General features: G+C 58.5%; 90 protein-coding genes (2 of these 90 cut by a window edge). 60 read left to right on the forward strand and 30 right to left on the reverse strand.

From position 1 onward, the window contains the following. Positions 1–1,056 carry the 5' portion of a cadherin domain-containing protein gene (locus ETAA8_RS29840; RefSeq protein ID WP_145097627.1) on the reverse strand. It extends 828 nt beyond the left edge of the window, so only the first 1,056 of its 1,884 coding nucleotides appear in the window; the start codon lies at positions 1,054–1,056; its stop codon lies beyond the left edge, outside the window. A 215-nt stretch (positions 1,057–1,271) separates the two neighbouring features. Between ETAA8_RS29840 and ETAA8_RS29845 the strand changes: the two genes are divergently transcribed. Next, entirely contained in the window at positions 1,272–2,510 is a 1,239-nt protein-coding gene (locus tag ETAA8_RS29845; RefSeq protein WP_145097630.1) for a M16 family metallopeptidase, read from the forward strand. A 146-nt stretch (positions 2,511–2,656) separates the two neighbouring features. On the opposite strand, the gene ETAA8_RS29850 is transcribed toward ETAA8_RS29845, so the two are convergent. Continuing rightward, a complete protein-coding gene (locus ETAA8_RS29850; RefSeq protein WP_145097633.1) occupies positions 2,657–3,445 on the reverse strand; it encodes a hypothetical protein in 789 nt (262 codons plus the stop codon). A gap of 166 nt (positions 3,446–3,611) precedes the next feature. On the opposite strand from ETAA8_RS29850, the gene ETAA8_RS29855 reads away from it, so the two are divergent. Then, on the forward strand, positions 3,612–8,006 hold the full coding sequence (locus ETAA8_RS29855) for a DEAD/DEAH box helicase (RefSeq protein WP_145097636.1): 4,395 nt from the start codon (positions 3,612–3,614) through the stop codon (positions 8,004–8,006). Positions 8,007–8,095: 89 nt separating this feature from the next. Here ETAA8_RS29855 and ETAA8_RS29860 read toward each other — a convergent pair whose 3' ends face one another. Together ETAA8_RS29860 and ETAA8_RS29865 are read right to left on the reverse strand one after the other, a co-directional pair. Next, a complete protein-coding gene (locus ETAA8_RS29860; RefSeq protein WP_145097639.1) occupies positions 8,096–8,401 on the reverse strand; it encodes a hypothetical protein in 306 nt (101 codons plus the stop codon). Between the two features lie 172 nt (positions 8,402–8,573). Then, positions 8,574–9,794, reverse strand: a complete 1,221-nt coding sequence (locus ETAA8_RS29865; protein ID WP_202921348.1) for a TlpA family protein disulfide reductase — start codon at positions 9,792–9,794, stop codon at positions 8,574–8,576. 178 nt (positions 9,795–9,972) lie between these two features. Here ETAA8_RS29865 and ETAA8_RS29870 point away from each other — a divergent pair, with 178 nt between their 5' ends. The 6 genes from ETAA8_RS29870 to ETAA8_RS29895 all read left to right on the forward strand — a co-directional run bounded on the left by ETAA8_RS29870 (position 9,973) and on the right by ETAA8_RS29895 (position 17,340). Beyond that, entirely contained in the window at positions 9,973–10,785 is an 813-nt protein-coding gene (locus ETAA8_RS29870) for an aldo/keto reductase family protein (protein WP_145097645.1), read from the forward strand. 54 nt (positions 10,786–10,839) lie between these two features. Further along, complete coding sequence (locus ETAA8_RS29875) at positions 10,840–12,636, forward strand: prenyltransferase/squalene oxidase repeat-containing protein (RefSeq protein ID WP_145097648.1); 1,797 nt, start codon at positions 10,840–10,842, stop codon at positions 12,634–12,636. A gap of 216 nt (positions 12,637–12,852) precedes the next feature. Continuing rightward, a complete protein-coding gene (locus ETAA8_RS29880; protein WP_238397833.1) occupies positions 12,853–14,595 on the forward strand; it encodes a polyprenyl synthetase family protein in 1,743 nt (580 codons plus the stop codon). A gap of 90 nt (positions 14,596–14,685) precedes the next feature. Further along, positions 14,686–15,231 carry a hypothetical protein gene (locus ETAA8_RS29885; RefSeq protein WP_145097651.1) on the forward strand — a complete coding sequence of 182 codons (546 nt, stop codon included), beginning with the start codon at positions 14,686–14,688 and terminating at the stop codon, positions 15,229–15,231. Between the two features lie 158 nt (positions 15,232–15,389). Next, a complete protein-coding gene (tyrS, locus tag ETAA8_RS29890; RefSeq protein ID WP_145097654.1) occupies positions 15,390–16,673 on the forward strand; it encodes a tyrosine--tRNA ligase in 1,284 nt (427 codons plus the stop codon). 223 nt (positions 16,674–16,896) lie between these two features. Beyond that, a complete protein-coding gene (locus ETAA8_RS29895) occupies positions 16,897–17,340 on the forward strand; it encodes an EamA family transporter (RefSeq protein WP_145097657.1) in 444 nt (147 codons plus the stop codon). On the opposite strand, the gene ETAA8_RS29900 is transcribed toward ETAA8_RS29895, so the two are convergent. Both ETAA8_RS29900 and ETAA8_RS29905 read right to left on the reverse strand, forming a co-directional pair. Next, a complete protein-coding gene (locus tag ETAA8_RS29900; RefSeq protein ID WP_145097660.1) occupies positions 17,337–18,596 on the reverse strand; it encodes a beta-ketoacyl-[acyl-carrier-protein] synthase family protein in 1,260 nt (419 codons plus the stop codon). The two genes, ETAA8_RS29895 and ETAA8_RS29900, sit on opposite strands and share 4 nt — an antisense overlap. A 155-nt stretch (positions 18,597–18,751) precedes the next feature. After that, positions 18,752–19,948 carry an exo-alpha-sialidase gene (locus ETAA8_RS29905; RefSeq protein ID WP_145097663.1) on the reverse strand — a complete coding sequence of 399 codons (1,197 nt, stop codon included), beginning with the start codon at positions 19,946–19,948 and terminating at the stop codon, positions 18,752–18,754. Positions 19,949–20,272: 324 nt separating this feature from the next. On the opposite strand from ETAA8_RS29905, the gene ETAA8_RS29910 reads away from it, so the two are divergent. Next, the gene (locus tag ETAA8_RS29910; RefSeq protein ID WP_145097665.1) at positions 20,273–21,718 is read left to right on the forward strand and encodes a hypothetical protein; all 1,446 of its coding nucleotides are present in this window, start codon (positions 20,273–20,275) and stop codon (positions 21,716–21,718) included. A gap of 20 nt (positions 21,719–21,738) precedes the next feature. On the opposite strand, the gene ETAA8_RS29915 is transcribed toward ETAA8_RS29910, so the two are convergent. From ETAA8_RS29915 to ETAA8_RS29930, 4 genes are all read right to left on the reverse strand, one after another. Further along, the gene (locus ETAA8_RS29915; RefSeq protein WP_145097668.1) at positions 21,739–22,362 is read right to left on the reverse strand and encodes a CPBP family intramembrane glutamic endopeptidase; all 624 of its coding nucleotides are present in this window, start codon (positions 22,360–22,362) and stop codon (positions 21,739–21,741) included. A gap of 9 nt (positions 22,363–22,371) precedes the next feature. Beyond that, complete coding sequence (locus tag ETAA8_RS29920; protein WP_202921349.1) at positions 22,372–23,169, reverse strand: RING finger protein; 798 nt, start codon at positions 23,167–23,169, stop codon at positions 22,372–22,374. Between the two features lie 25 nt (positions 23,170–23,194). Then, complete coding sequence (locus ETAA8_RS29925) at positions 23,195–24,151, reverse strand: RING finger protein (protein ID WP_145097673.1); 957 nt, start codon at positions 24,149–24,151, stop codon at positions 23,195–23,197. Between the two features lie 129 nt (positions 24,152–24,280). Continuing rightward, positions 24,281–24,484: a hypothetical protein gene (locus ETAA8_RS29930; protein ID WP_145097676.1), complete on the reverse strand. Its 204-nt coding sequence runs from the start codon at positions 24,482–24,484 to the stop codon at positions 24,281–24,283. Positions 24,485–24,746: 262 nt separating this feature from the next. On the opposite strand from ETAA8_RS29930, the gene ETAA8_RS29935 reads away from it, so the two are divergent. Further along, positions 24,747–25,970, forward strand: coding sequence for a HEAT repeat domain-containing protein (locus ETAA8_RS29935; protein ID WP_145097678.1), 1,224 nt, complete (start codon positions 24,747–24,749; stop codon positions 25,968–25,970). A gap of 151 nt (positions 25,971–26,121) precedes the next feature. Here ETAA8_RS29935 and rpsR read toward each other — a convergent pair whose 3' ends face one another. From rpsR to rpmF, 5 genes are all read right to left on the reverse strand, one after another. After that, the gene (rpsR, locus tag ETAA8_RS29940; RefSeq protein ID WP_449224059.1) at positions 26,122–26,457 is read right to left on the reverse strand and encodes a 30S ribosomal protein S18; all 336 of its coding nucleotides are present in this window, start codon (positions 26,455–26,457) and stop codon (positions 26,122–26,124) included. Between the two features lie 199 nt (positions 26,458–26,656). After that, positions 26,657–28,354, reverse strand: a complete 1,698-nt coding sequence (locus ETAA8_RS29945) for an amidohydrolase (protein WP_145097681.1) — start codon at positions 28,352–28,354, stop codon at positions 26,657–26,659. Positions 28,355–28,483: 129 nt separating this feature from the next. After that, entirely contained in the window at positions 28,484–29,254 is a 771-nt protein-coding gene (gene fabG, locus ETAA8_RS29950; RefSeq protein ID WP_145097684.1) for a 3-oxoacyl-[acyl-carrier-protein] reductase, read from the reverse strand. A gap of 76 nt (positions 29,255–29,330) precedes the next feature. Further along, the gene (gene fabD, locus ETAA8_RS29955; RefSeq protein WP_145097687.1) at positions 29,331–30,242 is read right to left on the reverse strand and encodes an ACP S-malonyltransferase; all 912 of its coding nucleotides are present in this window, start codon (positions 30,240–30,242) and stop codon (positions 29,331–29,333) included. Between the two features lie 15 nt (positions 30,243–30,257). Beyond that, positions 30,258–30,440 (reverse strand): 50S ribosomal protein L32, encoded by a 183-nt coding sequence (gene rpmF / locus ETAA8_RS29960; protein WP_145097689.1) that lies wholly within the window; start codon positions 30,438–30,440, stop codon positions 30,258–30,260. Positions 30,441–30,884: 444 nt separating this feature from the next. Between rpmF and ETAA8_RS29965 the strand changes: the two genes are divergently transcribed. Together ETAA8_RS29965 and ETAA8_RS29970 are read left to right on the forward strand one after the other, a co-directional pair. Beyond that, positions 30,885–32,327 (forward strand): DUF1598 domain-containing protein, encoded by a 1,443-nt coding sequence (locus ETAA8_RS29965; RefSeq protein WP_145097692.1) that lies wholly within the window; start codon positions 30,885–30,887, stop codon positions 32,325–32,327. Between the two features lie 113 nt (positions 32,328–32,440). After that, on the forward strand, positions 32,441–33,889 hold the full coding sequence (locus ETAA8_RS29970; protein WP_145097695.1) for a DUF1598 domain-containing protein: 1,449 nt from the start codon (positions 32,441–32,443) through the stop codon (positions 33,887–33,889). A gap of 557 nt (positions 33,890–34,446) precedes the next feature. Here ETAA8_RS29970 and ETAA8_RS29975 read toward each other — a convergent pair. Then, positions 34,447–34,701: a biotin/lipoyl-containing protein gene (locus ETAA8_RS29975; protein WP_145097697.1), complete on the reverse strand. Its 255-nt coding sequence runs from the start codon at positions 34,699–34,701 to the stop codon at positions 34,447–34,449. A 1,295-nt stretch (positions 34,702–35,996) separates the two neighbouring features. Between ETAA8_RS29975 and rho the strand changes: the two genes are divergently transcribed. From rho to ETAA8_RS30000, 5 genes are all read left to right on the forward strand, one after another. Then, positions 35,997–37,511, forward strand: coding sequence for a transcription termination factor Rho (gene rho / locus ETAA8_RS29980; RefSeq protein ID WP_145097700.1), 1,515 nt, complete (start codon positions 35,997–35,999; stop codon positions 37,509–37,511). A gap of 221 nt (positions 37,512–37,732) precedes the next feature. Next, the gene (locus tag ETAA8_RS29985) at positions 37,733–37,969 is read left to right on the forward strand and encodes a FeoA family protein (protein WP_145097703.1); all 237 of its coding nucleotides are present in this window, start codon (positions 37,733–37,735) and stop codon (positions 37,967–37,969) included. Next, positions 37,966–38,193 (forward strand): FeoA family protein, encoded by a 228-nt coding sequence (locus tag ETAA8_RS29990; RefSeq protein WP_145097705.1) that lies wholly within the window; start codon positions 37,966–37,968, stop codon positions 38,191–38,193. The genes ETAA8_RS29985 and ETAA8_RS29990 overlap by 4 nt, the downstream gene beginning before the upstream one ends. 23 nt (positions 38,194–38,216) lie before the next feature. Next, positions 38,217–40,511 (forward strand): ferrous iron transport protein B, encoded by a 2,295-nt coding sequence (feoB, locus tag ETAA8_RS29995; RefSeq protein WP_145097708.1) that lies wholly within the window; start codon positions 38,217–38,219, stop codon positions 40,509–40,511. Positions 40,512–40,534: 23 nt separating this feature from the next. Then, a complete protein-coding gene (locus tag ETAA8_RS30000; RefSeq protein ID WP_145097711.1) occupies positions 40,535–40,741 on the forward strand; it encodes a FeoB-associated Cys-rich membrane protein in 207 nt (68 codons plus the stop codon). 8 nt (positions 40,742–40,749) lie between these two features. Here ETAA8_RS30000 and ETAA8_RS30005 read toward each other — a convergent pair whose 3' ends face one another. Beyond that, the gene (locus ETAA8_RS30005; protein WP_145097714.1) at positions 40,750–41,301 is read right to left on the reverse strand and encodes a GYF domain-containing protein; all 552 of its coding nucleotides are present in this window, start codon (positions 41,299–41,301) and stop codon (positions 40,750–40,752) included. Between the two features lie 198 nt (positions 41,302–41,499). Here ETAA8_RS30005 and ETAA8_RS30010 point away from each other — a divergent pair, with 198 nt between their 5' ends. The 5 genes from ETAA8_RS30010 to ETAA8_RS30030 all read left to right on the forward strand — a co-directional run bounded on the left by ETAA8_RS30010 (position 41,500) and on the right by ETAA8_RS30030 (position 48,085). Then, positions 41,500–42,885 carry a Gfo/Idh/MocA family oxidoreductase gene (locus tag ETAA8_RS30010; RefSeq protein ID WP_145097717.1) on the forward strand — a complete coding sequence of 462 codons (1,386 nt, stop codon included), beginning with the start codon at positions 41,500–41,502 and terminating at the stop codon, positions 42,883–42,885. A 172-nt stretch (positions 42,886–43,057) separates the two neighbouring features. After that, a complete protein-coding gene (locus ETAA8_RS30015) occupies positions 43,058–43,975 on the forward strand; it encodes an aminotransferase class IV (RefSeq protein WP_145097720.1) in 918 nt (305 codons plus the stop codon). A 101-nt stretch (positions 43,976–44,076) separates the two neighbouring features. Further along, the gene (locus tag ETAA8_RS30020; RefSeq protein WP_145097722.1) at positions 44,077–45,246 is read left to right on the forward strand and encodes a trans-sulfuration enzyme family protein; all 1,170 of its coding nucleotides are present in this window, start codon (positions 44,077–44,079) and stop codon (positions 45,244–45,246) included. A gap of 41 nt (positions 45,247–45,287) precedes the next feature. Further along, entirely contained in the window at positions 45,288–46,082 is a 795-nt protein-coding gene (locus ETAA8_RS30025) for an alpha/beta hydrolase-fold protein (protein ID WP_145097725.1), read from the forward strand. Between the two features lie 167 nt (positions 46,083–46,249). Beyond that, complete coding sequence (locus ETAA8_RS30030) at positions 46,250–48,085, forward strand: ABC transporter ATP-binding protein (RefSeq protein ID WP_145097728.1); 1,836 nt, start codon at positions 46,250–46,252, stop codon at positions 48,083–48,085. Positions 48,086–48,170: 85 nt separating this feature from the next. Here the strand turns inward: ETAA8_RS30030 and ETAA8_RS30035 are convergent, their stop codons facing one another. After that, entirely contained in the window at positions 48,171–49,103 is a 933-nt protein-coding gene (locus ETAA8_RS30035; protein ID WP_145097730.1) for a cell division protein FtsQ/DivIB, read from the reverse strand. 51 nt (positions 49,104–49,154) lie between these two features. Then, positions 49,155–50,033 (reverse strand): UDP-N-acetylmuramate dehydrogenase, encoded by an 879-nt coding sequence (gene murB, locus ETAA8_RS30040; RefSeq protein ID WP_145097733.1) that lies wholly within the window; start codon positions 50,031–50,033, stop codon positions 49,155–49,157. 298 nt (positions 50,034–50,331) lie between these two features. Here murB and ETAA8_RS30045 point away from each other — a divergent pair, with 298 nt between their 5' ends. Beyond that, positions 50,332–52,062 (forward strand): alkaline phosphatase family protein, encoded by a 1,731-nt coding sequence (locus ETAA8_RS30045; protein WP_145097736.1) that lies wholly within the window; start codon positions 50,332–50,334, stop codon positions 52,060–52,062. Between the two features lie 839 nt (positions 52,063–52,901). Beyond that, positions 52,902–54,182 (forward strand): tetratricopeptide repeat protein, encoded by a 1,281-nt coding sequence (locus tag ETAA8_RS30050; protein ID WP_202921350.1) that lies wholly within the window; start codon positions 52,902–52,904, stop codon positions 54,180–54,182. On the opposite strand, the gene ETAA8_RS30055 is transcribed toward ETAA8_RS30050, so the two are convergent. After that, a complete protein-coding gene (locus ETAA8_RS30055) occupies positions 54,179–55,540 on the reverse strand; it encodes a DUF1501 domain-containing protein (RefSeq protein ID WP_145097742.1) in 1,362 nt (453 codons plus the stop codon). The two genes, ETAA8_RS30050 and ETAA8_RS30055, sit on opposite strands and share 4 nt — an antisense overlap. Positions 55,541–55,856: 316 nt before the next feature. Here ETAA8_RS30055 and ETAA8_RS30060 point away from each other — a divergent pair, with 316 nt between their 5' ends. The 3 genes from ETAA8_RS30060 to ribA all read left to right on the forward strand — a co-directional run bounded on the left by ETAA8_RS30060 (position 55,857) and on the right by ribA (position 59,138). Further along, the gene (locus tag ETAA8_RS30060; protein ID WP_145097745.1) at positions 55,857–57,167 is read left to right on the forward strand and encodes an outer membrane protein assembly factor BamB family protein; all 1,311 of its coding nucleotides are present in this window, start codon (positions 55,857–55,859) and stop codon (positions 57,165–57,167) included. Between the two features lie 81 nt (positions 57,168–57,248). Further along, a complete protein-coding gene (locus ETAA8_RS30065) occupies positions 57,249–57,602 on the forward strand; it encodes a hypothetical protein (RefSeq protein WP_145097748.1) in 354 nt (117 codons plus the stop codon). Between the two features lie 315 nt (positions 57,603–57,917). Further along, positions 57,918–59,138, forward strand: coding sequence for a GTP cyclohydrolase II (ribA, locus tag ETAA8_RS30070; protein ID WP_145097751.1), 1,221 nt, complete (start codon positions 57,918–57,920; stop codon positions 59,136–59,138). A 27-nt stretch (positions 59,139–59,165) separates the two neighbouring features. On the opposite strand, the gene ETAA8_RS30075 is transcribed toward ribA, so the two are convergent. Further along, complete coding sequence (locus ETAA8_RS30075; protein WP_145097754.1) at positions 59,166–59,927, reverse strand: TylF/MycF/NovP-related O-methyltransferase; 762 nt, start codon at positions 59,925–59,927, stop codon at positions 59,166–59,168. Between the two features lie 317 nt (positions 59,928–60,244). On the opposite strand from ETAA8_RS30075, the gene ETAA8_RS30080 reads away from it, so the two are divergent. The 3 genes from ETAA8_RS30080 (at position 60,245) to ETAA8_RS30090 (ending at position 65,215) form a co-directional block, all read left to right on the forward strand. Continuing rightward, complete coding sequence (locus ETAA8_RS30080; protein WP_145097757.1) at positions 60,245–63,025, forward strand: glycosyltransferase family protein; 2,781 nt, start codon at positions 60,245–60,247, stop codon at positions 63,023–63,025. 877 nt (positions 63,026–63,902) lie between these two features. After that, positions 63,903–64,535 (forward strand): hypothetical protein, encoded by a 633-nt coding sequence (locus ETAA8_RS30085; protein WP_202921351.1) that lies wholly within the window; start codon positions 63,903–63,905, stop codon positions 64,533–64,535. Next, positions 64,535–65,215 (forward strand): alpha/beta fold hydrolase, encoded by a 681-nt coding sequence (locus ETAA8_RS30090; protein ID WP_145097760.1) that lies wholly within the window; start codon positions 64,535–64,537, stop codon positions 65,213–65,215. The genes ETAA8_RS30085 and ETAA8_RS30090 overlap by 1 nt, the downstream gene beginning before the upstream one ends. A 14-nt stretch (positions 65,216–65,229) precedes the next feature. On the opposite strand, the gene ETAA8_RS30095 is transcribed toward ETAA8_RS30090, so the two are convergent. Further along, complete coding sequence (locus tag ETAA8_RS30095) at positions 65,230–65,895, reverse strand: hypothetical protein (RefSeq protein ID WP_145097762.1); 666 nt, start codon at positions 65,893–65,895, stop codon at positions 65,230–65,232. Positions 65,896–66,185: 290 nt separating this feature from the next. On the opposite strand from ETAA8_RS30095, the gene ETAA8_RS30100 reads away from it, so the two are divergent. Then, a complete protein-coding gene (locus tag ETAA8_RS30100) occupies positions 66,186–66,698 on the forward strand; it encodes a hypothetical protein (protein WP_145097765.1) in 513 nt (170 codons plus the stop codon). Positions 66,699–66,783: 85 nt separating this feature from the next. Next, positions 66,784–67,887 carry a hypothetical protein gene (locus ETAA8_RS30105; RefSeq protein ID WP_145097768.1) on the forward strand — a complete coding sequence of 368 codons (1,104 nt, stop codon included), beginning with the start codon at positions 66,784–66,786 and terminating at the stop codon, positions 67,885–67,887. A gap of 71 nt (positions 67,888–67,958) precedes the next feature. Here the strand turns inward: ETAA8_RS30105 and ETAA8_RS30110 are convergent, their stop codons facing one another. Next, complete coding sequence (locus tag ETAA8_RS30110; protein WP_391484827.1) at positions 67,959–69,596, reverse strand: sigma-70 family RNA polymerase sigma factor; 1,638 nt, start codon at positions 69,594–69,596, stop codon at positions 67,959–67,961. A gap of 436 nt (positions 69,597–70,032) precedes the next feature. Here ETAA8_RS30110 and ETAA8_RS30115 point away from each other — a divergent pair, with 436 nt between their 5' ends. The 4 genes from ETAA8_RS30115 to ETAA8_RS30130 all read left to right on the forward strand — a co-directional run bounded on the left by ETAA8_RS30115 (position 70,033) and on the right by ETAA8_RS30130 (position 76,052). Then, positions 70,033–72,873 (forward strand): PSD1 and planctomycete cytochrome C domain-containing protein, encoded by a 2,841-nt coding sequence (locus tag ETAA8_RS30115; protein ID WP_145097771.1) that lies wholly within the window; start codon positions 70,033–70,035, stop codon positions 72,871–72,873. A 17-nt stretch (positions 72,874–72,890) separates the two neighbouring features. Continuing rightward, positions 72,891–73,265, forward strand: coding sequence for a DUF6932 family protein (locus tag ETAA8_RS30120; protein WP_145097774.1), 375 nt, complete (start codon positions 72,891–72,893; stop codon positions 73,263–73,265). 381 nt (positions 73,266–73,646) lie between these two features. After that, positions 73,647–75,038 (forward strand): DUF1501 domain-containing protein, encoded by a 1,392-nt coding sequence (locus tag ETAA8_RS30125; RefSeq protein ID WP_238397617.1) that lies wholly within the window; start codon positions 73,647–73,649, stop codon positions 75,036–75,038. A 57-nt stretch (positions 75,039–75,095) separates the two neighbouring features. Next, positions 75,096–76,052, forward strand: coding sequence for a histone deacetylase family protein (locus tag ETAA8_RS30130; RefSeq protein ID WP_145097780.1), 957 nt, complete (start codon positions 75,096–75,098; stop codon positions 76,050–76,052). A 48-nt stretch (positions 76,053–76,100) separates the two neighbouring features. Here the strand turns inward: ETAA8_RS30130 and ETAA8_RS30135 are convergent, their stop codons facing one another. Beyond that, positions 76,101–77,885 (reverse strand): adenylate/guanylate cyclase domain-containing protein, encoded by a 1,785-nt coding sequence (locus tag ETAA8_RS30135; protein ID WP_145097783.1) that lies wholly within the window; start codon positions 77,883–77,885, stop codon positions 76,101–76,103. Between the two features lie 124 nt (positions 77,886–78,009). Continuing rightward, positions 78,010–80,478, reverse strand: a complete 2,469-nt coding sequence (locus tag ETAA8_RS30140; protein WP_145097786.1) for a TlpA disulfide reductase family protein — start codon at positions 80,476–80,478, stop codon at positions 78,010–78,012. Positions 80,479–80,724: 246 nt separating this feature from the next. On the opposite strand from ETAA8_RS30140, the gene ETAA8_RS30145 reads away from it, so the two are divergent. The 20 genes from ETAA8_RS30145 to ETAA8_RS30240 all read left to right on the forward strand — a co-directional run bounded on the left by ETAA8_RS30145 (position 80,725) and on the right by ETAA8_RS30240 (position 102,202). Further along, entirely contained in the window at positions 80,725–82,014 is a 1,290-nt protein-coding gene (locus ETAA8_RS30145) for a TIGR03009 domain-containing protein (RefSeq protein WP_145097789.1), read from the forward strand. Between the two features lie 513 nt (positions 82,015–82,527). After that, entirely contained in the window at positions 82,528–82,989 is a 462-nt protein-coding gene (locus tag ETAA8_RS30150; RefSeq protein WP_145097792.1) for a GyrI-like domain-containing protein, read from the forward strand. Positions 82,990–83,026: 37 nt separating this feature from the next. Continuing rightward, positions 83,027–83,566: a hypothetical protein gene (locus tag ETAA8_RS30155; protein ID WP_145097795.1), complete on the forward strand. Its 540-nt coding sequence runs from the start codon at positions 83,027–83,029 to the stop codon at positions 83,564–83,566. Positions 83,567–83,964: 398 nt separating this feature from the next. Further along, positions 83,965–85,434, forward strand: coding sequence for a type VI secretion system baseplate subunit TssK (gene tssK / locus ETAA8_RS30160; RefSeq protein ID WP_145097798.1), 1,470 nt, complete (start codon positions 83,965–83,967; stop codon positions 85,432–85,434). An 87-nt stretch (positions 85,435–85,521) separates the two neighbouring features. Further along, the gene (locus tag ETAA8_RS30165) at positions 85,522–86,175 is read left to right on the forward strand and encodes a DotU family type IV/VI secretion system protein (protein WP_145097801.1); all 654 of its coding nucleotides are present in this window, start codon (positions 85,522–85,524) and stop codon (positions 86,173–86,175) included. An 8-nt stretch (positions 86,176–86,183) separates the two neighbouring features. Then, complete coding sequence (locus ETAA8_RS30170; RefSeq protein WP_145097803.1) at positions 86,184–87,905, forward strand: type VI secretion protein IcmF/TssM N-terminal domain-containing protein; 1,722 nt, start codon at positions 86,184–86,186, stop codon at positions 87,903–87,905. A 127-nt stretch (positions 87,906–88,032) separates the two neighbouring features. Then, a complete protein-coding gene (locus tag ETAA8_RS30175; protein WP_145097806.1) occupies positions 88,033–88,449 on the forward strand; it encodes a hypothetical protein in 417 nt (138 codons plus the stop codon). Beyond that, positions 88,446–89,147 (forward strand): sigma-70 family RNA polymerase sigma factor, encoded by a 702-nt coding sequence (locus tag ETAA8_RS30180; RefSeq protein WP_202921352.1) that lies wholly within the window; start codon positions 88,446–88,448, stop codon positions 89,145–89,147. The genes ETAA8_RS30175 and ETAA8_RS30180 overlap by 4 nt, the downstream gene beginning before the upstream one ends. 110 nt (positions 89,148–89,257) lie before the next feature. Then, the gene (locus tag ETAA8_RS30185; RefSeq protein WP_145097811.1) at positions 89,258–89,923 is read left to right on the forward strand and encodes an SHD1 domain-containing protein; all 666 of its coding nucleotides are present in this window, start codon (positions 89,258–89,260) and stop codon (positions 89,921–89,923) included. A 392-nt stretch (positions 89,924–90,315) separates the two neighbouring features. Further along, positions 90,316–91,440 carry a type VI secretion system protein TssA gene (gene tssA, locus ETAA8_RS30190; protein ID WP_202921353.1) on the forward strand — a complete coding sequence of 375 codons (1,125 nt, stop codon included), beginning with the start codon at positions 90,316–90,318 and terminating at the stop codon, positions 91,438–91,440. Positions 91,441–91,599: 159 nt separating this feature from the next. After that, positions 91,600–92,121, forward strand: a complete 522-nt coding sequence (gene tssB, locus ETAA8_RS30195) for a type VI secretion system contractile sheath small subunit (RefSeq protein ID WP_145097817.1) — start codon at positions 91,600–91,602, stop codon at positions 92,119–92,121. Between the two features lie 54 nt (positions 92,122–92,175). After that, positions 92,176–93,669 (forward strand): type VI secretion system contractile sheath large subunit, encoded by a 1,494-nt coding sequence (tssC, locus tag ETAA8_RS30200; RefSeq protein WP_145097819.1) that lies wholly within the window; start codon positions 92,176–92,178, stop codon positions 93,667–93,669. Between the two features lie 288 nt (positions 93,670–93,957). After that, positions 93,958–94,548, forward strand: a complete 591-nt coding sequence (locus tag ETAA8_RS30205; protein WP_145097822.1) for a YceI family protein — start codon at positions 93,958–93,960, stop codon at positions 94,546–94,548. Positions 94,549–94,594: 46 nt separating this feature from the next. Continuing rightward, positions 94,595–95,542 carry a hypothetical protein gene (locus ETAA8_RS30210; protein WP_145097825.1) on the forward strand — a complete coding sequence of 316 codons (948 nt, stop codon included), beginning with the start codon at positions 94,595–94,597 and terminating at the stop codon, positions 95,540–95,542. A gap of 57 nt (positions 95,543–95,599) precedes the next feature. Beyond that, entirely contained in the window at positions 95,600–96,355 is a 756-nt protein-coding gene (locus ETAA8_RS30215) for an isoprenyl transferase (protein WP_261343584.1), read from the forward strand. An 11-nt stretch (positions 96,356–96,366) separates the two neighbouring features. Then, a complete protein-coding gene (locus ETAA8_RS30220; RefSeq protein ID WP_145097830.1) occupies positions 96,367–97,278 on the forward strand; it encodes a phosphatidate cytidylyltransferase in 912 nt (303 codons plus the stop codon). A 159-nt stretch (positions 97,279–97,437) separates the two neighbouring features. Beyond that, the gene (locus tag ETAA8_RS30225) at positions 97,438–98,520 is read left to right on the forward strand and encodes an LOG family protein (RefSeq protein WP_145097833.1); all 1,083 of its coding nucleotides are present in this window, start codon (positions 97,438–97,440) and stop codon (positions 98,518–98,520) included. A gap of 12 nt (positions 98,521–98,532) precedes the next feature. Then, positions 98,533–99,771 carry a PQQ-binding-like beta-propeller repeat protein gene (locus ETAA8_RS30230; protein WP_145097836.1) on the forward strand — a complete coding sequence of 413 codons (1,239 nt, stop codon included), beginning with the start codon at positions 98,533–98,535 and terminating at the stop codon, positions 99,769–99,771. 43 nt (positions 99,772–99,814) lie between these two features. Next, entirely contained in the window at positions 99,815–100,492 is a 678-nt protein-coding gene (locus ETAA8_RS30235; RefSeq protein WP_145097839.1) for a hypothetical protein, read from the forward strand. Positions 100,493–100,744: 252 nt separating this feature from the next. Next, a complete protein-coding gene (locus ETAA8_RS30240) occupies positions 100,745–102,202 on the forward strand; it encodes a tetratricopeptide repeat protein (RefSeq protein WP_202921354.1) in 1,458 nt (485 codons plus the stop codon). 9 nt (positions 102,203–102,211) lie between these two features. On the opposite strand, the gene ETAA8_RS30245 is transcribed toward ETAA8_RS30240, so the two are convergent. From ETAA8_RS30245 to ETAA8_RS30260, 4 genes are all read right to left on the reverse strand, one after another. Next, a complete protein-coding gene (locus ETAA8_RS30245; protein WP_202921355.1) occupies positions 102,212–104,443 on the reverse strand; it encodes an HlyD family efflux transporter periplasmic adaptor subunit in 2,232 nt (743 codons plus the stop codon). A gap of 125 nt (positions 104,444–104,568) precedes the next feature. Beyond that, positions 104,569–105,618, reverse strand: coding sequence for an efflux RND transporter periplasmic adaptor subunit (locus tag ETAA8_RS30250; RefSeq protein WP_145097847.1), 1,050 nt, complete (start codon positions 105,616–105,618; stop codon positions 104,569–104,571). A 9-nt stretch (positions 105,619–105,627) separates the two neighbouring features. Next, a complete protein-coding gene (locus tag ETAA8_RS30255) occupies positions 105,628–107,832 on the reverse strand; it encodes an HlyD family efflux transporter periplasmic adaptor subunit (protein WP_145097850.1) in 2,205 nt (734 codons plus the stop codon). Between the two features lie 203 nt (positions 107,833–108,035). Continuing rightward, the gene (locus ETAA8_RS30260) at positions 108,036–109,439 is read right to left on the reverse strand and encodes a hypothetical protein (protein ID WP_145097853.1); all 1,404 of its coding nucleotides are present in this window, start codon (positions 109,437–109,439) and stop codon (positions 108,036–108,038) included. Between the two features lie 207 nt (positions 109,440–109,646). Here ETAA8_RS30260 and ETAA8_RS30265 point away from each other — a divergent pair, with 207 nt between their 5' ends. The 4 genes from ETAA8_RS30265 (at position 109,647) to ETAA8_RS30280 (ending at position 114,696) form a co-directional block, all read left to right on the forward strand. Further along, positions 109,647–110,249 carry an RNA polymerase sigma factor gene (locus tag ETAA8_RS30265; RefSeq protein WP_145097856.1) on the forward strand — a complete coding sequence of 201 codons (603 nt, stop codon included), beginning with the start codon at positions 109,647–109,649 and terminating at the stop codon, positions 110,247–110,249. A 212-nt stretch (positions 110,250–110,461) separates the two neighbouring features. Further along, entirely contained in the window at positions 110,462–111,859 is a 1,398-nt protein-coding gene (locus ETAA8_RS30270) for a zf-HC2 domain-containing protein (protein ID WP_238397835.1), read from the forward strand. 197 nt (positions 111,860–112,056) lie between these two features. Next, positions 112,057–113,478, forward strand: coding sequence for an L-seryl-tRNA(Sec) selenium transferase (gene selA / locus ETAA8_RS30275; protein WP_145097861.1), 1,422 nt, complete (start codon positions 112,057–112,059; stop codon positions 113,476–113,478). A gap of 258 nt (positions 113,479–113,736) precedes the next feature. Further along, positions 113,737–114,696: a hypothetical protein gene (locus tag ETAA8_RS30280; protein ID WP_145097864.1), complete on the forward strand. Its 960-nt coding sequence runs from the start codon at positions 113,737–113,739 to the stop codon at positions 114,694–114,696. Between the two features lie 19 nt (positions 114,697–114,715). On the opposite strand, the gene ETAA8_RS30285 is transcribed toward ETAA8_RS30280, so the two are convergent. Then, positions 114,716–115,343, reverse strand: the 3' portion of a protein-coding gene (locus ETAA8_RS30285) for a phosphotransferase enzyme family protein (RefSeq protein ID WP_145097867.1). Its footprint extends 380 nt past the window's final position; the window shows 628 of its 1,008 coding nt (coding positions 381–1,008); its start codon lies off the right edge, out of view — the gene reads right to left on this strand; it ends in the stop codon at positions 114,716–114,718.

Raw genomic sequence — 115,343 nt, forward strand, 5'->3', positions numbered from 1 at the left:
TTCGAAGAGGGGCGAAGCCTCGAAATCGAGAGCCGCGGGATTAGCCACGGTGATGACTCCCGTCGCTGCCTCAATGGTGAAGGCACCACTGTCGTTGCCGCCGATGATGGCATACGTCAGCAATTGCCCCAGGTCACTATCGCTGGCGATCACTTGTCCCACGACCGTGCCCGCAACGCTGTTCTCGGCGATGACGAGATTACCGGGCGAAACGATCGGAGCCTGATTTTCAGGCACTTCCTCGACTTCTTCCACCGCAGCATTGATGACGTGGGTGGCAATCACATCGCCAAACTCGGCTGCACTGTGGTTGTTCTCGGCGGTGATGAACTGACCATCGACCCAGACATCGTCGGACGGATCATCGGCGACCCCAATCGCGCCCGAGGGAAAATAGTTGATGCCGTTGGCATCCATTTGCATGGGCTGGGCCCAACCATAGTTGCCGTATTCAATGCCCATGTAAGTTGCCGCGGGCGAGCCGATGTATGGGACCGCGGCCGTTCGTCCGGCCAGCGGACTCACGCCATCGACGCGCGCCCAAGCCAGCACGGTGACACCGTTGCAGACGGCTGCGACGTACTTGTCTTGATCGATGAAATCGCCGATCAGATTGTTGACGATGGTCTGGGTCGCTTCATTGCCGTCGTAAGCATCGTTTGCATAGTCGCCGGGAAAGGCGTACTGATACATCGACGCGCCCCAACCGCCGACGAAGGCAATCGCGGAGTAGTTTTCCGCCTGCACATCGGCCAGCGCGATATCGGGCGTGACGATTCCGTCGCCCGCACCTTGCCCGGTAAAGGGATGCGCCACGCTGGGGTCGGTGGTTTCCGCGGCGACGACGACTTCCACTCCGCGGGCAATCAGCGAATCGTAGGTATCGCCGTACTCCTGGTAGAAAAAGTCTTGCTTGTCAGCAATCACGAGCAGCACGGGAAGGGGCGTGCCCGAGAAGACTTCGCGCGCTTCCAGTTTCTCGATGACGCCACGCCGCCAGCGTGGTACTGGAGCGGGCTTTGAATGATTGCGGTTCCGATTGTTGATTCGTGACATGGAGAGGTTCCTCTATACTGCTGTTCCAATTCGAGATGAGATTGACGAACAACAGGAAATGGCAGCCGATTCCGCAACCTTTCAGCTTTTGTGGCCTATTGGTGCTAGCCGCCAGAGATAGGGGGCTGGCTTTGGCGGGCTCCTTGGCGCACGATTGACTCTCGTGGGAGGATTCCCACACTCAAGTCGCTTCCTCACCCTTCAACGGCAGACGCATGGCACTGGAATTTCGCAAGCACACGCTCGACAACGGCCTGCAGATTGTGGCCGAATGCAACCCGGATGCTTATTCGGCCTCGTATGCGTATTTCGTCCGCACTGGTTCGCGCGACGAATCGGACGAAGTTGCCGGCGTGAGCCATTTTCTCGAGCACATGGTCTTTAAAGGGACGCCCACCCGCACGTCGCTCGATGTAAATCGCGAACTCGACGAACTTTCATCGTCGAGCAACGCCTTCACCAACGAAGAGCAGACGGTCTACTACGCGACCACTTTGCCCGAAGACCAAAATAAGATCGTTGCCCTGCTCGCCGATATCATGCGCCCATCGCTTCGGCAGGATGATTTCGATACCGAGAAGCAGGTCATCCTCAAGGAAATTGCCAAGTACGAAGATGAGCCGCCGTTCAACGCCCACGAAAAGGCGATGGCCCTTCACTTCGGCAAGCATCCGCTCGGTCGCAGTGTGCTTGGTACCGTCGAAAGTATCGAACAACTGAAACGCGATCAGATGCTCGCTTATTTCGAGCAGCGGTACAGTCCGCAGAACATCATTCTGTCAGCTGCTGGCAATGTCGATTTCGAACAACTCATTCGCACCGCTGAGAAATACTGCGGCCAATGGAAGGCCTTTCCAGCGCAGCGCAAGCTCGAGCCTTGTGTCGGCGAAGAAGGCTTTGCCATTTTCGAAAAGAGCACGGCCGCCCAGCAATACATTTTTCAAACGGGTGCCGCTCCCTCGACCGAAGACAACGCCCGTTACGCCGCCCGCTTGATGACTACCATCATCGGCGACGACAGTGGCAGCCGTCTGTTCTGGGAACTCGTCGACACCGGCCAGGCCGAGTACGCCGCTATCAGCCCGAGCGAGTATCAAGGCGCTGGCATCTATATGTCGGCGCTCTGTTGCGCTCCCGACGATACGCAGAACAATTTCGACCAGATGATGGAAATTTTCGCAGGCGCTCAAGCCGACGGCGTGACGGAAGAAGAACTCAAGCAAGCGCAAAACAAAGTTTGTGCCCAAGTAGTGCTGCACGCCGAACGCCCTGCCAGCCGCATGTTTGCCGTCGGCAACGGCTGGCTCCAGCGCCAACAATATCGCACCGTTCGCGAAACGGTCGCTTCCTACCGCAACGTCACCGTCGACGACATCCGCCGTGTTCTCGACCGCTATCCACTCACCCGCATGTCCACCGTCGCCATCGGCCCGTGTAAGACGCTCGAGGTGTAACTAGTCGAGCATTCGCTGTAGCTGCGAATAGGTTGGATATTACACCTTCGACCACGCCATCGCCGCTTGGCGTCATTGCGAACCGTCCTAATGAGGCAGTTGATCGTAACTTGCGTACTAACTAGCACCGATTCACACCGCCGAAGCTACTGGATATCCCCCATCGTAAGCTGAGTTAGCGTTGAACCTGGGTTAGCATCGTACTCACCTTTCCTCCTGATTAGTAATCTTACAGCAGCAGCAACCCAGCCCCTCTCCGCGTTCGTGAGTTCCTGCAGCGTCGCACCCGCATCAAATTTTCTTGCCTCTGCGGGACCACCTTTCGTAGAAACTAGTTCTCCCAAGTGCTTTAGAACTTGACGGTCGACGGCGTACATTCTTGCTGCCCCATCACGCGCACCTTGATTTCCCTTAAGTCCGGTACTGCCTTCAATAACTGTCAGGCATGCATACGCCATTGAAAGCAGGGGCTCTCGATCTTCAAGAAATCGCGCATATCTAAACCACATATTCTCTACATCTGACGACGCTTTGAAATTTGTCGGCGGCTCTGGATAGTCTTTGAACCCCGCAACTACCGTGGGCGCGTAGGCTGTTAGTGTAAGGTGTGCAGTTCCAGCGATACATCGCACGCTGCCATCTGGAGGAAGTGGTGCGAGGTCAATAATTTCTGATTTTTCGAATAAGAATGTAATCGCTCGCGAGTTTCTGCGGATCGCGAAATCCAACTCCCAGGATCGTAAAAACGGTTCCACAATATTGCGAGCGGCTTCCTCAGTGGCGCAATGCTGCTTCATCATTACAGTCAATCTGCCACTTTCCAGCCGATATGCGAATTCAGTCTGATTGCCGTCTAGCGGCGGAGGGTCATCGAACTTAATGGTGGCTTGAGTTTCGAGTTGGTAGTGAAGCGAAACTAAATGCGGATCGATCATCGGCTTCCTTCTTCAGATTATTGGTCGTCGCATCTCGTGCGAGAAATTTGAGATAATTCGCTAGCAACCACCCGGCGGATTATTGGCCTCGTCCACTCAACACCCTCACCCACTATAATAGACAATTGCACACTGGTTGGTTTGTCTCGTTGCTGCGGTGATTGCCATGGTTGGATTCAACTTTCATCCGCTCGTTGAACGTTGGTTTCGTCAGCGTTTCGGTGAGCCTACGCCGCCGCAGTTGGCGGGTTGGCCGCATATTTCCCGCGGCGAACATACGCTGATTGCGGCCCCGACAGGTTCGGGAAAAACGCTGGCGGCGTTTCTGGTTTGCCTTGATCGGCTGTTTCGTCGCTGGCTGGCGGGCGACATGCCGGACGGCATCGACGTTGTTTATCTCTCGCCGCTGAAGGCGCTGAGCAACGATATTCAACGCAATCTGCAGACGCCGCTGCAAGAGATTTGCGAACTGGCGATTCAAGAGGGCTTGCCTGCCTGGCCCATTCGCGTGGCGGTTCGCACCGGTGATACACCGGCCGCGCAGCGGCAAGCAATGCTTCGCAAGCCGCCCCATATTTTGGTCACCACTCCCGAGTCGCTGTACTTATTGCTCACCTCGCAGAAGAGCCGCGATCTGCTCCGCACCGTCAGTACGGTCATCGTCGACGAAATCCACGCGCTGGCCCGCGATAAGCGCGGCTCGCATCTGTCGCTATCGCTCGAACGCCTGACGGCGATTTGCGATCGGCCTCCGACTCGCATCGGTTTATCGGCCACGCAAAAGCCGCTCGATCAGATCGGCGCGTTCCTCGTCGGCGGACAAGGGCTCGATGCCGCGGGCAATCGTGTAGGCCCCGTCATTATCGACGGCGGTCACGTCCGCAATCTCGATCTGGCCCTGGTTGTGCCGCCAAGCGAGTTACAGGCTGTTTGCTCTGGCGATCAATGGGGTGAGGTTTATGACAAACTCATCGCGCTGATTCAATCGCACCGCAGCACACTCATCTTCGTGAATACGCGGCGCATGGCGGAGCGGGTGGCTCACAGCTTGACGCAATTGCTCGGCGATGAAGCGGTGGCCAGTCACCACGGCAGCCTGGCGAAAGAGATTCGCCTCGATGCGGAACAACGTCTGAAGGCAGGCGAGTTGAAAGCGATTGTCGCAACCGCTTCGCTCGAAATGGGCATCGACATCGGCTACATCGATCTCGTGTGTCAGATTGGTTCGCCGCGCAGCATTGCCACGTTCCTGCAGCGGATCGGCCGCTCGGGTCACAACCTGGGAGCCACTCCCAAGGGCCGCCTGTTTCCGCTCACTCGCGATGAATTACTCGAATCGCTCGCGCTGATTCGCGCGGTTCGAACCGGCCAACTCGACCAGATCGAGATTCCGCAGCAGCCCCTCGATATTCTCGCGCAGCAGATTGTCGCCACCGTAGCCAGCGATGAATGGGAAGAAGACGCGCTGTTCGAGCTATGTCGCGGCGCGTGGCCCTATCGCAATTTGCCGCGCACCGAGTTCGACGCCATCATCAAAATGCTCAGCGATGGCCTCAAGCCGGGCAGCAAGGCCGGCGCTTATCTCCATCGCGATCAAATCAATAATCGACTCAAAGCGCGGCGTCATGCGCGGATCGCTGCCATCACCTGCGGCGGGGCGATTCCCGAACTGGGCGAATACAAAGTCATCATCGAAGGGGAAGGGAAGCAGGTCGGCACGGTCGACGAGGATTTCGCCATCGACAGCACGGTTGGCAATATCTTCTTACTTGGCAACACCAGTTGGCGGATCACGCAAATCACGCGGGATGAAGTGATCGTCGCCGATGCGGGTGGTGCGCCACCTAACATTCCGTTTTGGTTTGGCGAAGCGCCGGGCCGGACGATGGAGTTGTCTCAAGAGCTTTCGAACTTGCGCCGCGAACTGGCGACGAACCTGGTCGAGGAAGCTTGGGAGCCCGATGCCGAAGGGATTGCTGGTCCGGGACTGTTGGTCACACCGCAGAACAAAGACCTGATGGCCTGGCTGATGGAAAACTGCGGAGCCTGCAGTTGGGCTGCCGAACAAGCGATCCGCTATGTCGCGGCCCAGCGTGCGGCCCTTGGCACCGTGCCAACTTGCACTGAAGTGGTCTTCGAGCGCTTCTTCGATGAATCAGGAGGCATGCAGTTGATCATTCACGCGCCCATGGGTGCGCGGATCAATCGTGCGTGGGGACTCGCGATGCGCAAGCGATTCTGCCGCAGCTTCGATTTTGAATTGCAGGCCGCAGCCGACGATAACGGCGTGCTCCTCTCGATCGGCCCCCAACACAGCTTTGCGATTGAGAGCCTGTTCGGCATGTTGCACGCGGGGAATGCCCAGGAGTTACTTGAGCAAGCTGTCTTCGCCGTGCCGATGTTCGGCATTCGCTGGCGCTGGAATATTACCCGCGCACTGGGTGTGCTTCGCTCGTCCGGTGGCAAGCGTGTGCCGCCGTTCTTGCAGAAGTATCGGGCGGAAGATTTGCTGGCGGCGACGTTTCCCGAAACGGTGGGCTGCCTGGAGAATCACCACGGCGATATCGAAATGCCCGATCATCCGCTGGTGCGGCAGACGATGCACGACTGCCTGCATGAGGCAATGGATTTGCCTCGCTGGCTCGATGCTTTGCACCAGGTGAAGGCGGGAACGATCAAGTTCACGCCCGTCGACACGCGCGAGCCATCGCCGTTTGCGCATCAGCTTCTGAATGCCCGGCCTTATGCATTTCTCGATGATGCTCCGCTCGAAGAGCGTCGTACCCGCGCGGTGACGACGCGCCGGGGGCTCGCCATCGATCAGATGCGCGATCTCGCACGACTTGATCCGGCGGCCATCGCGCAAGTGACTGAAGAAGCCTGGCCCTTCGCGCGCGATGCCGACGAAGTGCATGACATTCTGCTGACTATGGTGGTGCTGCGCGATGACGAGGCCCAGCCCTGGCAGCAATGGCTCAAGCAGTTGGCTGCGGGTGGGCGAGTATACGCGGGGAAGTGGGCCGATGGTGAGAAGTTCTGGTTCGCCACTGAACGATGGCCGCTGATTCGCGCGGCGTATCCGGCGGTGAAGATCGATCCGCCCCCCAAGTTGCCCGCTGCGTTGGACGTGACGATGGAAGGAATCGATGCACGGGTCGAAGTTGTCCGCGGTCGGATTGCCGTCAGCGGACCAGTCACCGCCACGGCGCTGGCGGCGAAGATTCACCTGGAACCTTCGCAAGTATTTGCCTCGTTCGAGTCGATCGAAGGGCAAGGCTCCGTGATGCGCGGCCGCTACAGCGAAGCAGCGTTCGCATCCCGAGATCCAGCCACGCTCGAATGGTGCGATCGCCGGCTTCTCGCGCGAATTCATCGCCTCACGCTCGATGGCCTGCGTCGCCGCATTCAGCCTGTGGCCCCGGAAGTCTTCGTCGATTATCTCACCAGGCTGCACGGTCTCACCCCCGATTCGCAGCGGCAAGGAGAAGTCGGCATTCGGCAAGCGGTCACGCAGTTGCAAGGTTTTGAGCTGGCCGCCGGCACTTGGGAAGACAAGATTCTCTCGGCCCGCGTCAGCGATTGGGATCCCAGCGGGCTCGATCATTTGTTCCTGTGCGGTGAACTCGCCTGGGGCCGCTTTCAGCCGCCGAAGCGGGACGAAGACGATAAGCCTTTGTCGGGAATGACCCGCGTGATGCCCATCACACTCGCGCTGCGCGAAGATCTCGCCTGGCTGTTGCCGCCGGAGAGGACGCCCTGCGATGCCAACCTAGGTGGTAAGGCCCGTGATGTAATCGCTGCGCTGCAAGCCCGCGGCGCGCTGTTTCAGCATGACTTGCGCGCGATTACCGGTTTGCTCCCCACGGAACTCGACGAGTCGCTGCGTGAATGTGCGGCAGCTGGATTGGTTTCGGCCGATACGTTCGCTGCCGTGCGGGCCATTGCGGGGAAGGCCGACCTGCAGCGGAAGAAGTCCGCGTTTTTACGACGCCATACCACGGGCTCGACATTGCCCCCACGAACCAACGCAACTGGTCGCTGGTCGCTGTTCCCCGGCGTTGTCGAAAGTGTCGAGCGCGAGGTGCGCTTAGAAAAATGGTGCCGGCTGCTGCTCGCGCGTTACGGGGTGGTGTTTCGCGATCTGCTCGCCCGCGAAGTTTCAGCTCCTGCCTGGTGGGAACTGGTGCGAGTGCTGCGTCGCTTGGAACTGCGGGGCGAAATTCGGGGCGGGCGGTTCATCGCGGGTATTGGTGAGCAGTATGCACTGGAGTCGGCTGTCTCGCGGCTGCGCGAATTGCGCGATGCACCCGACGACGAACAGTGGTGCCTCATTTCGGCCGTCGATCCGCTGAATCTCAGCGGGCATGTGACGGCTGGGCCGAAGATTCCGGCGATGCACAAAAATTGCCTCATTCTGCAGCGCGGCCGTTGTGTCGCTGCCAAAATCAGCGGGCGGATTGAGTTCTACGTTGAGGTCTCTCAGATGCAACAACTGGCGATGCGTCGCTCGTTGCAACTTGGCTACAAGGTACAGGCACCGCAGTTGGCCGTAGCGAAGTAAATTAATGGGAGGGGGAGGCTCTTGCCGAGCCGATTGCAATGGACAATCGTTCCCTCGTCGGCGGCTCGGCAGGAGCCTCGCTCTCCCGTTCAAGAACCATTCGCCGAGATCAAACGCAGCAGGTAGGTCTGCTGTTTGCCAAACGATTGCGGCAGCAGTTTACGCAGTTCAGGAATGGCCACCGGACCGATTTGCTCCAGCACGCCGAACAAAATCTCGGCTGTGTCGCCAATGGGATGATTCAACCGCTGGGCCAATTTGTTCGTGAGCGGAAGACAAGATTCGCCCATGGCGACCAGTTCGCGGGCAGCGCGGCTACTCACGACCGGATCGGCAGAGTCGAGTCGTTCGAGAAAATCTTCAAGCTTGGAAGTGCGGGGCGTAGGAGCAGACATATTTCCTTCGATGATCGCCCCGAGATCTAACTGACAACACGGTTGAATCATTCAACCGTTACACAAGGGCACGATTCTACTGCCGTTGGCAGCGCTTGACACTATCAATCAATTTGGCCGGCGCTGAGAGGTGTTCAGCGCCGCATCGTTACAAAGACGTTTTTAGTGCGGGCTATTCCTTCGCCTCAGCGTTTTCGAGAAGCTTCTTGAGCTTAGCCTGCTCCGGCTTGCTTCCAATGTTCCGTTCTTGCTGTGCCTTTAGCACAGCTTCGAGGTCGGATTTTGCTTCATGAACTCCGACGGCACTCGTCTTCTTTTCTTCCAGCAGCGTCTTCAGTAACTCGCTGATGGCCTTCGCGTTCTCTTCACCGCTGCCGACTTTGATTGTGCGAATTTTGCCTTGCTGGTCGATGACTACGACGTGCGGAATGCCGCTCACGGCGTAAAAGTCCGACATCGCACTGCTTTCCTGAATGGCAAAGCGGTGCTTCAGGCTGTGCATCTCCGCAAACTTGACGAGCATTTCGTTTTCTTCGGCGGGCGAGACTTCGTCTTTCGCCCGCGCAGCCTTCTTCGCCTCTTCGTCCCACTTGAAGTTGTAGTAGCGGGTCATGCCGATGATGACGAGTCCCTTGTCGCCGTATTGCTCCTGCCATTCGCGCAGGTGGGGAAACGTGGCGATGCAAGGTCCGCACCAGACGGCCCAGAAGTCGAGCAGCACGACCTTGCCCTTGAGATCGGCATCGGTCAGGGGCTTGCCGTTCACCCAAGCTTCGACATCGAGCGGCGCGGCATCTTTGCCGACGAGTTGTTCCAGCTTGCGGCTGCCGGCGATGGCCCGCTCGATGTTCGCAAAGTTCTTGAACGTGGAGTCGATCGTTTCCTTGGTCTTGTCATCTTTAGCAGCTTCTTTGATTTTCGTCAGGCTGGCCTTGATGGCGGTCAACTGTTCGTCGGCCTTCTCTGGCTCCGAGCGTGCCTGACGGCCTATCTCCATGACGGCCTTACGGGTGTAATTTGCAAGTGCCTTTGCATCGTCTGGGTTCGCAGTCAATTCTTTTTCCAGATCGGCAAACGACATTTGCGCCACGGCCAAACTTGCCCGCAGCGAAGTGAGCGAGGCCTTCATCCGCGTGAGCGAGGTCTTGGCTTCGTCGCTGGTTGGCGGATGCTTGGTCAGCGTGGCTTCGATTTCGTCGACCTGCTTCAGTGCCGCCTTGGGGTCGGACTGCATCTGGCTAAGGATGATGCGGAAGTTTTCGCTCCAGTACGCACCCCACGCAGTAACGTCGTTGGGATCGGCCTGCACACGTTCGAGCGGCGATTTCTCCTGGGCCCAGACAGCCAGACTCAAGCACAAAATCAGCGCGAGTGAACCAACCGCTCGTAACATGACAGCGACTCCGGAAAGAAAAGGCAGGCAGCGGACTAGCATCGACCCAGTCCGTATTAGACGGTTGCTTGCAGAGAACCACAAGCTTGAGTGACGAAGCGGGTGGCGTTGGTTTAAGGTCGCAGGCTCGTTTTGTGGGTGGCTGGACAGCGGCACGAGAGCGTGCGATTCTGGCAGCATGATCAAGTTTTTATACGGAACTGCCTGGAAAGAAGCTGAGACGGCCCGACTGGCGCTTCTAGCGCTGGAACAGGGTTTTCGTGGCATCGATACGGCCAATCAACGCAAGCACTATCATGAGGCGGGAGTCGGTGAGGCTGTTGCACGGGCTATCGAGCGGGGACTGGTCGCGCGAGAAGAACTGTTTTTACAGACGAAGTTCACGTTTCTCGGCGGGCAAGATCAGCGCTTGCCGTACGACCCGCAGGCCCCCATAGCCAGGCAAGTCGAACAGTCGTTTGCTAGTTCGCTCGTGCATCTCGGAACCGACTATTTGGATTCTTACGTGCTGCATGGCCCTTCGCAGCGCGTTGGCTTGGGTGCCGATGATTGGGCAGCCTGGCGGGCCATGGAAGGGATTCATGCGAGTGGCAGCGCGAAAGTGCTGGGGATCAGCAATGTCTCGCGCGAGCAGTTGGAACAGCTTTGCCAGCAGGCGAAGGTCCAGCCACGGTTTGTGCAGAATCGTTGCTATGCCAGCCGAGGCTGGGACCGCGCGGTTCGCGAGTTTTGTAAAGCAAACGACATTACGTACCAGGGTTTTTCACTGCTGACGGCCAATCGCGAAGTGCTGGTGCATCCGGCGGTAGAGAAGCTTGCCCAGCGGTACCAAAGAACGACGAGCCAGATCGTATTTCGCTTCGCCTGCGACATCGGCATGCTACCTCTCACCGGAACCACCAATGCCGCCCACATGCAGGCCGATTTGAGTATCTTTGATTTTCAGCTGGATCCCGCGGAAGTTGCCTTGCTGGAGTCCATCGCGGGCTAACGCGGGCTGACGCGGGCTGACGCGGGCTGATTCGCAACTTGATTGTCAAGCACCATGAATTACGACCGCTTGCTGGCTGCATACACTCGCGCGCGGAACGACCTGCTCGCCGCGCGCGGCGAGCATGGCCATTGGGAAGGTCGGCTTGCCAGTTCTTCACTCTCGACGGCAACTGCCGTCAGCGCCCTAGCGCTTGTGCAGAAACATGGTGCCCAGAATTTGGCGAGCGAACTACAGCCGTTAATTGAAGCCGGCGTGAAGTATCTCGCCGGGCAGCAAAATGCCGACGGCGGCTTTGGCGATACCGATAAGAGCCACTCCAATATCGCGACGACTTACCTGGTGATTGCTGCGGTGCACCTCGCGGGGCGAGAGCAGGAGCTTGCACCTTTGCTGACGCGCGCGCAGGGTTATGTCGCTGCGCAAGGAGGAATGGCGGGACTGCGGAAGCGCTACGGCATCGATAAGACGTTCGTCGTGCCGATCATGACGAACCTGTCACTTGCCGGCTTGTGCGATTGGCGCGAGATTTCACCGCTCCCCTTCGAACTCGCCTGCATTCCGCAAAGCTGGTATCGCTTCGCGCAGATGCCGGTAGTCAGTTATGCGATTCCCGCACTCGTGGCGATTGGGCAGGCCCACTATTTTCATCGCAAACCGTGGAATCCATACTCGCGCTTCGTGCGTGGCGCGGCGGTCGCGCCGAGCATGAAGGTGCTGCTGCGGATGCAGCCGCAGAGCGGCGGCTATCTCGAAGCCACGCCCCTCACCAGTTTTGTGGTGATGAGCCTGGCAGCAACAGGCCGGGCTGATCACGCGGTTTCGCAGGCCGGCGTTCGTTTTTTGAAAGATTCGATGCGCGACGACGGAAGTTGGCCCATCGATACGAACCTCGCGACTTGGGTCACTTCCCTCTCGCTCAATGCGCTCGCGGCGGGTGGCCAGGAACTACCCGACGATGAGCGCTGTTGGTCGTGGCTACGTTCGTGTCAACACTTGCAGCGGCATCCGTTCACCGGTGCCGATCCCGGTGGCTGGGGCTGGACCGACCTGAGCGGCGCGGTTCCCGATGCGGACGATACGCCGGGAGCACTGCTGGCACTGTCACTTTTATTCGATGGTCTCAACTCGGACCGACAGGCAGATATTTCGCAAGCGGCGTCGATGGGCATTGCTTGGCTGTTGAAGTTACAAAACCGAGATCGTGGTTGGCCAACCTTTTGTCGTGGCTGGGGCAAACTTCCGTTCGATCGTAGCGGCACTGATCTCACGGCACATGCAATCCGCGCTCTGAACGCTTGGATGCCGCAAGTTCAACTCTTGGCGGAGGTGAATCCACGAAGTGCCGCCTTGGGAAGGCCGGAAGAAATCGTCGCGGCAATTGAACGAGGTTTTCACTTTCTGAAGCTCAAGCAAAATCCCGACGGCAGTTGGTCCCCCCTTTGGTTCGGTAACCAAGATCATCCGGAGGAAGACAACCCGGTCTACGGAACAGCAAAGGTATTGCTGGCCTATCGAGACTTGCAGCGGATGACTGCAGAGCCCGCCACTCGGGGAGTGAATTGGCTGATCGAGCACCAAAATGCCGATGGAACCTGGGGGAGCAGTCTGGAAGAAACGGCCCTGGCGGTCGAAGCATTGCTGGCAAGTCCACGGTCTGCCAAGTTACAATCGAGCGTCGACCGCGGCCTCGGCTGGCTGGTCGAGCAAGTGGAGCAGAATCGGCACCAGAACAGTTCGCCTATTGGCTTTTACTTCGCTAAGCTATGGTACTATGAGCAGTTGTATCCACTCATCTTTACAGTGAGTACACTGGGGCAAGCCCTGCCAGCTGCTCGCCCGCCGGAATAATCCACAGCCCACCTGCAACGTCGTGCCCAAGGCAATCAGCCGTCATCGAACCGCGCCGCCACTGAGGATCTCGCCTTGTCCACTCTAAGCTCTCCAGCCTCCGATACGATCGCGCCAGCGCCGGCGCATCTGGTCGATTCTTTGCCCCCCGAATTTCCCCCGGAACTTGCCGGCCCGCGGCGCAGCAAACGACGCAACACGTCGCACTTAAAAGCAGTGCCGCCCAGCGAGGAAGAGCGCGAAGCGATCCGGCAAAAGTGTGTGGCGATTGCTGCTACGCTTGATAAGGCGAATCCGCTGACCGTCGATCAGATGGAAGTGGTCGTCCGCAAGTTGCTCACTGATAACAGCCTGCCGGAGAGCTATCTCGGTTGGGTGATGGTGGTGCTCAGTAGTGAATTTTGGCGCGATCAGGTAGCTGCGACCGATCCGTCGCGCCGCTTGTTCCTGTTGCCACATTGCCTCAAGCATGCCGAAGGTTGTCCCGCCGATTACGACGAGTATGGCCTGGAGTGCAAAACCTGCGGCGCTTGCAGCATTGCCGACTTCCGCGCCGAAGCCGAAAAGATGGGCTACAAGGTGCTCGTCGCCGAAGGCTCGCCGATTGTGCTGAAGATTATTGTCAGCGGGCATGTCGACGCGATTGTCGGCGTGGCCTGTTTGAACGTGCTCGAAAAAGCGATCGACAAGATTCTGCTCGCTGGCATTCCGTGCATGGCCGTGCCGCTGCTATCGAGCGATTGCCGTAATACGAGTGTCGATGAGCCGTGGGTCATGGATATGATCCGCGTGCAACCTGCAGCCTCGACGCAGCAGACGAGTACTTACGTTCACTTGCTCCGCGCTGCTGCCAATCTGTTCAAGCCGGACGAACTCGAGCGCCTGGTGCCACGCTTGCGTGGCGGTCAGCGGTTGCAACCCGGGCAACAAGCGGCCGATATCGAACCGATCGCTGCGACCGAACTGATCGCGCACGATTTTCTCGGCAAGGGTGGCAAGTACTCGCGCCCGTTCATTACGCTCGCCGTTCACGACGCCCTCACAGGTGCCAAGGGAACACTGGCCAGCGGGGCCGAACATTTGGCTGCGCTGCCCGATGCCGTGCGCCGCGCGGCGATGTCGATCGAAGCGTTTCACAAAGCTTCGCTGGTGCACGACGATATCGAAGATGCCGATGCATTCCGCTACGGCGAAGAAACCGTTCATCGCCGTTTTGGTGTGCCGACGGCGATTAATGTCGGTGACTATCTGATCGGACTTGGTTATCGCCTGGTTGCCAAAGAAACGGCTGTGCTCGGCGGCGCTGCGGTTGCCGATATTTTGAATTGCCTCTCCGATGCGCACCTGCGACTCAGCGAAGGTCAAGGAGCTGAGCTATTGTGGCGCGACGCGCGCGATAAGCGACTCAAGCCCATCGATGCCCTCAAGATTTATGCCCTCAAGACGTCGCCTGCTTTCGAAGCGGCCTTGTTCAGTGGCTGCCGCTTGGCTGGTCCAGCCGAAGCGTATGCAGAACCGATGAAGCTGTTCGCCCGCAACCTGGGCGTGGCCTTTCAGATTCTCAACGATTTGAACGACTGGGACGGCGACAACCACAACAAGATGTCGGCTGGCGGCGATACGCTCGGTGGCCGACCAACTGTCCTGTGGGCTTTGGCGCTCGAAGGGCTGAATGCCGCGAAGCAAGAAGAACTGCTGTCGCTGGTAACCAATGAGCAAGCGGATCCTGCCCATCGCTTGGGCCGCGTCCGTCAGCTGTATAATGAGGCAGGTGCTTTCGAAAAGGCCTCGCGGTTGATCGAAAAGCATCGCGAGCGAGCCGAAGCAATTGCCGACGAAATCCAACCCGAAGAGTTCCGCCGCCTGCTCTATTATTTAATCGACAGTGTGCTCGATAACCCACCTGCTGCTGCCCAGCCGGTGAATGTGTTGCAGATTACACCGCAAAAAACTTCGTAGTGTGGGCTGTAGCCTACGCAAGGTGCCAGTTTGCGTGGACTAAAGTCCACGCTACGAAACCCCTCGGCCGCTAACCAGCCCACCGGTGCCATGGCAGAACAAGACGTCAGCGAAATCCCCGACCTGCAAGAGCTGGTGGCGATCTTCTTTGCTGACGTGGGGGAATTGGGCACCTTCACACCCGTGCAGCCGCGGCAGATTCCGCAGGCCTATCGCGACCTGCTCGCTCACTACTCGCACATGACCGTCACGGTCGAGCATTTTCACAAGAGCCCGGTCGATGTTGTAGTCCTCGACCGACAATCGACGGGCCGGCATTACAGCCGCAAGATTCTACTCACGCGGCAATCGGATGGCCGCGTAGTGCAGTTTGGCATCGTCCGCCTCGATTTCAACTGCGTGAGTGCCGCCGTCCGCGAAGAAATTCAGCGCGAACAAACCCCGCTCGGGCGTGTCCTCATCAATCATCACGTGCTGCGCGAAGTCGAGTTGAAGCAGATCTATCGAATTGCCTGTGGCGCAGAGTTGGCCCAGCACTTTAACTTGCCCGCGGGGAGCGAAGTCTACGGCCGGACCGCCCTCATCTATTGCGATGGTGAACCGGCCGTCGAGTTGCTGGAAATAGTGACGCCGTAACCTTGGTAGCGTGGGCTTTAGCCCACGTCGAGAGCGGCTCGAAAATCGACGTGCGCTAAAGCCCACGCTACACCGGCCTACTAAGAATCTCCGCCACCGGCCACAATACTCCCTTCGCATTTACTTCTGCATTCTGCCTTCTAACTTCTACATTTCCCATGTCGCTCTTCGCCGACCTCACCTGGCGTGGTCTTGTCAATCAAACCACAGCCGACGAACATCTTCCCCAGTGGCTGAACTCCGGTTCACGCACCGTCTACTGCGGCTTTGATCCGACTTCGGACAGCCTGCACGTCGGCAGCTTGTTGCCCGTGATGCTGCTGCGGCGATTTCAAAAGGCCGGCCATCGCCCCATCGCGCTTGTGGGTGGTGCAACTGGCATGGTGGGCGACCCGACAGGCAAGACCGACGAGCGGAAACTGCTCGATGCCGATTCGCTGCGGACCAATGTGGCCGGCATTCGTTCGCAGCTGGAGCGGTTTATCGACTTTGGCGATGGCAAGTCGACCAGCGGCGCGATGCTCGTCAACAACTTCGACTGGATGGGAGGCATTTCGTACCTCGAATTTTTGCGCGACGTCGGCAAACACTTTCCCGTCAACATCATGCTCGCCAAAGATTCGGTAAAGGGCCGACTCGAGCGCGATAGCGGCATCAGCTACACCGAGTTCAGTTACATGCTGCTCCAGGCGTACGACTTTGTCGTTCTCAAGCGGCGGCATGGCTGCGATCTGCAAATCGGCGGCAGCGATCAGTGGGGAAACATCACCGCGGGGATCGATCTCGCCCGCCGCATGGACAGCGTGCAACTTTACGGCATGACTTGCCCGCTGCTGCTGAAGAGCGACGGCACGAAGATGGGCAAGTCCGAGAAAGGAGCTGTCTATCTCGACGCTGCGAAGACAAGTCCTTATGCGTTTTATCAGTATTGGATTAACCTGGCCGATGCTGATGCCGGGATGGCGCTCCGCTTTCTCACCGAGCTGGCGCACGAAGAAATCGAAGCGCTCGATGCCCAGCGCATTGCCGAAGCGCACAAACGCGACAGTCAGAAGCGATTAGCTGAAGAGTTAACCAGGCTCGTGCATGGCGAGGCCGGACTCGCCGCCGCGCGGAAGGCGACCGAGATTTTCTTCGGCGCGGAGATTGAGAACTTGTCGGATAGCGAACTTACCGAAATCTTCGCCGATGTGCCCAACAAACAACTTTCGCCATCCATACTTGCTGGCGAAGGTCTGCCGCTGATCGACGCGCTGGTCGAATCGGGTCTGTGCAAGTCCAAAGGAGATGCGCGGCGCGTCGTCGATCAAGGTGGCGCGTACGTCAACAACCGCCGACAAAACGGCGTCGATACGAAGCTCACCACCGCGCAACTTGCCAGCGAAACCGTGATGGTCCTCCGCAGCGGCAAAAAGAACTATGCCTTGCTGCGGTTTGTGTAGCCTCCGTGGGATAGGCTTCCAGCCTGTCGTGCCTTGAGCAAAAAGAAATTGACAGGCAGGATGCCTATCCCACGAGATAACCGCAAAAGGGAAGCGTTCAACAATCGACGCCATTGTTGAACAAGTACGCTGCCAGTAAGCCCCGGCTCTTGCCAAAAGTGCACAGGCAGCTTCAGTTGGAACGAGTGCAATTCCCTGACCTCGTTGCGACTGAGAGTGCCCCATGAACGACATCCTTCCCGCGAAGCCCGGTTGGCTTTGGTTCGCTATGGGTTCCGCGCTGTTTGCAGCGGCGACGACGCTCTTGGGCAAAATCGGCGTCAGCGAAGTGAACTCGAATGTGGCGACGTTCATCCGCGTCGTCGTGATGTTCGCCGTCATGGCTGGTCTGCTAACGGCCCGTCGCGAGTGGAGTGGCTTCAGCGTGGTTTCGCCGCGCAGTTTGTTCTTTGTCGTCGCCAGCGGCCTGGCGACCGGTCTCTCGTGGCTCTGCTACTTCCGGGCGTTGCAACTCGCCCCAGCTTCGCGCGTGGCACCCATCGACAAACTGAGCGTGGCGCTGGTCATCATCTTTGCCGTCGCCTTCCTCGGCGAACCACTCACCTGGCAAGTCGCGCTGGGCGGTCTGCTAATCGTCACCGGCGTGATGGTGCTGTCGCTGGCTTAACCCGCCGTCAGCACGATGGCAGCTGCGCCGCCGTAGTCGCTGTGATTGAGCAGCAGGGCGGCAGGTTTGTCGGTGGCGAGCGAAGCATCGCGAACGACATTCACCGGGCATTCGGGGTCGGGCTCTCGATAGTTAAGCGTACGAGGAATGCGACCGTGCTGTAGCGCGAGAACGCTGGCGATCGCTTCGACGGCACCGCTGCTGGCCCCCAGATCGCCAAAGAAGCTCTTGGGTGCAGTCACCGGGACATCGCCCAGTTCGGCACGAATGGCTTGTGCTTCGAGCCGGTCATCAACCAGGTAGCCACCGGCATTGGCGTTGACGTGGCCTACGTCCTGTGGGCTTAGGCCGGCAGATTGAATCGCAGTCGCGATCGACGCGCGAATGCCCGAGCCGGTGAGGCGACCATCGACGGGTGGCTCGAAGCGATTGCTCCAGCCAGCTACCTTGGCCAGGATTTTGGCTCCGCGCCGTTCCGCATGTTCGCGAGCTTCGAAAATGAACATGCCGGCCCCTTCGCCAACTAATCCACCATCGCGGCGACGATCGAAGGGCTTGATTGCTTCGGTGGGGGGACCTTGCCAATGCGTGAGGTTTGCCCAGCCACGGAACGGAGCACCACTGAAGGCGATCTTCGCGCCGCTGCCGCCGGTGACCATTACGTCGGCATGGCCGCGCTGAATCACGGCGGCCGCCTCTTGCATCGCCAGCAAGCTGGAGGTCGCGCCTTGCACGATGGTGTTATTCGGCCCGCGGGCATCGTTCACAATGCCGATGTGGCAAGCAGCCATATTCGGCAGATACTTGAGCATCCAGAGCGGAAAGAGGCTCTTCATGGCGTGCGGAGTCCACTCGTTGATGTGGAAGACGCCGTCGTGAGTTGACTGCCGATAGGTATCGATCAGTTCGTCGATTTCGCCGTACAAAATTTCACTGCCGAGCACGACCCCGAGCTTAAAGGGGTCGACTTGCTCTTTCGTGAGCGCTGCATCCTGCATCGCGATCACCGCTGCGGCATAAGCAGCTTGAATTTCGCGGGCCATGACCTTGATGGTCTTGCGCGGCTGCACATACTGCTTGGCGTCGAAATTGGGAAACAGCCCAGCCAGACGATAGGGGACGTCGGTGGCACCCGCCAATTCGGGCACCGTTACGATGCCGCTTTGCCCTTGATCGAGCGCAGTCCAAAAGGCGTCGCGACCGATGCCAATCGGGCTGACCATGCCTACGCCCGTAATCACCACTTCGCGTTTCATCGCCTAACGTCGTGTTGAGCGGGCCAGTGCCGCGGAAATCCTGCTATGTAAAGGAAAGTGAGCCGTTAAGCATACCGGAGGCGGCCCCCGGCGGGAAGGCAGAGAGGGGAAGTTGGTCACTTAAGGGGAACGGTGAAATAAGGGGACTTGGCAGTCTATTTCATGGGTAACAGGGCCCCAATGTCGGCTAGCGACACTTTGAATAGCTCCGATTGGTTCTTGTTGCGAGAGAAAGCAATCAGCAAGTGGCCGTCGTGCTCGATGACGTGCGGATATTGCAAGGTGCCGGGCTTGGGCGATGGAATGCCCAGTCGGGCCATGTGGCGAAAGGTCAGCCCATCGGTCGAAACGGACAAATGGAGTTCGCGGCGACCTACCTTGGGGTTGGCATTCGAGACCAATACGCGCTGACCGGTGGTGGTCTGCAGCGAAAAGATCTTGCTGGTCGAATTGGGGAAATTGCTGATCGCCGGTAACGACCAACTGCGACCGTTATCGGTCGAGAAGGCCTGGAACAAGCGACTGCTGCCGCCGTTGTCGCGAAACAGGGCGACGAGCTTTTTCTCGGGGCTATTTGCGCCCGAGTTGCTGGCCCCAGCCACTTCCCACCAAATCGGTTCATCGGGACTGAATCCCTTGATGCGGGACCGCTCGACGACGGGATACGCTTGCCAATCGTCGTACGACTTTACTCCGCCGATGAGCATCGAAACGTTGAAGCGACTGTCGCGCTTGGTGGTCATCCAATCACCCGACGAGAGCCGTTGCGGAGGGAAATTGTTGATCGCGTTATCGGCCACAGTCCCCTTCAACTTCCAGGCTGCGGCTTTGCCATCCCACACATGGGCTTGCAACTTCAGTTCTTTATTGACTCCGAAGGCTCCCTTCCCTTTGAAGAAGGCAACCAGCGCGAGGAGTTCTCCTTCGCGCACCCAAAGCCCACGGGCAATGTAACCATAACCTTCAGGCGGCGATCCGCTGAGGGATTTTGGCTCGCTCCACTTCAGCCCGTCTTCGCTGGTGGCATAGCGAATGAATTGTGAAGGCTCGTCTTCGACGGGCGGACCTTGGCTCCACATGCACCAGAACTTCCCTTCGTGATGCAACAGATAGTTGTGCAATTGAAACTTCAGCGTCGTCTCGCCGGGGCAGATTACCGCGTGCTTGCCCGGCAATACCGGCAGCTGAGCATAGTCGATGGCTGTCTCATCGGTGCCTGTCCCTGGCAGGTCGAGCACCTTTGCTGGCGTCGCCTTAATCTCGGCAACTGCCTGGGCACTCGCCAGTCGAGTCGGCCAGGTTCCACCGAGAAGCGTAAAGACAATCAAGCAGATTCGCCAGCTGAAGATCATGTTCGAACTCACGGGCAAGAGAGGCTTAAGTTTGCTGCTGCCGTTGATGCCACAGATTAACACCGTCCTGCGCCCAATGCTTGCGGGCGAGACGCTCCAGGGTGGAATACATCGGCTGCCAGGCTACGAACCAATGTCTGGGCCGATGGTCGCAGCGACACTGCGACTTCATCTCGTTGCCTGCGAACAAGTTAGCGAACTGCGCCAGGGGAAGTCCCGCGTTTTTAAATTTCCCCACGTTCACGTGATCGTTAGAATTGAGTTTAGCCCTTTTCAGTCCGCACCGGCCTCGCCTTGCTAGAACCTCTTTCGAAGCGCCTTGCCATGTTTCCCAAACGTGATGAAACCAAGCCGAAGTTCAAGTTCCGCCGGACTCCGCCGCCAAATTACCAAGACCGTTCCGTCAAACTGAAATTGTTTGCTCTGGTGGCCATGCTCATCGGCATTTTGTGGATTGCCGAACGCTGGAGCCAACCCGGAAGTTGGGATTGGTTCTGGCGTTTGGAAACGCAACAAGAAGACGTGAAGAATCGGCTGGAACCGAAGCTCAGCAGAACTGCCCACGATGAGCCGGGAACCATCGTGCAGACCAGCAAGCCAGTCGAAGAACCAATAGTCGAGAAACCGGAAGCGACCGAGCCCGACGCAGCTGAATTGGCCTGGCGTCAAGGTTGGAAGGATATCTACGGCCAGCTCGACCCAACCGAACGGACCTTGCTGTTCGAGATTCTCGCCCAGGCGCGCGGCGAGCACACACTCGGTCCCGCTGCCCTCGATCAAGCCAGCAAGCTTGTCGTGAAGTTAAATGAAAACTGGAATGCTTATGGCGAATCGGCATTTCAATCGTTGGCCGAACTAAAGCCCGACGATCGCGATGCCTGGCAAAAAGTGCTGCGCGAAGTGAACGAGCGGTGGTCGGTGAGCACCCGTCCGCCACTCGAAGCGGCCGCGCAAGGAGTTCCGCTGCAAGACGAGCAATTGAAGGCAGCGCAAGCGTTTCAAAAGTCGCTCGATCGACTGGCGCTAAATCTGATTAAGGACGACACTCCGCTCCGACCCAACGAAAGCGACATCTGGTTCCGCCTGATGACTCAGGCGCAGCACAGTTCGGCTGACGAACTCGCCAAGCAATCGCTCAAGGGGATTACCTATCTGCAAATGTTCAAGCAGAGTTCACACTATCGAGGCGATCCGATTCGAATCCGCGGCATTGTGCGCGGAGGTTGGAAGGCGACCGCGGTTCACAATCCGTGGAACTTGAAGGATTACTACGTGCTGTGGATTCATCCCCAAGGTGGCCCGAACTCTCCCATCGTGGTCCATTTGCCCGAGCTTCCTGCTGGCTTTCCCAAAGTCAACGAGCGCGCCCAGGATGGGAGCCTGACGAAACTACATGAAGATGTGGTTGTCGACGCTTACTTCTTCAAGCGGCAAGCTTATCTGGGCCTGGACGGCACTTACACCGCGCCGCTCTTGATTGCCAAAACGGTCAGTTGGATACCGGAAAACTCGCCCGATGCGCGATCGGCCGCCCGAAATTTGGAGTACAGCTGGCCAGTCATTTTGACGATGGTCGCCAGTGCCCTGGCAATTTCGCTCTTCTTTGTGGGCTTCATGTACTGGCGACTCCGCGAGCAAGAGCAACATAGCCCGCACGAAAAGATGATCGCCGCGGCCGATATGTCGCAGCTTCAAGGTGTCGAATTGACGCCCTCCGTTGAAGAAGGACTGAAACAACTAGAACAGGACTACGTTCCGCGCGGCAAATAAGTAGCCCGAGATGAAATTAGCTAACAACCCATGTTGTTATTAGCTTGCCGGCTTTCGTCGGCCAGATAGACGAGCGCGACAAAGTCGTAAAACGCGTGGGCGATGATTGCCGGCACAATGCTGCCGCTCACGAGCATCAACATGCCGAAGTAAAGCCCGGCGATGGTCGCCAGCACGAAGTAGGTGCGGCTCAAAAAGTGGCAGAGGCCAAACGCTACGGACGCAATCACTAGCGAACCTAAGACCGCCCAAGAACCCGGCAACAAGTGAACAAGCCCGGCCTGCAAGAAGCCACGAAAGAGGAGTTCTTCGCCAATGCCGGCAAGACAGGCGATCAACAACAATTCTCCCGCCGTCGCGCCCGCTAAAACTCGCCCCAAAAGGTCAGTCACTTGGTCTTTGACCGCCTGCAGCGGCTGCCCAGGGATTCGATCTTCGACCAACAGCACAAGCACCGGCGGCGCTGTGGCAAATAGTCCCCAGAGGATGTCGCGACTCGCCCGCACCAGATCGTAGCCCTCGGGAGGCACGCCATACCAGGGAGAAAATCCGAGCAGCCAACCGAGGCCCAGCGCAAGAACCGCCAATGCTCCTTCGAAGCAAACGGTAATCAGCACAAATCGCTGCGCGGCAGTGGCAGGCATGCGGAAGGATCATTTCTTGGCGAGGCGATACTTCTTTTGTCCGCAAGCATAGACGCTGCACGAACCAAAATACTGCCAACAGTCGAGATGATGGGGCGTCTGGCAACTCGTGCAATAGACGATCTTCTCAGCGAGCGATTCGCCGCAAACCTGGCATTGAGTCTCTGGTGGAGCCTGGGTGGTGACCGGCGAAATGAACTCGATGCCCGTTTGGCGCGACGCCACGAGCGCCGTGAAGACTTGCTCCGCTAGTCGCAGAAAACGAGTCAACTCTGCTTCGGTTTGAAAGTTGGCCCGCTTGGTGATGCGAAGCGAACCGTTGGCGACCAGCAAATACAAGTCGGGAGAAAAGCCAGCCGAGTAATGGGCCAGCGTCTGAATCGCCAACTGGGCGTCGCGCGTCAGATACTCGCGAATTACTTTGCGGTGACTACCACTGATGATGAACGCATTGTCGAATTCGTGCGAGCCAATCTCGATGTCTTCCATCCCCAGCAGCTTTTTCATCTGCTGCACCAAATCCTGCTGATAGATCTCCAATCGCAAGCGAGGATCGGGAAACGGAATTGTCAGATGAGTGCTACGGCCATGCTTGCCGCGCTTGGTGTAGTGAAGTCTGGCTGTAGTGCCGCCAAGGCGAAACGTAGCCTCGGGATAGCTGAACCAGTTTCCCTCTTGCACACTGCCGCGAAATTGATGGGCCACCGCTTCGAGCGACTGCCGACGATTCGCTTGCGTGAGGGCCGAAATGACGATCACAATCGCCACGAAGGCCATGATGACGACGATGGGAAAAAAGTTATCCACGGTGACAAACAACGAAGAGAGGTTTTTAGCGCGGTTTGCTCGGTCGACCCGGTGGTAATTCATCGCTGGCCGGCGCGGGCTGTGAGATGCCTCGCCGCGGCACCAGATAGATTGTCTCGCGGCAGCCATACGTGGCACAGCCCCCGGCATACTCCCAGCAATCGCGGTGATGCGGCGTCTGGCAACGGCGGCAGACCACGATCTCGCCGAGCATCCGTTCGCCGCAGATATGACAATTCGCCTGATCGATGATCTGCGGCTCATCGCTGGCCACAAACTCGATTCCCTCGCTCTTGGTCAGCAGCAGTTGGTCGTACAGCCCGAGCGACATTTCGACGTAACGTTCCAGGTCGTGCGTGCGCGACGATTCCCAAACCTTGCGAACGACGAGCCAGCCGGGATAAACCAAGACGACGGTTTCGCTGGCGTCGGGGCTCTTGCTCACGCGTTCGAGTTGGACGCGCACGCCAGTGCTAAGTAGCAAGCGCGCTTCGTCGGCCGCTTCGGCCCAGACGGTCCAGCGCGCGCGGAAGTCGTCCCAATCAAATTCGACCTCGGAAAAGTTGCGCAGGTCGACCGCGATTTGCCGCCGCGTCAGCCGTGGGACGAGAGCCACGAAAACATCGATATCGGACCACTGCACGATCATTTCGAGGCATTTGCGCCCCGAGGAGCCGGGCATCGCATAGACGGACAGCCGCGCGTAGGTCGTGCCGTAAGGAATTCGCAGCATGGGATTGCTGAACCAACCGCCGCGGGTGAGAGTGCCGCCGAACCGCTGAGCCACGGCCGCCAAGGCGCTATTCCAGCGCTCGAACCGGGCTGCTGTTTGGCTGAAGACACCAAATGCGGCGAGCACGACCACCAAACCAACCAGCAGTAAAACCCCAATGCACTCCACCGCCACTCCCCTCTCGCAGGCATCGCTGCCTGCAGGGACAACGCCCGAACCCGGCAGGTTCAGCACAGGCGTTGTAAACACGAACCGGGTCTTTCAGTCCCTTGTCATTGTGAGATGCAGGGGGCCAGTTGTGCAATCGCGGGTGCGCGCTGCTAGCGACCAGCGGTAGTGAGGAGAACGACTGAACTTGTTCCCAGTGCTAATCGCGATCTAGCGTCGACCGCGGCGTCCGTAAGTGGAGCTTTTGCCGGTGCTCTTGCCGTGGGTTCGGTCCCATTGCTGAGCGCCGTAGTTCACGCCGCTGATGTTGTAACTGGAGTAGGGGTTCTTCGAGTTCCCCGCCGAGACGGTCATAGTGTCGACGCAGGCAACGGCCAGCAGCAATCCGACCAGGATCAAGATTCCGCGCGTCATGTTCCGTTCCTTGTGCAAATGGCTTTGTAACGATCGGGCCGGGTAATTATCGGGCTGGCTGGCCGATTTAACCACGGTTGTTGGGTTGCTTCTCTGTTAGGCGTGCCCGCGAGCGAGTTGTTACTGAAATTCGCTCTTACAATCGGAATGGCGGGAAAATCCGGCGAAAATTGGCCTCACTGGCGGCTGCCGCTTATACTAAACAGAGTCGGCAGGTGGCAAACGTCAGGGGCTCTAGCGTTTGCGCCAGCGGGAGCTAGTCATGAGTGCGGCTCGTTCATTCATTCTCGTCAGCAGCTTGGCCTGCGGTCTCGCTCTCACTGGGACGAATCCCGCGCGGGGCGAGGTCTTTCTGCTCCGTTCCGGCGGTCGCGTGGAAGGGCAATGGCTGAACCCGCAACGAACCCAAGCTGACGATTACGTGCTGCGGACCTTCGCTGGCGTGCAACTCGCCCTGGCAGGACCGCAGGTACAACGCGTGCTGGCCACTTCGGACGTGCAAAAGCAGTACGAAGACCTGCTGCACAAATCGCCCGCCAGCGTGGCTGGGCATCTGCAAATGGCCCTGTGGTGCCGCGATGCTCAGTTGCTGTCGCAGCGGAAGTTTCATCTCGAAGAAATCATTAAACTCGAGCCCGATCACGAAGAAGCGCGGCTCGCACTCGGTTACGGTCGCTTTCCGAATGGGGGCTGGCTAAAGCCCGACGAATACATGCTGCGGCAAGGTTATGTGAAATCGGCCGGGCAATGGAAGTTGCCGCAAGAGATTGAGATCGAAGCGCGGGCTCGCGAATTTGAAGTGGCCGATAAGCAATGGCGCAAGCAGCTCAAAATTTGGCTCGGCAATCTCGATAGCAAGAAGTACGGCGGCGATGCCGTGCAGGGAATTCAAAACATTCGCGACCCAGCTGCCGCGAGCGCCGTGGCCGATGCCTTGGCCGACGAGACGCTGCCCAAACCGGTACGGATGATGTTTCTGGACGTCATCGGCAAGTTGCCGCCGGGTTCGGCCCTCGACACGTTGATTCGCCTGTCGATTCACGATGTGGACGAAAACGTGCGAGAACGCTGCCTGGCCGAGATCAAACGCCAAGCGCCCCACCGAGCCATTCCGGTTTACATCAAAGAACTGAAGAGCAAGGAAAATCACATCGTCCGTCGCGCGGCCGTCGGCTTGCACGTGATGGGCGGTCTGAGTGCCACGCAAGCGCTGATCGACGCGCTCGTTACCACGCATAAACTGGTGGTGAAGGGAAACCCTGGTCAGATGAGCGCCACGCTAGGAAGCGACTCCGGCGGCATGGGTGGCCTGAGCATGGGGCAGAAGACACAGGTCTATAAGCGCGACGTGCAGAACGAAGAAGTTCTCGCCGCCCTGGCATCGATTCATCCCGGCGTCAACTTCGCCTACGACAAAGACTCGTGGCGGCGCTGGTTTCTCTCCAACAAGTCGACCGTCGCCGCCGACCTGCGCCGCGGTGAGTAGCAATCGCCTGCGTTGCTGGGTTCAGTAAGCTGTGTTCAGTAAGTAGAGCGCGTGCATCAAAAAAAGCCCGCAACGGTTGGCCGTCGCGGGCTTGGATTTTTTCAGATTGCGGGCGCTAATTGCGGTTACTAGTCGAGCCTGCTGATTGCGATTATTCGCCAACGTAAGGGAGCAGGGCCATGAAGCGGGCTCGCTTGATCGCGACTGCAACGGCGTGTTGGCTGAGAGCGGTGCAGCCTGTTTTGCGACGGCTGACGATCTTGCCATGACGGTTGATCATCTTCTTGAGGAGCTCGATGTCCTTATAGTCGACGAAAATCGGACGGGGGCGTTCGCCATTGACGAAGATGGGATCGCGTTTCTTAATCTTGATGCGGGCCTTGGGGCGCTTCTTATTGCGCATGGCACCCTTGCCACCAGGACCGCCAAAGCGTCCGCCGCCACCGCCACCATCTCGTCCGCCGCCACCACCGCTGTACATCGACATAACTTGTGCGCTCTTAAAGTTCCATGGTCATACGCCGGCGAGACTTAGCTAGCCGGAGAACTTGAAAATTGGGAATCTGTGATTTTACGGTCTTTAGCCGCTAACGCAAGGCACATTCCAGCCGTTTCTTGGCATCGGCTGAGCATCATCGGCAAATTTCGCCCGTCAGCGTAAGTGCTTTCGGAAAAAGTACTTTGCGTCACTCCGCATTCAGCGGATAGACGGTTTTTCCCTCGATCACCGTGCGGACGACTTTAATGTCTTTGATCGTTTGCGGATCGACGGTCAGCGGGTCCGCGGCCAGCAGGACGAAGTCGGCGAGTTTGCCGGGCGTGATTGAACCCTTCTGTTTTTCTTCAAACGACGCGTAGGCCCCGTGCAACGTGCAAATGCGCAGGGCCTCGGCAGCGGCGACCTTTTGATTCTCGCCCCAAGTGCGCCCTTTGTAGTCGCGCCGGGTCACCATGCTTTGCATGGCCATCAGTGGTTCGAAGGGGCCCGGCACATAGTCGGAAGCACCTGCCACCTTGATGCCGTGATCGAGAAACGACCGATGGGCGAACATCGAACGCGTCCGTTCTTCGCCGTACTGAGCCCACTTGTCGCCGTGATAGTAGACGTAGGTATAGAACGGAGTCGGAATCGCCCCGAGCTTGGCCATTCGTTCCAGCAGCAGTTCGTTCACGAGCGTGCAGTGCTCGATGCGGAACCGCGGGTCTCGCTGCGGCCGCAGACGGTTGGCCAACTCAAAGGCGTTGAGCACCATATCGATGGCGACATCGCCGTTGGCATGCACCCCGACTTGAAAGCCCGCTTCGTGCGCCGCGAGCACCTGTTCGTTCAACTTGTCCTGTGTCGTCACCAGCAGGCCAAAATCGTTGGGCCGCCCGATGTAAGGCTTCGACATCCGCATTGTCCGCTCGGAAGCCGAGCCATCGGCATACAACTTGAGCCCGCCAATGCGCAGGTGGTTGTCGCCGAAGCCCGTGCGTAAACCAGCTGCCAGCCACGAATCGAATAAACTTGCGTGGGCCATGACGTAGACGCGAAAGAGCAACTCGCCGGCTTCGCGGGCATCTTGATAGGCGAGAAAGTTCGATTTATCGGCGTCGGCATCGTGAACCGAAGTGAGCCCCGCAGCAGTCATCAACTGCGAGATCACTTTGACACCATCGCGCGCCTGAGCGCGCGACGGAATCGGCAGCCGTTTGATTCGGTCGACTGCTTTTTCGGCCACATAGCCGCTTAATTCGCCGGCGCTGGTGCGGCCGAACTTGCCGTCAGCTGGGTCGGGCGTATCTTTCGTGATCCCTGCGCGCTCAAATGCCACGCTGTTGTAGATGGCCGTATGTCCGCCCCGATGCGTGACGCGCACCGGATGCTTGGGTGCCGCTTCATCAAGATCGGTGCGGAGTAGTGGTCGTCCATCGGTCAGCTTCGTATCGTCGTACTTGAAGCCAATGACCCATTCTCCCGCGGGAGTCTTCGCGACCTGGTGACGAATCGCCTCCTTGATTTCCGCGATGCTGCGGTGATCGCAATTTACATACATCAGGTGCTCGGCACCCGCAGCTGCGGGATGCGTATGCGCATCGATGAAGCCGGGAACGATGGTCATTCCTTCCGCATCGATCACCCGCGTGCGACGCGTGACGATCGCGCGAATTTCGGCCGTACTGCCGACGACGGCAAAGCGTCCATCGACCACCCCCAGCGCCGCTGCTTTTGGCTGGCGATCGTCGACGGTGTGGATGTTAGCATTGACGATGGCTAGGTCGAGCCCCGCAGAACCATCTGCCACTTCTTGGGCAAAGCTTCGGCCCGGCACTCCGCCCGTCAGTCCGAGCGCGGCCAGTGAAGCCCAGTGGACGAAACTTCGGCGCGAATGCCTGTGCATGGCCAATGACCTTCCGCGTGAATTCCACAGCCAAGCGTAATGAGCCCGGCACGATTGGCGGATTCTAACGGGTCGCCACGCAGAATGCGCGGCGATTCAAAGACACAAAAGTTGTTTCACACCAGGCAACTACCCTGTCATGCCGCCGTCGACGGTCAGCACCGCGCCGGTGACGTAACCCGCTGCGGGGCTGGCGAGAAACAGGACGCAGGCAGCGACATCTTCGGCTTTGCCGACGCGGCCAGCGGGGATGCGCTTCTTGGCTTCTTCGATGACGACATCGCCGAGGATCTTCGTCATTTCGCTTTCGATGAAGCCGGGGCAGACCGCGTTGATGGTAACTTTGCGCTTGGCCAACTCGCGGCTCATGCTGCGGGTGAAGCCGATCAAACCAGCCTTCGAGGCCGAGTAATTGGTTTGCCCAGCGTTGCCCATCAGGCCACTGACGCTCGACATGTTGATGATCCGGCCATAGCGCTGGCGCATCATCAGGCGGCTGGCGGCACGGGCAAAAAGGAACGGCCCGCGGAGATTGGTGGCGATTACTTCGTCCCATTGTTCGTCGCTCATGACGGGGAGGAGCGTATCGCGCGTGACGCCGGCATTGTTGACGAGAATATCGATGCGGCCCCACTTTTCGTTGATGTCGTTCATCAACTTATCGACGGCAGAAGACTCGCGCACATCGCAGGGGAAGGCTTCACCTTGACCGCCAGCCGCGGTGATGTCGGCCACGGTGGCAGCCAATTTTTCGGCATTGCGGGCGATGCAAGCGACCTTCGCGCCACTCTTGGCCAAGGCGACGGCAATCGCCTTGCCCAGCCCTTGCGAGGCGCCGGTGACGACCGCAATCTGTCCGCTGAGATCGACCTTCAAGCTGTCATAGGGATTGTCGGCCATCGAATTCTATCCTTATCAATGTCCGCAAGTAGCCCGACGCGTCAGCGAGGGTGAGCAGCGAACTCCAGGAAAAGTTTTACGCTTCAATGCCTTCGGCGGCGACCTTGCGATCGATCCGCTTGAGCAGGCCGCGGAGCACGCGTCCGGGACCAATTTCCCAGAAGGGGGCAAAGCCTTGACCGAGCAGCGACCGCATCGAATCTTCCCAGCGAACCGGTGATACGACTTGCTGAACCAGCAAGTGGCGAATCTCGTGCGGATCGTCGTGGGCCAGAGCATCGACATTCGAAATCACGGGAATGCGTGGGCGAGTGAGCGGCACATGTTGCAGGGCGGCAGCCAGGCGTTGCACCGCGGGTTGCATGATCGACGTATGAAAGGCACCTGCGACGGAGAGACGAATGGTCTTCATCGCCCCAGCTTTTTCGGCCAGTTCGGGTACGCGATCACAGGCCGACTTGTGGCCGCTGATGACGATATTGCCTGGGCAAAGCAGGTTGGCGATCTGCAGCACTTCGCCCGGTTGGCGAGCTTCGTCGCACAGAGCTTGGACTTGTTCGATGGTCAGACCGAGCACGCTGACCATGCCACTGGGGACGGCATCGGCGGCATCTTGCATGGCTTGGCCACGCTGCTGCACAACTTTCAGGCCGTCTTCGAAGGACATGACGCCGGCAAAGACGAGCGCCGTGTATTCACCCAAGCTCAGGCCCGCGGCAGCTTGGGCTTCGTTGGCGACTTCCGGCTTGGTGGCTTTGAGTTGTTCGAGGGCGGCCAAACTGCAAACATACAGGGCCGGCTGGCTATGCACGGTGGAATCGAGCTTTTCGCTCGGGCCTTCGAAGCACAATTGGGCCAAATCGTAGCCCAAGACGCTGTTAGCGCGATCGAACAGCGACCGCGCAGCGGGGAGTGTTTCGGCTAACTGTCGGCCCATGCCGACTGCCTGTGCACCTTGCCCGGGAAAGAGTATTGCAATCTTGCTCAAGACCAGCGATCCGCTTTAGGTCTCTTCCGATTCCACAATCACCCGGCCCATATAGTAGCCGCATTTTTCGCAAACTACGTGTTGCAGCGTGGACGTGCTGCATTTTGGGCAGAACGACAGTTGCTTGGCCTTTTTGGCGTGGTGAGCGCGGCGTTTGCCGGTCCGCGAATTGGAATGTCGTCGCTTTGGTACAGCCATGACTTCTTCTCGAAACTACCGACGGAACCGCGAAAAAACGGGCAGCCGTCTGCTAACCAGGATTTGCAGAGAAACGACCGAATTTAGGGCTGCGATCAAGACCTGTCAAGGCGTTTTAATCGACCCAACCGCGACTGGCCAACGGTTCTAGCGACGATTTCGCCTGTCCGAACCGCATTCGCTCCGATTTCGCCTCCCGCTATTTCGTTGCGTTTTGCCGGGAACCAACTAGGATAAAGGCCGAGCGAAGGTATCTGCCGCGCAGGGGCGGGCGGACCTGGGAGGATCTTGACGCTCGCGATTGGTCAATTTGAGCCTGTTTTGATCAGCGGACCGCCGCTGCCTTCTCACCGTGCGCAGTAACTAATCGCCAGCCACTCGACCAGACGCGAATCGCCCATCTCGCACGCTCCAACTTTCGTCTCATCGGAACAAGGCTCACTAATGCGCACTCTTTCTCGTCCTTTCTTGGTCGCTTGCGGCCTCACGTTGTTGCTAGCTGGTGCAGCGGTCGCCCAGAATAACAACGGTGGTGGTAACAATGGCGGCGGCAATAATGGCGGCGGTAATAACGGCGGAGGTGGTGGGGGCGGCGGCTTCGGTGCTGCTGGTGTCTTGATCGACCCCAACGGCACGCTGAAGATGCGCCGCTTTGACGAACCGAATGGCCAACTGACGATGCGCCGCATCGCGGAAGCCCGCGCTCGCCTGCCTGGCAATCTCGCCCAGCAAGCTCCGCTGCGCAAGGTTTCGCTTAATCGCCTGGAAGCAGCCATTGCTCAGCGCGCGGCCAATGGACAGGGTCCGACCGACGAAATGAAGTATCTGGCCGGCCTGACCCGCGCTCAGTACGTCTTCTTTTATCCCGAGACTCGCGACATCGTGATCGCTGGTCCTGCCGAAGGCTACGTCGCCGATCCCTCGGGTCGGATGATTGGCATGAACTCCGGTCGGGCGATTGTCGAACTTCAAGATTTGGTCGTCGCCCTGCGAGCCTATCCGCCACAAGGCAAACCGACCCAAATCATTGCTTGCTCGATCGATGCCACGCAGGAAGGCCTCGCAAATCTGCAAAAGTTCTTCGCCAGCTTTCATGGCCGTCTCCCCTCCGGTGGCGAAGCTCGCATTGCCGAAGGCGCTCGCAATGCACTCGGCCTGCAAGTGGTCACCATTCGCGGCCTGTCCCCCAAGACTCACTTCGCGCAAGTGCTGGTCGAAGCTGACTACCGCATGAAATTGATTGGCATCGGACTGGAACAGCCGCCAGTTCGCATTCCCAGCTATGCTTCGCTGGCCACGGCAGCCACGGTTCGCGGCAATGCGATGCAACGATGGTTCTTCACTCCGAATTATGAATGTGTGAAGGTCAGCGAAGACGAACTGGCCATGGAATTGGTCGGCGATGGCGTCAAGTTGATTGGTGAAGACGAAGTGGTGCAGGCCGATGGCACACGTGTGGCTGCAGCTGGTGGCAAGAACAAAGCCAGCCAACAATTCTGTCAGCAGTTTACGACCAACTATGCTCAATTGGCCCAGCGGAGCCCTGTTTATGGTCAGCTGCGGAATTTAATCGATTGCTCGGTCGCAGCTGCCTTTATTCAACAGCAAGATTATTATGGCAAGTGCGCCTGGAAGATGGAGCACTTTGGCGACGAGAAGAAGTATCCAGTCGAAACTTGCGAAACGCCCAAGATGGTCGAAACGGCCTGTTCGGTGCTGAAGAAGGGGAGCCAAACCGCTTTCCCGATTGGTGGCGGCGTGCACATCGAAGCTCGCACGGCGCTTGAACCTCAATATCGGGTAGCCGATGATGGAGGCAAGCTGCAAGCCGTTCGCAACAAAGTCACCACCGACAAGCTCACGGAAAATCAATGGTGGTGGGATTAGTCTTCCGCCCAGTTCATTTTTGTCCCTTTCATTTGTACCTCAACCGATTTCTCTTCGTACCTCAATAGGTTTGTATCTTCTCGACGGCAATGATCATTTAAAAGGCACTGATCATGCAAAAGTTCACTCGTTCGATTTTGGTCGCGTTTAGTTGCGCCCTATTGTTAGCCGGCACCGCACTGGCTCAAAACAATAATGGTGGCAACAACAACGGCGGCAATAATAATGGTGGTAACAACGGCGGCAATAACGGCGGCGGCGGTGGCAACCTGTTCGGTGCCGCCGGTGTGATGGTGGATGCTGGCGGAGTGCTGAAGGTGCGGCGCTTCGACGAGCCCAATGGGCAACTCACCATGCGCCGCCTGGCTGAGGCCCGCGCCCGCTTGCCCGGCAATCTGGCCCAGCAAGCTCCGCTCCGTAAGGTTTCGCTCAATCGCCTGGAAGCAGCCATTGCCCAGCGCGCCGCCAATGGACAGGGCCCCACGGATGAGATGAAGTATCTGGCCGGTCTGACGCGTGCTCAGTACGTCTTCTTTTATCCCGACACGAACGACATCGTGATCGCGGGCCCCGCGGAAGGCTATGTCGCCGACCCTTCGGGGCGCATGATCGGCATGAATACGGGCCGGGCAATTGTCGAGCTGCAAGACCTGGTCGTTGCCCTGCGTGCGTTCCCGCCCCAAGGCCGGCCGACGCCGATTATTGCCTGTTCGATTGACGCCACCAAGGAAGGTCTCGCGAACCTGCAGAAGTTCTTCGCCAGCTTTCATGGCCGCATGCCTGCCGGTGGAGAACTTCGGATTGCCGAGGGTGCTCGCCAAGCGCTGGGTTTGCAAGAAGTGACCATTCGTGGCCTGTCGCCCAAGACTCACTTCGCCCAAGTCCTTGTCGAAGCCGACTATCGCATGAAGCTGATCGGCATCGGGCTCGAGCAGCCCCCGGTTCGGATTCCCAGCTATGCTTCACTTGCTAGCGCCGCAACCGTGCGGGGCAATGCCATGCAACGGTGGTTTTTCACGCCCAATTATGAATGCGTGAAAGTCAGTGACGACGAACTGGCCATGGAACTGGTCGGCGAAGGGGTGCAACTAATTGGCGAAGATGAACTGGTGCAGGCCGACGGCACGCGTGTGGCTGCGGCTGGCGGCAAGAACAAAGCCAGTCAGCAATATTGCCAGCAGTTCACCAACAACTACCCACAATTGGCTCAGCGCAGCCCGGTCTATGGCCAGCTGCGCAATCTGATTGACTTGTCGGTCGCAGCTGCCTTCATTCAGCAGCAGGATTACTACGGCAAGTGCGAATGGAAGATGGAGCACTTCGCGGACGAGAAGAAATACCCCGTCGAAACCTGCGAAACTCCCAAGAATGTCGAAACAGCTTGTGCCGTAATGAAGAAGGGGAACCAAACCTCGTTCCCCATCGGCGGCGGTGTGCATATCGAAGCCCGCACGGCCCTTGAGCCGCAGTATCGCATTGCCGACGAAGGGAGCAAACTGCAAACCCTCCGCAGCAAAGTAACCACCGACAAGCTGGCCGAAAATCAATGGTGGTGGGACTAATTCCCGCGACGTTGATTTTGACCCTGAATTGAATGACCCCTGGGGGACAGTCGTCGTCCAGGGGTTTTCTGTTGGGCGAATGCCAGCCGGCCGATTCTGTGGGCAAGACTTCAACCTGGGCAATCTTTCAACTTCCGCGCCCGCCGTTCGATTTCTGGCGGAATATTTCTGCAAATTTTCGGCCCGCTCGTGACCAGCCTAGTCAACGTGTGCGCATCAAGAACAACGGCAAGACATGATGCCTAATTAAATCTCACTTGATTTAGAACAAAACAACATATGTACCGTTGTTGTTGTGGATTTATTTCGGAGCCCCGTGATTAGTAACAGGCACTTGGCTCTGGAAACTGGAAATTTTGGCTGGGGATGCCGGAAATTTCGGCAGGGATAATGGAAATTGAATTTGCCCGATTTCGGAAACGAAAACTCGTAAGTAGCTGAAAACGAAATACTTACGATTGCGGATCGAGTTTGAATTTCGAAGAATAACGGAAATTTCCGAACTACGACGGAGCAACGATGGGCAATTTGGGAAGGAGAGGCCTGGGAGGCAGCAGTCAGGAAAGTTCATCGCCGGTGAGGATGACAGCCAGGACCTGGCCGATGGCGAGAGGCTCTTCGGGACCAACACAGCGTTGGACGAGGCGACCACTGGCAGGGGCGGCGAGGTCGACCGAGACCTCGCCAGCAACGACTTCCAGCAGTCGGTCTCCCTCGACGACGCGCGAACCCTGGTCGGCCAGCCAGGAGCAGGCAAGAACCGGAATGTCGCCCAGGTCGAGGTCAGCGAGCAGGAGCGGCACATGTGGCATGAGGTATGTTCGCAGTTGGCTCAGGGCGAAGAGCGTCGAGCCAGAACGAGGGAAGACACAGGGCTGGGCTTGTACCTGCCACGGGCAAGCCGGGTCAAGGTCAGCGGGAGAAGCGAATGCACACGGAGTGTCCAAGCCTGAGGAACGTCTCAGGAACCTGGAAGTTGACCTGCCGATGTTCATTGCCCTGCTGAGGTGGCTTGCGGCAATTGGATTGGAAGGAGGATCGTACCGGTGATTACAGAGTAAACCGTACCGAAAAACGATGAACAGCGGCACACGCCGCCGTCCGCGGCTGGCTTCCGGAACCGGGCGATTGGGGCCCCTCATATCCGTTTCGACAAGTTTTCCCGACATTTTACCGCTTTCCCTCGACTCCAGTCTTGACATGGCCGAACACTTTAATAAGATTCGCCATAGAACGACTTCTGTCTCACTTGTAAGCGGTACTCTTTGTCGCAACGAAAGTTGCGGCTACCGGTCGGATCGAAGGCCTCCTGGGCACCACCCGTTGGGTAGCAGCCCGAGGACCGAATGATTCGGCGGTAAGAGCGCTTCTCTCCCCGAAGGCCGCAGAGGGTGCGGCCGCCCCTGAATGTCACCCAAGCCGACGGATTCCACTGCCGTTTCGCCGAAATTCTGCTGACCTGCACGCCGGTCCTTCCTGAGATTGCCCAGCGTTTCCTTAGCAGCATCTGGTTGAACAGCAACACCAACAGAATCACCAGTTCCCAGGCAGAATGGCGCGATTTTCGCCCGCTCCGCAGCGAACTGAGGTTATTGGGCCAGTGACGCATGGGTCAAAAGGGCGGAGAAGTGTTCAGCGATTGCTGAAGCTGTCTTGCATGGTCGGGCTGTTGCCAGCCGGTAACAGTTGACCCAGAAATGGCTGACACATGCCGTCCTCTGGTACTTCGGTGCGAATTTGCCGTGCGCTGGCTGCCCCTTTTTTGGGACCTGTTGCCAGCGGCGAACGAGGCACTTGCTAGACAGAAGTAGTCGGGCTCGCAGATGCACCTTGCTGGCCTGCAAATGAATGTTGGCTGGTGTTCGGACTCGGCTCTCCTCTTGGGGATGGCAGCAGACCGCACCGATCCTGCCTGAGATTAGCTTGCTTTGTGCCGGCAGCAGTTCGATCTGTCTCGCATCCTGCGGACAGTTGGCGATTGCTGCGTTTCCGCACCGATGGGCAAGAATTCGCCTGGCAGATAGCAGCAGTTCTCGAACAACAAAGTAGTACTCGCTTAAAGCGTACTCAGCGTTTTGGTCTTAGTTTTCGAAGTTTTTGGTGAAGCATGGGCAAGAAGAAATTCCGTCCTCGCTCCTCGGGTGGCCGAGGTGGCTCGCAAGGTGGTGGTTACGGTGGCGGCGGCGGATACCGCGACCGTGATGGCTACGGCGGTGGAGGAGGCGGAGGTGGTTACGGTGGCGGCGGAGGTGGCGGCAATGGCTACGGCGGTGGAGGCGGTGGTGGTGGTGGCCGCTCGCGTCGTCGTCGTCGTCCCCCAGGCCAAGGTGGCGGCCCCGGTGGTCCTGGCGGCGAAGGGGGCGAACGTCGCCCGTTGCCCGGTGACGATACCGGCGTTCCCGGCGAGATTCCGTTCGGCGGCGAAGCAGCTCCCGAGGGGACCGTTCCTGCTGGTGCCAATGGCGCATATCCCGTGCCAGCGGGCGTCGAAATGCAACTGGAGCAAGGCTTTGGTCTGCTCGAAATGCACCCCAATGGTTACGGCTTTTTGCGCAGCCCCGAGAACTACTACAACCGCGAACGTTCCGATCCATTTGTGCCCGGCACGATGATCGAGCGTTTCGGCCTGCGAGAAGGGGTGATCATCAAGGGGACGGTCCAGCCTGCTCGCAAGCAGCAAGGCCCCCGACTGCGAGAAATTCTCGATGTCGACGGCATGCCGCCCGAAGATTACTTGAAGGTCAAAAACTTCGACCAGAAGACGCCGATCAATCCCGATCAGTGGTTCCGCCTCGAAACGGGCGCGGCCCCTTTGACGACCCGCGTGATGGATCTCCTCACGCCCCTCGGTCGCGGTCAACGTGCACTGATCGTCGCTCCGCCTCGCAGCGGTAAGACGATCCTGCTGCAACAGACCAGCCAGGCGATGAGCGTTAACTATCCCGAGGTGAAGCAGTTCGTACTCCTCATCGACGAACGGCCGGAAGAAGTCACCGACATGCGCCGCAACGTGAAGGGCGAAGTCGTGGCCAGCAGTCTCGATAACGATATCGAGAGCCACGTGCGATTGGCGCAACTCGTCATCGAACGCTGCAAGCGATTGGCCGAAATGGGGCAGGACGTTTTCGTGCTCCTCGATTCGATCACTCGTCTGGCCCGGGCCTACAACAAGTACGTGGGGAACAAGCGGGGGGACGGCATCCAGACCGGCGGTCTCGGCACCCGGGCGATGGACGTCCCCAAGAAACTGTTCGCGACGGCTCGCGCGTTCGAAGAGGGTGGTTCGGTCACGATCATGGGCACCGCCCTGATCGAAACCAACAGCCGCATGGACGACGCGATCTTCCAAGAGTTCAAAGGCACGGGCAACATGGAGCTCGTCCTCGACCGCAAATTGGCCGAGCGACGCGTTTACCCAGCCATCGACGTGCAGCAATCGGGCACTCGGCGCGAGGAACTCCTCCTGCCTGCTGAACACCTGCACGCGGTGACTATGCTGCGGCGCACCTTGTCGTCGATGAACCCGGTCGATGCCATGGAACAGCTGACTAAGCAACTCGGCAAGTTCAAGACCAACGCCGAATTCATCATGCTGATCACCAAGGCCGGGTCGCGAGACTAACCCTCGCTGTCACTTCGATTGATCTTTCGACGCAGGGTTCACCAAGTGGCCCCTGCGTTTTTTATTGATAACTGCCGTGCGACCGCGCCTGGCAATAGGCACGCTGCCAATTGCCTTAGTGTCGCGGGTAACTTAAGATAAAAATCCTCGCTGAAACTCAGTCTCAACAGGCATCCGCGAGTTTCCCGCCGCTTCCCCTCCCGCAGCCGAAGTGATTCGCCGTGCTAGACATCATCCCTTTGCAAATGCTGCTGGCCGGGCAAACCGCGCAGGTCGATCAATTGCTCGGCGCGCCAGACGACGTGCAACGACTGCAAGAGATGGGGCTCCGCCCTGGCACTTGGGTCGAGATGGTCCGGCAGGACGAAGCCTGCATCATCAAGTTGAATTCCAATACGGTCTGCCTCCGCGGAGCCAATGTGTTTCAGGTCATGGTTCGTCCTGGGGCCGACCAATGACCACGCTGGCGGAAATGAAGATCGGCCAAAGCGCCAGTGTGACCTCGATCGATGGTGTCGATGAGATCAGCATCAGGCTGATGGAAATGGGACTCGTCCCTGGCACCGAGTTCACCATTCTCGGCACCGCCCCGCTGGGCGACCCGCTCGAAATTGAAGTGCGCGGCTACCGACTCAGCCTGCGCAAATCAGAAGCATCCCGCGTGCAAGTGACGGCTGTCTAATCAGCCCCATCGATAGGCATTTCATGACGGCAACGGCAACATCGTCCCCAGCTACGCGAGCACTCACGGTCGCCCTGATCGGCAACCCGAACACGGGCAAATCGACGCTCTTCAATGCTTTGTCGGGTGGCCGCGTTCGCACGGGCAATTACCCGGGCGTGACCGTCGAGAAGAAGACCGGCAAAGCAGAGTTTCACGGCCGGCAGTTCAAGCTCATCGATCTGCCGGGCACGTACAGTCTCGCCCCGCGCTCGCCGGACGAAATGGTCGCCGTCGATGTGCTGCTGGGACGTCAATCGCAGGAATCGCGTCCGGATGTAGTCCTGTGCATTGTCGATGCGAGCAATCTCGAACGAAATTTTTACCTGCTGAGCCAGGTGCTGGAACTCGGGCTGCCGACGGTGGTCGCCGTCAACATGATGGACCTTGCCGAAGAACGCGGCCTGAAGATTCAACTCGACAAGCTTCGCGCGCAAGTTCCAGTCGAGTTCATCCCGGTTCAAGCGCATCGCGGTAAAGGCTTGAACGAGTTGAAGCAGGCCCTATCGACCGCTGCCGATAAACCTCCGGCCAAGATCGCGAGTCCGTTTCCGGACGCCTTTAAAACAGAAGTCACCAAGCTGGAGCAATTGGCCGGCGAAGGCGCGCTGCCACGCTATCTGGCCGAGCGGTTGCTGCTCGATACCAGCGGTTACCTGGCCGGCGCTCATTTGGCGGGCGTGACTCCGCCTGTGATTGACGCCCTTCCCGCCGCGCGCGAACGCTTGGCGAAGGCCGGCGCGCCGGTACCAGCGATTGAAGCCATGGCCCGCTACCAGTGGGCCGCGAATGTCTTGAAGCCCGCGGTAACACGCCCTACCAAGCGACCGGATAACTTCAGCGATCGTGTCGACCGGCTTCTCACGCACTGGTTCTTCGGCACAGCTTTTTTTCTGCTGGTGATGTTCCTGCTGTTTCAAGCTGTGTCGTGGATCGCCGGTCCATCGGGGGACATCATCGACGGCCTAATTGGCATCGCCAGCGACTGGGTTTCGTCGGTCCTGGCGGAAGGCCCGCTACAGTCGCTCATCAACAACGGTATTCTGGCCGGCGTCGGCGGCGTGATTGTCTTTGTGCCGCAGATCATGCTGCTGTTCTTCTTCATCGCGATTCTCGAAGACTGCGGTTACATGGCCCGCGCGGCCTACCTGATGGACAAGCTCATGGTCCGTGTGGGCTTGAGCGGCAAGAGCTTTATTCCGCTCCTCTCTTCGTTCGCCTGCGCCATTCCCGGCATGATGGCGGCCCGCGTGATCGAAAATCGCCGCGACCGGCTCGTGACGATTCTCGTCGCTCCGCTGATGAGTTGCAGCGCGCGGCTGCCGGTCTACGTGTTGCTGACGCAAGCGTTCATTCCCGAGCAAAGTTACCTTGGCGGCCTGATCAGCTTGCAGGGGCTGGTGATGTTCGCCATGTATAGCATCGGCGCGATCGTCGGCATCGGCATGGCGTGGCTACTCAAGCTGACGATTCTCCGCGGTCCCACACCGCCATTCGTCCTCGAACTCCCCACCTACAAATGGCCTGGGCTCTGGATCGTGTTGCATCGCATGTTCGAGCAAGGCTGGGCCTTCATCTATCGCGCCGGCACGCTCATTCTCGCCGTCTCCGTCGTGGTCTGGGCCCTCGCGTACTACCCGCGCACTAAGACCGAACCGATACGTGTTGCTTCAGAGCGGGAAGCTGTGCTGGCCAGTGAAGTTGCGACGCTGGAAAAAACGGTGGTCTTGCCAGAAGAGGAAGCATCGGCTGATTCCAAACCCGCAGAAAAACCGCCGCTCACTCCCGAGCAACAGCAGTTGGTCGACAAGAAGGCCGAACTCGACGACGTGCGCAATCACATCGCGGCTACCCATCTCGAAAACAGTTACCTCGGCCAAATGGGCAAGGTGATTGAGCCCGCCGTACGACCGCTCGGTTGGGATTGGAAGCTGGGGAGCGCGGCCATCGCTTCGTTCCCTGCCCGCGAAGTGATCGTCGCCACACTCGGCACGATTTACGGGCTGGGAGACAGTCAAGAAGCCGAGTCAAAGCCGCTGCAAGAACGACTGCAGGCAGCGACCTGGAGCGGCAGCAAGAAGCCTGTCTACACCATTCCGGTCGCCCTCTCGGTGATGGTCTTCTTCGCGCTCTGTGCCCAATGTGCATCCACGCTGGCGATCATGAAGCGCGAAACCGGTTCCTACTGGTGGCCCGTCTTCACCTTCGTCTACATGACGACACTCGCTTACATCGGTGCCTTCATCGCCTATCAACTCGGCACCTGGCTGGGATGGTAGAGTTGGGATGGTAAAATAGAATCATGGTCGAGCAATTCTTTACCCAGAACTTCGTCGTCGCACTGATCGTGCTGACTGCGACCCTCTTCTTGCTCTACCGCGCCCGCACGTATGTCCTTCCCGGCAGCAAGGCAGGCTGTGCCACTGGCTGCGGCAGTTGCCCGAGCAACAAGAGCGAGCCCAATTCAACCGCGGGTCTTGTCCAACTCGGTGACCGGCGCACTCATTAACGAACAGCCTACGGCCCTTCGCTTGGCGACCGATTCAATTCTTTCAACCTCGAAGTAATGGTCGCCAACTGATCGTTGGTATCGACCAGCTGGCCGAAGAGCGGCTCGATGGCCCAACGGATGATGGCACAGAGCACCATGGCCGAAGAAATCACACTCAGGACCAAGCCGAACACCGCTAAGACGCCCGTGACAATCAGCAGCGTGGCGGCAATGGACAGCACAATACCCAAGATGAATAGACTCAGCCAATTCAGGCTACGACGTTCACTGCGAATCTGTGCGGCCAGTTCGGCTGGAATATGTATTGGTGATTCCCCCGCTCCTTGTTCAGCTTCGCGCGGCCGCCGCTCTCGGATTGCCTTGATGAGCACTTGCAGTCGATCGGCCTGCAGCCACTCCTCTTCACTGCGGCGCACCAGCGCATCGTGCTGAAGCTCACCAGTCTGCACGCGTTCGACCAACTCGCTTAAGAAGAACGGACCTTGCACGGGTGAGCCGCGGCCAAAGTCGCGGTAGTACCATTCGCGCTGTTCGTTCGCCAAATCTGGTTCTGCCATACGTGCCCCGCCCCCTCGACTTTCGTGTTTGCCGCCACCACGAACGGAGCCGAGTATATCGCCCTCCGCACGAAATGAAACCAATTTGCCGTTATTGCCGCGAAATCCGCTCGTTGTGCGCTGCGTATCTTCCCCCGCGCGCTTGCGCATGAAATACTAGAAGTCAGCCTCTCCACCACTTTCACGCAAAGGCCGGTCATGAACGACGCTCCCCAAATCGCCAACTCCAACTCGGATTCTCGCCGCACGTTTTTGAAAACCTCCGGTACGCTCGCCGCGGCGACGGCTCTCTCGGGCGCGATGGTGCCCCGCGTGCATGCTGCCGGCAGCGACGTGGTGCAAGTCGCCCTGGTGGGTTGCGGCGGTCGGGGCACCGGTGCCGCCCAGAACGCGCTGGGAGTGAAGATCGGCCAGACCAAGCTGGTCGCGATGGCCGACGTCTTCGAGAACCGCCTGAACATCAGCCACCAAAGCTTGAAGAAGGCGAACGGCGAAAAGTTCGACGTGCCAGACGATCGCAAGTTCATCGGCTTCGACGGTTACAAGCAGGCCATCGACTGCCTCAAGCCGGGCGATGTCGCGATCTTTGCCACACCGCCGGCGTTTCGCTGGGTTCACTTCAAGTACGCCATCGAAAAGGGTGTGAACGTCTTCATGGAGAAGCCGATCACCGTCGACGGCCCCAGCACGCGCAAGATGCTGGCCCTCGGCGAAGAGTCGGTCAAGAAGAATTTGAAGGTCGGCGTCGGTCTGATGTGTCGTCACTGCGAAGCCCGCGGCGAACTCTTCGACCGGATTCAAGCCGGCGAAATGGGCGACCTGATCACGCTCCGCTGCTATCGCATGCACCCGCCAGTGGGTTCGGCTTTCTCGGATCCCAAGCCGGCCGACATGAACGAACTCGATTACCAGATTCAACGCTTCCACAGCTTCTTGTGGGCCAGCGGTGGTCTGTTCAGTGACTTCTACATTCACAACATCGACGAATGCTGCTGGATGAAGAACGCTTGGCCCGTTAAGGCTCAAGCGGTTGGCGGTCGTAACTATCGCGGCAACAAGATCGATCAGAACTTCGATAGCTATGCCGTGGAATACACCTTCGAGGATGGTGCCAAGCTGTTCATGAATGGCCGCGTGATGCCGGGCTGCCACGACGAGTTCGCCAGCTATGCTCACGGCAGCAAGGGAGCCGCGGTGATCTCGCAATCGAGCCACTCGCCGGCTCGCTGCAAGATCTACAAGGGACAGAACATGACCAAGGAAAACCTCATCTGGTCATTCAATCGCCCCGAGCCTAATCCATACGCCCTGGAATGGGAACACCTGATCGATGCCATTCTCAATGACAAGCCTCACAACGAAGTGAAACGCGGCGCCGAGGCGAGCCTTGTCACTTCCATGGGGCGCATGGCCGCTCACACGGGCCAAGTTGTCACGTTCGACGAGATCCTCAAGAGCGAGCACGAGTTCGCGCCCGACGTCGATAAGCTAACGAAGGGTGGCGAAGCTCCGATCAAGGCCAACGCCGAAGGTAAATATCCGATTCCGATGCCGGGCCTCGTAACCGATCGGGAATATTCGTAAGTCACATGGTCCAGTGAGCCGGAAGCGGCGGGTGGCTGTGTTTTGTAATCAAAACACAGCGAACTGCCGCGATTGCTGGAATGAATCAACCGTCAATTCCTCCGCTGTGTTTTGATTACAAAACACAGGCACCCAGAATTTTGCTCGTAGAAATTACTGCAACTGGATTGATATGTCCGAACCCATTGCGAATCTCAACGGCCAGTGGGTTCCCCAATCGCAGGCGCTGATTTCGGTCACTGACGCCGGCTTTGTTCAGGGGGTCACCGTTGCCGAACAATTGCGCACCTTCAACGGCCAGTTGTTCGAGTTGCCACGGCATCTCAAGCGGCTAGCTCGGTCGCTGGAGATCGTCGGCATCGATCCCGGCGTGAGCATGGCGGAGCTTGATGCTCGCGCGCGAGAACTGGCCGCCCGCAATCACGCGCTGCTGCAGCCCGGCGATGACCTGGGCCTGTCGATGTTCGTCACACCCGGCATCTACGGCACGTTTGTCGCCGCGGGCGGCGCGACCGGCCCGACGATTGGCATGCACACCTATCCGCTGCCGTTCGGTTCGTGGGTGAATAAGTACGAGCAGGGCGAAACACTGGTGCTGACCGATGTCCGGCAAGTGCCGAATGAGTGCTGGCCAGCGGAACTCAAATGCCGCAGCAGAATGCATTATTACCTGGCCGATCGCCGCGCGCGACAGCTCGAACCGGGTGCTCGTGCGGTGATGCTCGACGAGCGCGGCTTTGTACTGGAAGCCACCACCGCGAATATGCTGATCTATCGCGCCAGTGAAGGAATTGTCTCGCCGCCGCGCGCCAGCATTCTGCCCGGCGTGAGTGTGGCGATTCTCGCGGAACTGGCCCGTGAGCTTGGCATACCTTGGAGCGAACGCGATCTCACGGTCGCCGATGTCGCCTCTGCCGACGAAATCCTCCTCTGCAGCACTAGCCCCTGCGTCTGGCCCGTCACGCGCTTCGCCGGCCAGCCCGTTTCTGGCGGCCAAGCTGGCCCCATCGCCCAGCAACTCCTCGCCGCCTTCAGTCAGCGCGTCGGCCTCGATATTGCCGCGCAGGCCAAACGCCTTGCAATGCGGTAATCGCTCGCAGGGCGTCGCCTCGTATCGGACACGCCGCACCCGGTTGTGCGATACAATCGTATTCGCGCAACGGAACTCTTCACCTCTTGAGTTGGCTCAGCATGAAACCCGATGACTTTTTGCCGCGGCCCGAGCGTGTGCAGCCTTTGGCGACACACCCGCATGCGACGCCCCTGTATTTGACGAGTGTGTGGGAATGCGAATCACCGGCCCAGGCCGATGCGATGCTCGGCGGGCAAGAACCCGGCTATGTGTACCAGCGCGACGGCCATCCCAATGCCGCGGCGCTCGCGGCAAAGCTGAACGAGCTAGAGCAAGCCCCGCATGGTGTCGTTGTCGCTTCGGGAATGGCAGCAATCTCGACGGCATTGCTGGCCACGGTAGGGCAGGGAGATCATGTCGTTACCGCGAGCCGTGTGTATGGCAAGACGTTGCAGTTGTTGAATGCTGAAGCGTCACGGCTGGGAATCACGCTGTCGATTGTCGATACCAACGATCTGGCCGCGGTCGAAGCGGCAATGACTGACCGAACCAAACTGGTGCTCGCGGAGACGATCGCGAACCCGCTCTTGCAAGTGGCCGATTTGGGAGCGCTGGCGGAGCTTGCGCACCGGTACAACGCGCGACTGCTCGTCGACAATACGTTCGCCTCGCCACTCGTGTGCCGGCCCATGGAACTGGGTGCCGACTTCGTAATGGAAAGCCTGACCAAGACGCTCAATGGCCACAGCGATGTCCTGCTGGGTTATCTTGGCGGTCGAACGGATATCTGGCCGCGGGTGAAGCAGGTCGTCAGCGCGTGGGGATTCTCGTCATCGCCGTTCGACTGCTGGCTGGCAGCGAGGGGGTTGGCTACGGCTCACTTGCGGTCCGAACGAGCTTGCCACAATGCGCTCGCCGCGGCTGAGTTTCTGTCGCAGCGGCGCGAAGTGGGGCGCGTCGAGTATCCGGGCCTGCCCGCTCATCCACAGCACGCCTTGGCGAAACAGCAGTTCACGGGGCAGTTCGGCACGATGGTCGCCTTCGAACTGAAGGGGGGCCGCGCCGCCGCGGACAAGTTCATTGCGGCGGCGAAGGACATTCCGTTCTGCCCTTCGCTGGGCGAGCTATCGACCACGCTCAGCCATCCCGAGACGACCAGCCATCGCGGGCTGACGCCCCAGGGCCGGGCCGATTTGGGAATTGCGGGCGGAACAATTCGCCTCTCGGTCGGGACCGAAACGCCCCAGCACATCTGCAGTGCCCTCGCCAGCGCGCTCCTGCAAGTGTAGCGTTAAGGGATGTATTTTCTGAGCCGGCAGTTATTTCTGGTATGGATGTAGTTGTGAATACGGGAACGATTGCGGGCAAAGGAACGTGGCGGGAAGTAACGGTTGGCGGGCATCCGTGCGACGTGTTCGAGCCAGCGGTCCGCAACGAAAAGGGCTTCGTCGTCCTCTATCTGCACGGCGTGCATTTGAACCGCCTCGTCGACAAGCAGGCGTTCATCGATGAATTCGCTCGCCACGGCTTGACCGTCGTCGCTCCCTGCACGCAGCGAAGCTGGTGGACCGATATCATCTGCCGCGAATTCGACCCGCAAGTCACCGCTCAGCAGCATTTACTCACCGGCGTGCTGCCTTGGATTGAAGAGCAGTATGGAGCCGCGGCCGGCAAACTGAATCAGCCCACCCGAATCGCCCTGCTCGGGACGAGCATGGGTGGCCAAGGGGCCCTGCGGCTGGCGTATAAGTTTCCGAACATGTTTCCGGTGGCCGCCGCGATATCGCCGGCCCTCGATTACTACCTGCGCTACAACGAGGGTGACGAGACGATTCCGCAGATGTACAGCGATCCGGAAGCAGCCCGGCAAGATACCGCGATCCTACATATTCATCCGCTTAATTGGCCCCGCAATCAATTCTTCTGCTGCGATCCCGAAGATTTCCGCTGGTGGAACTCCGCGGACCGCCTGCGCATGAAACTCTACTCGCTCGGCATCCCGCACGAGTGCGATCTCGAGACCAGCGGCGGCGGACACGGCTTTGAGTATTACAATCGGATGGCCCCGCGGGCGATTCAGTTCCTCGTCGACCGGCTGCAAACGGAACATCGCCGGCTCCTCTAAGTAGCCCGATGCGTGAGCGAGGGGGATTTTTCGATCGAGGATCTTTTCAACGTCGGGGGTACTTCTCGCGAACCTCGTAGGATCAAACACTTACATCTAAAGAAGAAACTTCAATTGGAGTAGCTCCCTCGCTCACGCGTCGGGCTACTTAGGGCTTCAGCAGAACAATGACTACCGCTCCCGAGCGCGCGATTCGCAAGCTGTCGATTACGGCAGCGCGCGCGACGGATGAACGGGAACCTGACAAGCGGCCGCTGGATATCGGTCTGATCACGCGGTTGTTTGGGTACATGCGACCCTATGCGGTGAAGCGAAACGTGCTGCTGGTGTGTGTCGTGCTGCGGGCGATTCAGCTGCCGTCCATCGCGTGGACGATTGGTGCCGTGATCAATGGCCCCATTACCAATCATGCCAAGTTTGAGAATCCCGTGCAGGCGATACTGCTCGGCGCGCTCGGCTTGGGGCTGCTCGCGCTCTCGACGCAGGTCGTCTTTCACTTTCGGCAACGACTGGCACTCGAAATGGGCGAAGCAGTTATTCATGACCTGCGGCGCGAGATCTTTGCACATCTGCAGCAGATGCCGATGAGCTTTTACAACAAGACGAAGCTCGGACGGATCATCAGCCGCGTCACCAGTGACTGCGAGTCGTTGCGAGTTGGCGTGCAAGATGTTCTCTTCGTCAGTCTCGTCGGCATCTTGCAAATGATCGTTGCCGGCGCGTTCATGCTCTATTCCGATGCGGTGCTGTTCAGCGTCGTCCTCGCCATGAGTCCGGTGCTCTTTCTGTTGAATCGCATTTTTCGCAAAAAGCTGAGTGCTGCCTATCGCGTGGTGCAGGAGAGCTTCAGCCGATTGACCGCGACTTTGGCCGAATCAATTAACGGCGTGCGAGTCACGCAGGGCTATGTGCGGCAAGATGTGAATGCGGAGCTGTTTCGCGAACTGCTCGATTGGCATGGCGATAACGTCGTGCGCGCGGTGCGGCGTGAGGGATTGCTGCTGCCACTCTTGGAGCTCAATAGCCAGATTTTCATCGTCGCTCTGCTCTTGATTGGCGGCTATCGAGTGCTGAATCCGGCTACGCAAATGCCGGTCGATAATCTGATTTACTTCTTCTTCCTGGCCAATAGCTTTTTCAGTCCGATCCAGATTCTCGGCAATCAGTACAACCAGGCACTCACGGCGATGGCCGGAGCCGAGCGCGTGTTTGCGTTGCTCGATCGCCAGCCGGAGTGGACCGATGTCGAGAATGCGCAGCCACTGCCGCCGGTGATTGGTCATGTCGAACTGGCCAATGTGACATTCGGTTACGATCCAGAGCGCCCGGTCCTGCACGAGATTTCACTTACGGCCCAACCCGGGCAGACGATTGCACTCGTTGGTCGCACTGGAAGTGGCAAGAGTTCGATCATCAATTTGATCGCGCGGTTCTATCTGCCGCAGCACGGCCAGGTACTGATCGATGGCCACGATACGCGCCTCGTCAGCGGCGAATCGTTACATCATCAGATGGGGCTCGTGCTGCAGCAGAACTTTCTCTTCAGTGGCACGGTTAAGGAAAACATTCGCGTGGGCCGGCCGGAAGCAACCGACGATGAAGTGGTCCTTACCACGCTGCAACTCGATTGCCTCGACATGCTGGCCGACCTCCCCAAAGGGCTGGAAACGCAAGTCGGCGAGCGAGGCGCGCAGTTGTCACTGGGACAGCGGCAACTTGTTTGCTTCTGCCGTGCACTCTTGGCGAACCCGCGAATTCTGATCCTCGACGAAGCGACCAGCAGCGTCGATACGCTCACTGAACTGCGAATTCAATCGGCGCTCGCCAAACTGTTATCGGGTCGGACCAGCTTTGTGGTCGCTCACCGCCTGAGCACGATTCGTAGTGCCGATCAGGTTCTGGTGCTGGAAAATGGCCGGATCATCGAGCGAGGCAATCACCTTGAGCTCATCGCCCTTGGCGGCGCGTACGCGGGCATGGTGCGGCAGTTTTCGCAAGGTTGAGCAAGAAGCGTGGGCTTTAGCCCGCGTCGTCTCGGCGAATGCAAGTCGGCGTGGACTAAAAGTTCACGCTACAAAGCAAGTGCTACTACCTCAATCCGCGCCGGTTCCGTGTCGCCGTGCGGGTGGGCATTGGTACGGTGCCCCCACTAAGGTCAATGGGGGGCGAATCGGCATCATCTTTCAGCTGCCCTTGTTGATGGGCAGAGATTGCACGGGCTACTTTTTCCGCCGGCTTCGGTTCGTTTGCCGTTTCTTGCCCGGGTGGATTGCCCCACAAGCAGCGACCGCCGTTACGAGTCTGCAGTTCGTAGCCAATGCGACCATTGGTGTCTTCAGTGACGACAATGCGATAGAGCCCAATGGCCTTCCATTGATCGGTCCACGCAGTGGCAATCTTGGCGGCGGCGGTCACGCGCGGACTGCCCCAGTCTGTGCCGTACGGCCCTGCGGGTGCTGTGTCGCCAGCATCAATGCGGAGCATATCGGGCAAATTGCGGGCGGCGAAAGCTTCGGAGGGCGAAGGGAGCAGAATTCCTTGTTCGTCGATCAACAGCAACTCGGGCCGGCCCCGATACGTCACTTCGACCGATGCCATCGGCCGGCGATATACGAGTTCGACATCTACGCGGGCGGGATACGACTTGCGCACCTGTTTCACCTGCGCGACCCAGTTATGCACCGCAAATGCTCTGCGAATCCGTTCGAGCAAAGTACGATCGCGCAAATCAAGTTTCGTTAAGCTACCGTCCCGAATGGCTTCGGCCTTTACGTCACCTTCAATCCACGGTGGCTGTGAAGTGACGATGATCTGCTGCGGAGTGACTTGATAGGGCTCCGAAGCCAACGAAGGTTCGCCCCACCGCCGCCACGACTCCTGAAAGCCCCAATAGCAGCTAACCATCAACACGATGGCGACAAAAAAGATGCGGTACTCTTTGCGGAACAGCAGGCGCACAAGTGACGCAGCCGAGGGCCCTTGGGGGACAACAGGTGAGGGCGCTGGTGATTTATGCTTCATGGACCTGAACTCCATTTCAGGTTAGTCGTTGTCGAGACGCAGGCTGACGGCCTACCAAATTTCAATCGCCAGCTCCAAATCGGTTCCCGACTTATCGGCTACCACCTTCTTCACATGATTGATCAAGTCGAGCACTTCGGCCGCTTTTGCCTTCCGCCCGGCAATCACAAAGTTGGCATTGCGGTCACACAATTCGACATCGCCGCGCCGTTCGCCTTTTAGCTCCGCCTCTTCAATCAAGCTCGCCGCACTCCGGCCGCCGGCATCTTTGAACACGCAAACCGTATTCTGCTCCGTCAACGGTTGACCCGCCTTCTTCAAAATCCATTGCTGCTGCATCTGCTTCGTCAGCCACGACGGATCGCCGGGCTCGAGTTCGAGTTCAGCTTCGAGAATCACCAGATCGTCGAGACTACTAGCGCGATAGCCGAACCGCAGATCCTGTCGCTTGCGAACCAGAATCTCTCCTGTTGAAGTCAGCACGGTAGCTGAGGCAACCGATTGCCCGATGTCGCCGCCATGCGTGCCGACATTTGTGTGCAGTGCGCCGCCGAGTGTGCCGGGAATACCAGCCAGCATTTCCAGACCGGCGAGTCCCTCGCGAACCGCGGTCGAAATAACGTGCCCCAGCTTGGCACCGCCGCCTGCCGTGATCTTGCGACCACTATGTTTGATATTCGCGAATGCGGCAGCCGTCAGGTGGACGACGAGCCCTTTCACCCCTTCATCGCGAACTAGCAGGTTCGAGCCGCCGCCCAGAATCCGGAGCGGCATGCCGGCCTGATGGGCGCGTTTGACCAGTTCGACCAATTCCTGCTGTGAAGTCGGCTCAGCGAAAAATTGCGCCGGGCCGCCAACGCGCAACCAAGTATAGGGAGCCAAAGGTTCTTGTTCGCGAACAATATGTTCCAGACCGGTCAACATGCTCATACCCGGCAAAGACTCCGTGAAAGGTCGCCCCGCAGATCGTTCGATAGGCGGCTGACGAGTGCCGGCATTCTAACTGAAACGCCCGCAGCCGTCAGGACCGAACCGGGGCAGCTATCACTGGCCTACTAGCGGCCTGCGGCGAACGGTGTTCTGTTTGCTAGCTTGCAACTCAGGCTTGCTTGAGAGCACCAGCGGAGCGAATTATAGTCACTGCATCCGGCCTTTCTGTCACGCTAGTTCGCTTTGTCACGTCCCCTCCGCATTGCCTCCGCCCGAAAACCTTCCAGGTAAGTAACTCATGCTGGCTTTCACCCGTTTGTTTCCGGCCGCCGCCGTTTTGTTTGGTCTGATTGCCGCCGCTGACTTGCGGGTGAGCAATGCCCAGCCGGCAGCACCGACCGGCCCGAAACTGCTGGTGGTGGTCAGCGTCGATCAGTTTTGTCAGGACTACCTGATTCGCTTTCAAGATAATTTTCCGCTGCTGGCCAGCGATAGCCTGTTCCGCAACGTGTTGCAGGGAGGTGCTTACTTTCCGAATTGCCACCATGCTCATGCCTTCACCATCACTGCGCCCGGCCATGCAGTGCAGCTCACAGGGACTTACCCGGGTACAAATGGTGTGATTGAGAACGACTGGTTTGATCGCGAAACCGGCAAGACGCGATACTGCGTTTCTGATCCGACGGTAGAAGTCGTCGGCCTTCCCGCTGGCAAGCCAATGTCCCCCCGGGTGCTGCTCGTCGATACGGTGGGCGATCGATTGAAAATCGCGACCGGTGGCAAGGGAAAAGTTTTTGGCGTGGCGATCAAAGACCGCGCGTCGATTTTGATGACCGGCCATAAGGCCGACTGCGCATTCTGGCTGGAGAAGAATCAGTGGGTCACCTCGACTTACTATCGCAGCGATCTGCCCGGTTACATGCGAAATTTGAACAACAGCAAAGCGGTCGAACAATTTCGGGGAAAGGTTTGGGATCTGCTGCTAACGCGCGATCGGTATCACAACAACGGCCACGATGACAACCCCTTCGAGAATCCTCCCACAGGCTGGACAGCTGCCTTTCCACACAAGATGGCCAAAGTGGGCGAACTAACGCCTGACAAGTATGGCGATCATGTCTTGTTCTCTCACTTTGGCAACGAATACACGCTGCTTGCCGCGCGGCAAATCATCGAGCATGAAAAACTGGGGGCTGATGAAATCCCCGATCTGCTGGCCATCAATTTTTCGTCGAATGATTACGTCGGTCACGCCTTCGGACCCCTCAGCTTGGAAGTGGAAGACATCACTTATCGCACGGATCGCCAGCTCGCCGAGTTCGTTAAATATCTGGACGATCAGGTTGGCAAAGGTCGCTGGACGTTGGCTCTAACGGCCGATCACGGCGTGGCACCTATTCCCGAGATGGTTGCCGAGAGACTGCAAGATGGGGAGCAAGCCTTGCCAGCCAAGCGCAATCCAATTGGCGATTTGAATGTCGTTCGCGAGAAACTGGAAGCTCTGTTGCGCGATGAATTAAAGATTGCCGCCACTTCGCCCAAAGTCATCCTCGACCTCGATGCAAACCAGGTGTATCTCAACTACGACCATCCAGCACTGACCTTGTCGCAGCTCGTCAAGGCGCGGCAACTCGTGCGAGATTGGCTCCTCAAGCTGCCGTATGTGGCCGCTGTGGCCACGCGCGAAGAGTTGCTCGGTGGTGGCAGTGCTCGTCTCCTGCAGCAGATGCGGTTGAGTTTCAATCCCGCCCGCAGCGGTGATGTGCTCTTCTGCTACACGCCTTATTCGATTCCCGGCTACTCGACGACTGCGAAGCCCAAAGGAACCACCCACGGGAGCCCCTGGCATTACGACACGCACGTGCCGCTGCTGTTGTTGGGGCAGGGAATCATCCCGGGACGCTACGATCGCCGGATCAGCCCGGCCTATCTAGCGCCTACAGCGTCGCGCTTGCTGGGAGTCGACTCACCCAGCGGCTGCGAAGTAGATCCGCTGCACGAAGTTCTGCAGCCGGTGAAGAAGTTTTAAGCTTTGAAGCATGTGATACCCACTGATTAGAACTACGATCGATATGGAGCGTGGCTTCGTCCGCGCTGGCTGAATCACTTTGCAATGGTCAGCTTCGTTGCGATTCGCTGACTTGTAAGCTAATGGATAGACTGGCTACTTAAAGGCGTGGTTCCTCTTTTTCTGATCCATTGCAAGTTACGATTATGTCCAAGCGCTCGCGAAACTCTCCTCGAAGCGAAGCGACGCCAATCCACGACTCACCGGCGAACAGTTTCCGCAAGTGGCGAACTGTAGCCTCGATCGCAAGCATTGTACTGGTCGTATTACTAGCCTACTCCAATACATTCTGGGTTCCCTTCACGTTCGACGACGATCAAGCGATTGTCAGTAACATAACCATTCGTGATCTCACGAATTGGAAAATGGTTCTCTGGGCTCCTCCGCGAGGTGGCACAACAACTGACGGTCGCCCGCTGTTAAATTTAAGCTTGGCTCTAAACTATGCCTTGCATGGATTCGATCTGCCGGGATACCACGCGACCAACTTGGCCCTGCATCTTGCGAATGCAATGCTGATCTGGGGCATCTTGCTGGAAGCCTTTCAATCTCGGTTTCTGCCCTTGCGAATACGCACTCTGGGCCCGCAAATCTCCTATTCGACGGCGATACTCTGGGCCGTTCATCCGCTCCTGACAATTGCAGTGACGTATGTCATCCAGCGAGCGGAGGTCATGATGGCCACGTTCTATTTGGCTGCCATCTATTGCTTCTTGCGAGGCGCGCACGCGGCTAAACCACGCCCTTGGTATGTCGCCACTGCTTCCCTGTGTGTCATCGGCCAGGGAACGAAGGAGGTCATGGTGACCGCGCCCTTCGCGCTCGTACTGATTGATGTGGCACTTGTAGCCGGATCGTGGTCCGCCATGTTTCGCGAACGTCGGTTTTGGCATGTCGCGAACTTTGTGGCGATCCCGGTTGCTTTCACCTTGATTGTCAGACAAGGGGGGCGCGGCGGCACCGTTGGCACAGAACACCCGAGCGACCGGCTGGCATACCTGGTTCTGCAGTCCGAATCCATCGTCAACTATCTGAAACTATGCTATTGGCCATCGCCTCTGATTTTTGATTATGGCACAGTCATTCCCCCGCTCAGCGCCAGCCAATTGCCGGCATTCATTGCGGTTGCTTCTCTGGCCATGCTGGCCGTTATTTATTTTTGGCGACAACCAATCGTGGGGCTGCTTGGCGTTCTTTTTTTTCTCATCCTAGGGCCAACCTCCAGCTTGGTGCCAGTAACGACGCAAGTGACCGCCGAGCACCGCATGTATCTTCCACTAGCGCTAGTTCTGACGGGAAGTGTGGTGGCGCTGGCGTGGGCATTGATTCGCTTCGCCCCTCTCGTCGAAGACGCGCGACAGCAGAATGCGGTCGTTCTGAACCGGCTGAGATGGATTACGGCGGGACTGACCGTCGTGCTGGTAACACTTACCTTCTTTCGCAACACCCATTATCGCAGCGATTTTGCTCTATGGCAGGACACTGCTTTGAAGGTTCCTACAAACTTGCGAGCCTGCCGAATGTTTGGAATGGTCCTCATGGAACTTGGGGCAAAGGAGGCCGCCATTCATATCTTTGACGTCGCGATCGATAGCCCGTTGGCAACTGATGCCTATTGTGCCCGGTCTGAAATGTTGCTCACAGCCGGAGATTTCGATCTAGCGGCCAAGGACGCTCGGTCAGCCCTGAAGATCGATCCGAATTGCCATTTGGCGTTGAATCTGCTCGGTGGATTGGCGTTCAAACAGAACGACAATGAAGCCGCGCTAGAATTTTTTGATCGAGCGCTTAGCTATGAACCTAAGAATGCGACATACCTGCGCAATCGAGGTGGTGCCTTGATACATCTTGACCGTTTGCTGGAAGCTCGTGAAAACTACGAAACTGCCTTGGCAATAGCGCCCGTAGACCCTGAAAGCCACTTTGCCCTAGCGATGCTCGACTTGCGCGAGGGTCGTTTGGCAATGGCCCGCCAGGGACTGCAGCAAACACTGTATTACAACGCCAATCACCCAGGTGCCTTGCAGTCGCTGCCGGATGTCGAGAAGCAAATAATCCTGAGTAAAAACCGTGGTCCCTAGACCACTTCCTTCAGCGGTTCGACCCCTTGGTCGACAAGATATTGCGGGCGTCCGCGCAAGTCGAATTCCCGGACGAAACTGAGGTTCAGACCGAGGTTGTGATAGAGGGTAGCCCACACTTCCTGGAATGAAACAGGCCGCTGAACGGCATGTTCGCCCAAGCGATTCGTGGCACCGATGACCTGGCCAGTTCGCATGCCACCGCCGGCAAGCAAGGCACAACTCACTTGCGGCCAGTGATCGCGACCGCCACCGGGGTTGATCTTCGGCGTCCGACCGAATTCGCCCCAGACCACAACCGAGACGTCTTTATCGAGGCCCCGTTCGTGCAGGTCGGTAATCAGCGCGGCAACCGCGCGATCGAGCAGTGGACCGTCTTGGCGAATGGCATCAAAGTTCTTGCCGTGATGGTCCCAGCGGCTGAAATTGAGCGACACCATCCGCGCGCCAGCTTCGACCAAGCGACGAGCGATGAGAAAATTCTCGGTCAGCTTGGGTGCGCCATCGTTGCGGAAGTTCTTATCTCCTCTTCCATAGCGCTCGACAATCTCCGGCGACTCCTTGGAAATATCCAAGGCATCGGCCAGGGCTGAAGAGGTGAGAATACCGACTGCCTGCGAGGTGAACGTATCGAGCCCCGCCATTTTGCCGCTGTTGTCAAGATCGCGGCGCATGTGATCGAGCGAAGCGAGCAGGTTGTTGCGATCCTGCAGTCGATCAAGGGTGATCCCCTTAAGAACCATGTTGTCGGTCTTGCTGGTTTCTTCGCGCCCGCCGACGAGTTTGAAGGGCGAATGGGCAAGTCCTAGGAAACCGCCATCCCCGTCATAGCCCCACGGGCCGTGGTCGGTCTTGTAGCACATGCTCAAGTGGGGTGGGATCGCTTGATTCACGGGCCCCTTGAGCTTGCTGATCCACGCACCGGCGGCGGGCCAACCACCGGCAGCAGCCGGATTGAGCGGGCGACCTGTCATGCACTGATAAGCGTCGTGCCCGCCCGTCGCGCCAACCATCGAGCGAATGAAAATGCACTTATCCGCAATTGCGGCAATCTTGGGGAAGATCTCGCCGATTTCAATGCCGGACACGTTGGTGCCGATCGGTTGGAACTCCCCTCGAATCTCGCTGGGAGCATCGGGTTTGATGTCCCACATGTCTTGATGCGGCGGGCCGCCGGGCAAAAAGATGTTGATGATCGCCTTATGGCTGCGACCGATGCTGCCTTGCGCTTCGACCGAGAGGAGTTGCGGCAGCGTCAGGCCGCCGAGCATCATGCCACCGATAGTCAGAAAGTCTCGCCGGCTGCGGCGATCGCAAAAGTTACCTGGGCGCGTGGGCGCGCCGAAAATCGTAAGCATGGCGAGGTTCCTCCGGGGCATGCATTAGGGCGGGTGGACGGCAGGGGTCGATCGCGGTCCGTGTCATTACGTACGCAATCAGCGGCCAGCTGGTGAAGCGAGCCGCGCGAAAGAATCCACATCAGAATCGTATCCGCATGGGAGTGAGGGAGCAAGACAAAACCCAGGGTAGCTTTCGACGAACCCGTGTTCCAATCTGCTTTCTCACTTGAACATTCGTCGTTTCACTTGACATGCCCATGCAGGGCGAGCAGAAATAGAGGATACTCCTGCTACGTACTCCGCCCTCGCTTCCAGCCTATTGAAGGTTCCCGCCATGTTGCATCGTTCGGTTAGCATTCGTCACTGCTGGCTTGCCTGCAGCCTCTTGCTAGTGAGTTCGCTAACCCCGGCCCGCGCCGAGAATTGGCCGCAGTGGCGGGGTGCCAAGTTGGACGGCATGAGCAGTGAGAAAAACCTGCCGGTTACATTCAGCAATGTGAAGGATGCCGAGCAAGGCATTTCCTGGAAACTTGACCTGCCTGGCGCTGCTGGCAGCACTCCCGTCGTGTGGGACGATCACATTTATGTGACCAGCGTCGATGGCGAAAAGCTGGTGCTCATTTGCGCGAGCACTGCTGGCAAGGAACTCTGGCGGCAAACTCTAGCGACGGGCAATAAGGACGTGCGCGGCGATGAAGGTAATAGTGCCTCGCCATCCCCCTGTACTGACGGCAAACATGTCTGGGCCTTTTTCGCCAACGGTGTGCTTGGCTGCTTTACCAAGGACGGCCAGGAAGTTTGGAAGATGGACGTACAAGATCGCTATGGAAAACTGAAAATCGCCTTCGGAATGACCAGCACTCCGGTTCTGGATAACGGCAAGCTCTATTTGCAACTAATCCACGGTGAGGGAAATCCCAAGACTCGCGAAGCAGTGATTGTGGCCCTCGACGCCGCTACCGGCAAAGAACTTTGGAAGCATGACCGGGTCAGCGATGGCAAGGACGAATGCGAACACTCGTACGCTTCGCCCGTGATGTATCGGGATGACAAACAGGCCTATCTCATCGCGCATGGTGCCGACTATGTCACCGCCCACAGCTTGGACGATGGTCACGAACTGTGGCGCTGTGGCGATCTGAATCCCAAGGGGAATTACAACCCGACATTGCGGTTCGTCGCTTCGCCAGTCGCTGCCGAAGGGATCATTGTGGTTCCTTCTGCCAAGAATGGTCCGGTGTACGCACTCAAGGCCGATGGCAAGGGAGACGTGACCGATAACGAAGCGGCTTACGTTTGGAAGCGAGCCAAAGAAACACCGGACGTTCCCTCGCCGCTGATCGTCGATGGACTCGTCTATTTGTGCCGCGAAAATGGCAATCTCATTTGCATGGATGCCAAAACCGGCGAAGAGTACTACAACGAACGAACCACGGCTGATCGCCACCGCGCTTCGCCCGTGTATGCCGACGGCAAGATTTATCTCTGTGCTCGCAAGGGAACGGTCACGGTGGTGAAGGCTGGCAAGAACTTCGAGATTCTGGCCAAGAATGACATGGTCGACTCAATCTCGTCGTCGCCTGCCATCTCGAATGGCAAGCTCTACCTGCGGACTTACAAGGCCTTGTATGCCATCGGCAAGTAGACCGTGGCATAGGCTTCCAGCCTGTGAAAAAAAAGCAATGACAGGCAGGATGCCTGTCCCACAAAAAGGGCAAGGTTGCTCATGATGCGGACGCAAATCGGTTTGATCGCGCTGGTGCTGCTCGTCAGCGCGATCGGTCTCTATGTGGCAGGCGCAGTCGCCGCCAATATGGCGGGTACTGTCGGCGGTTTGTTGCGCGTCGGCTTGGTAATGGGTGCCCTGTGGTTGGCATTGCCCCAGTTAAGTTCACTCTTCTCGCGCCTGCCCAAGTGGCTCCTGATTGCGACGGCCATTGCTGCGGTCATCGTAGCCATTCGCCCCGCCATCATGCTCTATGCTCTGGGTGCACTCGTTCTTCTCTGGTTTTTTGGCCCGCGCCTCGCCACCAAAGCAGATCCGACGATCGCTCCACGCCGCCCACGGCGTAAAGCCTGAGCGGAGTGATCGAGCAGAACGAAGCAGATATTCGTTTGCACGATCTGCTATAGTCAGGCTGAACGCTTCATCTCCTCCTAACTCTTTGCAGGGATTCACGCTCATGGGTAAAGGCAACAACAGCCAGAAGAACGACAAGAAAACTAAGAAGAAGCCCAAGGACGATAAGAAGAAGCCTGCGAAGTAACCTTGGCGACCTTCGCACACTGCGCCGCCTGTCGCTCATTGGCCGCGGCGCTATAATAGAAATGGTCCGGGATTCGCTGGGTCGAACTCAACTGGTTTGCCGCGAATCTCGCCCAGGAGTGTGCCCCAGTGTTTCGCGAGTTCTCGCCCATACAAGCTGCCGTCGATGCCATCGCCCGCGGCGAAGTCATTATCGTTGTCGATGCTGAGGACCGCGAAAACGAAGGGGATTACATCTGCGCAGCCGAAAAGGCTACGACTGAGACCGTCAACTTCATCATTAACGGCCGCGGCGAGTTCTGCGCACCCCTGCTGCCCGATGCAGCTGCCCGCTTGGACCTGCAACCAATCGTTGACGCCAACACGGCACCGTTGCAGACGGGCTTTCTCACCCCCATCGATCACCGCAGCGGCAAGACTGGCATTACGGCCGAAGAGCGAGCTCGCACCGTGCGCGAAATGGCCCGCGGCGATTCGGTCTCTGGCGATTTCGTTCGCCCTGGGCACGTTCACCCCCTCCTGGCCAAAGAAGGTGGCGTGTTGCGTCGCGCGGGGCACACCGAAGCAGCCGTCGACCTTTGTCGCATGGCGGGCCTCGCGCCGGTCGGCGTGCTCTGCGAAATCTTGGATGACACGGGCAATCGAGCCTCGCGCGAGTACCTCAACGAACTGGCTCGCAAGCACGATCTGAAGATCATCTCGATCGAGCAACTCATTGCCCATCGCCGCGTAAGTGAGAAACTCGTCACGCGCCTGGCGCAAGCCACCATTCCCACGGCTTTCTACGGTGAATTCACCATCATCGCGTACGAGGTTCGCTTCGAAACGCAGCAGCCCATCGTGCTAGTGAAAGGAAAGCTCGACGAAGTGGAAGCTCCGCTTGTCCGGCTCCACTCCTCGTGCTTTACCGGCGATCTACTCGACTCGCTCCGCTGCGATTGCGGCGATCAACTCCACATGGCCATGCAGCAGATCAACGACGCGGGCGCGGGGGTGATTGTCTACCTGCCGCAAGAAGGTCGCGGCATCGGTCTGATCGAAAAGATCCGCGCGTACGACCTGCAAGAGAAAGGAATGGACACCGTCGAGGCCAATCATGCCCTGGGCTTTAAAGCGGACATGCGCGATTACGGCGTCGGCATCCAGATATTGAAGGATCTCGGCCTGCGAAAGATTCGCTTGCTCACGAACAACCCCAAAAAGACGGACGCCTTCGTCTACAGCGGCTTCGACCTGCAAGTTGTCGATCAGGTCGCTATCATTCCGCCGACCAATCCGCACAACGCCCGCTACCTCGCCACCAAGCGCGACAAGATGGGGCACAAACTGCCCGGTGATGTGGTCAAGTAACTCGAAGCGAGACTTCGCCTGCAGCGATTAACTCACAATCTGAATCGTGGCTGCAAAATCGGCATGGCGCGAGATGACGCGAATGGTGCGATTGAACTCGCTCATCCATTCGAGCAAGGCCTTCCATTCGCCTTCGGCCCAGTTGTCGTAAACGCCAGATTTCTTCCAGTCGCACAGTTCGTCAAACACAATCACCGATCCCGGTATCAGGCGGTCGTTGAACGTTCGCAGCGTGAGGGCCGTCGACGAATACAGGTCCGAGTCGTTGTGTAGGAGTGCGATTGGCCCAGAGTGTTGCTGCTTCCAAGGAACGAAGGTCGCATCGAACCAGCCGCGGATCAGATGGACATTTTCAATGACCTCGGGCAAAGCGGGCAAAGCAAAACAATTGGCTTCCCGCGTCTCCCCGTTCTTTCCCATGACCCAGTCGTGCGGCAAGCCTTCGAACGAATCGAAGCCAAAGACGCGGGGATCGGTGCGATTGGCTGCCCAGAGCCCCAGCCAATTAATGGACTGCCCACGATACACGCCACATTCCAGAATATGACCCTCGGCGGGAATCAGTTGAAACGAGTGATAAAGATGATCGATTCGATTGGCATATTCGGGCGAATCCCAAACATGTTCGATACGGAGATCATGGGCCGAGCGGACGGCTTGACCGTCCGTTCGTCGATCAACCGAGTGGCCCAGCTTTTGCCAATCGCCAAAACGCGGACCACTGTGCTTGCGCGATTGCGGCCAGCGGCCACCCGTCAATTTGCGAATGAACGTTGAGAGCTTGCTCATGTCTGACTCTGCTAAAAATGACAGGTGCCACGAACGAGATCGCCCCGGCAGTTGGTAGCTTCGGCGCCGAATACTATTCCAGAAAGCCGAATTGCAGAAGAGCGATTTATTGAGGCAGCCATCATCACCTTTCGCCCTGACCTACGATTGAGGTCCGTAGTTGGCTCTAAGGGGCAATCGCTGCGCGCTTGCCATTGAGTCGTAAGTGCTGCCGGCAATAGGATTTGCCTTTGGTGCCGCCAGGCGAAGGGTCCAGTCAGATGCAGGACAGCGAAACAACATTACCGCGAACAGCAAACCGCAAACCGCGTTGGTTGGTGCCGCTTCTGTTGATTGCGCCGATTGTGGTGATTTTTGCGCCGGTGCTGTTCGCCAATCGATCGTTTGCCTTTCGCGATGGGGCTCACTTCTATCATCCAATGTTCAAGTGGATTGCCAGCGAGTGGGGACAAGGACGTGTTCCTCTGTGGAATCCCCTCGAGAATTGCGGGCTGCCGATTCTGGCCGATGCGACGAGCAGCATCTTCTATCCCGGCAAGCTGATTTTTGTGTTGCCGCTCCCATTTGCCTATCTCTACAACTTGTATATCGTCGGGCACGTCTTGCTGGCCGCAGGGCTGATGTATGCGCTGGCGCGTGGCTTGCGGGCCAGCCAACCGGCTGCTGTCCTGACTGCGGTTGCCTATGCCTGCGGCGGCAATGTCGTCTTTCAGTACTGCAATATTGTGTTTCTCGTCGGTGCTGCCTGGTTGCCGGCAGCCCTCTTGGGGATTGAAGAAATCGTTGCGCGCCGCAGTTGGAAGGGGACCCTTCTCCTGGCCGTCGTCTTGGCGATGATGATCCTGGGTGGAGATCCACAGATGGCCTATCACGCGCTGCTGGCCGCAGGCTTACGTTTGGTCTGCAGTTGGTTTGGTAAACCAGCAGCGAAGACTGAAGACAGCCAACCTTCGCTGGACGTAATCAACCCAGTCACTTCAAGTTGGTGGTATCCCACGCTGCAATTGGGTGTCGCGGCTACATTTGCATTTCTCCTGGCAGCAGTGCAAATCTTTCCTTCGTCCGAAGCGACCAAGTCGAGCGAACGCGCCGCTTACAAACGTCCACGAAATGTTTTTGAAGCAGTCGCTACAGTGCGATCGAACACCGCGGGCGATTCACTGCTTAAGGAAACACCCGGCGAAGCCATTGCAGCGGGAATTTTTGGCCAACCAGAAAAGAGTTCGCACCAAGACCGAGCTTATAATTTCAGCATCAGTCCCTGGCGAATGGCAGAATTCCTCTGGCCCAATGTGTCGGGGCGAATTGTGCCGGTGTCGCGCCTGTGGATTCTGCTGTTTCCCGGCAGTTCGCCCGCCTGGACTCCTTCGCTGTATCTCGGCCTCTTGCCATTTCTCGTTGGTGTTGCCGCTCTTCGTTTTTGGAGAACCGATCCCACGACCCGCTGGCTCTCTTGGCTGGTGTTGATCTTCGCGCTCGGCAGTTTCGGTTGGTATGGCCTCGGTTGGGTGGTGAGAGAATTTTATGCCACGGTACTACAGGGTGATTCATCGAAGCTGAGTATCGGTGCTCCGGTCGGCGGCATCTATTGGTTGATGGTCACGCTGTTGCCGACGTACATCTACTTTCGTTATCCGGCCAAACTGATGGTCGTCGCCGTGTGTGGCTTGTGTGCAGCTGGTGCGATCAATGCCGACCGACTCTTCACCAATCCCAGCGACCGCTGGGTGCAAAGGCTGAAGTGGTTTGCCTATGCGAGCGTGGGACTCGCCTTTGTCACCTGGTGTATTTCAGACAGACTGATTGCGACCCGCATGCCGCCGACGCAGATCTTCGGCCCGTTCGACGCGCGCGGCGCTTGCATCGATGTCATCTCCGCTTTCCTGCAAGCGGCAATTGTCGCGTGGTTACTCCAACTCCTTCTCCAAAAGATGTGGGCTGCGAGATCGCACGAGAACTCGCAAGCAGAACAAGCGCGCTGGCAATGGCTGGCGGTCGCATTGACGGCCGTCGAGATTGTTGTTGCCAACGCGGGACTGCTTTCGTCGGCCCCGGCGGCAATGTGGAGCGAACCCGGTCCAGTGGCCGCGGCAATTCGTTTGCATCATGAACAACGGCAGGGAACTCAGGCAGATGGCATCAACGCGCAGCTTGACCCGCGCTTCTTCCGCGGTGGTTATCAGTCTTGGCAACCCCACAGCTACCGGGAGCGTGATTTGAAGGGAACCCGGATGCAGGATCTGACACGTTGGGAACACGATTCGTTGTTCCCCAAATATCACCTGCCCAGTGGCCTTCCTCTCGTCGAATCGTATGGCTCGCTGAAGCCGCTCGATTACGAGTCGTTGCTGCTCATTAGTCGCGAATACAGCAAATTGGAATTCGCCGAGGCCCGCGTGCCAGCTCCGACCGTCCTGCGCATCGCTGCTGCCGAGTACCTGGTTCTGCCCGCCGATGCCGAAATTCCTTTTGCGGACAAAATTACCCCGCCAGCCAATCTCGAGTTGCCCGAGAATGTAAGCCTGTGGCAAATGAAACGGACGCAGCCGCGCGCTTGGGTGGTGCATCATGTGGTGAAACTGCCGCCGGTCATCAATACGCTCGATCTCGATACCGTGGATCAACGGGCCCGCGACGTTTTGACGGAACTTCGCGATGGTAAACCAAAGATGCGCGACTTCGCGCAAGTTGCCGTGGTGGAAACCACTGAACCCCTGAGCGCAGAACTGCTGTCCGTTGACTCGAAAATTCCCTCCACCGCCGTCTGCGAGTTTCTCCTTGACGAGCCTCAACACGTTCGCATCCGCACGCGGCTCGATCGCCCGGGTCTCATGGTCGTCGCCGATAGCTGGAACCAAGGTTGGCAAGCCACTCTGCAGCCAGCGAACTCCACCGACGACAAACCATCTGCTCCCCAGCCTTTGACCATCCACCGCACCAACCGCTGTTTCCGTGGTGTCGAACTTCCCGCTGGGGAGTGGATTGTCGATTTCCGCTTTCGCCCGCAGAGCTTTTACCGTGGTGGGCTGATTAGCGCGGCAAGTTGGCTGGCGGCGATCGCTCTTTGTGGCTTGGCTTATGGCTGGCGTAAGCGGTAAGCGCCTCCCAATTAACAGTGACTTCGTACCCCGTGTGCCAGGCAGTGCAGCGAGGTTTATCAACACCCCCCTTTTGCGTGCATCGCCTTTAAGTCGTTCTAAGGCAATTAATTGCGTCCATTTTGCCAACTCCAAAATCATCCTATTTGTTGATAAACCCCGGCAATTTAGTGACCGTTCATGGGTAGGGTGGGTCAAATCGCGCTATCGGCTTCGCCACCTCGTTGGACACAGCCGCGATGAGGCCCACCAAGAGGGAGCATAGCTGAGCCAATCTCTCTGGCCGCGAAAGCGCAATCGGTGTCCGGTTTGAAGCAAATTCTTGCCTGCAATCTTGTTGGAGTGCCGTTTGTTTCGTCCCGCAGGGACGCTGTGTGTAGCCACGGGAGAGCGCTGGTCGCCTCAGCGACCAGCGCTCTCCCGTGGAAACAGCGAGTTAGCAAAATTTCGTCCCGAAGGGACGACGGAAACGTTGCGACCAAAACAATGGCTGACTGCATACCAGCGGTTCAGCGTCCCTTCGGGACGAAGGACCTTCATTTGTCATTCACCACGGGTTCCGCTTCGCTCCACCCGTGGCTACACACAGCGTCCCTTCGGGACGAAATGCAACGACTGCCGTCGCCCAAAGTTCTCGCCTGTGTCTAGTCGGATTTTGTGCCCGCGTGAATGGCTAACTACTTCTAGCGCCGGCGCGAAAGCTTCGCGCAGTGCAGGTACGCTTCTTCCACCAGGTTGCCAAACAGCCGATCCGATTATCATAAATTAGTGAGTTATTGTCAAGTTATTTTTCTGTATGTGATGAATACGTACGGCTGTTTGGCAAGCCACTCGCGCCGGGTTCGCGTCTGCACCAAGAGCTTGGTAGATTGGCTGTATGAATCTGCCCAGCGAACATTCCGACTCACCAGCGTGGCTCGCTGGTACCGTTGCCATGGGCGAAGAGATCTTGGACCGGATGGAGCGAGCCGTGGTTAAGGTCCGCGAACGATTGCTGCGAGCGACATCGCCCCTCAATCAAGCTGCGATACTCTCCGCGGTGGTTGGCGGCAACGCAGTCGCATCCTGGGTCGCGACGGTTGACGAGGGGGCCGTTCGCAACACGCGCGATGTCGACTTGCTGGTCCGGCGCGAGGACTATCAACAGGTAAGTGAAGCCTTAAGCCGAGCTGGGTTCATTCCCACGGATTCGTTTGGCGTCGTGATGTTCCACGACGGTCTTGCTGGCAAGCCCAGTGAGGCAATTCACTTGCTATTTGCGGGAGAGAAAACAAAAGCAGACCATTTGCTACCGGCACCGGAGATTGAGACGTTTGATGATCCAGCGAACTTCCGAGTACTCCAACTCAAGCCGCTCGTCTCACTTTTGTTGACTCGCCGTCGCAATGAAGATTCGATGCTGGTGCGCGATGTTGCCAGCGTCGGTCTCATCGATCAAACCTGGCCGCAAAAATTCCCGCCAGAATTGAGCAGCCGATTGCAGCATCTGTTAGATACTCCGGATGGTTAATGTCATCCACCGCTGACCCTTTGCCGCTCATTCTTTTCTCTGGCTTGGCTGCCGATGCTTCGGTATTCGCACCGCAGAAGTTGGCGTTTCCGCAGCTGGTGGTGCCGCGTTGGCTCAAACCGGAGCGCCGCGAAACGCTGACTTCCTATTGCGAGCGTGTTGCTGCTGAGATTCGTCCGAACACTCGCTGCGTGCTGGGCGGGGCCAGCTTCGGCGGCATCATTGCCTTGGAGATGGCTCAGTACCTGAACCCGCTCGCCGTGGTGCTGATTGGAAGCGTGCGTGGTCCCAGCGAACTTCCTCGCCGCGTTTGCTTTTGGCGTCCATTCCGCTCGTTGGTTCCATTGGCCCCGGTCACTCCGTTTCAGTGGTCAGCTGGAAAGGTGTCTCTGCTCCAGCAGTGGTGGCCGCACTTCGCCGGCGTTGCCAGGCAATTCTCGCAAGCCGATGCCGACGTTTTTCGCTGGTCGGTTCGCCAACTGCTCGCCTGGCAGAACGCGCCTGTCGTTGACTGCCCCGTGTTTCAGATTCACGGCCAGTTCGATCGTGTGCTGCCCGCGCGTCTCACTCGACCCGATGTCGTCGTTCCCGGTGGGCACGTTATCTCGCTGACCCATTCGCAGGCAGTCAATGAGTTTCTACGCCACAGTCTGCAGCAGGTTGCGCGCGCCGACGGATAGCATACACCCCGTACTTATGCCGACGCGGGTGACACTGGCTCTATGCATTTGTGTTCTCCCGGCACGTTCTGGCAATAAAAGTATGTCCAGAAAACAGCCATTGTCAGCAAGATGGCACCTGTAAACGGGGAATGCTGAAACGAGTAGCTGAAAATTGCCATGGAGGTGAATTGCACAATCATCAGTAGCACGAACCAAGGCATTTTCCAAATCGGGGCCCTCGGGTCTGCGCTAGACCGTGGACCATGCTTTGGCTTAGATCGATAAACCAAGAGCACGATTGGGCCACCGAAGCCCAGCATGAGAATCAAGAGATCCAATTCCAACAGGCCTGTTACCCAGGACATATCGCGTTCGCGCGTATCGCGGGCGTAGCCGACTTGGAGTGTAGAAGTATAACCGGCTATTGGAATGGAGTACGTTTCCAACTCGCCAGTGACAGGCGACGCGAGGACATGCTTTTGTACGCGCGCCGGGACGGCTACATCGATCGACTTCATTTCGTCGAACTGGACGGCCTCACCGGTTTTTTCTTGAAGCGTCTCGCCTAACTTGCGAGCAGCTTTCTCCCACCATTCTGCCCGCCCTTGATGCACACTCAACTCGTATACCCGTTTTCGCTCGGTAGCAGTGCCGATCGCGAGCACGAGCCAGAAGTAGTCGCGGAGAGGAAACTGCATCAGGTGAACTCCGGTCAGTTAGAACAACGTGGATTGTTCTAACCTTCCCAGTCCTTTAGATCGAGACCTTTGATGCATGTGCGTGATGTTGCGAACGTTGACCTCATCCGTCAAACTTGGTCACCCAAGTTTCCAACTGAGTTAGGTCGCAGACTTCAGCACGTGCTCGATACACCGGATGGTTAGGCATGACGACTGTCCTTCCAGAGCCTCTGCCGTGGCAACTTGGCGAAGGTCTCGTGTTATCGAACCCAGGCACGATTGTTCCGTGGGGTACACCCTTCACGGATTTGAAGGACTATGGCTCGCCTCATGTTACTGAGCGCGAGGACAGCATTCGCCTTACTTGGTTAAATCAAACTTGCCTTGGTGGAATATCCTGTGAAGTAAGCGCGTTGCGAATCCTTGGTGTGCCCAACCCTCGCGCTTACAAGATCTACTTGGCAGAGTTTCATACTGCAAGCTTGAAAATCGATTTGGGCGCGAACGCAGAACCGGCGGACGTTGACCGCCGCCTGCGCGGGCTTTATGACCATTTGGCAATCGCCCTTGGGCCAGCAACGTTTTCATATCCAGATTACTCACTGGGCCTGCCGGCGATTATCTGGGAGTTGCCACAAATGACCATTGGCCTCTCTCCGCAGACGAAAAAACTGGCAGTTTTTGTGGAGCATGAGCCGGCTGGCTACACTGAACTTCGCGCTGAAGCTGCCGCGATTCGCGCCGCGGCCGGCGAAGGAGCACGCGTCGATTTCGTTGCCTGGCCAGGATGGCGGAATCGGTCAAGGGAGCTGATTGAGTAGATGTTTCGTAGTTCTCTCTATCGAAGCAACTTGCCTCCCCCTCCAACTTGTCTATCGCAGCACTTAACGACAGAACGGATCACCCATGACCACGCGCGAAGCTCATCCCCAGGGGCCTTGGTCCCATCGGTTCCTGCTGGGGTTGTTTAATGTCGTGCTGGGGGTGTTGATCTTTTGGCTGCTCGGTTTTGTGCTCGCAGATATCGGCTCGTGGCCGGGGCCCGACTATGAGGCGCTGGAACTGCGGTTGCTCGATCAAGTCGCGGTCAGCCAATACCAGAGCTTGGAAGCGCAAACGAAAACGGTCGAGGCCAAGATTGTCGACCAGAATGCGCAGCGGCAGTTTTTGCGCGATAGCACCGAGAACTCACAGCGGACGATGACGCAACTGCTGGAGTTTCAAAAACTCAACTTGCAGCGCGACGTTAAGCCCTCGGCCGAAGAACAGAAAGTACTGGCCGAGAGTGAGCAGTTGTTCCTGGCGAATCAGCAGCAATATCAAAAGCACAACGAGGAACTCGTCAAGCTCGATGTTCAACTGCGCTCGATTGCCGCCGAACGCGAAGTGTTGGCAAACAAGTTGGAAACACTGCGAGTTCCGATTCGGGCCGAGTATGAACGGCAGTTGTATCGGCACAACCTGCGGGTGGGAGCGGTCAAGTTAGCGTTTTTGCTGCCCGTGCTGCTAAGCACCGTGGGCCTCTACATCTGGCTGCGCCGCAGTCAGTTCGTGCGGCTGATCTATGCCTTCGGTGCCGCCGTGTTTGTGCGCGTGGGCCTGGTGATGCACGAGTACTTTCCCGCCCGCTACTTCAAATACATCTTGATCGTGACCGCCCTGGTGGTCGTGCTCTGGATCTTGATTTATCTGCTGCGGATGATTGCCCGACCCAGTCGCGATTGGCTCTTTCGTCAGTATCGCGAGGCTTACGAAGCATTTCTCTGCCCCGTTTGCTCATATCCCATTCGCCGCGGCCCGCTCCGCTATCTCTCGTGGACGCGGCGCAGCATTCGCAACCTGATCCTCTCGCCCGTCACAGCCATGGCTGCCGAAGAAGCCTATGTCTGCCCCGCCTGCTCCACTCAACTTTATGAAAAGTGCGAGCCTTGCGGCGCGATCCGCCCGAGCCTGCTGCCTGCCTGTCCCAACTGCGGTCGAGGCAAGACAGCAGAAGCACCTACTTCGTAAGCGAGAGCACGCTTCTCCCTCGCTTGCGCGTCGGGCGACTTCGTAGAACGAACTGGCCCCCAGCTCCCCTCCTACCGCCCGTTCGTAGCAACCGAGTCGAGATCATCTGCTGGGATTTCAACCCCTTCGACAAAGCTCTGCAGGGTGCGAGCGCGGTAGGGTTGTTGCAACTTGCGAACAGCCTTGGTTTCGATCTGGCGAACGCGTTCGCGAGTGACGCAGAAGATCTTGCCCACTTCTTCGAGCGTGTAGGCGTAACCATCGGTCAAGCCATAACGGAGGCGGAGGATTTCGCGTTCGCGGTAGTTCAGGGTCGACATGGCTTCTTCGATGCGTCCCTTGAGGGCAACCTGGTTGGCTTCGAACAACGGATCGTCTTCGCGGTGATCGGCGAGGAATTCGCCGAAGTAGCTGTCGTCGTGATCGCCGACCGGTTGGTCGAGCGACAACGGCTGACGGGCCATCTTAATGATGCAGCGAGCTTCTTCGACGGAGAGGCCAGCACTGAGGGCGGTCTCTTCGGCCGTGGGTTCGCGGCCGAGTTCTTGCACCAGTTGACGAGTGATGATGCGAACCTTGCTCATGGTGTCGATCATGTGCACCGGCACGCGGATGGTGCGGCTTTGGTCGGCAATGGCGCGGGTGATGGCCTGGCGAATCCACCACGTGGCGTAGGTGCTGAACTTGAAACCGCGAGCATATTCGAACTTGTCGACTGCCCGCATCAGGCCGGTGTTGCCTTCTTGAATGAGGTCGAGAAAGCTCAGGCCGCGGTTGCGATACTTCTTGGCGATCGACACGACGAGCCGCAAGTTGCCAGCCGAAAGAACTCGCTTAGCGGCATCATAGTTGGCGTGATAGCGATTGGTCTGTTCGATTCGGCGAGCCAGGGTCGAAGGAGTTTCGAGCGTGATCCGCATCAGGTGGACGAGTTCCTTGCGAATTTCGAGATAGGGACGACCGCAGAACGAACCGGAAACGCGGGCTTCCTTGACTTGCTGACGCAGGGCACGCATGCGGAGCTGAATTTCGGCCAGCTTGTCGAACAGCGGTTGCAGGCGATTGTTACGCAGGTTCATTTCTTCGATCAGCCGGACAGCCTTGTTGCGGCGGCGAGTCAGGTTGATCCAAGCCTGGTGACGAGCCTTCTTGGGCTGCTTCTTGCTGATGGCGATGCGATAGTCGGCGTTGTTGGCCTTGAGCAGCTTCTTGAGCGTGGCCAGGTTTGGCCAAATCCGCTTCATGATCCGCTTCTTTTCGGTCGTGTTCGTCACCGAGACTTCGATGGTCCGGTCGAGTCGCAGTTGGCCATCGCGAACTCGTTCCAGCAGCTCGACGGCACCTTGCAGCACGTAGTCGGTGGCGAGCATGCAGTGACGGAAGCGGCGGCGAGTCCCTTCGATCTTGCGGGCGGCATCGATTTCTTCAGCCCGGTTGAGCAGCGGAATCTGGCCCATCTGCATCAGGTACATGCGAACCGGGTCATCGGTTGCGTCGACGCTTTCGTTGTCGGCTTCGACGTAGGCTACTTCGTCTTCGACAAACACCAGTTCGTCAACTTCGTCCAGGATGGCGGCGTCGTCCAAATCGTCGTGCAGACCGAGATGGTCGTCGCTGCTGGGGCGGCCATTGGCCTTCTTCGCGGCACCTTTCACTTTGGCAGCGGCTGGGGTGGAGACTGGCAGAGATTTGCGGAAGCTTTTGGCCATCGAGAACTGCTCCAGGACTAGAGAAGCCGCGTCGTGCATCGCGGTTAGTTCTGGAAAGAGAAAGCAAGGCCCGTGCCTGTGTTCGTTCATTTGTCACTCCATTGTTTCGAACTCTTGACACAGCACGACTTTGGATTAACGGCGGGCTGCTTTAGTTGCTGCCGCGCCAATGTCAAGTGTCGAATCGATGCATCATCTCGTTTCCCGCGATGTTGCCGCGAAGCAACATTCAATGCTACGAAGGCACCGGCGATTAAGTTGTGCCGATTTCGCAGGCCGTGCGGGCTTTTGCGGTTAATCGGTGGGGTTATGCCACCGATAACGATCGTCAAGGATTCTGCGCTTACGCAATCGCCTTGCCCTGCTGGGGCGTATAATTTCTATTGCAGTTGCATCCCCGCTTGCTGCCCGCCCCGCTGTTGCCCAAGAGGTTGAGATGGTTTGCCGGTTCTCGTACATTTCCTGCGCTCGTTGGATCGTGGCGGCGATTCTCGGCGCGGTTGGCCCATCGCTTGTCGAGGCAGCGGACGCCCCCGTTGTATCTGCCGAGCAAGAGAAGTTCTTCGAAGAGAAGATTCGCCCGGTCCTCGCGACTAAGTGCTGGGAATGCCACGGCCCCAAGAAACAAGAGAGCGGTCTGCGGCTCGACTCGCGCGAAGGAATTCTGGCCGGCGGTGATAGTGGCAAGCGCGGAGCGGTGGCTGGCGAACCGCAGCACAGCTCCGTGATTCAAGCAGTTCATCATCGGGGCGATTTCCAGATGCCTCCCGATCTGAAATTGCCCGATGCTCAAATTGCCGATCTAACCGAGTGGGTGAAACAAGGACTCCCCTGGCCGGCCAGTTCTCCCTCCGCAGCGCTTGTGCTGACGGCCAGCGAACGAGCGACGCACGACCGGCAATCCCACTGGGCCTATCAGCCCGTGCAGCGGCCAGCTGTGCCGAATGTTCCGCTGAGTGGGTTTGTAAGTTCGCATCTCGATGCGTTCGTAGCGGCGAAACTTACCGCAGCAGGAATCACTCCTTCCCCTGAAGCCGACCGCCGCACGCTGCTGCGAAGATTGAACTTCGATCTTCTCGGCTTGCCCCCCTCGAGTGCCGAGGTGCAAGCCTTTGAGCAAGATGCCGCCCCCGATGCGTATGAGCGTCAGGTCGACCGTCTGCTGGCTTCGCCTCAACATGGCGCCCGCTGGGGTCGCCATTGGCTCGACGTGGCCCGCTATGCCGACACTCGCGGCTATGCGTTTGCCAAGGATCGCCGCTATCCCTATGCCTACACGTATCGCGATTACGTCATCAATGCCTTCAATCAAGATCTTCCTTACGACCGTTTTATTCGTGAGCAGCTTGCGGCAGATCAGTTGAACCTGGGAGACGACAAGAGCCCGCTGGCAGCGCTTGGTTTTTTGACGACGGGCCGCCGGTTTAACAATCGCAACGACGATATCGACGATCAGATCGATGCCGTCACCCGCGGTATCTTGGGGCTGACGGTCGCTTGCGCCCGCTGTCACGATCACAAGTTCGATGCGATTCCCGCCGAAGACTATTACTCGCTGTACGGCGTCTTTGCGAGTATTGAAGAGCCGGGTGAATTGCCACTCATTGCTCCGCCGCAAGAGAGCGAAGCCTATCGCGCGTTCGAAGCGGAACTGAGTAAGCGTCGCGGGGCGATGAACGAGTTCATTGGTGCCAAACAGCGCGAGGTCATCGACCAGGCTCGTCTGCAAGCCACCGATTACCTGGCGAAGGTCGCCGCGGGCGATCGAACTCAACTCCTGGAGAAGTTGCCATTCCTCACGCTCGATCCGAAAGACCTCCGCCCGGCGCTTGTCGACCGTTGGAAGCGATTCATTAGCGAGCGGACGAAGAACAACGAGCATGCCTTGTGGGGGCTGTGGAAAGATCTGCTCGCCTTGAAGGACGATGCCTACGCGGAAGAAGCGAGCAAGGTCATTGACCGCTGGAACATGCGAGCGGAAGGGGATGCCACGGGGCAGATGAATCCGCTGCTCAAAGCAGCGTTTGCGGCGGAAGTGCCGCAATCGCGGATGGATGTGCCCCGTATCTATGGCAAGTTGCTGGCCGCGGTTCTGCCTGCCTGGAAACAAGCGGGGGGCGATACAGGTGCGTTGGAAAAACTGAATGCCGCAGAAAAGCAGTTAGCCCGGGTGCTGGTGGGAAAAGATGGGCCGGCAGATATCTCGGCCGACGAAATCGGCAAGCTCGTCAGCCGGGCTGATCGCAACAAGCAGAACGAACTTCTGAAGAAAGTTCAGGAGTTTGAAGCTTCGTCTCCTGTGGCTCCGCCGCGAGCGATGGTGGTGTACGACAAAAAGCAGCCCTACGATCCGCGAGTTTTCATCCGCGGCAATCAGGCTCGCCCCGGCAAGCAAGTGCCGCGGCAGTTTCTGTTGGTGATGGCCACCAGCGAACGCCAGCCCTTCAAGAATGGGAGTGGACGGTTGGAATTGGCCGAGTCGCTGGTATCGCCGCAGAATCCGCTTACCAGCCGCGTACTGGTGAACCGAATCTGGATGCATCACTTTGGCGAGCCCATCGTCACGACCCCGAGCGACTTCGGCATTCGCACGGAATCGCCGCCGTTGCAGTCCGCCCTCGATTGGCTCGCTGCCGAAATGATGGACCAATGTTGGTCGCTGAAAACGCTGCATCGCCAGCTGGTTACTTCGTCGACCTATCGCCAGCAGAGCAACGACCGCGCAGCGGCAAGATTGGCCGACCCAGAGAATCGCCTGCTGTGGCGCATGAATCGCCGCCGGCTGGAATGGGAACCGCTGCGCGATAGTCTGCTCGCCGTTTCGGGCCGGCTCGACGAAACCCTGGGGGGTAAATCAGTCGAGCTCACGACGGCTCCCTTCACTCGTCGCCGCAGCGTGTTCGGCAATATCGATCGGCAAGACCTGCCGAACCTGTTCCGCGTGTTCGATATCGCCAGCCCCGATCAAAGCAGTCCCCGTCGCCCGCGCACCACGGTTCCGCAGCAGGCACTGTTCCTGATGAACAGTCCGTTCGTCATCGAGCAAGCTCAGTCTCTCGCCCAGCGTCCAGCCGTTGTTGCCGCTTCAAGCCCGGCCGACAAGGTTGTCGCTCTTTACCGAGCCGCACTTGCACGCCAGCCCGACGAAGCTGAACTAAACATCGCCCAGCAATTCCTTTCCACCGCTCCTGCGCCGAGCGGCACCATCAAGCTCACGCCGGTCGAACAGCTAGCTCAACTGCTGCTGCTCACGAATGAGTTTATGTATGTGGATTGAGCGAATGAGAGCTGCTCATGACCATCCCAGATTTCGATGCCCACGGCGAACTGCCGGCAGGGATCTGGCTTGCGACGATTGCGGAAGTTTTGGAACGCTTTGGCAAGTTTGGAGATCTTGAACGGAAGGAAGCATCCCAAACGCTCGCGAAGATACATGAACTTGCGGTGAATACCGGGCACCTGCAGAGCATGTTGGTTTTCGGCAGCTACGTCACCAGCAAACCAAACCCCAACGATGTCGATGTCATACTTATGATGGATGACGCTGTTGACCCTGCCAATTGTCCTGTCGAGTCTCGTGTGCTTTTTGATCGCCAAGCGGCAAATGCGCAATTGGGTGCAAGTGTTTTCTGGATTCGGCCTGCCCTGAATGATTATGGATACAATTGAAGAGTTTCGCCTGCGCTGGCAACTTACACGTGCAGGCCACAGGCGGGGTATTGTGGAGATAGTAAGATGATCATGAACGACGCGGAACTAGCCGTCACTCAAGACCGAATTGCCTGGCTGCAGAAGCTGTTAGTTCAGTTGCGAGTGACTGCGCGGTCCGATGAGTACCCGCTGGTTGCTTCTGGCTATCTATCTGAAGTCGAAAAAATGCAGAGTGAGGTTTTGGTATATCTGCGAAGGCATTCTAGCCAGTCGCTACAGGCCGCAAGTTAGAAATGTATGTTTCCGGAGTGACGTCGTTAGCTGATTAGAACAAATATGGAAACGTCAAGTAACAACCCCTGCTCCCTCACTCGTCGCGAACTTCTGCACCGAAGCGGTATGGGCTTCGCCATGCTCGGTCTGGCGGGTGTAATGCAGGACGCAGGGCGACTCGTTGCCGCGCCCGCGGAATCGACCGATGGGTACCAGAATCCGCTTTCGGCTCGGTTGCCGCATTTTGCTGCGAAGGCAAAGCGGGTAATTCACATCTTCTGCAACGGTGGGCCGTCGCACGTCGATACGTTCGATCCAAAGCCGCTGCTGCAGAAGTATGCGGGGCAAAGCCTGCCGACTGGGAACCTGGCGACCGAGCGCAAAACCGGCGCTGCTTTCCCTTCGCCGTACAAGTTCCAAAAGTATGGGCAAAGCGGCATCGAAGTCAGCGAGATCTTTCACCACACGGCGCAGCACATCGACGATATCGCCGTGATTCGTTCCATGCATGCCGATGTGCCCAATCACGAGCCCTCGTTATTGCTCATGAACTGCGGTGAGTCGCGGCTCGTGCGCCCCAGCCTCGGTTCGTGGCTGACCTATGGCCTGGGAACTGACAATCTCAACTTGCCCGGCTTCATTGCGATGGTCCCCGGCGGTTATCCGATTCAAGAGACGCAAAACTGGCAGTCCGCGTTTCTGCCCGGCGTCTATCAAGGGACATACGTCAACACCCAGCATGCCGAGATCGACAAGCTGATCGAGAATGTTCGCAACAAGTGGCTGACCGACGGTGCCCAGCGGCAACAGCTCAATGCGCTTGCGGCCCTTAACAAACATCATCTCGAGCAGCGGGGGCTCGATCCAGCACTCGATAGCCGCATCCATTCGTTCGAGTTGGCCTATCGCATGCAGCGGGAGGCAGCCGAGGCGTTCGATGTGAATCGCGAAACCAAGGAAGTACTCGAGTCGTATGGCCCGGGCACGCAAGCCCGCCAGATTCTGATTGCCCGCCGCCTGATCGAGCGCGGTGTCCGCTTCGTGCAGGTCTGGCACGGCCAAGGCCAGCCTTGGGATAACCACGACGACATCGCCGAGAACCACAAGCGGCTCGCGGGCCAAACCGATAAAGCCATCGGCGCACTCATCACCGATCTCAAGCGACTTGGGCTGTTTGAAGAAACGCTCATCCTTTGGGGCGGCGAATTCGGCCGCACTCCAACCGTCGAACTTCCTCAGGCGGGCGCGAATGCCGGCAAGATCAACGGCCGCGATCACAACCACTGGGGCTTCACCTGCTGGCTGGCGGGTGGTGGTGTGAAAGGTGGCCAAACTTACGGCGCCACCGATGAGTTCGGCTTCAAAGCAGTTGAGAAGCCGGTGCACGTGCACGACCTGCACGCGACCATGCTCAAGCTGATGGGCTTCGATCACGAGAAACTCACCTATCGCTATGCCGGCCGCGACTTCCGCCTGACCGACGTGCATGGCAAGGTGATTAGCGATCTAATCGCGTAGTTCACTTACTAGCTAATGTCTGTAGTAGCGAGCACGAAGGCCGGAGAATTGTCTCCAATGCCCCGAGTAGTTTATGACTCCCACTACAACATCGGATGCTGGGGATCGGATCGACTACATCCGTTCGACACGCGAAAGTACGCGCGTTCCTGGCAGGAATTACAACGGACTCTCGGCCCGCAGCTCGCACAGTGTCACCAGCAGGTTGATCGGCCTGTTACTGATGAAGAATTGCTGCTGATTCATTCGCCCGAATACATGGCTCGCCTTCGCTCGTCGGCTGCCATCGCTGCAGTGACAGAAGTTCCGCTTCTTAAGCGATTGCCCACCTGGCTACTCCGGTGGGCGTTGCTGACGCCAATGCGGTGGGCTGCGCGCGGAACGGTGCTTGCTTGTCGCGCGGCGATCGCGAGCGGAATCGCGGTCAATCTAGGAGGCGGATTTCATCACGCGAAATATGATCGCGGCGAGGGATTCTGCTTTTTCTCCGATATCGCCTTGGCAATTCACCAACTGCGAACCGAGCAACGAATCATGGCAGGCGATCGAATTGCATACATTGATCTCGATGCTCACCAGGGAAATGGTGTCTGCCATTTTTTTGAGAACGACGGAGATGTCTTTATTTTTGATTTGTACAACGCAGACATTTATCCGAGCTATGAGTTGCGATCGCGGCAGCGGATCGATTGCGATTTACCGGTTCACTCGGGATGTACTGGCGACGAATACCTTCGCTTAGTGCGCAGTCACCTCCCTCCGTTTCTTGATTCCATCTCGCGCAACGGAAAGGTTGTTCTGGGGATCTATAATGCCGGCACCGATGTCAGCGAGCGTGACGCCTTAGGGCGACTATCGCTCACTGATGCCGACGTCTTCGAACGAGACCATTTTACTCTTGCTCAATTCCGTCAGAGAAACATTCCTGTCGCGATGCTCACCAGCGGCGGATACACAGCGCACAGCTATCAACTTATTGCCAATACAATCGGAGAGATATTGCGCGATGGATGAGCAACGGGCGAGACGAGGTTGGTGCCTGATGCTGCCGGTTTACTGATGTCAGTTTCGTGCCACCGGCACAATGCCGTCCCAGTTATCGGGCGGGGTGCGATTGTGCTGGGCGATGAAGACGGTGAGAAAGTCTTTCGCCAGATCATCGGGCGGAACCTGGTGCAGCAGTTGAAGTGCCCGCGGCCAGTCGCGCGCGTTGAGCGCTTGTCCCGCTGCTTCGAACGAGGCGATGTGTTCGTCACTCAGCTGGGGCCAGGCCAGAAACGGCGGCAGCAATTCGCTGACAACCAACGGTGTATCGAGCCCAGCTGGCCGCACCTTGGCAAGCGTGCGAATACGGGCCTCATCGGCGGGGATCAAGCGGCGAGCTTCGGCGGCAGTAACTTCGTCGAGCAAAATCGGGACGCGAACCGCCTTGGTCATTTCTTCGAGTCGCGAGGCGAGATTCACGACAGGCCCGAAGACGGTAACCTTCACCTGGTCGACCGTGCCGATCTTACCGGCCACCGCGCGACCCGTGGCAATGCCAATGCCGACGCGAAAATTCGCCAGAGGATGATCGGCTCCCTGGGCAGCGGCCGCAGCGAATTCGGCACGAATGCCGAGCGCTGCCTGACAGGCCCGCGTCACTGCATTCGCCTGGGCCAGCGGCCAGCCCCAAAAACCCATGACCGCATCGCCATGAAAATCGCCGACCACGCCCCCTGTTTGCAGAATATGGTGCGTCGTCACACCGAGCGCCTGACTCACGCGCTGGAGCAGTTCGTGCAACTGTGCCGAGAGTTTTTCGCTGGCCCGCGAGAAGCCACGCAGATCGCAAAATAGCACGGTCACATCGGCTTCGCGCGGGGCGAGCACGGCGTCGGCGTCTTGATCGGCCAGTGCTTCCAGCACGACAGGCGAGAAGAACTGACTCAGGCCAGCCTGTTTGCGCGCGAGCTTGCGGGCCTCCCGCAGGCTGCCGAACGTGGCGGCGGTCAGTTCGGTGAACTTAATTTCTTCGCCGAGCGAATCGACATCGGCACCCACGTCGAGCGCTGCATCGCCGGCGAAACTTCCGGTCACGTACAGTGCCCAGCCCCTACACGCATTGCCGCTAATGGGAGTGCAAAAGGCCCAGTCGAGTCCTTCACTGAGCGTGAAATCGCCGGGCCCGCGCTCCGCACCACTCCACACATAGACAACGCTCTGCTTCGTTTTCACCGCCTGGCGAATGAGTCGCTCGCTGGGATTAAAGTCGGCACCGGAGAGGATGCGCCGGTCCCAGTGCAGCACCTTCAGTTCCGAGGGGATGACATCCTGCGGCTCAGTGATTTCGACAATCGCCGCTGCTGCGGCGCGGTTGATGCCGCCGAGCAGCAAGTTCACCAGGCGCACGAAGAGCTCGCTGTCGCTAGACGAACTGGTGATCACGTCGGGCAAGCGACTGAGAACTTCCATCCGTTGATCGGGACGACGATAGACCTGGCTGCGCAGCTCCTCAATGCTGAATGTCCGCTCGGTAATGGGGTTCGGTTCATTTTGCCCCAGCAGCACCCGTTCGTTGGCGAAGGTGAACGTGGTCTCGCCGATGACGAAGTGATCGCCGGGCTGAATTTCGAAGGAGTCGCTCCTGCGGCCGCGATAGAAAATCGGATTGCGCGCGTCGGGATGCAGACGGACAACGAGTCGCCCATCTTGAAAGGTCAACTCCGCATGTTTGCGACTGATCCGTTCGTCCCACGGCGTCGACCATGGTCCACCAGCGCGGCCGAGCACTTGCGGCACATCCAGCGGCAAACGACGCCGCCAACGAAACTGCGGTTGCGAGCCCTGAGCAATCAAATCGGCCATAGAGATTTCGGTGTGCGCTTGGGTGCCGGCGTATCTGGGGTCGGGAGTCTTTAGCGAGAAAAGGCTTTCCAGCGAGGTTAGTCACCTTTCGCCAAAGACTCCCGACCCCTGCAAACCACGATCGTTACTTCTTCACTTGCGACGCAGAGAGTCCGCTCGTACTCGAGATGAGCAGCAGCCCTCCTTGACTGAGTTTAGCCACTGCCAGCCCGCTGAGCACGCTGCCGGTCGCAAACGAGTCGTGCAATTTGCCATCTTCACTCACCAGATGCACGCTGCCATCCGCGGCTGCAAACCACCATTCGCCTTGATGTCCCTCGAGCACTTGCGACGAAGCGATCGGTTCGATGGGCTGCTGATGCGCACCCGGAGGGAGTTGATAATTCCAGCATTCGCGCAGTTGCGTCGTCAGGCCAACGGCGACGAGATTTCCTTGCGGATCGTTCGAAATTCCCACCATGGCGGCCTGCGTGGGAGTGGGAAAGCTTGCGACCGCCAGGCGGGCCAGCGGCCAGTTGGCCACCTTGCGTTCGGGCTCTTCGCGGCCAAACCGATTGAGCGGCAGTACGCTCCCTTGTTCCCCGGTGACGAGAATTTGCCACGAGCCGACATCGTTGGGCTTGGTCACTGCGACGGAAATGACGTTGGGAAAAGTCCGATTCCGCCACTTCACTTCGCCTTGCAACGTCGTCGCATGCAAACCGAGCAAGCCGACATTCCCCGCCAGGACTTCGGCCGTGCCGTCTTCGTCGAGATCGGCCAACTGCACGTCCGTAATGCGCAAGGTGTCCTGCATCGACTCGGGATACGCCCGCAGCAGTTTGAACTGGTCGTCGAATAGATACCATTGTGGCGAGAGGGGAGCACCGCCGACAAAGTACCGCTGCCCCGCTTTGTCGACAGTCGTGCGCAGCCAGGTAACTGCTGCCTGCTCGGCGAGTTCCAATTCGTATCGTCGCAGCACTTTGCCCGCGAGACTGACTTCGGCAATTGTCCGCCAACCTTCGCAGACGAGCAGCCGCGGTTCATCGTCTGGATTAACAGGCGGCACGAGCAGCAGATTGCCGGGGCTCTTCAGTTCGGTGCAGTTCCAAACCGGCTGCAACTGAATGTGTTTTGGTTCGCTGCGGCGGCGAATGACCGGTTCGGCCAATTCGACAACGGGCTCTGGTTCGCGACCGCCACTGGCGACCAGCTGGTTGTATTCGTTCTGCTCGCTCTCGGCTTGAGCGACGATTTCTCCGGCCAGATCGTTCCCCTTCAGCAGACGCTCGACAATGACGGACAACTGCTTGGCCAGTTCAGGATTGCCACCGGATTGAAAAATCTGCACTCGCCCCTTGGCATCCAGCACCACGACCGTGGGCTGGAACTCAATGTGAAACGCCTTATCTCCAAAGGCATCGAAATCGCGCACCACGGGCAACTCGGCCCGCCAGCCCTGCAAGGTTTGCTTGACCTGCTCGCCGGAAATCTGCGCGGGATCGGTAGCCACAGCTAAAAAGTCAACCTGCGGATGATCTTTGAATTCGCGGGCCGCCAGGGCCACCTGGTGCAGTGTGGCTTCGCAAGCGGGATTGTCGTGATACCAGCAGAGGACGGTTACTTTTTCCCGGAGTTGGGCCTGCGTCAGCCGCTTATCGTCGAGCGTCGTGAAGAAGAACTCGCTCGGCTCCTTACCAAATAACTGCGACGGCAACGGTCGCGGCGGGAGTATGAACGACTTTACGATCTTCGCCTGCGCTGGCACCGACAGCTGCCAGCGACTTGCCGCGATCGGCCCATCGAGAATGGCACCGGGCATTTCGATCCACAGTTGCAACTCGCTGACGGCCGGATCTTGAGCCACTTCGGGCAGCAGCGCCGCAGCCGGATAGTCGAGCCGACGGAGCAAATGGTTTTCGCGATCGACCCAGAAAATAAAGTTACCACCCGGCGAGGGAACCGCGACTCGCCGGCAACTGCGGCCGTGCGTCACACCATCGTCGAGCAACTGACAGGCGACATCGGCCGCAAAGGCATTTGCCAAACCGCGAGATTCGAGCAGCAGTTCCAGTTGAATCGGCTGACGACGCGGACGACCAGCGAGCGTGTCGTACAACAGCGGATCGCTGGCCAGTTCCGAGAGCTTGAGCACGTCCGGCGCTTTGCGCACGACGACCTGCCCATCGAGACTTTCGCCCGCTTCGGGATCGTGAATGCTCGCCTTGAATTCCTTGCCATCAATGCGGACCTTGGCCTGATACACATCGAGGGCCACCTTGTTGGGCCGCTCAAAAGCGACAGAGGCCGGAAAGGCCTGCACCATCTCCTGACCATTCGCTTTATAAGAGAGCTTGACGACGGCCTCATCTTGATAAGACTTGGCCGCGCGATAGGTGGCGAGCAACTGCTGCAGAATGTCGCTGGCCGATGCTGGTCCCGTCGCGCTACTCAGCGGGCTAACAGGCTGGCTAACCGCAGGATCGTCAGTTCGTGCAGAAGAATTGTTTGAATTCGTACAACCGCTCAGCGCCAGCATCCCTGCCACTGCCAGGACGATTCTCAACGTCAGGCCCGTGCCGAGCGACATCTTCCCGCGAACTACGTTCATCTTCACCCGCTGACTCCTTTCAACTCGCGCCGCTGCCTACGAGCATGCTGGCAAGCACTCATTGTCGCAGCAGGCCGAATTGCAGGAAAGCTCAGATCGATGGCGGCCGGCGTGCTAGCTGCGAAGCGCGACCGCGGACTTCATTGGTATTAACATGAAAGAAACTGCATTTGAGAAAAACCGTTCCTTCGTTATCATTCGCCGTGCAACAACTGGCCCGCCCCGCACCCTCGCAGGAAGTCACGGATGACTCACGCGACCCGTACATTCATTTCGCTGTTCGCTTTGCTCGCTACGGCTTCGTCCGCTCAGCAGCTGGCCGCGCAGAACTTTCAGCCCACCAATCAGCAACCGGCGGCCACGCAAGCGAATCCCCCTTCGCGCTACGCTCAAGCGGTTCCGCAGCAGTTGCCAGTTCAGGGGCCGGCGCAGCCAATTCAATCGCAGCCCCGGCAATCGGTCTATGGGCCGAATCCTGCATCTGCCGCGCCGAACCAGATTCAACCGGTCGCCCAAAATCAAGTTCAACCCGCTGGTGGGCAGCAACCCATTCGTCAGCCGGCTGCTGGCCAAGGCATACCTCTCCCTGGTCAAGGTAATCCGCTCAACGTGCCCAGGGCCGCGCTCGTTCCCGCTGGACCTATGCAGCCCGAATGGTACCCGCTTGCTCCCGAAGTACAGGAGTGGGTCGACCGCGTGCTGAAGCACTGGGAAGAACGGAGCGACAAGGTCAAGACACTGGAATGCAAGTTTCAAAAATGGGAATACGATCCGGCCTACATGCCCAATGAAACAGCTCGGCTGCAATTGTCGGGTCAACTTCACACGCTGCCGTTTCGCGCCTACTCCGCGGGGACCATCAAGTATGCTGCGCCGGACAAAGGACTCTTCAAGGTCGACGATTTGCAAACGATCACGCTGGGCAAGCCCGGCGAGAAGCATACTTACTTCAAACAGCCAGCTGAAAATGGCGAGCATTGGATCTGCGATGGCAAACGAGTTTTCGCCTTCGACTCGCGCAGCAAGCAAGTGATCGAGCAAGTCTTGCCGCCCGAGATGCAAGGCAAAGCGCTGGCCGATGGTCCGCTGCCTTTCATGTTCGGTGCCCGAGCCGAGACCATCAAAGCCCGCTATTGGATTCGTCCTCTGCAGGCCGACAGCAAAAATGAGTATTGCCTCGAAGCGGTTCCCAAATCGCGCCAGGATGCTGCCAACTTCAAGATGGTGCAGATTGTGCTCGATCACGAAGTTTATCTGCCGATTCGCATGCAAATCTTCGAGAGCGACTTCAGCCCGCAAAACCCCCATCGCACTGCCTATAAATTCGACAAACGGGTCGTGAACGACGAGAGTGCCATTGCCAATCTCCTCAATCCGCTAGGGCTGCCGATTCCCAATCCCTGGCATCGCGATTTCTTCGATGTGAAGACGCCAGCCGGTTGGAAGCGGATCGTCCAAAACCCCGAGGGTCCACCGCAGCCAGGACCGAACACCGCTGCTGTCCCTCCCCCAGGGCAAGTGCCTGCCAAGCGCTAAGGCTACCGTGATGCGGCGAAGTGACTAAATTCGCCTTCACAAAAGAGCGATTGCCGTCCAACAGCGGGCTCATTGTTCAACACCCCCCTTTTGCGGTCGTCAACTGCAAGCTGTTTCGCTGCCACGAATTGCGCCCAACTTGCCAATTCTGAAATCATCCTCTTTGTTGATTAATCTCGGCGGCACCCTTCGCCGCCGTTTCTGAATTCCTAGGAACGTCGCCAAGCGGTTCTTCGCGACGACACAATGCTCCCGCCGCGCAGGCGCGCTACTTCCGCCGGGCGGCCAAACAGCTGATTGCATCATTAACAACTGTTGATCAATTGTCAATCATCTGCCAACAACATTTTTGTGCTATACGGCCCAGGCGATCCGAGCAGCCACAGCCATTTTCCGTATTCTGTCGCCATGCTCAAATTCTGTTTGAGTCACGTCGTCCCGGACCACACCCTGCAAAAAAGATCGGCGGTACGGAACTTAGGGACTGAGAAGCTACCTGCGGAAACAGCAGCCATGGAATACGCCATCCGACTTGAGCAGCAGACTGGTCACCCGTTGGCGGTGGTGCGGCGGCGTGCGAGCAGAGCACAGTTCCCTCAGGTGGTTCCGGATGCGTGCGGCACGGTGTGGAAAGTGGTTCGCGCTCAGCAGATTCCGGGGGCAGGTCGACATGTGGCGGTTTACTTAGACAATGTGGTCAACCTGGAAGTCGGTGTCGAAGTGGAGGCCACCTTTGGTGGCCACGGCGAAGTCATTCGCTCCGCGACACCCGCCGGGCTCGTGGCCAGCACGACTCACTACGGGCCGTATGGCCAATTGGCTCAAGCGCATCAGGCACTGCAGGAGTGGTGTAGGAAAAATGGCCATGCGATGCTAGGACCCTGTTGGGAGATTTACGGTCACTGGCAAGATGCATGGAATACCGATCCAACTCAGATCGTCACGGAAGTCTGTTGTCTGCTTAAGGCGAGTTGAAGAACCAATCGTTAAGACAAATGGAGCCAGCTGAACAGTGTTCGATGTCACGACCATCCCGATGAAGCAGTTCTCACTGCAGTGGAGGCTGACTGATCCGAAGTACCGCGTGTTGCCGCAGGTCCATCTTGAACAAATCAAGCCTCTTGATGAGGGATCTGCCAAGCGACTGTTTGACTTCGCCCAACCCTGGTTCAACGAACTGCCATTCACCCAGGGAAACTTCACTAATGTCGCCTCCATGCCGACGAATGTACAGAGCGATCAAGAGATTCGACTGGTCCGCAAATGGCTCTATCTGCGCGAAGTCTCGTTCCAGCGCCGCGTACTCCTCTCGTGGAACGGGACGGTAGCTGCGATGTCAACGTGGAAGATCGTTGTCAAATACTGGGACGCACTTTGGTACCCAGGTTCAGATGACTTGGTGGCGTTTGACGAATCGCTTTCCTGGGCATTATTTCTATTTCATGAAGAAGTAGCATTTTTTTGCAATGCACCCAGTCCAAGCCAACCGTCCTCGAACCTAAGCGTTCCCTGCCGAAAAAGCATGTCACAATCTGCCGATCTTTACGCCTAGAGCAGCGGCACCACCTGTTCCTAACTCGTGGTTGCCGGTGGACGGCTTCCGGCAGTCGATCGTTCCCTAGTACCCTACTGCGCCGGATTGCATTCGCGCGGCAAATCGTTATCGTAACTCCAACGCGCGATTAGTGATGCGAACAAGTGATAGCTCTCGTTACTGCACTGCCCGGCAGCAGCCGCTATCAGCCAATTGGGTGAGAAATCGGAAGCAAGCATTCGAGCCACTGCCAGCAGTCGCACGGGTTGTGCGGTAGCGGAGCGGGAGCTTGGATTGTTTAGCCGAGCGATGCCGACATTGCCAACAGCGCCTGCGTTTTGCCTTGGCCCGAGCCTTTTCGTTGGCCGGCAGAATCGCGGCCGCCTATTGTGGTAGCGGCGGAAGGAACTGACATCATGCGCAATCAACCGGTCTACTGGTACGAAGGAATGTTCCTTCGCCCCCAGCATTTCCAAGCCGCCGAGCGGTATTGGAACGAGTTGATTGATGTCTCGGAGCAGATCGACCATCCGTATTATTACGGCGTTCGTTCCATTTCTGTCAGCCGCCCCGCCATCGCCAACAACCAGTTTCAAATCACCCTGTTACAGGCGCGCCTCAAAGACGGCACCATCGTCAATCTGGAAGCCGGGCAAGATCCTGACCGGCTCGATCTGAAGGATTCGCTCAGCGGCAAGACCATCGACACGGTGAACCTAACCGAAGCTTTTGAAAAAGAAGCGAAGGTGCGCGTGTTCCTCGCTGTGCCCCGGCTGATGCTCGGGCGAAAAAATGCCGGCACGAAAGAGTCGGCCGATGCCCGCTACGCCATCGACCTCAAGAGCATTCAAGACGAAAACGAAGGTGGCAATGATCAGGAAGTGGAGTTTCGCGGCCTGAACATTCGGTTAATGCTCTCGACGCAGAACTTAACCGGCTACGAAGTGCTCCCCATCGGCCAGGTGAAGCGCGCTGGCGGGCAAGCATCCGCACCGGAACTTGATGCCGAATACATTCCGCCGCTGATTGCCATTGAATCGTGGCCGCCGCTGAGCCGCGATATCATCCGCGTCATATACGACCGCATCGGCGAGAGCATTAACGTGCTGGCCGAACAGTTGTCCGATTTGGACGTGGCGCTGGCTTCCTCCGATCCGCTTGATATCAAGCGCGTGATGATTCTCATGCGCTTGAACGAAGCCTATTCGGTGATCGGCAGTCAGACGTTCGCCTCGGGCGTTCATCCGTACGCCGCGTATGTCGAACTCTGCCGCGTCGTCGGTCAACTGGCGACGTTCGGTCCCAATCGTAAGCCGCCGGAATTTCCCCGCTACGATCACGACAATTTGTACTACGTCTTCAAGTGGTTGAAGGACCAGATCGAAGCGCTGCTGGAAGCAATCCCCAAAGCGGGCTTTGTGCAGCGATATTTCATTGGCTCCGGGCAGGGTTTGCAAGTCAGCTTGGAACCGCAATGGCTGGCCGAAGGTTGGAACTGGTACATCGGCGTGAATCGGGGTTCCCTCTCAGAAACCGAATGCCGCGAACTGCTAAAGCCGGGGTCGGCGAATCTCGACTGGAAGTTCGGCAGTGCGACGATGGTCGACTTCTACCGCCGCAATTTTCACCGCGGCGTGTGGCTGGAAGAAGTGACGCAAACGCCGCGAATTTTGCCATCCAAGGGTCCGTGGTTGTACTATGCCGTAAAGCGGGACAACGAAGCCTGGCAGTACGTGCATAAAGAACAATCGCTGGCCATGCGCCTCAATACCCATTTAATCCGTAATCTCGATTCGCTCCAGGGCAAGCGGGACCTGGTCGTTTCGGTGCGCGGTCAGAGCGTTATTTTGCAATTTGCACTGTTTGCGGTCGCCCCTTTCAAATAACGGCCGCCGAAAGTCATTTTCCCAACTTGTGAGTGATAGCTGCAACCCAGACTTGGCGATCTCGACCCTGCATCAGGTTTTTCCGTTATGAGCCCTCGCTTCGCCAAAGCCGTCGACCCCGTGTTCGCCTACGTCCTCGATTTGATGGACCGGATCGACCGTGGCCAGAAATTGAATCCGCCCGACGAAAAGGTGCGCATCAGTGGCTTGCTGCAAACGGCGGGAACTCACCTGAGCGAAGCGGAAGAATGGTCGCGGTTTGCGAAGTATGCCCTGGTTGCCTGGATCGACTCGGAACTGGCAACGATTCGGGAATGGGAGGGGCGCGATTGGTGGCTCGCCAACTCGCTGGAAATTGATTACCACGGCCAAGGCCTGGCCAACGTCGACTTTTTCGCGCGGGCGCGCGAAGCGGGCATGCTCGCCAATAAAGACGCGTTGGAAGTCTTCTACATCTGCGTGATCCTCGGCTTTCGCGGTTTCTATGAGAACGCGAATACCGAAGACCGGATGCGAATCATCGATGCGTTGCAGTTGCCGCCCGATTTGAAGTCGTGGACCAAGCGACAAGCCCAGGCGATTCGGCTGCAGCAAGAGCGCCCTGCCATTAGCGATACCAGTCGGCCAGCCGATGTGGCTCCCCCGCTGGACGGCAAACAGATGTTACTTGGTACCGCAGTGCTGCTCGCGATTGTCGCGGCCATCTGCTTGCCCATGATTTGGATCATGCTGAAGCTGTAGGAATCGTCATGCGCACGTTGCTCGACATCATCAGCTATCCGTTTCAACTGATTTTCCTTGCGCCCGCAGCGCTCCTGGGTGCGCCGCGCTGGCTCAAGAGCTTGAGCGTAGCGACCCGCGTGGCGCTCGTCGTGTTCGTGTTCATGCTGCTATTCACAGCATTCTCGGCCGCGTATTACCTGCTCGGTTTTCAAGGGCGCGAAGCTCCGGACGTTCTCACCTGGGCGCGCAAGTCGTTCATTCCGCCGCTGGTTCTCACTTTCCTCACGCCGCCGGTCGTTTACCTGGCTGTGCGCTTCTGGCTCGAAGGCCAGGTCTCGCGCTTTCCCGATATCGACGCAGCTTGGAAAGAAGGCGTTGAAGAGTTGGAAAAAGCGGGCGTTTCGTTGACGAACACGCCGATCTTTTTGATCCTCGGCCTGCGTGACGAACGGAACGTGCGAGCGCTGATGCGGTCGACGGGCATCAAATACGCAGTGCAAGGTGTGCCGGAAGGGAACAAGCCGATCCACTTCTACGCCGCCATCGACGAAAAAATCTCCGGTAGCGAAGAGCGATTAAACGCGGTCTACATTTTTGCCGTCGATGCCTGCCGGTCGAGTAAATTGCATCTGCTGGGGCTTTCCGATTCGCTTCGCTCGCGCGCCACGGTCGACGATACGGTGCGGGCCGATTCGCTGCGGGGCACCATGCTTGGCGGCCACGGCGGCGGGGGTAGCGGTGGAGGTGATGTCTCTCGCGGCACCAGCGTGGGGAGCAGTGCTCCAGCAGATCCCATGCGCGGCACGATTGTCGGTGGCGGTGCTGGCCAACCGGTAAGTAGTGCCACGATGTCTCGCGCGCAAATGAGCGGCACGATGATGCCTGGTGGCGGCGGTTCCCATTCAATGCTGCCGCAGGAAAGCGGGATGGGTTCGGCTGTGGCGGTGCTGTCGAAGGCCGAAGCCGCCTATCAAGGAGCACGGCTCGAGTACCTCTGCCATTTGATCTCTCGGAGCCGCGAACCGCTTTGCCCGCTCAATGGAGTGCTGATGGTCACTCCCTTTCAGCTGCTGCGGCGCGGCGATGAACAGTGCCGTCAGTTGGCGCAAGCAGTGCGCGAAGACTTGCGCCTGGTTCAAATGGGAACTCGCCTGCGCTGTTCGGTGGTGTCGCTGATTGGCGGCATGGAGCACGAACGGGGCTTTTTGGAACTCATTCGCCGCGTGGGCTCGACCCGCGCCCGCGATCAACGCCTGGGTAGCAGCTTTAAAACGTGGAATCCGGCGACGATCGAACGGCTGCAATCGATGGCCGTGCATGCCTGCGGCGCGTTCGAAGACAACATCTACAGCCTGTTCAAAGAAGAAGATGGCTACAACAAGGCCGGCAACGACAAGCTTTATAGCTTGATCTGCAAGACGCGCGGCAAGTTCATCGAAAGCTTGGAATACTTCCTCACCGATGCCTTCGCCTTGCAGGATATTCGCGAGACCGACGGCTCGCGCCCCATGCTCTTCAGCGGTTGCTATTTTGCCGCGACGGGCGAAGTCGAAGGTGCGACTGGCTTCATTAAGAGCCTGTTCGACCAGAAGCTGTACCTCATCGAACAAGATAACCTGCAATGGACCGAGTCGGCGATTCGTGATGACGCGAACTATCAAAGCTGGGCGCGGCTCGGCATGCTGGCGAGTGGCCTGCTCGTCCTCACGCTGATTGCGGTAGTAATTTACGCGACCCTGAATAAGTAGATTGGCTTAATTCGCCGCTGAGGCGAATTTTGTTGCTGGTCGCCTTTACGCCAGCACCGCGGCTAGACACGATAGGGCCTGTTTAATTTGGTGAGGTTGTTTGCGAAAGGCTGGAGAGGTTCTGCCGATGCCCAATCCTGCTGACCCGCTGCGTCCGGAGCGCGAAGAGGAAGTTACCTCGCAGCCCGCGGAACCTGCCGCTGATGAAGAGGGCGTTGAAGAAGCGGGGGCCGAGCCCGAGTTTCTGAGCCAGGTAATGAACCAAACTCTGGCCGGTTTGACCTCGACACGCGAGCTCAACCCCAAGTTGGATGCAGCCCTGCTCGACGTCGCCCGGCAATATCCGGGCGAAAGCCTGTCGCTCGATCCGGTGGCCATCGAACTGATCGCCGCCAGCCTGCGCGTGCAATTTCCGGCCATTGCCCAGCGCGAACCGCTCTTGCGGCGCATGAGCCTGTGGGTCGCCGAATCGGTGCTCGCCGATCCCGCTGCGCGGCATCGCTTGGCGGAACTATGGGCCCGCTTGGGAGAGGCCGTGCAATGACCTCGTCCCGCCTGACATCCGATCAATTGGTCTTTGCCAATCAAGGATTGGTTCGCGCGATTGCTCGCGGTATTCATCGCAGCTTGCCGCCATTCATGGAACTCGACGATTTAATCTCCTACGGCCAACTGGGGTTGATGCAGGCCGCGCAGGATTTTGATGCCGATCGTGGGGTACAGTTTTCGACCTTCGCCTACCATCGCATTCGGGGTGCGATTCTTGATGGCACGCAGCAGATGGCCTTCTTCCGCCGCTTCACTCCCAGCCGACAGCAATACGAACGGATGGCTAACGATACGCTGGCCACGAATGCTGCCGATTCGGCTGGCGAAAATTCGTCCGCCACGTCCGACCAGGCCTCGTGGCTGCAAGATTCGAGCGCGCAGCTGGCCGTCGTGTTTCTGCTCAGTCACAGTGCCGAAGATGGGCGCGAGTCGCCTCACTTGGAAGACACCGCTGCGCGTGCGCCCATTCAGGGCCTGCTCGATGACGAATTGAAAGACAAGCTGCACGCGCTGATTGCCGAACTTCCGGAAGAAGCGCGCTCGCTACTGCAGGGCGCCTATTTCGAAGGGCTCACCCTTAAAGAAGCCGGCGAACGACTCGGCATCAGTAAGGCCTGGGCCAGTCGCTTGCATGCTCGCGCGCTCGGTCAATTAGCCCGCGGCCTGCGCCGCATGCAAGTTGCGGACGAGTAATGCAGTGCATTTTGGTTTGGTTACCACTGCAAAATACCTTTGACAGGCCGACGCTCCTCGCCGAAAATCGCGCATCCTGCGACTTCGCTGCGTAAGAGAGGAACCGTCTCATGTACCGCCTGGCTGTCACAATCCTTTTCAGCTTCCTCTCGCTCGCAATTGCCACGAATTCTTCCGCGCTGGGCCAAGATCCTACTCAAGACATCAAGCAGTATTACCCCCGGGTGGGACACAAGTATTCGGGTCAGGCGCTGGGGGCTGTCGTTGCCAAGAGCGCCAAACACGTCGCCGAGATCAACAAACTGAAAGCGGAGGTCGATCTGGCGGCCCTCGCGCAGTTAGTGGCCACAGGAGCCGTGAAGATTGTTCCGCCCGAGGTGATCTTGGAAGTGACCAAAATCCATGAATCCAGCGACGACTACCCCGGCGGCTGCATTGAATTACAGGAATTGATGGGTGCTAAAAAGGGGGATGTGGTCTACATGCTGCCGCTGCAACTGAACAACGTGTTGATGAAGCCAGCAGATGCAGCGACCGCGAAAACGGTATTCGTCCAAGCAGAAGGTGCCGATCCGGACGCGCCCGCTGCTCCGGCCGTTCCCGTTGTGCGCACCTGGAAGGCAGCGGAAGGGAACTTTTCCGTCGTGGCGGAGTTTGTCTCCGTCGCCGATGGCAAAGTGGTTTTGAAGCGGAAGAGCGATGGCAAAGAATTGACCGTGCCACTCGACAAACTCTCGGCTGAAGACAACAAGTGGATTAAAGAACAGGCGAAGTAAGGGCGCGCTACTTTTGGTCGGGCCAGACCGCGGCGCTGCAGCCCTGATCACCCTTACAACACGCGCGAACAACTGCCCTCTCGTAAGGATTGCCGCTGTTCTACTAGCGTGGCCGTCTTTGAGTATTGGCCGCACGAAAACGCTTGTAGCTGCGACTCAATCGAGTTGCAGTCCGCCTGCTCGTTCTGCCGAGCATAGGAAAACAACTTGTGACGTAGCGTTGTCCAGGCATGCCGATCGATCGGATTTCACCAGCTGCCCTGCCTCGCTTTACAGTGCCGATTCTGACGCCTAAGATACCTTCCACGCTGCCGTATGCGGACGGTCGTGGGGACGCAGCGTGGATGGTTGCGAGGGTTGGGGGCGTCCTTTCTCCTCAAGCTGGTTTGCCAATGCCCACTTCGCCTCTGTTGGATTTTGAGGTTCTGCTCGCTCCGGTTCCAGGAGACAATCCTACCGGTGCCTATCTCCGTTATTCGTCGGGTCGCGAATACGACTTGATCCGCGACTTGCGACCCAAACGGGACCAGGCCATTTTTGAAGATGGCAGCGAAGGCCCCCAAGCCGGTCAGTGGAAGCAGATCATCGCTAAGTCGCAGGAGTTCCTGCGCGCGAAGAGCAAAGACCTGCAACTGGCCACGTGGCTGACCGAAGCCCTGGTCAATCAACATGGCTTTACCGGGCTGCGCGATGGTCTGCAGCTGATCACGGGCTTGTTGCAAACCCATTGGGAAGGTCTCTTTCCGCCGGCCGACGATGGCGATCTGGAAATGCGCGTCGCGCCGCTCGAATGGCTGCTAGGCGATACCGCGCTGCCGATCTGGGTTCGCGAGATTCCGCTCTCCGATCGCCCGGCCGAAATGTCGGGCGATGCCGAAAGGAAAACCCCGGTCACTTACAACCTGTGGCACTCCATCAAGGTCAATCGTTCGGCCGATGCCGAACCGTTTCTCGCGGGAATGGAGACCGCCGTCAACAAAACGCCGCCGGCGTTCTTTCGCAAACTGCACGAAGATATTCGCGCCGCCCGCGAAGCGCTCGAGACATTCAATAGCGCGCTCGACGAGCAATTCGGTCGCCTGGCACCTGCTGTTTCCGCCGTCCGGACCGCGATCGAACAATGTCAGAATCGCGTTGAGACGATTTGCCAGGAGCGCAAGATCACCTTGCAGGAGACAGCTGCAGTGAGCGATCCGCAAGAAGCCAGTTCCGCTGGCGAGAGCCCCAGCGAGACATATTCCGGCAGCAACAATGGGCATAGCGGACCGGTTCGTTCGCGGGCCGAAGCACTGGAAAAACTGCGCGAAATTGCCGACTTTCTCCGCCAGGCCGAGCCCCACAGTCCGGTCTCGTATTTGATTCAACGGGCCATCGCCTGGAGTGAAATGCCGTTCGAAAAGTTGCTTTTAGAGCTCGTACAGGACCAAAATGCTCGTGCCCTGATCAACAACACCTTGGGCATTAAGGAAGATACCTACGGTTACGGCGAAGACAGCAGCTCGCACAGTTCGGAGTAACTGCCCGAGCTAACCGATTTCAGCACGGCAATAAATGCTGTAACAAATGGATTGTTTGTACGCCTACTAGCGAAACTCTCTGTTCCACGCGAATTGCTCGCATCCCGATAAACACCAGATCGACGAATACACACTGTCCTAGCAAAAAGGTAGCGAACTATGGCTGGCGAAAGCGTTCAAAAGAAACTCGACCGGGTCCGTCCCCCACGCGTGCAGATTAAGTACGAAGTCGAAACCGATGGTGCCATTGAATTGAAGGAACTTCCCTTCGTGGTTGGTGTGATGGGCGATTTCTCCGGCAAGCCCAACGAACCCCTGCCGCCAATGAAGGACCGCAAGTTTGTCGAAATCGATCGCGACAACTTCCACACGGTGCTGGCCAAGATGGCTCCCCGGTTGGCCTTCCGCGTCGACGACAAAATCTCCGGCAAGGCCGATAGCAAACTCAACGTCGAACTCAATTTCAAGCATCTCGACGATTTCTCGCCCGAAAACGTCGTCCAGCAAATCGAACCTCTGCGCAAGCTGGTCGAAGCGCGGCAACAGCTGGAAATGCTCAAGTCGAAGATGGACGGCAACGACAAGCTGGCCGGTCTGCTCGACCAGGTGCTCGAAAACGCCTCGCTGCAACAACAGCTCGGCAAGTCGCTCAAAGTCGAAGGGGAAAAGAAACCGGAATAAGCCCCCGTCGTTTCCCTTCTCATCATTCATCACCCGGTTCGGAGTTCATTTTTCATGGCTGCCAAAGAAACCCAAGCTGCTGCCGCAGCAGCAGAAACCACGACCACCAGCGAAGACAGCTTTCTCGATCAGGTCGTCAGTGCGACCAAGCCCAAGAGCGACGTTCAACTCGACAACGCCAAAAAGATGCTGCAGACCTTCGTCTCGCAGCTAATGTCGGGCACGGCCACCGTCAGCAAAGACGCAGAGAAGCAAATCAACTACTGGATTGCCGAAATCGACCGCCTGTTGTCGGCCCAGTTGAACGAGATCATGCACTCCGAAGAATTCCAAAAGCTGGAAGGTTCGTGGCGCGGGCTGTTCTATCTCGTCGACAAGACTGAAACCAGCACTCAGCTCAAGATTCGCGTCCTCAACACTTCGAAGCGCGATCTGCTCAAGGACCTCGAAAAGGCCTCCGAGTTCGACCAAAGCGTGCTGTTCAAGAAGGTCTACGAAGAAGAATACGGCACCTTCGGTGGTGCTCCTTATGGCTGCCTCATCGGCGACTATGAGTTCACCAACCATCCTGAAGACATGTCGCTGCTCGAACGGGTCGGCCAGGTGGCTGCCGCCGCACACGCGCCATTCTTCACCGCTGCGGGAGCCAACCTGTTCGACCTCGAAAGCTTCACCGAGATCGACTCGAAGCGCGATCTGGCGAAGATTTTCGACAACGTCGAGTACGCCAAGTGGAAGTCGTTCCGCGAATCGGAAGACTCGCGTTACGTCGGCCTCTGCTTACCGCACATCTTGATGCGGATGCCTTACGGTGCGAAGACCAAACGCGTCGAAACCTTCAACTACGAAGAAGACGTCGACGGTCGCGACCACAAGAAGTATCTGTGGGGCAACGCAGCCTACGCTCTGGGAACGCGGATCACCGATTCGTTCGCCAAGTGCGGCTGGCTCGCGTCGATCCGCGGCGTGGAAGGTGGCGGTCTGGTCGAAGGCCTGCCGACTCACACGTTCAAGACCGACGAAGGCGATGTCGCCCTCAAGTGCCCGACCGAAGTGGCGATCACCGATCGTCGCGAAAAGGAATTTGCCGACCTCGGCTTCATTCCGCTTGTGCATTGCAAGGGGCGCGACTACGCCGCCTTCTTTGCCGCTCAATCGGCCCAGAAGCCGAAGCTCTATAACAAGGATACCGCTAACGCGAATGCTCGTCTGTCGACGCAACTGCAGTACATGCTGTGCGTCTCGCGCTTTGCTCACTACTTGAAGGCGATGGCCCGCGACAAAATCGGCAGCTTCATGAGCCGCAAGGCTTGCGAAAACTGGCTGAACGAATGGATTGAGACCTACAAACACCCCAATCCAGAAACCGCCAACCAGGAATCGCTGGCCAAGATGCCGCTGGCCGAAGCCCGCGTCGACGTGCGTGAAATCCCCGGTCGCCCCGGCCAATACGAGGCCGTTGCTTACCTCCGTCCGCACTTCCAACTGGACGCTCTGAACGTCAGCATGCGTCTCGTGGCTCAACTCCCTCCGCCCAAGGGTGGTTAGTCCTTTCGCGCTAGCAGCCTGATTAAAAATCCCTCGCGGGCCGGACTAACCTCCGGCCCGTTTTTATTTGGCGTTTGAGGAAAGAGGCTGCGGGCGAAGCGGGGAAAGCGAATTGCGGGATGGAAGATTTTGTCTGTAAGGCTCGGCGCGGACGCCGGTAGATGTTCGTATGTTCCGGCGAGCCGCGGCGGTGTCGCCGATTTGCTAGCTGGCCAGGCTCTGGTACGTTGTGGCTAGAGGCGGAGCCTGAAGAAGTCCGTTGGTTCATTTCCTGCAAGGAGAATTGGTATGCGAATCGTATTTGGTTTGTTGGCGGCCCTGGGATTGATGTTGGGCCTGGCGAGCGTGACGATCGCTGCGGAAGCAGTCCCTCTGAATAAGGGCGTGGCGACCATTTCGGCAGCGAATTCGAAGATTACGTTTGTCGGTACGCACTCGGGCGATAAGCCCGACCCACGAGTTGGTGGCTTTGCCAAATTCACCGGGCAGGTGAAGGTCGATCCAACGACCAAGAGCTTGACCGGCATCACGGCCGAGATCGATACCAGTTCGCTCTTCACGCCCATTCCTAAGCTGACCGATCACCTGAAGAACCCCGACTTTTTCGAAGTGCGCGAGTATCCCACGGCCAAGTTCGAATCGACCAAGGTCACACCCGGCAAAGCGGGCACGGCCACGGTCACCGGTAAGTTGACGCTCCACGGCGTGACCAAAGAAATCAGCTTTCCTGCGACCACTGCGGTGACTGCAGAAGGCGTAACGCTGACGAGTGAATTCGCCATTCAGCGGAGCGAGTTCGGCATGACCTATGGTGCTGGCAAAGTCGACGACAAGGTCTCGCTGACGGTCGTCGTGGGCGAGAAGACAGTTGCTCAGTAAGCATCTTGTTCGATGTCGAAGGCCCGAGTGAAAGTCAGCACCTGCCATGCTCGAGTTGCTTGAGTTCCTGCTTTACTCTGCTGTGATCCCCGCGATCACAGCAGTGATCGTCGCCATTACACTGCGGCGGTTGTTGCCCACCACCATCGGTGCGGGCTGCTCGTTCGCAGTGGGTGTCGCGGCTGGGTTCTTCGTGGGATACGCCCTGCTACCCGAATGGGCACCACTCGTGCCCGAGCGGCACTGGCAATGGCTGCCTCACCTGGCATTTTCGGCAGCATTCGTCGGCTGTGTGATCGGTGCCGGTCGGTGGCCGGCCTGGAGCAGCGGGCTGTTGTACTGCGCACTCGGCCTGCTCACCGCGTGGCTGATTGTTCCCAGTTGGGTCCAGCCCACACGCCTCGGCATGATTCCTCTGGTAACGGCCTACATCGCGGGAATCAGCCTGTTTTTGGTCATGCTGCCTGCCCGTTTGCGCGGCCGGCTGTTCCTTTTTCTGCTGGCCGCTTGCGCGGCATCGACAGCGCTGGTGGTGTTTATTGAAGTGGCCAAATATGGGCAGGTAGCAGTCATCGTGGCGCCTGCCATCGTGGCTTGTTGGGTTGCCCTCTTGCTCCAAGCACGCCTGTGGCCGCAGCCAGAGGCGAATGCCACCGAATCGTTGGCTTGGGCGACTGCCGCGCTAATCCCGGTCTATGTGTTGATTGCCGGTGGTAGCGCCTTCGTGGGTGCCATTGAACCCACCAGGCCCGTCTATTGGCTGCTCGCTGTTCCGGCAGCGCCACTGGCGCTCTGGCTCTTTGTGGTCGGCCCGTTGGCTCGCTTAACTGGCATTCAGGCAGTTCTGGCCCAGACATTTGCGGTGGCGGTCATTCCGCTGGTGGTCGTCGGAATCTCGGCGATGAATGCAATGGCCACGCCGGTCGATTCTGCTAACGAGTGGAGTAGTTCCCCACCGTCACCCCCTTCGGCAGTGTTCGTCGCGCGCGGCTAATGGTATTTTGAGGGCTGACTTGCTTACCAGCTTTGATGCCTTTTCTTGCCACTACCCGTGTCCCAATCTGCCACGCTTACCACCGATCAGGCTTTTGAAGTGCCGCCCGAACGCCGGCCGCGGCATGTCGCTGTGATTATGGACGGCAACGGTCGGTGGGCTCAGCGGCGGAACTTACCCCGCATCGAGGGGCACCGTCGCGGCGTCAACAGCGTGCGGCAGACGGTCGAAGAAGCTGCCCGGCTGCATCTGCAGCAACTCACCCTCTTTTGCCTGTCGAGCGAAAACTGGAAGCGACCGCAGCGGGAACTCGATTTTCTCATGCATCTGCTCGAGCAGTACATGATTGAGGAACGGGCCACGATCTTGCGACAAAACATCGTCGTTTCGATCATTGGCCGCCGCGAAGGAATTCCGGAAGCCACGCTCCGTGAAATGGACGAAACCGTGCGCCTGAGTGCTGCCAACAATGGCACGCGGTTATGCCTGGCCATTAATTACGGCAGTCGGCTCGAGATTGTCGACGCCACGCGGGCAATCGCGCGGGCAGTGAGGGATGGTCACCTGCAGGTCGATCAAATCGACGAGCAGACGATTTCCGACCATTTGTATACGCGGGGAATGCCCGATCCCGATTTGCTCATTCGCACGGCTGGAGAAATGCGAATCAGCAATTATCTGCTGTGGCAAATTAGCTATGCCGAGTTGTGGGTGACCGAGCGCTGTTGGCCCGAGTTCGAGATTGCCGACCTGCATCAAGCCCTGCGCGATTTCGCTGGGCGCGATCGCCGCTTCGGCGGGCTCAAGAGCTGAAAGGGTCGGCCGTGCTGCGTTGGCGTTTGCTTTCCTCCTTCATCATCATTGCCGTGATGCTCGCCCTCATCGCGCTCGACCATCGCGAAGTGGGACTGGGCATACCCGGCGTCTGGCTGTTGCCGATGCTGCTCATTGTCACGGTGCTGGCAACGGAAGAAGTCATCTCGCTGCTGCGGAACCAAAATCATCGCCCCGTGGAATGGGTGACTTATGTCGGCAGTTTGGGCATTGCCGTGGCTGGTGCCGAGAAACTGATCAAGGAGTTGAGTTTTCAGTTTCACTTGACGCCGAACTATCCCGCCTGGGAAGGCTGGCCCATGCTGGCCGTCGCCGGTGGCGTGATTCTGGCGTTTGGCGGCGAGATGTGGCGGTTTCGCAAGGCAGGGGAAGGAGCGATCGTCAACGCGGCGCTGTCGATCTTCGCGATGATCTATGTCGGCGGGTTGATGATGTTTCTGGCCTGGCAACGACTCGATCACGGCACGTTCGCGTTCCTCTCCATTCCGATCGTCGTGAAATTTGCCGATACCGGTGCCTACACGTTTGGCCGCCTGTTTGGTCGCCACAAGATGACGCCGCTGCTCAGCCCGGGCAAAACCTGGCAAGGTGCCGTTGGAGGGTTGCTTGCCGGCTGCGCGGCTAGTTGGCTTAGCTTCACCTACTTGCAGCCAGCGATTACGCCAGCCTCGGCCACTGGCCCAGCCTCCAATTCACTCGTGGCGATTCTGCTCTATGGCTTCGCCCTGACCCTCGCGGGGATGCACGGCGACCTGGCCGAATCGCTCCTCAAGCGCGATATGAATCGCAAAGACAGCAGCACCTGGCTCCCTGGTCTCGGCGGCGTGCTCGATATCATCGACAGCCTGTTGATCGCCGCGCCGGTGGCGTTTTTGTTTTGGCATATGGGCTGGGTGAGGTGAGCAGGGATGAAGGGTGGAAGAGACCAAGGGATTGAAGGGAAAAAACTAAAACGGAAGCGAAACTACCGAATCTCTACCTGCTCTCCAGCGATTTCTACTTCCCTTCCTCCCTTCCTCCCTTCCTCCCTTATAATCACCCCATGCCCAGCAACGGAGTACATGCTTGTGACTGACAATGAAGGTGAACTCGTACCCGATCCGGTGATTCCGCGGTTCAATCCCGACGGGGCCGCGATGGGGAACGATGACGACCGTCTGAAGCATATCGAAGACCTGATTCAAACCATCAAGGAATCAGCGGACAAGATGGCAGCCGACGGCAGCAGTCGCGGCGACTTAAAACTCATCAGTCGCACGCTGCGCGAGTTGCGCTATGCATTCAAGGTGTTTGCTCCTTATCGCAAGCGGCGAAAAGTAACCGTATTCGGTTCGGCCCGCACCAAGCCGGAAGAGCCCGCCTATCAAGAGGCCGTTCATCTGGGGCGCGTCTTTGCCGAGAACGACTGGCTGGTGGTGACCGGCGCTGCAGCGGGCATTATGGAGGCGGGGCACCAAGGTGCCGGTCGCGAGCACTCGATGGGGCTCAACATCATGCTCCCCTTCGAGCAGCAGGCCAATCCCGTGATTCGCGACGATCACAAGCTGGTCCACATGAAGTACTTCTTCACGCGCAAACTGATGTTCGTGAAGGAGTGCGATGCGGTGGTCTGTCTGCCCGGCGGCTTTGGGACGCTCGACGAAGCGATGGAAGTCATCACGCTGCTGCAAACTGGCAAGCGCGATATGGTTCCCGTCGTGCTGCTCGACCCTCCGGGGGGCAAGTACTGGGCGGACCTCGATCAATTCCTCAAAAGCCACTTGCTCGGCAATCGCCTGATCTCGCCGGAAGATCAGTATCTCTACACCGTCTGCGATAGCTACGAAGTGGCCCTGCAAGAAGTCCTCAACTTCTTCAAGGTTTATCACAGCATGCGGTACGTGAAGCGAGAACTCGTGTTTCGCCTGAACGAACCGCTCGAGCCCGCGCTGCTCGAAGCCATTCAAGCGAACTTCAAAGACATTCTCGCCGAAGGGACCTTCACCCAGCGGGACGCACTCCCCGCCGAGAAGGATGAGCCCGATCTGGCGCAAAAAGCGCGGCTGGTCTTTACATTCAATCGTCGCAACTTCGGCCGCCTCCGGTTCCTCATCGACACCATCAACCTCGGCCGCCTTGCCCCCAGTCGCTTCGGCAATAAATAGAGAACTCGCACCATGCTCATCCACCGTGGCCTCTCGCTGCTGCTGTTGCTCGTCGTTGTTTCCGCACTTCACGCTGGCGATTGGCCTCAAATCCTCGGTCCCAATCGAGACGGCCATGCCGATGGAGAAAAGCTCGCAGAAAAATGGCCGGCGGCGGGTCTGAAGCCCGCTTGGACCTACTCGCTCGGCAGTGGATATGCTGGCCCGGCGATTGTCGGCAAGCAAGTGATTGTGTTTCATCGACGCGACGATGAAGAGATCGTCGAGTCGGTCGATCTGACCACGGGCAAGTTGATCTGGCGAACTGCCTTCCTCGCTACGTACCGCGGCGGTATTGATTCCGATACTGGCCCCCGCTGTGTGCCGGTGGTCGCGGGCGATTCGGTGTATGTCTTTGGCGCTGCCGGTGACTTGCACTGTGTGGACCTGACGAACGGCAAAGAGCGCTGGTCGCGCAGTCTGTTTGCCGATTACGGCGGCGATGAAAATTATTTCGGTGCCGGTAGCACCCCGCTGGTGATTGGGGACCGCGTCATTTGCAACGTTGGCGGCAACAAGGCGGGGCTTGTGGGCGTGGATGCCAAAACCGGTAAGACGGTGTGGCAAGGAACCGAAGAAGGAACCAGCTATTCGTCACCTACAACCGTAACGATTGCCGGCAAACCACAAGCGCTGTTCGTCACTCGCCTCAATGCCCTGCTCGTCGATCCCGTTACTGGCACCACCAGCAAACTTCTTCCCTTTGGTGCCCGCGGACCGACCGTGAACGCTGCGACGCCGCTCGTGTTCGATGGAACGGTCTTCCTCACGGCCAGCTATAATATCGACGCTGTCCTGGCAACCATTCAGTCACCCGCTGAAGTTCGTTGGCACGACGGCGACACGCTCAGCAGCCAGTATGTGACACCCATTTATCACAAGGGTTACCTCTACGGCATTCATGGTCGCGAAGACTCGAATACCCCCGGCGCGTTCCGCTGCATCGAAGCCAAGACCGGCAAGCTCGCCTGGGAGAAGCCCAGCTTTGGCATCGCGCATCTAATTCTCGCTGGCGATAAAATCCTGCTTGCCAAGCTCAATGGCGAACTGATCCTTGCCGCAGCTGATTCAACCGCTTATCGCGAACTGGGCCGCGCCTCGATTGCCGCCGACAAGACCCGCGCCATTCCAGCCCTCTCGCAAGGCTGCTTCTTCACCCGCACCACCGAGAATGGCCAAGGCAAGCTGATTTGCGTGCGCGTGGGAGAGTAGTAGCTGCCGCAACCAACCTTGCCAAGTTTGTTGGAGTCCGATCATGACGCTTCGCGTGCTTATCGCCAGTTCGCTGTTGCTGGCACTCCCTGGGCTGGTGAAGGCTCAAACCTGGACATCGCCCGATGGTTTCCTGACGGTTGCAATTCCTGACACGAAGCAATTTCAAGAATTTCCGAAGCCACCGGAACCTCTGCTTGTGTTGTGGGTCTCTCAGGATGAGTCGACGAGATTCGGCGTTAGTAAATTGCCCATTCCACTCAAGATGAAGCTATTGCAGGACTCGGTTGAGAAAGGGTTTGCAGAGCAAATCGGTGCCAAGGTAAGCCGCTCACCAGCGACAAACGTCGCCGGGCACGAAGTGTGGAACATGTCGGCTAAAGGTCCGATCCTGGAAAGCACACAAGCGATGGTCCGTCATGAGGACGCTGTCTATACGCTGCTGACGGTTACGACCAACGGCGATCTCGACACCGAGGCGACTAATCTTTTTATTAAGTCATTGGCAATTTCAGTGCCACCTAACAGGGCGGCAATCGACGCACAGCTACTACCGGATGAAGTCAGAGCGCGCGAGTATTCCTATCGAATGGGCCAAGTAACTGGAGTCGTTGGCATTGTCCTAGTGGCTTATTACCTCTCGCGAAAATTTAGGAAGACTCCAACCGGAAAATCACCGAGCCCGGAGCCGACCGCAACGGACAGCCAGCAAGCAACCTAGTTCGCGGTTTAATCTCAGCGAATCACCCGTCCTCCCGCACTAGCACGCCGTGTCTGCTGCCGCGGTAATCCGCCAAATCGCTAGCGGTGGCGCAGGAAGTTGCGGATTCTGCTCGCGATTCGTCCCAAAACTATTGGCGGGTAACGCAATACAGAGAACAATAGAACGTTGAGCAAGTAGCGAAGTGCTGGGATGAACCCAAGTATTACCTCCCTGTCCGCTGATTGTTCACCCTCCTTTTTAGGCACTGGTATGGATGATTCAGGCGCGCGAGCCATCCGCACGCGATTCGAACAAGCGAATCGACTGGTGGCTGCTGGCCAATTTAGCGAAGCGGCGGCAATCTTTGCCGAATGCGTCAGCGGTGAACCGGCGAATTCCGACTTCGTCGATTCCTGGCTGTTAGCGTTGTCGCGCGCGCCCGTTCCTCAGCCTCTCGATGTCCGCTCCGCTCCCTTCGCCGCACTCGCCAGTCTGGCCACCAACGAAGAATGGGACCAGGTTCTGCAGCGCGGCATTCCGCTGCTGAATGAATTCCCGCGCCGCGTGCCGCTGCTGCAAACCATGGCCACGGCCTCCGCGTCGCTCGGCTACTTTGAAGCGGCCGACTGCTATTTAGAAGCCGCAATCGCGCTGGCACCCGACCAGGCCGATCTGCTCCGTCAGCGGGCGAAGTTGCTTGCCCAGTTGCGTCGCTACGACGAAGCTCTCACCACCTGGATGGCCGTCGAACGGGTCTCGCCCGAAGATGCCGGCGCCGCCGGAGCGATTGCTTCGCTGGCCATCGAACGAAGCCGGCGGCGCAATGGCCTCAAGCGCCGCAGCGAAGATTATCGCGCCGCGGAACCCAAGCCCCGCGTTCGCCCCGACCAAATCCAGCCCGCTGCCCGCGTGTTCGGTTCGCTGGCGATGCCCACGACCACCAACGCGCCGGTACCGCGCACGCTCATACAAGAACTGGAACTGGCCGTGCGGGAGTTTCCCTCGCACGCGCAGAATTATCTGCAACTGGCCCCGCTTTACTTGGAGCGGAATCGCGAGCAGGATGCCGAGCGAATGCTCAATCGCGGCCGCGCCGCCACCGACAACGATCCGCGCGTCGTCGCTCTGTGGGAAGACGTGGCGATGAAGGTCTCGGAAGAACGCGTCGCACTCGCCCGCCAGGATGCCAACGAACATCCGTCGGAAGCCACGCAGAACGCGCTCGCACAGGCGCTGCGCGAGCGCGATCGGCTGGAGATTGCCGTCTTCACTTCGCGCAGTCAGCGCGAACCGGAGAAACTGGCGCTGCAGTACGAACTGGGCGTGCGCCTTAAGCGTGCGTCGAAGTTGCGAGACGCGATCAAGTATTTGACGGCCGCTCTGGGCGATGCCGTAGAGCGAGCGCCAGCGGCGTTTGAGTTGGGTGAATGCCTGCTGCAGCAGGGTGAAGTGGCCCAGGCGATGCACTTTTATCGCCAGGCAGCCGATACCGCGCTCGCCGAACAGGCACACTTTCGCAAGCAGGCCCTTTATCAATTGAGCCTGCTCGCCACGCGCATGAAGCTGCTCAAAGCGGCAGTTCGCTATCTGAAAGAATTGCTGCGCATCGATCCGCGCTATCGCGACGCAGCTGCCATGCTGCAAAGCATTTTGCCCGCGCCAGGCACTAACGCGATGCCACCCACTAGCGGCGATCGACGCGTCACCAGCAGCACACCGACGGCGTAAGATGTCGGTCTACAGTTGAAACCGGAACGTGCGGCAGATCATGCGCCAGGCATGTTGGGCCAGGGTGAGAGTGCCGGCGTGAATGCGGGCCTGGCCCGTTCCTTCGGCGATCCAGCGATCGTCGGTGTCGCTTAGGGGTACGCTGGCCTGAAACGTTTCGGAGACCGGATGCTCGGCACCGTTGGGACCGGTGCGAGTGACGATGCGGCCGCCTGATTTGGCCGACAAGCTGGGGGGGAGCGCGTTCCACGGCTGTTCAGAGAGGTGCTCAATGCGGCCGGCCAGTTTGCGACCGGGCCATTGATCGAGAATTAAATCGACGGCCTGTCCGGGACGAACGAATTCCATGGCATTCTGATCGATGGCAAGGACCGCTTCGAACTCGCCCGACGGCGCGAGCTTGCCAAGCACCGTTCCTTTATCGAGAAATGCGCCCCGATTGCGTTCGGTCAGCGGTCGCCCTGCCCAACTGGCGAGCGTCACCTTGTCGGTGCTGGGCTGCTTTTCAGGGGGCGGCAAGAGTTGCCCTGTGAACGGCGCGACGACGATCATCTTGCGCAGTTCCGTTTCGCGCTGCTGCAGTTGCTTTTGCAACGTACTGAGGGCTTCTTCGGTTTGGGCGATGTCGAGCAAGGCGTTCGGGTCGACGTGTGCTCGCGTCCGCAGTCCATCGATCTTGGCAATCAGGCCGTCGCGCTGGGCTCGCAGCTTTTGTGCAGCGATTTCGGCATCGAGATTGCGCAGCTGCATCAAGGGTTGATCCTTTTCGACATGCCCCTGCGTGACCCACACGTGTACCACTTCGCCGGGCACTTCCACATAAATGGCTTCTGCCCCCTTGGGTTGCAACAGCACGGCACAGGTGATGTTGTGCGGCAGCGGAATGCAGAAGATGGCCGCCGCGAGGCCGGCCAGCGCAATGCCGCTCAGGAGGACTCGCGAGGTTTTCATTTGTTGTCTCCGGCCGGGAATGCGAAAGAGTTGAATCACGCGCCATAGCGGCAGCAGGATCATTGTGGCGAGCGATATCAGCACCAGCCCCTGCCCGAGCACGGCGAGGCCGTAGGGCTTGAAGACTTGCGTGAGGAACCACAACACCGAGAAGGTGACGAACCAGCCATAGCAGGTCGAGGCGACAGCAAACAGGACGAACCAGATTTGACCGCGGACCGGCAAAAAGGGATCGACGGTTTCTTTCATCCCCAGAAACCAGGCCGACGCTTTGTTCTTAACGAGCGCACTGGCCTTGGGACGCAGGTTGGGAATTTCGAGCAGATCGCAGAGGATGTAGTAGCCGTCGTACCGCATCAGAGGGTTGGCGTTGAACATCAGTGTGCTGACGGAACAGACGAACATGGTGTTGAGGCACAGGTGATGCAACAGCCCGGGCTGCGTGAACCACCAGATCCAGGTGCAGGCTGCCGCGAGCAGAAGTTCGATATACATGCCCGCGGCACCGATCATCGCCCGTCGCCATTTGCTGCGAATCACCCACGAATCGGTGACGTTGCAATACAGGCACGGCGTGAAAACCAGCAGCATCAGGCCTAGCTCGTGCGAGTGACCGCCGTAGCGACGACAGGCCACTCCGTGGCCGAATTCGTGCAGCACTTTCACCAGCGACATGACAACGGCGAGTAACAACCAATTGCTGACGGCGAAGAACTCGCGGAACTGCGGCAACCGACCGGAGAACTCTTGCCACTGCGCTGCGAGCAGCAACCCCGCCGACATGGCAAAGCACACACCAAGCACGAGTGCCAGCGGCGAGAAGAGCCAGCCGAAGGTCGCATTGAGAAAAGTGAGCAAACGGTCGGGATCGATGCCGCGAAAACGCATGGCCAACGGATTGCTGAGCGTGGCCCAAAATTTCTTTCGTTCGCGAGTTTCGTGCCGTTCGCGGAGCGATTCTCCTTGTCCCGCGGCCAGCGAGACGATGAGGTTGCTGCGATGCAACATGGTGAGCAAGTGTTGCAGCTGCGCGACCGCCAGCTTTTGTGGCGAGAACTGTGCCTGGAATCGCTCGCGCAGCTCGTCGAGGCTGGTCTTACCATCGAGCCAGGTAAGGAGCGAGTACTCTTCTTCTTCAAAGCGAAAGTACTTGAGCGCCAGTGGATCTTTGATGACCCAGCACGAGCGACCTTGCCAGGCTTGCTGCACCACTTCCAAATCGGCGCGCATTCGCAGACCCAGCGCTCGGCTGGTGCTGGAGGCGTAGAGTTCCTGGAGATTGGTTTGCATTTGTAGGGTCCGCTGTGCGGACCATGGCATGGGTTAGATTTATGCGATGTCCAAGCGCGGCTGCGAGTCAGCCCCTCACCCCAACCCTCTCCCCGGAGTACCGAGGAGAGGGAGTAAGGATGGGACTAGTGCGTGGCGATGAACATGGTGGCGGTCATGCCAGGGCGAAGAACAGGGTGGCCTTGTTCGCTGCGATTTTGCACCTCGGCCCGGACGCGATACTTGTTTCCCGCTTGGACGAGCGGGCTGATGAACGTAACGGTGCCAGCCAGTTGCGCGGTGCGGCCTTGAGCAAGTGTTACTTCGACATTCACCGGCTTGCCCGCGATGCTTTCAGGACCTACTTCGCTGGCCGAGAGAAATCCTTCCACGCGCAGACGGTCGACGCGGACGATTTGCAGCACAGGCTCGCCGATGTTGACCCATTCACCCTTTTCGTGAAACAGCCCAATTACCAGGCCATCAATGGGCGAGATGATTTTTCGCCGGGCAATTCCCTCATCAGCAGCATCGACGGCCGCTTGCTTCACTTCGGCACCCATGTGGGCGATTTTCATTTCCAGTTTGCTGCGATCGATGCCCAGTTCGTCGCGCTTCTTCGCGAGGCGCAGCTTTTGAATATCCGCAGCAGTGACCGCGCCTGAATTGCGTTTTTCGATGCCCAGCGCGCGATCGAGTTCGGCGGTCGTAACTTCGAACGAGGCCTCGGCGAAGCGAACTTCAATATCGTCGTTGGCCTTGGCGAGCGCAGCATCGCGGTCTTGAATCGCGGCCATCTTTTGCAATTGCGACTGGCGATCGTCGATCTGCGCGAGAACCTGGCCGACGCGCACGTAGTCCCCTTCAGTGACGGCCACGTTCACCAGCGCGCCTGCTTCTTTCGCGGGCACTTGCACATCTTCAATAAGCGACACCAGGCAGTGCGAGATTTGCACCTGGCCATTCACCGACTGCGATGGCGTGATGCCGAAAGTCGAGCGAATCGGCGCGGGGACATTGCCGGCGACGGGCGACTCGCTGGGCGCGACACCCAGCGGATTGCCGAGTGCCGGCACCTGACCCGGCAGGGACAAGAGCGGGCGATTCGGCGGCGCTGCATACAGCGCTAGCGCTGTCGCGCCGCTCAGTCCAGCAGCGACGATGGCATAGCGAAAAAAGGAATTCGTGATTGGCACTGGCGACTCCTACAACCAAAACAGAACTTGCGATTGCACGGTTTCGAGCAAGTCGCAGAACCAAACAAAACCCAGCGAACGTTCGCCGCAATAGAGTTTGCCTGTAACCGTCACCTGGTCGTGCAGGTCAGGCAACTGCGACTTATCGACTTGCACGCGCACGAGGATCGTGTTCCCCTCGTCGCCGCGCACCTGCGCCGTGTGTTCGATCTCGACCACTTGCCCGCGGAATGTCATGCCCGGATGACTGGCCAGCGTGAACGTCACTTCCAGCGGCTGGCGGTCTGCCTTGCCGGGCTTCATCGCTTGGGCTGCTGCGAGGTGCTTCAGGCGGCGCTCAGGTACATACAGCTCGAGTTCCCAAGGACCAGCGGGATCGGCGAGAGAAAGGAGTGCCTGACCACGTTCGACCGGGCGATGGAGTAACTGCTGTTCGACTTTCCACGTGACGACCTGCCCCGCTGCCGGCGCGACAACGAGCAACTGCTGCTGTTTTTGGCGAAACAGGGCCAGTTCGCGCTCGAGATTGCTCGCCCTTTGTCGCAATTCGAGCAGCTCTGCGGCCAGGCGATTTTCATCCGCCGCGGTCAGGCGAGTTCCCTGCCCGCTCCGATTATCGAGCAGTGCCCGTTCGGTAGCGGCAATCTGTTCGACGACGGTGCTTTGCTCGCCCAGGATGGTGGTGAGTTGTTCTTCGAGATCGTGACTCGAGAGCTCGACGAGCGGTTGTCCCGCTTGCACGAAGTCGCCGTGCCGGACAGCGAGCTTATCGACGACGCCGGAAATCTGCGCGAAGACTTCGCGCCGATCGGCCGGTTGCAACTTGCCGCGCGCGGCCACTTCGAAATCAGCTGGCACTAAGAATAAAGCGGCGATGACACCAACGAGCAGGATGAGCACCGCTGCGGTTTTGGGCAATGCTCGCAGCGAAGCCACCGCGCCGAGACTGCCCAGGGCTTTCCACAGCGGTAGAAACAGCACGCTCTGATGCGACAGTACGGCAGCGAGCGCTGAAGCGCTATGCTGAGCAACAAGGTCGACGCGCGAAGCGAGGTCGCTCGCCGGGCGATCATCAGAAAGTTGTTCGACAATCAACGCACCGATGATCGGCAACTCGCTGGCCCGCACAGGCTGGTCGGTCTTAGCGGGTTGAATGGTGAGCGGGATTACGCCGAGTAAGCGTGCGTGCGCCTGATCGAGATAGCCTTGCAGGGCCGCTTCGATTTGCGGTGGCGTATCGCGGCTATCGTGCGTGTACAAGAGTGGTTCGCGCGCTTTGAGCACACAGCGGGTCAACTCGGCTAGTCGCTTCACTTGCACCGCGCGGCGGTCGAGCGAATCGAGCCCGCTGATGGCGAGCACTTCGCAGCGACCTTGCTTCCACAGGATGAGCGATACGCGATCGCAGCCCGCGATGCGCCGCCCTTCGTTCACAATGGCATAAGCGGTGGGCAGCAACTCCAGCGAACGATGAATCGCCAGGACAAACTGCTCGAGTTGTTGCCAGACAGCCTGGCGATCGCGCAGTTGCCGCAAGTGCTGCGTTTTCAAGAAGTCGCCGGCCAGTTCGGCCATTTGCACCAGGAAGCGCAAGTAGCCGCGCTGCGTCGTTGGTCCACCACCGGCCCGCTGAAAAACTTCGACGACTGCCTGAGTCTCGTTTTCGAGCATCAGCGGCGCGAGCACCAGCAAGTGCTGCGTGGGGTTATCCGGTGCTTGACTCCCTGCCGCACCGGCAGCATGGGGTGGCACGATGAGGGCTTGCTTTGTCTCGGCCACGCGGCGAAGCAAACCTTGATGCGCCGGTAATTCCTGATTCGCGGCCAGTCCCGTGGCAGGCAAGTTCGCATGATAGGCGAGTTGCAGTCCGTCCCCCTGCTTGATCCAGACCGCGCCGCCGACGGCTGCCATCGCGGCCAGCACGCGCGACAAAAAACCTTCGTAGAACTCCTTGGCCGTAGCATCCGAAGCTGCCAACTGCGCCACTTCATTCACCAGTTGGCGAATTTCGTTACGCGTATCGGTGAGGAGCGAGGGGTCAACACCTTCGGTCCCGCCGGTCTGGGCCACAGCCACCGATCCAGCCAGAACGGGCTGCTTGGGAAGCGGAAAGCTTGACGACGACTGCGGAGGTGCCAGCGACATAATGCTTGCAAAGTCTCGCGAGGAAGGTGCTTGCCCAAGCGCGCTCGGGCCCCATTCTTCCTTCGGCATCGGCAGACTCTTCTCTGCCCTTACGCCCGCTACTAGCGTTACAGCTTGCCACGATCAGAACTTTCGGGTGGCGAGCAAGTGAGATTTGATAGCAGGCTGACAGCTAGTAGCTGAGAACAGCGTCGACGAAAGTCGTTCGTGGTGGGCCTCGTTTCACTCGGACCACCCTACCTTTAGTGCTGGCATTGTGTGACTGGCCGCGGCTACTTTCTCGCGGCTTCGGCCTCCATGGCGGCCTGCAATCCTTTCATCAAGGCGCCTGCTTCGTTGCTCAGGTCCAGATTGTTCGAGGCGTGCTGCACGCGGGCCAGTGCCGGCTCGGCCAGGCGGCCCAACTGGCGAATCTCAGCGGGGATCGGATATGGCGTTCCTGGCGGAATGACGCCTGCGTGATAGTCCTCCAGATACTTCGCTCGCGCCTTTGCGCTCGCTTGCACCAGCTTCGTAATTTTTTGCTCGTCCGCGGGAGTCATCACGTCCATGCGGCCGACAAGCACGCGGACGGTTTCTGCGGGGCGAGGTTCAATTTCCAGCGGCAGCAGTTCATCGGTCAGGCGCTTCGGCACGAAGTACAACAGCCGCGTTCCCTGTTCGCCAAACCACGACGAGCGCCACGTATTCACCATCGCTTCGGCTTCGCGGCGATAGAGACCGGTTCCCACCAGCGCTTCCGTTAGGCTGGCGATCATCGACTCGTGGTCGGAGTATTCCTTGGGCAGGCTCATCGTCTGCTCTTGGCCGGCCTGCAAGCCAGCGAGTACTGTAAAACGAACTTGCTTGTCCACCACATCCAGCAGCATCAACCAGCCGATATTGTCGGTGCCATGATTCTGCACTAGTGCCAGGCCCTGCTTGTCGACTGATACGCGCAGCGGCAATTTGAAATCTCCGAGGCCGCGATAGAATAGAAACTTCTCAAAAAAATCGCCGTGCGGCACAAACACGCGATTCGGATCGGGCGCGCGCTGGACATGAACCAGCGCGGAATCAGTTTGCCGCGCATAGGCATAGTGATTGTTGTAATCGGTGGCCGGTGGCAAGGCCGCAGATGTCCGTTGCTCGATCACTTTCGCCAGCCGACTATCGGCCAATTGCGGCCGCAAGTGAGATTCGGGAATCAGGCGAATGGTGCCCCAGTCGAGTGACGATCCAGCGCTAGAATCCACGTGACCCGCCTGAGGCGGCGGGGACATTTCTGCGACGGGTGGATAGAACTCAGTGAGCAAACCCTTCGGAAAGCGGACGCGGGCGCGGACGTCACGCGGGCGATCAGTGTAGAAGTAGGTGATCGGCGTTTCCATTCGCACCAAGGCCCGATAACTGAGCTTGCTAAATGGGTTGCTGCCGAGCGAGCGATCGAGCACGAACGGCGGCAGGTCATCGTCGAACAAGGGGCGAAACTCCAGCTTGCCTCCGTCCGAGCCCGAATAAGTCGTGAACGTGCCCCATTCATGCACAATGAGTGAGTCCGGCGCGGCCTCGGTGGGCGGAACATCGCCGGCGACAGCATCGCCCAGCAGGCTGGCGCGCCCTCCACCGCGGTTCCAGGTCCAGGCAATTGCGCCGACCACCAGCAAACACAAGACCATTCCGAGCCAACGTTTCATGACCGTTCTCCTTTGCCAGCGAATTTGCATTTCCGCGGTCCAGCACTTAGGAAGTAGATTCAGTGGACGTTGTTAGTAGCCGCCCGGCGAAAAAGAATTCTCGCTAGTAACAATTTCCCGCTGGTCGTCTAACAGTGGGATAGGCAACCTGCCTGTCAGATATTTCCGCCATTTCACAGGCTGGAAGCCTATGCCACGGCAAATCGCATGACCGATGGCGAACTGGTCCGCCAGACGCTGGCCGGCCGCTTGGCTGCTTACGCCGAGTTGGTGCAGCGCTGGTCTGCGCGAGTGCTGGCCGTGTGCCGGGCACATGTTGGCTCGTTGGAAGCTGCCGAAGATCTCGCGCAAGAGTCGCTGGTGCGCGGTCTCCAAGCCCTGGCAACTTTGCACGATCCCGAGAAGTTCGGTCCTTGGCTGCGAGGCATTGCCGTGCGGGCTTGTCTCGATTGGCGGAAGGCGAAACAAACGTCGCAAAGGCCATTTTCGTCGCTCGATACTCCCGCGGCGCAGTTCGATCCCGTGAGTCACGACGACTCGGTCGAGACCACTGCCGAACGGGCCGAAGATTGCCAGCGACTGCGGGCTGCGGTCGACGAGTTGCCGGCCGCCTATCGAGAAACGTTGTGGCTCTACTACAGTGACCGGCTGACCTATGACGACTTAGCGCAGTTCCTGGGTACGTCGCGGGCAACAATCAATTTGCGGCTGACCAAGGCACGGGCGCTGCTGCGACAACGACTGGGTGCGACGGACGAGCTGGTGACTAAGGCAACAGAGAGCAAACAACGAATTGGGGAGAGAACCTGAATGTTGTGAGGCGAAGCAGGCGTCGGGTGGGCCGAGTGAAACGAGCCCCACCAACAATTACTTAGCCCGACGTGTCAGCGAGGGGAATTCAAAATAGGTGGTCAGCAGCGAGTGAACGTCGATTCAGAAAGTCCCCTCGCTAACGCGTCGGGTTAGGTGGGAAGAACAGTGATGGCGGTAAGTGTTTGGGCGTGAGGGAGTAGTGAGTGACCATGAACTGTGCCGACTTTCAACACCAGCTGACGGCCTGGCTGGCGAGCGAAACGGATGATGGGCAGGCGAGCGAGCTTGAAGCGCATGTGTCGGACTGCGCCGATTGCCAGGCCTTGCTGGCGGGTGTCAGTCACGACGATCCTCTCCTGCGATCGGCCCTCACCGATCAAGCGGCTACCCAGCGCGTGGCCCAGCGTGCAACGGCGGGGCTAGTTGAAGCGAAAGCCCTGACGAGTGGACTAGATCTTCCCTGGCAAGCTTGGGCGCTCGTGCTGCTGGCCACAGCCGCTGGCTACTTCCTCGCCCTCGCGCTGCCGCTCCAGCGCAGGCCCGCGAAACTTGAAATGCCGCCGGTTGTGAAAGTGCCCGAGATACCCCAAGTGGAACCGCCAGTGGCACATCTGGTTGCAGCTACCGGGCGTGTCGAGCGGTTTGATGACGTGCAGCAAGACTGGATCGCAGTCGATCCGAAAATCAAATACTTTGCCTGCCCCAGCGACAGCCGACTGAGGACGACTTCGAACGTGCAATGCGAGCTGAAGACGGAAGACGGCAGCGTGATTCGCTTGAACGACCAGACGGAAGTGAAGTTGCTGGGATCGAGTTCGATTCAACTCAATCAGGGACAAGTCTGGTGTCGTTCGCCGGGCGAAGCTTCGCTGGAAGTGCGCGTGGCGTCTACCAGCCAACCAGGTTCGTCGGTGGCATTGGGTGGCCCGCAGTCCACCCTCTGGTGCGTCGGTCCGTCGTGCGTAATGACAGGCATTCGCGAATCGGGCCAGGTGCAGGTGGTCAATGCTGCTGGCGAAATCAAAGTCAGCACCGCCAGCGGGCAGCAACAGCTTAAACCGGGGCAGGTAGCTGAAATCTCGAACGGCCAGGTGAGCACACCGGCCAACCACGTCGACCCGCTGACCTCCACGCGCTGGATGCAACCGCTGATGCTCGCGCGCGGGCCCGACAATGCCGAACTGAACGAGCGAGTGAATACGCTCCTGGCGCTGATTGGCCGAGCAAAAATATCGACTCTGTACGAGCAAGAGATTCGGGCGCTCGGCGAGCACGCCGTCTTGCCTTTGGTGCGGTTCATTCAGTCGCCACTCGCCGCCAGCGATCCCATGCGCCGGTCGGCCGCCATGCGCCTGACAGCTGACCTCGCCCCTGTCTGGCTGATTCCTGACTTGATCGACCTGCTCGCCGACCGTGAGGCCTATGTGCGGCAGTTGGCGGCGGCAACTCTCTACCGACTTACCGCGCTCAACATGAACTGTTCGCCAGACCAATGGCAGGCCGAGCCCGACGAATTGCAAACAACAGCCCTCGCCGATTGGCGCGCCTGGTGGGCCGCGCATCGTGACCAATACCCCACTCACCGGCTGCGCGTGACGGAGGAGTGAGAATACGTCGAGTGGTTTGAATGCGCGCGTTTGGTTCGACCGTCAATTCGCGGGACCTGCCTGCGATGGTTTTCGCTGCTCGTTTTCATCAAAGGCGCTCGATCCAAACGCTCGTAGTTGGTGCCAGCAGCATTGCGGTCGGGGTGGTCGCGGGTTAGTCTCGAAAGAGTTCAATCTCTTCCGACAGGAGGGCGGCAATGCCGACCGTGCTGGGAAATTTTCCGTCGATTAACGAATTGCTCGAGAGTCCACCGCTGAAATCGCTCGTCGAACGGGTCAACCCGACGCGAGTCATGAGCAGTGTGCGGTCGTTTGTCGACGGTATGCGGCAAGACCTGCAGACGGCCGTCTCGCAGCGGCAAATCCCTTCGCCCACGGCACTGGCCGAGCAAATTGCGCAGTGGATTATTCGCCAAGAACACGCGGGAGTTCGCGCAGTGATTAATGCGACGGGACTTGTCTTGCATCCTGAGTTGGGCTCCGCGCCGCTGGCTGACGAAGCAATGTTGGCCCTGCGCGAAGCGGCCGGTGGCTACTCGCGGGCTACTAGTCGCAATCTGGCGGGGCGCGGGTCGCGCATCGAAGAACTGCTGCAACAGCTGACCGGTTGCGAAGCGGCGGTCGTGACGAACAATGCGGCGCTGGCCCTGTCTCTGGTGACGAAGGCTTCTGCCTGCGGGCGCGAAGTCTTGGTGCCTCGTTGTCAATTGGCGAGCAGTGCCGATGGCACGCGGTCGTATGAATTGGTAACGGCCGCAGGGGGACAATTGCGCGAGTGCGGCTCGACGAATCATTTGCACGCCGATGATTTGAGTGCCGGCGCTTCTGAACGAAGTGCATTTTTGTTCTGGCAGCAAGGGCTGGCCTTTGAAGTGGCCGGCAATCACGAAGTGCTCGATGTGGCAACTGCCATCGGTTGGGCGAACAAGCGTTCGCTGCCGGTTGTCGTCGACTTGGGATTTGGTGGCTTGAACGATTGCAGTTCGTTCGGCCTGCTCAAGCAACCCACGGTGAAGGAAACGTTGCAAGCCGGTGCTACGGCCGTCATCGTGCGTGGCGATGGATTGCTTGGCGGCCCCTCGTGCGGCCTGATTGTCGGGCGGAGCAACTTCATTTCGCGACTGGCCGAACATCCGCTGTTTCCAGCAACTGCTGCCGACAAGTTGACTCTGGCAGCGCTCGAATCGACCCTGGAACTCTACCGCAGCGGGACGGAGGGAACCGCGAACACCTGCGAGCGGTCGATTCCTCTGCTCGCACTACTGGCCACGTCGGCCGATAACCTGAAGCATCGCTGCGAACGACTCGCGCCGCAGTTGGCGGCATCGCCGGCGTTGAGAGCGGTCGAAGTCTTTCCTGGCGAGGCTTTTCTCACCGGTGCGAAGTTGCCACGCGAGCGCATGAGCACTTGGGGCCTATCGCTGCAAAGCGCACAACGGAATGCCAGCGAGCTGTTGGCTGCCTTGGCTGCCACAACGCCAGCTGTTGTTGCGCGGCTACAGGGCGATCGCGTGTGGCTCGACTTGCGCTGCGTTGCACCGCGCGAGGATCAACAGATCGTGCTGGCAGTGGAACAGCTTTCGCGCGCGAAAGAAGCGAAAGAGCCCGCTCCGGTGTAGACCTGTGGGCGAGTCATTCCCTGACTCGCACCTCTTTCGGTTGCGAGACTCAGTCACGGAGTGACTGAGCTACGGGGCCGGTATTAATCGATTTAACCGGCAAAGCTTCTAAAATTGGCCTGCCAGCAAGTGGCTACAGATTCGAGAAGTTGGCAAAAAACCATCGAATCGAACCCTCCCGTTGGGTAAACTCGTAGATTGGTTGGCAGGCTTTCACCTGGCTGCCACGCGCGATTGCACACCTTGATTTACCACCCGATGAAGCGATACCTCTTACTTCCGCTATTGGCCGCCTGCCTGCTCGGCAGTTGGCTTGGCGCGCAAGAAGAGGTTCGTCCCGTCATTCTGCGGCCCGATGTCCCCCGGCTCGAGGCAGCACCACTGCCTGCCTCGCCAGCCGAGACAGCTAAGCCCGCGGCAGCGCGCGGCGAACCACAGCTACCGCCTGAAGCGCATCCCTGGGGACGCTTTCCGCTCGGTTCGTGGAAGTCGGTGCGGGTGACTTCGGAAACACTCGATGCCAATGGGAAGTCGACCGGCAATTCGGTCACAGAAACCAAGACCACGCTCATTGAAGCGAGCGATCACGACTATTCGCTCCAGGTGGAAGTTACCGTGCAGGTTGAGGGCAAACGCTTTGCTCGGCCGCCGCAAGTGGCACGGCTTAGCTATTGGGGGGACTTAAGTGAGTCACCAACTGGCGTGCGTAAAGTGGGCACAGCCGAGGTTGAACTGAATGGCAAGAGCATGCCGTGCGAGATTCGCCAGGTAGTGACCGAGCAGCAAGGGGAGCGGCGGCAATCGGTCGTCTATTACTGCGACACCAGTTTTCCGTACGTGCTTAAACGCGAATCGATCGTCACGCTGACGGCAGCCGAAGCAAAGCCGCAGACGACACGCGTCGAAGTGATTGCCACGAACTTGCCCTATCGCATTCTCGGGCAGTTGCGTTCGGTCGCGTATGTCAAAACGACGCGCAAGCTGGCGTCGGGATCGACACTCACCATGGAAGTTCAATCGCCCGATGTACCAGGGGGCGTGGTTTCGCATTCGGCCCAAGAACTGGACGACGCGCAGGTCGTCAATCGTCGCAGCACGCTCGAACTGATCGACTATGGCGTCGGCAGCGAACCGGTCGAAGAAGCTTCTCCCGCTCGCAAGCGCTGGTTCCGCTCGCGCTCGCGCCGGGGCGAGGAAATGGCACCGCCGCGCCGCTAGCTAATCGCGGCAATCTGAATCACGTTATTCGCTGCAGCAAATGAGTGAGTCGACCGCGGACGGCAGGTAACGAAGTGAACTCCCGCTGCTCGACGTACAACCAGTCGAGCCAATTCCAGCCGGCAAGGAGCGTGCCGGTGCGGTCAAGCAAGTCGACCAGTTGTCGTTCGCGCGCGCTGAGGGGGCGAATCTCTGCGTAGGCCGAGAGAGCGGCAGTTCGCTCTGCGAGATTGTCTCCCGCCAGGCTGCCGATGAGGCGGGCGATGTCGGTGAGCCGCGTATCGGGTCGCATGGCACCAAAATCGATGAAGCCGGTCACTTCGTCACCGGTAAACAGCACGTGATCGCTCCACAAATCGCGAACCACCGGCTGAAGAAACGGCTTAAGCTGGTTGGCCGCGCGGAGCTGTTGCAGGTCGTTCGGCGGCAGGGTGGATTTGCGCGCGAGCCATTGCTGAGCCAGGTCGTCGATGGCGGGGATTGGTCTGGCTTGAACGGCAGCGCTGATTTCGCCAATCTGGCCCTGTAGTTCCTTCCAGCGGGCAATTCTCTCATCCAGGGCGGGCGTCGTGCGGGCGAAGCTGGCCTGGGACATGTAGGCAGTCGCGAAGACCGAGGTCGCATGGTGGAACAGAGCCAGAGTGCGA

Source organism: Anatilimnocola aggregata, assembly GCF_007747655.1.
GTDB classification, from domain to species: domain Bacteria; phylum Planctomycetota; class Planctomycetia; order Pirellulales; family Pirellulaceae; genus Anatilimnocola; species Anatilimnocola aggregata.

Excerpts from the sequence above, each read along its gene's own strand:
- ETAA8_RS29970 (WP_145097695.1), top strand. The coding sequence starts at position 32,441 with ATGCAAAAGTTCACTCGTTCGATTTTGGTCGCGTTTAGTTGCGCCCTA.
- ETAA8_RS29965 (WP_145097692.1), top strand. The coding sequence starts at position 30,885 with ATGCGCACTCTTTCTCGTCCTTTCTTGGTCGCTTGCGGCCTCACGTTG.
- ETAA8_RS30145 (WP_145097789.1), top strand. The coding sequence starts at position 80,725 with ATGACTCACGCGACCCGTACATTCATTTCGCTGTTCGCTTTGCTCGCT.
- ETAA8_RS30240 (WP_202921354.1), top strand. The coding sequence starts at position 100,745 with ATGGATGATTCAGGCGCGCGAGCCATCCGCACGCGATTCGAACAAGCG.
- ETAA8_RS29945 (WP_145097681.1), bottom strand. The coding sequence starts at position 28,354 with ATGCACAGGCATTCGCGCCGAAGTTTCGTCCACTGGGCTTCACTGGCC.
- tyrS (WP_145097654.1), top strand. The coding sequence starts at position 15,390 with ATGTCGCTCTTCGCCGACCTCACCTGGCGTGGTCTTGTCAATCAAACC.
- ETAA8_RS30255 (WP_145097850.1), bottom strand. The coding sequence starts at position 107,832 with ATGCCGAAGGAAGAATGGGGCCCGAGCGCGCTTGGGCAAGCACCTTCC.
- ETAA8_RS29905 (WP_145097663.1), bottom strand. The coding sequence starts at position 19,948 with ATGATCTTCAGCTGGCGAATCTGCTTGATTGTCTTTACGCTTCTCGGT.
- ETAA8_RS29910 (WP_145097665.1), top strand. The coding sequence starts at position 20,273 with ATGTTTCCCAAACGTGATGAAACCAAGCCGAAGTTCAAGTTCCGCCGG.
- tssA (WP_202921353.1), top strand. The coding sequence starts at position 90,316 with ATGCCCACTTCGCCTCTGTTGGATTTTGAGGTTCTGCTCGCTCCGGTT.
- ETAA8_RS29990 (WP_145097705.1), top strand. The coding sequence starts at position 37,966 with ATGACCACGCTGGCGGAAATGAAGATCGGCCAAAGCGCCAGTGTGACC.
- selA (WP_145097861.1), top strand. The coding sequence starts at position 112,057 with ATGCCGACCGTGCTGGGAAATTTTCCGTCGATTAACGAATTGCTCGAG.
- ETAA8_RS30235 (WP_145097839.1), top strand. The coding sequence starts at position 99,815 with ATGACGCTTCGCGTGCTTATCGCCAGTTCGCTGTTGCTGGCACTCCCT.
- ETAA8_RS30075 (WP_145097754.1), bottom strand. The coding sequence starts at position 59,927 with ATGAGCAAGCTCTCAACGTTCATTCGCAAATTGACGGGTGGCCGCTGG.
- ETAA8_RS30230 (WP_145097836.1), top strand. The coding sequence starts at position 98,533 with ATGCTCATCCACCGTGGCCTCTCGCTGCTGCTGTTGCTCGTCGTTGTT.
- ETAA8_RS30175 (WP_145097806.1), top strand. The coding sequence starts at position 88,033 with ATGCCCAATCCTGCTGACCCGCTGCGTCCGGAGCGCGAAGAGGAAGTT.
- ETAA8_RS29930 (WP_145097676.1), bottom strand. The coding sequence starts at position 24,484 with ATGACGCGCGGAATCTTGATCCTGGTCGGATTGCTGCTGGCCGTTGCC.
- ETAA8_RS30110 (WP_391484827.1), bottom strand. The coding sequence starts at position 69,596 with ATGGCCAAAAGCTTCCGCAAATCTCTGCCAGTCTCCACCCCAGCCGCT.
- ETAA8_RS30270 (WP_238397835.1), top strand. The coding sequence starts at position 110,462 with ATGAACTGTGCCGACTTTCAACACCAGCTGACGGCCTGGCTGGCGAGC.
- ETAA8_RS30125 (WP_238397617.1), top strand. The coding sequence starts at position 73,647 with ATGGGCTTCGCCATGCTCGGTCTGGCGGGTGTAATGCAGGACGCAGGG.
- ETAA8_RS30120 (WP_145097774.1), top strand. The coding sequence starts at position 72,891 with ATGACCATCCCAGATTTCGATGCCCACGGCGAACTGCCGGCAGGGATC.
- ETAA8_RS30020 (WP_145097722.1), top strand. The coding sequence starts at position 44,077 with ATGAAACCCGATGACTTTTTGCCGCGGCCCGAGCGTGTGCAGCCTTTG.
- ETAA8_RS29845 (WP_145097630.1), top strand. The coding sequence starts at position 1,272 with ATGGCACTGGAATTTCGCAAGCACACGCTCGACAACGGCCTGCAGATT.
- ETAA8_RS30060 (WP_145097745.1), top strand. The coding sequence starts at position 55,857 with ATGTTGCATCGTTCGGTTAGCATTCGTCACTGCTGGCTTGCCTGCAGC.
- ETAA8_RS30090 (WP_145097760.1), top strand. The coding sequence starts at position 64,535 with ATGTCATCCACCGCTGACCCTTTGCCGCTCATTCTTTTCTCTGGCTTG.
- ETAA8_RS30135 (WP_145097783.1), bottom strand. The coding sequence starts at position 77,885 with ATGGCCGATTTGATTGCTCAGGGCTCGCAACCGCAGTTTCGTTGGCGG.
- tssK (WP_145097798.1), top strand. The coding sequence starts at position 83,965 with ATGCGCAATCAACCGGTCTACTGGTACGAAGGAATGTTCCTTCGCCCC.
- tssC (WP_145097819.1), top strand. The coding sequence starts at position 92,176 with ATGGCTGCCAAAGAAACCCAAGCTGCTGCCGCAGCAGCAGAAACCACG.
- ETAA8_RS30205 (WP_145097822.1), top strand. The coding sequence starts at position 93,958 with ATGCGAATCGTATTTGGTTTGTTGGCGGCCCTGGGATTGATGTTGGGC.
- ETAA8_RS30055 (WP_145097742.1), bottom strand. The coding sequence starts at position 55,540 with ATGCTTACGATTTTCGGCGCGCCCACGCGCCCAGGTAACTTTTGCGAT.
- ETAA8_RS30170 (WP_145097803.1), top strand. The coding sequence starts at position 86,184 with ATGCGCACGTTGCTCGACATCATCAGCTATCCGTTTCAACTGATTTTC.
- ETAA8_RS30280 (WP_145097864.1), top strand. The coding sequence starts at position 113,737 with ATGAAGCGATACCTCTTACTTCCGCTATTGGCCGCCTGCCTGCTCGGC.
- ETAA8_RS30165 (WP_145097801.1), top strand. The coding sequence starts at position 85,522 with ATGAGCCCTCGCTTCGCCAAAGCCGTCGACCCCGTGTTCGCCTACGTC.
- ETAA8_RS29855 (WP_145097636.1), top strand. The coding sequence starts at position 3,612 with ATGGTTGGATTCAACTTTCATCCGCTCGTTGAACGTTGGTTTCGTCAG.
- rho (WP_145097700.1), top strand. The coding sequence starts at position 35,997 with ATGGGCAAGAAGAAATTCCGTCCTCGCTCCTCGGGTGGCCGAGGTGGC.
- ETAA8_RS30095 (WP_145097762.1), bottom strand. The coding sequence starts at position 65,895 with ATGCAGTTTCCTCTCCGCGACTACTTCTGGCTCGTGCTCGCGATCGGC.
- ETAA8_RS30065 (WP_145097748.1), top strand. The coding sequence starts at position 57,249 with ATGATGCGGACGCAAATCGGTTTGATCGCGCTGGTGCTGCTCGTCAGC.
- rpsR (WP_449224059.1), bottom strand. The coding sequence starts at position 26,457 with ATGTCGATGTACAGCGGTGGTGGCGGCGGACGAGATGGTGGCGGTGGC.
- ETAA8_RS29935 (WP_145097678.1), top strand. The coding sequence starts at position 24,747 with ATGAGTGCGGCTCGTTCATTCATTCTCGTCAGCAGCTTGGCCTGCGGT.
- ETAA8_RS29865 (WP_202921348.1), bottom strand. The coding sequence starts at position 9,794 with ATGTTACGAGCGGTTGGTTCACTCGCGCTGATTTTGTGCTTGAGTCTG.
- ETAA8_RS30005 (WP_145097714.1), bottom strand. The coding sequence starts at position 41,301 with ATGGCAGAACCAGATTTGGCGAACGAACAGCGCGAATGGTACTACCGC.
- ETAA8_RS30030 (WP_145097728.1), top strand. The coding sequence starts at position 46,250 with ATGACTACCGCTCCCGAGCGCGCGATTCGCAAGCTGTCGATTACGGCA.
- feoB (WP_145097708.1), top strand. The coding sequence starts at position 38,217 with ATGACGGCAACGGCAACATCGTCCCCAGCTACGCGAGCACTCACGGTC.
- ETAA8_RS29860 (WP_145097639.1), bottom strand. The coding sequence starts at position 8,401 with ATGTCTGCTCCTACGCCCCGCACTTCCAAGCTTGAAGATTTTCTCGAA.
- ETAA8_RS29875 (WP_145097648.1), top strand. The coding sequence starts at position 10,840 with ATGAATTACGACCGCTTGCTGGCTGCATACACTCGCGCGCGGAACGAC.
- ETAA8_RS30140 (WP_145097786.1), bottom strand. The coding sequence starts at position 80,478 with ATGAACGTAGTTCGCGGGAAGATGTCGCTCGGCACGGGCCTGACGTTG.
- ETAA8_RS30025 (WP_145097725.1), top strand. The coding sequence starts at position 45,288 with ATGGATGTAGTTGTGAATACGGGAACGATTGCGGGCAAAGGAACGTGG.
- ETAA8_RS29895 (WP_145097657.1), top strand. The coding sequence starts at position 16,897 with ATGAACGACATCCTTCCCGCGAAGCCCGGTTGGCTTTGGTTCGCTATG.
- ETAA8_RS30260 (WP_145097853.1), bottom strand. The coding sequence starts at position 109,439 with ATGAAACGTTGGCTCGGAATGGTCTTGTGTTTGCTGGTGGTCGGCGCA.
- ETAA8_RS30180 (WP_202921352.1), top strand. The coding sequence starts at position 88,446 with ATGACCTCGTCCCGCCTGACATCCGATCAATTGGTCTTTGCCAATCAA.
- ETAA8_RS29885 (WP_145097651.1), top strand. The coding sequence starts at position 14,686 with ATGGCAGAACAAGACGTCAGCGAAATCCCCGACCTGCAAGAGCTGGTG.
- ETAA8_RS29900 (WP_145097660.1), bottom strand. The coding sequence starts at position 18,596 with ATGAAACGCGAAGTGGTGATTACGGGCGTAGGCATGGTCAGCCCGATT.
- ETAA8_RS30225 (WP_145097833.1), top strand. The coding sequence starts at position 97,438 with ATGCTTGTGACTGACAATGAAGGTGAACTCGTACCCGATCCGGTGATT.
- ETAA8_RS30000 (WP_145097711.1), top strand. The coding sequence starts at position 40,535 with ATGGTCGAGCAATTCTTTACCCAGAACTTCGTCGTCGCACTGATCGTG.
- ETAA8_RS30045 (WP_145097736.1), top strand. The coding sequence starts at position 50,332 with ATGCTGGCTTTCACCCGTTTGTTTCCGGCCGCCGCCGTTTTGTTTGGT.
- murB (WP_145097733.1), bottom strand. The coding sequence starts at position 50,033 with ATGAGCATGTTGACCGGTCTGGAACATATTGTTCGCGAACAAGAACCT.
- ETAA8_RS30265 (WP_145097856.1), top strand. The coding sequence starts at position 109,647 with ATGACCGATGGCGAACTGGTCCGCCAGACGCTGGCCGGCCGCTTGGCT.
- ETAA8_RS29870 (WP_145097645.1), top strand. The coding sequence starts at position 9,973 with ATGATCAAGTTTTTATACGGAACTGCCTGGAAAGAAGCTGAGACGGCC.
- ETAA8_RS30050 (WP_202921350.1), top strand. The coding sequence starts at position 52,902 with ATGGTGACCGCGCCCTTCGCGCTCGTACTGATTGATGTGGCACTTGTA.
- ETAA8_RS30150 (WP_145097792.1), top strand. The coding sequence starts at position 82,528 with ATGGAATACGCCATCCGACTTGAGCAGCAGACTGGTCACCCGTTGGCG.
- ETAA8_RS30105 (WP_145097768.1), top strand. The coding sequence starts at position 66,784 with ATGACCACGCGCGAAGCTCATCCCCAGGGGCCTTGGTCCCATCGGTTC.
- tssB (WP_145097817.1), top strand. The coding sequence starts at position 91,600 with ATGGCTGGCGAAAGCGTTCAAAAGAAACTCGACCGGGTCCGTCCCCCA.
- ETAA8_RS30245 (WP_202921355.1), bottom strand. The coding sequence starts at position 104,443 with ATGCAAACCAATCTCCAGGAACTCTACGCCTCCAGCACCAGCCGAGCG.
- ETAA8_RS30185 (WP_145097811.1), top strand. The coding sequence starts at position 89,258 with ATGTACCGCCTGGCTGTCACAATCCTTTTCAGCTTCCTCTCGCTCGCA.
- ETAA8_RS30035 (WP_145097730.1), bottom strand. The coding sequence starts at position 49,103 with ATGAAGCATAAATCACCAGCGCCCTCACCTGTTGTCCCCCAAGGGCCC.
- ETAA8_RS30130 (WP_145097780.1), top strand. The coding sequence starts at position 75,096 with ATGCCCCGAGTAGTTTATGACTCCCACTACAACATCGGATGCTGGGGA.
- ETAA8_RS30015 (WP_145097720.1), top strand. The coding sequence starts at position 43,058 with ATGTCCGAACCCATTGCGAATCTCAACGGCCAGTGGGTTCCCCAATCG.
- ETAA8_RS30010 (WP_145097717.1), top strand. The coding sequence starts at position 41,500 with ATGAACGACGCTCCCCAAATCGCCAACTCCAACTCGGATTCTCGCCGC.
- ETAA8_RS30210 (WP_145097825.1), top strand. The coding sequence starts at position 94,595 with ATGCTCGAGTTGCTTGAGTTCCTGCTTTACTCTGCTGTGATCCCCGCG.
- ETAA8_RS29975 (WP_145097697.1), bottom strand. The coding sequence starts at position 34,701 with ATGCCACATGTGCCGCTCCTGCTCGCTGACCTCGACCTGGGCGACATT.
- ETAA8_RS29915 (WP_145097668.1), bottom strand. The coding sequence starts at position 22,362 with ATGCCTGCCACTGCCGCGCAGCGATTTGTGCTGATTACCGTTTGCTTC.
- ETAA8_RS30085 (WP_202921351.1), top strand. The coding sequence starts at position 63,903 with ATGAATCTGCCCAGCGAACATTCCGACTCACCAGCGTGGCTCGCTGGT.
- ETAA8_RS30115 (WP_145097771.1), top strand. The coding sequence starts at position 70,033 with ATGGTTTGCCGGTTCTCGTACATTTCCTGCGCTCGTTGGATCGTGGCG.
- fabG (WP_145097684.1), bottom strand. The coding sequence starts at position 29,254 with ATGGCCGACAATCCCTATGACAGCTTGAAGGTCGATCTCAGCGGACAG.
- ETAA8_RS29850 (WP_145097633.1), bottom strand. The coding sequence starts at position 3,445 with ATGATCGATCCGCATTTAGTTTCGCTTCACTACCAACTCGAAACTCAA.
- rpmF (WP_145097689.1), bottom strand. The coding sequence starts at position 30,440 with ATGGCTGTACCAAAGCGACGACATTCCAATTCGCGGACCGGCAAACGC.